The 115,343-nt window shown below is 54.2% G+C and carries 104 protein-coding genes, 1 tRNA gene, 1 other RNA gene, 1 pseudogene and 1 riboswitch (2 of these 108 cut by a window edge); of the genes and pseudogenes, 50 read left to right on the top strand and 57 right to left on the bottom strand.

The features are described from left to right. The 3 genes from Q3H59_RS03115 to Q3H59_RS03105 all read left to right on the top strand — a co-directional run. Positions 1 to 642, top strand: the 3' portion of a protein-coding gene (locus Q3H59_RS03115) for a PTS fructose transporter subunit IIC (RefSeq protein ID WP_210081110.1). 450 nt of this gene lie to the left of the window's left edge; only the last 642 of its 1,092 coding nucleotides appear in the window; its start codon lies beyond the left edge, outside the window; the stop codon is at positions 640 to 642. A gap of 9 nt (positions 643 to 651) precedes the next feature. Beyond that, the gene (locus tag Q3H59_RS03110) at positions 652 to 1,503 is read left to right on the top strand and encodes a class II fructose-bisphosphate aldolase (protein ID WP_192412119.1); all 852 of its coding nucleotides are present in this window, start codon (positions 652 to 654) and stop codon (positions 1,501 to 1,503) included. 128 nt (positions 1,504 to 1,631) lie between these two features. Next, positions 1,632 to 2,495 carry a ketose-bisphosphate aldolase gene (locus tag Q3H59_RS03105; RefSeq protein WP_309833121.1) on the top strand — a complete coding sequence of 288 codons (864 nt, stop codon included), beginning with the start codon at positions 1,632 to 1,634 and terminating at the stop codon, positions 2,493 to 2,495. 61 nt (positions 2,496 to 2,556) lie between these two features. Here the strand turns inward: Q3H59_RS03105 and Q3H59_RS03100 are convergent, their stop codons facing one another. Next, positions 2,557 to 3,318, bottom strand: coding sequence for a transporter substrate-binding domain-containing protein (locus tag Q3H59_RS03100; protein WP_309833119.1), 762 nt, complete (start codon positions 3,316 to 3,318; stop codon positions 2,557 to 2,559). 163 nt (positions 3,319 to 3,481) lie between these two features. On the opposite strand from Q3H59_RS03100, the gene Q3H59_RS03095 reads away from it, so the two are divergent. Together Q3H59_RS03095 and Q3H59_RS03090 are read left to right on the top strand one after the other, a co-directional pair. Then, positions 3,482 to 4,060 (top strand): NAD(P)H-dependent oxidoreductase, encoded by a 579-nt coding sequence (locus Q3H59_RS03095; RefSeq protein ID WP_008103382.1) that lies wholly within the window; start codon positions 3,482 to 3,484, stop codon positions 4,058 to 4,060. A 31-nt stretch (positions 4,061 to 4,091) separates the two neighbouring features. After that, on the top strand, positions 4,092 to 4,400 hold the full coding sequence (locus Q3H59_RS03090; RefSeq protein ID WP_008103384.1) for a putative quinol monooxygenase: 309 nt from the start codon (positions 4,092 to 4,094) through the stop codon (positions 4,398 to 4,400). Between the two features lie 84 nt (positions 4,401 to 4,484). Here Q3H59_RS03090 and Q3H59_RS03085 read toward each other — a convergent pair whose 3' ends face one another. The 4 genes from Q3H59_RS03085 to Q3H59_RS03070 all read right to left on the bottom strand — a co-directional run bounded on the left by Q3H59_RS03085 (position 4,485) and on the right by Q3H59_RS03070 (position 12,117). Next, entirely contained in the window at positions 4,485 to 7,613 is a 3,129-nt protein-coding gene (locus Q3H59_RS03085) for an Ig-like domain-containing protein (RefSeq protein WP_309833115.1), read from the bottom strand. Positions 7,614 to 7,818: 205 nt separating this feature from the next. Then, positions 7,819 to 8,691 carry an OmpA family protein gene (locus Q3H59_RS03080; protein ID WP_137386547.1) on the bottom strand — a complete coding sequence of 291 codons (873 nt, stop codon included), beginning with the start codon at positions 8,689 to 8,691 and terminating at the stop codon, positions 7,819 to 7,821. 67 nt (positions 8,692 to 8,758) lie between these two features. Continuing rightward, positions 8,759 to 10,951: an Ig-like domain-containing protein gene (locus Q3H59_RS03075; RefSeq protein WP_309833112.1), complete on the bottom strand. Its 2,193-nt coding sequence runs from the start codon at positions 10,949 to 10,951 to the stop codon at positions 8,759 to 8,761. 266 nt (positions 10,952 to 11,217) lie between these two features. Further along, positions 11,218 to 12,117, bottom strand: coding sequence for a LysR substrate-binding domain-containing protein (locus Q3H59_RS03070; protein WP_192412124.1), 900 nt, complete (start codon positions 12,115 to 12,117; stop codon positions 11,218 to 11,220). Positions 12,118 to 12,209: 92 nt separating this feature from the next. Here Q3H59_RS03070 and Q3H59_RS03065 point away from each other — a divergent pair, with 92 nt between their 5' ends. Continuing rightward, a complete protein-coding gene (locus Q3H59_RS03065) occupies positions 12,210 to 13,685 on the top strand; it encodes a tetratricopeptide repeat protein (RefSeq protein ID WP_309833110.1) in 1,476 nt (491 codons plus the stop codon). 29 nt (positions 13,686 to 13,714) lie between these two features. Here Q3H59_RS03065 and parE read toward each other — a convergent pair whose 3' ends face one another. Genes parE through nudF form a run of 5 tightly spaced genes read right to left on the bottom strand, consistent with a single transcriptional unit; the run spans position 13,715 to position 18,171 of the window. Next, on the bottom strand, positions 13,715 to 15,610 hold the full coding sequence (parE, locus tag Q3H59_RS03060; protein WP_101762999.1) for a DNA topoisomerase IV subunit B: 1,896 nt from the start codon (positions 15,608 to 15,610) through the stop codon (positions 13,715 to 13,717). A 46-nt stretch (positions 15,611 to 15,656) separates the two neighbouring features. Further along, positions 15,657 to 16,238 carry an esterase YqiA gene (gene yqiA, locus Q3H59_RS03055; RefSeq protein ID WP_101762998.1) on the bottom strand — a complete coding sequence of 194 codons (582 nt, stop codon included), beginning with the start codon at positions 16,236 to 16,238 and terminating at the stop codon, positions 15,657 to 15,659. Between the two features lie 3 nt (positions 16,239 to 16,241). Further along, positions 16,242 to 17,069, bottom strand: coding sequence for a 3',5'-cyclic-AMP phosphodiesterase (gene cpdA, locus Q3H59_RS03050; RefSeq protein WP_192236279.1), 828 nt, complete (start codon positions 17,067 to 17,069; stop codon positions 16,242 to 16,244). Between the two features lie 44 nt (positions 17,070 to 17,113). Then, positions 17,114 to 17,539 carry a DUF1249 family protein gene (locus Q3H59_RS03045; protein ID WP_008103400.1) on the bottom strand — a complete coding sequence of 142 codons (426 nt, stop codon included), beginning with the start codon at positions 17,537 to 17,539 and terminating at the stop codon, positions 17,114 to 17,116. Beyond that, positions 17,536 to 18,171 (bottom strand): ADP-ribose diphosphatase, encoded by a 636-nt coding sequence (gene nudF, locus Q3H59_RS03040; protein WP_101762996.1) that lies wholly within the window; start codon positions 18,169 to 18,171, stop codon positions 17,536 to 17,538. The genes Q3H59_RS03045 and nudF overlap by 4 nt, the downstream gene beginning before the upstream one ends. Positions 18,172 to 18,184: 13 nt before the next feature. Here nudF and Q3H59_RS03035 point away from each other — a divergent pair, with 13 nt between their 5' ends. The 4 genes from Q3H59_RS03035 to Q3H59_RS03020 all read left to right on the top strand — a co-directional run bounded on the left by Q3H59_RS03035 (position 18,185) and on the right by Q3H59_RS03020 (position 21,845). Next, positions 18,185 to 18,388, top strand: a complete 204-nt coding sequence (locus tag Q3H59_RS03035) for a hypothetical protein (protein WP_008103404.1) — start codon at positions 18,185 to 18,187, stop codon at positions 18,386 to 18,388. A 6-nt stretch (positions 18,389 to 18,394) separates the two neighbouring features. Further along, positions 18,395 to 19,858 carry an outer membrane channel protein TolC gene (gene tolC / locus Q3H59_RS03030; protein ID WP_309836614.1) on the top strand — a complete coding sequence of 488 codons (1,464 nt, stop codon included), beginning with the start codon at positions 18,395 to 18,397 and terminating at the stop codon, positions 19,856 to 19,858. A gap of 140 nt (positions 19,859 to 19,998) precedes the next feature. After that, positions 19,999 to 20,673, top strand: coding sequence for a DUF1190 family protein (locus tag Q3H59_RS03025; protein WP_061720467.1), 675 nt, complete (start codon positions 19,999 to 20,001; stop codon positions 20,671 to 20,673). Positions 20,674 to 20,681: 8 nt separating this feature from the next. After that, entirely contained in the window at positions 20,682 to 21,845 is a 1,164-nt protein-coding gene (locus Q3H59_RS03020; RefSeq protein ID WP_210081101.1) for a glutathionylspermidine synthase family protein, read from the top strand. Positions 21,846 to 21,883: 38 nt separating this feature from the next. Here the strand turns inward: Q3H59_RS03020 and ygiD are convergent, their stop codons facing one another. After that, positions 21,884 to 22,669: a 4,5-DOPA dioxygenase extradiol gene (gene ygiD, locus Q3H59_RS03015; RefSeq protein ID WP_309833099.1), complete on the bottom strand. Its 786-nt coding sequence runs from the start codon at positions 22,667 to 22,669 to the stop codon at positions 21,884 to 21,886. Between the two features lie 273 nt (positions 22,670 to 22,942). On the opposite strand from ygiD, the gene Q3H59_RS03010 reads away from it, so the two are divergent. Further along, positions 22,943 to 23,326, top strand: a complete 384-nt coding sequence (locus Q3H59_RS03010) for a cell wall hydrolase (protein ID WP_309833097.1) — start codon at positions 22,943 to 22,945, stop codon at positions 23,324 to 23,326. 58 nt (positions 23,327 to 23,384) lie between these two features. On the opposite strand, the gene ribB is transcribed toward Q3H59_RS03010, so the two are convergent. Next, positions 23,385 to 24,041, bottom strand: coding sequence for a 3,4-dihydroxy-2-butanone-4-phosphate synthase (gene ribB / locus Q3H59_RS03005; RefSeq protein ID WP_008103416.1), 657 nt, complete (start codon positions 24,039 to 24,041; stop codon positions 23,385 to 23,387). A 105-nt stretch (positions 24,042 to 24,146) separates the two neighbouring features. Continuing rightward, positions 24,147 to 24,296: riboswitch (FMN riboswitch) on the bottom strand. A gap of 171 nt (positions 24,297 to 24,467) precedes the next feature. On the opposite strand from ribB, the gene Q3H59_RS03000 reads away from it, so the two are divergent. Continuing rightward, positions 24,468 to 24,773: a ubiquinone biosynthesis accessory factor UbiK gene (locus tag Q3H59_RS03000; protein WP_110867312.1), complete on the top strand. Its 306-nt coding sequence runs from the start codon at positions 24,468 to 24,470 to the stop codon at positions 24,771 to 24,773. A gap of 37 nt (positions 24,774 to 24,810) precedes the next feature. On the opposite strand, the gene hldE is transcribed toward Q3H59_RS03000, so the two are convergent. The 3 genes from hldE to Q3H59_RS02985 are packed head-to-tail and all read right to left on the bottom strand — an operon-like array spanning position 24,811 to position 30,489. Further along, a complete protein-coding gene (gene hldE / locus Q3H59_RS02995; protein ID WP_222185383.1) occupies positions 24,811 to 26,235 on the bottom strand; it encodes a bifunctional D-glycero-beta-D-manno-heptose-7-phosphate kinase/D-glycero-beta-D-manno-heptose 1-phosphate adenylyltransferase HldE in 1,425 nt (474 codons plus the stop codon). A 59-nt stretch (positions 26,236 to 26,294) separates the two neighbouring features. After that, entirely contained in the window at positions 26,295 to 29,153 is a 2,859-nt protein-coding gene (gene glnE / locus Q3H59_RS02990; RefSeq protein ID WP_309833093.1) for a bifunctional [glutamate--ammonia ligase]-adenylyl-L-tyrosine phosphorylase/[glutamate--ammonia-ligase] adenylyltransferase, read from the bottom strand. Between the two features lie 25 nt (positions 29,154 to 29,178). Next, the gene (locus Q3H59_RS02985; protein ID WP_137386557.1) at positions 29,179 to 30,489 is read right to left on the bottom strand and encodes an inorganic triphosphatase; all 1,311 of its coding nucleotides are present in this window, start codon (positions 30,487 to 30,489) and stop codon (positions 29,179 to 29,181) included. Positions 30,490 to 30,693: 204 nt separating this feature from the next. Here Q3H59_RS02985 and Q3H59_RS02980 point away from each other — a divergent pair, with 204 nt between their 5' ends. Beyond that, the gene (locus Q3H59_RS02980; RefSeq protein ID WP_101762988.1) at positions 30,694 to 31,317 is read left to right on the top strand and encodes a TIGR04211 family SH3 domain-containing protein; all 624 of its coding nucleotides are present in this window, start codon (positions 30,694 to 30,696) and stop codon (positions 31,315 to 31,317) included. 142 nt (positions 31,318 to 31,459) lie between these two features. Next, entirely contained in the window at positions 31,460 to 32,692 is a 1,233-nt protein-coding gene (locus Q3H59_RS02975) for a multifunctional CCA addition/repair protein (protein WP_309833090.1), read from the top strand. A gap of 18 nt (positions 32,693 to 32,710) precedes the next feature. Here the strand turns inward: Q3H59_RS02975 and bacA are convergent, their stop codons facing one another. Beyond that, entirely contained in the window at positions 32,711 to 33,529 is an 819-nt protein-coding gene (gene bacA / locus Q3H59_RS02970) for an undecaprenyl-diphosphate phosphatase (RefSeq protein WP_101762986.1), read from the bottom strand. Between the two features lie 191 nt (positions 33,530 to 33,720). Further along, positions 33,721 to 34,080: a bifunctional dihydroneopterin aldolase/7,8-dihydroneopterin epimerase gene (gene folB, locus Q3H59_RS02965; RefSeq protein ID WP_309833087.1), complete on the bottom strand. Its 360-nt coding sequence runs from the start codon at positions 34,078 to 34,080 to the stop codon at positions 33,721 to 33,723. Positions 34,081 to 34,187: 107 nt separating this feature from the next. Between folB and plsY the strand changes: the two genes are divergently transcribed. Beyond that, the gene (plsY, locus tag Q3H59_RS02960; protein WP_101762983.1) at positions 34,188 to 34,787 is read left to right on the top strand and encodes a glycerol-3-phosphate 1-O-acyltransferase PlsY; all 600 of its coding nucleotides are present in this window, start codon (positions 34,188 to 34,190) and stop codon (positions 34,785 to 34,787) included. 25 nt (positions 34,788 to 34,812) lie between these two features. Here plsY and tsaD read toward each other — a convergent pair whose 3' ends face one another. Continuing rightward, a complete protein-coding gene (gene tsaD, locus Q3H59_RS02955) occupies positions 34,813 to 35,826 on the bottom strand; it encodes a tRNA (adenosine(37)-N6)-threonylcarbamoyltransferase complex transferase subunit TsaD (RefSeq protein WP_008103434.1) in 1,014 nt (337 codons plus the stop codon). A 281-nt stretch (positions 35,827 to 36,107) separates the two neighbouring features. Between tsaD and rpsU the strand changes: the two genes are divergently transcribed. From rpsU to rpoD, 3 genes are all read left to right on the top strand, one after another. Next, positions 36,108 to 36,323 carry a 30S ribosomal protein S21 gene (rpsU, locus tag Q3H59_RS02950; protein ID WP_008103436.1) on the top strand — a complete coding sequence of 72 codons (216 nt, stop codon included), beginning with the start codon at positions 36,108 to 36,110 and terminating at the stop codon, positions 36,321 to 36,323. A 118-nt stretch (positions 36,324 to 36,441) separates the two neighbouring features. Further along, positions 36,442 to 38,187 (top strand): DNA primase, encoded by a 1,746-nt coding sequence (gene dnaG, locus Q3H59_RS02945; RefSeq protein ID WP_192412135.1) that lies wholly within the window; start codon positions 36,442 to 36,444, stop codon positions 38,185 to 38,187. Positions 38,188 to 38,566: 379 nt separating this feature from the next. Continuing rightward, the gene (rpoD, locus tag Q3H59_RS02940) at positions 38,567 to 40,408 is read left to right on the top strand and encodes an RNA polymerase sigma factor RpoD (protein WP_064738465.1); all 1,842 of its coding nucleotides are present in this window, start codon (positions 38,567 to 38,569) and stop codon (positions 40,406 to 40,408) included. 63 nt (positions 40,409 to 40,471) lie between these two features. Here rpoD and mug read toward each other — a convergent pair whose 3' ends face one another. Both mug and Q3H59_RS02930 read right to left on the bottom strand, forming a co-directional pair. After that, positions 40,472 to 40,987: a G/U mismatch-specific DNA glycosylase gene (gene mug, locus Q3H59_RS02935; protein WP_210081095.1), complete on the bottom strand. Its 516-nt coding sequence runs from the start codon at positions 40,985 to 40,987 to the stop codon at positions 40,472 to 40,474. Then, a complete protein-coding gene (locus Q3H59_RS02930) occupies positions 40,984 to 41,571 on the bottom strand; it encodes a TetR/AcrR family transcriptional regulator (RefSeq protein WP_192412310.1) in 588 nt (195 codons plus the stop codon). Before Q3H59_RS02930 ends, mug begins: the two co-directional genes overlap by 4 nt. Before the next feature lie 134 nt (positions 41,572 to 41,705). Here Q3H59_RS02930 and Q3H59_RS02925 point away from each other — a divergent pair, with 134 nt between their 5' ends. Then, entirely contained in the window at positions 41,706 to 42,488 is a 783-nt protein-coding gene (locus tag Q3H59_RS02925; RefSeq protein WP_309833074.1) for an SDR family oxidoreductase, read from the top strand. Between the two features lie 187 nt (positions 42,489 to 42,675). Beyond that, positions 42,676 to 42,751, top strand: a tRNA-Ile gene (locus tag Q3H59_RS02920). Positions 42,752 to 42,860: 109 nt separating this feature from the next. On the opposite strand, the gene Q3H59_RS02915 is transcribed toward Q3H59_RS02920, so the two are convergent. From Q3H59_RS02915 to Q3H59_RS02900, 4 genes are all read right to left on the bottom strand, one after another. Next, positions 42,861 to 43,565 (bottom strand): MgtC/SapB family protein, encoded by a 705-nt coding sequence (locus tag Q3H59_RS02915; RefSeq protein ID WP_110867369.1) that lies wholly within the window; start codon positions 43,563 to 43,565, stop codon positions 42,861 to 42,863. A 341-nt stretch (positions 43,566 to 43,906) separates the two neighbouring features. Beyond that, complete coding sequence (locus tag Q3H59_RS02910; RefSeq protein ID WP_309833070.1) at positions 43,907 to 45,790, bottom strand: TolC family protein; 1,884 nt, start codon at positions 45,788 to 45,790, stop codon at positions 43,907 to 43,909. 5 nt (positions 45,791 to 45,795) lie between these two features. Further along, complete coding sequence (locus Q3H59_RS02905; protein WP_137386563.1) at positions 45,796 to 47,037, bottom strand: HlyD family type I secretion periplasmic adaptor subunit; 1,242 nt, start codon at positions 47,035 to 47,037, stop codon at positions 45,796 to 45,798. Continuing rightward, positions 47,034 to 49,334: a type I secretion system permease/ATPase gene (locus Q3H59_RS02900; protein ID WP_280172120.1), complete on the bottom strand. Its 2,301-nt coding sequence runs from the start codon at positions 49,332 to 49,334 to the stop codon at positions 47,034 to 47,036. Before Q3H59_RS02900 ends, Q3H59_RS02905 begins: the two co-directional genes overlap by 4 nt. 267 nt (positions 49,335 to 49,601) lie before the next feature. Here Q3H59_RS02900 and ddlA point away from each other — a divergent pair, with 267 nt between their 5' ends. Beyond that, entirely contained in the window at positions 49,602 to 50,696 is a 1,095-nt protein-coding gene (gene ddlA, locus Q3H59_RS02895) for a D-alanine--D-alanine ligase (protein ID WP_309833067.1), read from the top strand. A gap of 16 nt (positions 50,697 to 50,712) precedes the next feature. Here ddlA and Q3H59_RS02890 read toward each other — a convergent pair whose 3' ends face one another. Beyond that, positions 50,713 to 52,137 carry a GGDEF domain-containing protein gene (locus tag Q3H59_RS02890; RefSeq protein WP_192236190.1) on the bottom strand — a complete coding sequence of 475 codons (1,425 nt, stop codon included), beginning with the start codon at positions 52,135 to 52,137 and terminating at the stop codon, positions 50,713 to 50,715. Between Q3H59_RS02890 and Q3H59_RS02885 the strand changes: the two genes are divergently transcribed. Further along, positions 52,045 to 52,302: a hypothetical protein gene (locus Q3H59_RS02885; protein ID WP_309836761.1), complete on the top strand. Its 258-nt coding sequence runs from the start codon at positions 52,045 to 52,047 to the stop codon at positions 52,300 to 52,302. The two genes, Q3H59_RS02890 and Q3H59_RS02885, sit on opposite strands and share 93 nt — an antisense overlap. A gap of 129 nt (positions 52,303 to 52,431) precedes the next feature. On the opposite strand, the pseudogene Q3H59_RS02880 reads toward Q3H59_RS02885, so the two are convergent. Together Q3H59_RS02880 and Q3H59_RS02875 are read right to left on the bottom strand one after the other, a co-directional pair. Continuing rightward, positions 52,432 to 53,908 (bottom strand): annotated as a pseudogene (locus Q3H59_RS02880) (SulP family inorganic anion transporter). A gap of 689 nt (positions 53,909 to 54,597) precedes the next feature. Then, positions 54,598 to 55,407 carry a 5'-nucleotidase, lipoprotein e(P4) family gene (locus tag Q3H59_RS02875; protein ID WP_101762925.1) on the bottom strand — a complete coding sequence of 270 codons (810 nt, stop codon included), beginning with the start codon at positions 55,405 to 55,407 and terminating at the stop codon, positions 54,598 to 54,600. A 109-nt stretch (positions 55,408 to 55,516) separates the two neighbouring features. On the opposite strand from Q3H59_RS02875, the gene Q3H59_RS02870 reads away from it, so the two are divergent. Next, positions 55,517 to 56,236: a polyphenol oxidase family protein gene (locus Q3H59_RS02870; protein WP_309833064.1), complete on the top strand. Its 720-nt coding sequence runs from the start codon at positions 55,517 to 55,519 to the stop codon at positions 56,234 to 56,236. Between the two features lie 30 nt (positions 56,237 to 56,266). Here Q3H59_RS02870 and Q3H59_RS02865 read toward each other — a convergent pair whose 3' ends face one another. From Q3H59_RS02865 to Q3H59_RS02850, 4 genes are all read right to left on the bottom strand, one after another. Next, positions 56,267 to 57,586: a gluconate:H+ symporter gene (locus tag Q3H59_RS02865; RefSeq protein WP_008103467.1), complete on the bottom strand. Its 1,320-nt coding sequence runs from the start codon at positions 57,584 to 57,586 to the stop codon at positions 56,267 to 56,269. Between the two features lie 78 nt (positions 57,587 to 57,664). After that, positions 57,665 to 58,429: a gluconate 5-dehydrogenase gene (gene idnO / locus Q3H59_RS02860; protein WP_309833061.1), complete on the bottom strand. Its 765-nt coding sequence runs from the start codon at positions 58,427 to 58,429 to the stop codon at positions 57,665 to 57,667. A 9-nt stretch (positions 58,430 to 58,438) separates the two neighbouring features. Beyond that, complete coding sequence (gene idnD, locus Q3H59_RS02855) at positions 58,439 to 59,470, bottom strand: L-idonate 5-dehydrogenase (RefSeq protein WP_309833059.1); 1,032 nt, start codon at positions 59,468 to 59,470, stop codon at positions 58,439 to 58,441. A gap of 170 nt (positions 59,471 to 59,640) precedes the next feature. After that, on the bottom strand, positions 59,641 to 60,342 hold the full coding sequence (locus Q3H59_RS02850) for a response regulator transcription factor (protein ID WP_008103473.1): 702 nt from the start codon (positions 60,340 to 60,342) through the stop codon (positions 59,641 to 59,643). Positions 60,343 to 60,822: 480 nt separating this feature from the next. Here Q3H59_RS02850 and Q3H59_RS02845 point away from each other — a divergent pair, with 480 nt between their 5' ends. The 3 genes from Q3H59_RS02845 to Q3H59_RS02835 all read left to right on the top strand — a co-directional run bounded on the left by Q3H59_RS02845 (position 60,823) and on the right by Q3H59_RS02835 (position 67,504). Further along, a complete protein-coding gene (locus Q3H59_RS02845) occupies positions 60,823 to 64,455 on the top strand; it encodes an ATP-binding protein (RefSeq protein ID WP_309833057.1) in 3,633 nt (1,210 codons plus the stop codon). 99 nt (positions 64,456 to 64,554) lie between these two features. Further along, positions 64,555 to 65,178: a response regulator transcription factor gene (locus Q3H59_RS02840; protein WP_192412225.1), complete on the top strand. Its 624-nt coding sequence runs from the start codon at positions 64,555 to 64,557 to the stop codon at positions 65,176 to 65,178. A 322-nt stretch (positions 65,179 to 65,500) separates the two neighbouring features. Next, positions 65,501 to 67,504: an NADPH-dependent 2,4-dienoyl-CoA reductase gene (locus tag Q3H59_RS02835; RefSeq protein ID WP_309833055.1), complete on the top strand. Its 2,004-nt coding sequence runs from the start codon at positions 65,501 to 65,503 to the stop codon at positions 67,502 to 67,504. On the opposite strand, the gene rlmG is transcribed toward Q3H59_RS02835, so the two are convergent. Further along, positions 67,505 to 68,623 carry a 23S rRNA (guanine(1835)-N(2))-methyltransferase RlmG gene (rlmG, locus tag Q3H59_RS02830; RefSeq protein ID WP_309833052.1) on the bottom strand — a complete coding sequence of 373 codons (1,119 nt, stop codon included), beginning with the start codon at positions 68,621 to 68,623 and terminating at the stop codon, positions 67,505 to 67,507. An 81-nt stretch (positions 68,624 to 68,704) separates the two neighbouring features. On the opposite strand from rlmG, the gene Q3H59_RS02825 reads away from it, so the two are divergent. Continuing rightward, positions 68,705 to 69,205, top strand: a complete 501-nt coding sequence (locus Q3H59_RS02825; RefSeq protein ID WP_101762916.1) for a M48 family metallopeptidase — start codon at positions 68,705 to 68,707, stop codon at positions 69,203 to 69,205. Here Q3H59_RS02825 and Q3H59_RS02820 read toward each other — a convergent pair. Continuing rightward, the gene (locus Q3H59_RS02820) at positions 69,202 to 70,890 is read right to left on the bottom strand and encodes a chloride channel protein (RefSeq protein WP_309833050.1); all 1,689 of its coding nucleotides are present in this window, start codon (positions 70,888 to 70,890) and stop codon (positions 69,202 to 69,204) included. The two genes, Q3H59_RS02825 and Q3H59_RS02820, sit on opposite strands and share 4 nt — an antisense overlap. Before the next feature lie 139 nt (positions 70,891 to 71,029). On the opposite strand from Q3H59_RS02820, the gene Q3H59_RS02815 reads away from it, so the two are divergent. From Q3H59_RS02815 to sstT, 3 genes are all read left to right on the top strand, one after another. Continuing rightward, positions 71,030 to 72,016 (top strand): Gfo/Idh/MocA family oxidoreductase, encoded by a 987-nt coding sequence (locus tag Q3H59_RS02815; RefSeq protein ID WP_309836609.1) that lies wholly within the window; start codon positions 71,030 to 71,032, stop codon positions 72,014 to 72,016. Between the two features lie 271 nt (positions 72,017 to 72,287). Further along, a complete protein-coding gene (locus Q3H59_RS02810) occupies positions 72,288 to 73,259 on the top strand; it encodes a TerC family protein (RefSeq protein WP_008103489.1) in 972 nt (323 codons plus the stop codon). A 232-nt stretch (positions 73,260 to 73,491) separates the two neighbouring features. Beyond that, entirely contained in the window at positions 73,492 to 74,739 is a 1,248-nt protein-coding gene (gene sstT / locus Q3H59_RS02805) for a serine/threonine transporter SstT (protein ID WP_101762914.1), read from the top strand. A gap of 44 nt (positions 74,740 to 74,783) precedes the next feature. On the opposite strand, the gene Q3H59_RS02800 is transcribed toward sstT, so the two are convergent. The 3 genes from Q3H59_RS02800 to uxaC are packed head-to-tail and all read right to left on the bottom strand — an operon-like array spanning position 74,784 to position 79,145. Next, positions 74,784 to 76,274: a UxaA family hydrolase gene (locus Q3H59_RS02800; RefSeq protein WP_192412231.1), complete on the bottom strand. Its 1,491-nt coding sequence runs from the start codon at positions 76,272 to 76,274 to the stop codon at positions 74,784 to 74,786. Between the two features lie 4 nt (positions 76,275 to 76,278). Then, entirely contained in the window at positions 76,279 to 77,727 is a 1,449-nt protein-coding gene (locus Q3H59_RS02795) for a tagaturonate reductase (RefSeq protein WP_192412233.1), read from the bottom strand. Between the two features lie 2 nt (positions 77,728 to 77,729). Then, positions 77,730 to 79,145: a glucuronate isomerase gene (uxaC, locus tag Q3H59_RS02790; protein WP_309833046.1), complete on the bottom strand. Its 1,416-nt coding sequence runs from the start codon at positions 79,143 to 79,145 to the stop codon at positions 77,730 to 77,732. 372 nt (positions 79,146 to 79,517) lie between these two features. On the opposite strand from uxaC, the gene Q3H59_RS02785 reads away from it, so the two are divergent. From Q3H59_RS02785 to Q3H59_RS02740, 10 genes are all read left to right on the top strand, one after another. Beyond that, a complete protein-coding gene (locus tag Q3H59_RS02785; RefSeq protein ID WP_101762910.1) occupies positions 79,518 to 80,819 on the top strand; it encodes an MFS transporter in 1,302 nt (433 codons plus the stop codon). A gap of 88 nt (positions 80,820 to 80,907) precedes the next feature. After that, entirely contained in the window at positions 80,908 to 81,681 is a 774-nt protein-coding gene (gene exuR, locus Q3H59_RS02780; RefSeq protein WP_192412237.1) for a transcriptional regulator ExuR, read from the top strand. Positions 81,682 to 82,015: 334 nt separating this feature from the next. Beyond that, entirely contained in the window at positions 82,016 to 82,693 is a 678-nt protein-coding gene (locus Q3H59_RS02775) for a DedA family protein (protein WP_110867399.1), read from the top strand. Further along, the gene (gene mzrA / locus Q3H59_RS02770) at positions 82,690 to 83,058 is read left to right on the top strand and encodes an EnvZ/OmpR regulon moderator MzrA (protein ID WP_222211333.1); all 369 of its coding nucleotides are present in this window, start codon (positions 82,690 to 82,692) and stop codon (positions 83,056 to 83,058) included. The genes Q3H59_RS02775 and mzrA overlap by 4 nt, the downstream gene beginning before the upstream one ends. 174 nt (positions 83,059 to 83,232) lie before the next feature. Further along, on the top strand, positions 83,233 to 83,604 hold the full coding sequence (locus Q3H59_RS02765) for a DUF1090 domain-containing protein (RefSeq protein ID WP_146001298.1): 372 nt from the start codon (positions 83,233 to 83,235) through the stop codon (positions 83,602 to 83,604). Between the two features lie 35 nt (positions 83,605 to 83,639). After that, complete coding sequence (locus tag Q3H59_RS02760) at positions 83,640 to 83,945, top strand: YqjD family protein (protein ID WP_309833042.1); 306 nt, start codon at positions 83,640 to 83,642, stop codon at positions 83,943 to 83,945. 2 nt (positions 83,946 to 83,947) lie between these two features. Continuing rightward, a complete protein-coding gene (locus Q3H59_RS02755) occupies positions 83,948 to 84,346 on the top strand; it encodes a phage holin family protein (protein ID WP_192236531.1) in 399 nt (132 codons plus the stop codon). Continuing rightward, on the top strand, positions 84,343 to 84,627 hold the full coding sequence (locus tag Q3H59_RS02750) for a YqjK-like family protein (protein ID WP_008103516.1): 285 nt from the start codon (positions 84,343 to 84,345) through the stop codon (positions 84,625 to 84,627). Before Q3H59_RS02755 ends, Q3H59_RS02750 begins: the two co-directional genes overlap by 4 nt. A 208-nt stretch (positions 84,628 to 84,835) precedes the next feature. Further along, positions 84,836 to 85,246 carry a DoxX family protein gene (locus Q3H59_RS02745; RefSeq protein ID WP_008103518.1) on the top strand — a complete coding sequence of 137 codons (411 nt, stop codon included), beginning with the start codon at positions 84,836 to 84,838 and terminating at the stop codon, positions 85,244 to 85,246. Between the two features lie 80 nt (positions 85,247 to 85,326). Then, positions 85,327 to 86,301, top strand: coding sequence for a glutathione S-transferase family protein (locus Q3H59_RS02740; protein WP_309833040.1), 975 nt, complete (start codon positions 85,327 to 85,329; stop codon positions 86,299 to 86,301). A 34-nt stretch (positions 86,302 to 86,335) separates the two neighbouring features. Here Q3H59_RS02740 and mdtI read toward each other — a convergent pair whose 3' ends face one another. From mdtI to rsmI, 4 genes are all read right to left on the bottom strand, one after another. Further along, the gene (mdtI, locus tag Q3H59_RS02735; RefSeq protein ID WP_101762903.1) at positions 86,336 to 86,665 is read right to left on the bottom strand and encodes a multidrug/spermidine efflux SMR transporter subunit MdtI; all 330 of its coding nucleotides are present in this window, start codon (positions 86,663 to 86,665) and stop codon (positions 86,336 to 86,338) included. Next, the gene (mdtJ, locus tag Q3H59_RS02730) at positions 86,652 to 87,002 is read right to left on the bottom strand and encodes a multidrug/spermidine efflux SMR transporter subunit MdtJ (RefSeq protein WP_101762902.1); all 351 of its coding nucleotides are present in this window, start codon (positions 87,000 to 87,002) and stop codon (positions 86,652 to 86,654) included. Before mdtJ ends, mdtI begins: the two co-directional genes overlap by 14 nt. Positions 87,003 to 87,517: 515 nt before the next feature. Further along, positions 87,518 to 87,896, bottom strand: an RNA gene (rnpB, locus tag Q3H59_RS02725) — RNase P RNA component class A. 33 nt (positions 87,897 to 87,929) lie between these two features. Further along, the gene (rsmI, locus tag Q3H59_RS02720; RefSeq protein ID WP_101762901.1) at positions 87,930 to 88,793 is read right to left on the bottom strand and encodes a 16S rRNA (cytidine(1402)-2'-O)-methyltransferase; all 864 of its coding nucleotides are present in this window, start codon (positions 88,791 to 88,793) and stop codon (positions 87,930 to 87,932) included. 62 nt (positions 88,794 to 88,855) lie between these two features. Here rsmI and Q3H59_RS02715 point away from each other — a divergent pair, with 62 nt between their 5' ends. Genes Q3H59_RS02715 through dolP form a run of 4 tightly spaced genes read left to right on the top strand, consistent with a single transcriptional unit; the run spans position 88,856 to position 92,422 of the window. Then, positions 88,856 to 90,880: a penicillin-binding protein activator gene (locus Q3H59_RS02715; protein ID WP_309833038.1), complete on the top strand. Its 2,025-nt coding sequence runs from the start codon at positions 88,856 to 88,858 to the stop codon at positions 90,878 to 90,880. Beyond that, entirely contained in the window at positions 90,838 to 91,233 is a 396-nt protein-coding gene (locus Q3H59_RS02710; RefSeq protein ID WP_008103534.1) for a YraN family protein, read from the top strand. Before Q3H59_RS02715 ends, Q3H59_RS02710 begins: the two co-directional genes overlap by 43 nt. A 14-nt stretch (positions 91,234 to 91,247) precedes the next feature. Further along, a complete protein-coding gene (gene diaA / locus Q3H59_RS02705; RefSeq protein WP_007890352.1) occupies positions 91,248 to 91,835 on the top strand; it encodes a DnaA initiator-associating protein DiaA in 588 nt (195 codons plus the stop codon). Positions 91,836 to 91,849: 14 nt separating this feature from the next. Next, positions 91,850 to 92,422, top strand: coding sequence for a division/outer membrane stress-associated lipid-binding lipoprotein (gene dolP, locus Q3H59_RS02700; RefSeq protein WP_101762899.1), 573 nt, complete (start codon positions 91,850 to 91,852; stop codon positions 92,420 to 92,422). Positions 92,423 to 92,476: 54 nt separating this feature from the next. Here dolP and Q3H59_RS02695 read toward each other — a convergent pair whose 3' ends face one another. After that, positions 92,477 to 93,178, bottom strand: a complete 702-nt coding sequence (locus Q3H59_RS02695; protein WP_309833030.1) for a pirin family protein — start codon at positions 93,176 to 93,178, stop codon at positions 92,477 to 92,479. Between the two features lie 129 nt (positions 93,179 to 93,307). Here Q3H59_RS02695 and Q3H59_RS02690 point away from each other — a divergent pair, with 129 nt between their 5' ends. Beyond that, the gene (locus tag Q3H59_RS02690; protein ID WP_101762897.1) at positions 93,308 to 94,207 is read left to right on the top strand and encodes a LysR family transcriptional regulator; all 900 of its coding nucleotides are present in this window, start codon (positions 93,308 to 93,310) and stop codon (positions 94,205 to 94,207) included. A gap of 178 nt (positions 94,208 to 94,385) precedes the next feature. Here the strand turns inward: Q3H59_RS02690 and Q3H59_RS02685 are convergent, their stop codons facing one another. From Q3H59_RS02685 to pmbA, 11 genes are all read right to left on the bottom strand, one after another. Further along, positions 94,386 to 96,296 (bottom strand): transcription antiterminator, encoded by a 1,911-nt coding sequence (locus tag Q3H59_RS02685; protein WP_217549751.1) that lies wholly within the window; start codon positions 96,294 to 96,296, stop codon positions 94,386 to 94,388. A 24-nt stretch (positions 96,297 to 96,320) separates the two neighbouring features. After that, complete coding sequence (locus Q3H59_RS02680) at positions 96,321 to 97,058, bottom strand: 2-dehydro-3-deoxy-phosphogluconate aldolase (RefSeq protein ID WP_101762895.1); 738 nt, start codon at positions 97,056 to 97,058, stop codon at positions 96,321 to 96,323. Continuing rightward, complete coding sequence (locus Q3H59_RS02675; protein WP_309833027.1) at positions 97,055 to 98,176, bottom strand: DgaE family pyridoxal phosphate-dependent ammonia lyase; 1,122 nt, start codon at positions 98,174 to 98,176, stop codon at positions 97,055 to 97,057. Before Q3H59_RS02675 ends, Q3H59_RS02680 begins: the two co-directional genes overlap by 4 nt. Beyond that, entirely contained in the window at positions 98,160 to 99,293 is a 1,134-nt protein-coding gene (locus Q3H59_RS02670; protein WP_309833025.1) for an amidohydrolase/deacetylase family metallohydrolase, read from the bottom strand. Before Q3H59_RS02670 ends, Q3H59_RS02675 begins: the two co-directional genes overlap by 17 nt. A gap of 103 nt (positions 99,294 to 99,396) precedes the next feature. After that, positions 99,397 to 100,044 (bottom strand): DUF4310 family protein, encoded by a 648-nt coding sequence (locus tag Q3H59_RS02665; RefSeq protein ID WP_064738408.1) that lies wholly within the window; start codon positions 100,042 to 100,044, stop codon positions 99,397 to 99,399. A gap of 12 nt (positions 100,045 to 100,056) precedes the next feature. After that, on the bottom strand, positions 100,057 to 100,833 hold the full coding sequence (locus Q3H59_RS02660; RefSeq protein ID WP_101762892.1) for a DUF4311 domain-containing protein: 777 nt from the start codon (positions 100,831 to 100,833) through the stop codon (positions 100,057 to 100,059). A 27-nt stretch (positions 100,834 to 100,860) separates the two neighbouring features. Continuing rightward, entirely contained in the window at positions 100,861 to 101,157 is a 297-nt protein-coding gene (locus Q3H59_RS02655; RefSeq protein WP_137386587.1) for a DUF4312 family protein, read from the bottom strand. Between the two features lie 2 nt (positions 101,158 to 101,159). Continuing rightward, a complete protein-coding gene (locus tag Q3H59_RS02650) occupies positions 101,160 to 101,516 on the bottom strand; it encodes an SFCGS family glycine-rich protein (protein ID WP_008103553.1) in 357 nt (118 codons plus the stop codon). A gap of 17 nt (positions 101,517 to 101,533) precedes the next feature. Further along, the gene (locus Q3H59_RS02645) at positions 101,534 to 101,872 is read right to left on the bottom strand and encodes a glycine dehydrogenase (RefSeq protein ID WP_007892186.1); all 339 of its coding nucleotides are present in this window, start codon (positions 101,870 to 101,872) and stop codon (positions 101,534 to 101,536) included. A 253-nt stretch (positions 101,873 to 102,125) separates the two neighbouring features. After that, a complete protein-coding gene (gene cybC / locus Q3H59_RS02640; protein ID WP_110867416.1) occupies positions 102,126 to 102,515 on the bottom strand; it encodes a cytochrome b562 in 390 nt (129 codons plus the stop codon). Between the two features lie 73 nt (positions 102,516 to 102,588). Further along, complete coding sequence (gene pmbA, locus Q3H59_RS02635) at positions 102,589 to 103,929, bottom strand: metalloprotease PmbA (protein WP_192236155.1); 1,341 nt, start codon at positions 103,927 to 103,929, stop codon at positions 102,589 to 102,591. A 115-nt stretch (positions 103,930 to 104,044) separates the two neighbouring features. Here pmbA and yjgA point away from each other — a divergent pair, with 115 nt between their 5' ends. Further along, complete coding sequence (gene yjgA / locus Q3H59_RS02630) at positions 104,045 to 104,587, top strand: ribosome biogenesis factor YjgA (RefSeq protein WP_101762888.1); 543 nt, start codon at positions 104,045 to 104,047, stop codon at positions 104,585 to 104,587. Positions 104,588 to 104,712: 125 nt separating this feature from the next. Here the strand turns inward: yjgA and mpl are convergent, their stop codons facing one another. Beyond that, entirely contained in the window at positions 104,713 to 106,068 is a 1,356-nt protein-coding gene (gene mpl / locus Q3H59_RS02625) for a UDP-N-acetylmuramate:L-alanyl-gamma-D-glutamyl-meso-diaminopimelate ligase (protein WP_137386589.1), read from the bottom strand. A gap of 166 nt (positions 106,069 to 106,234) precedes the next feature. On the opposite strand from mpl, the gene fbp reads away from it, so the two are divergent. Next, complete coding sequence (gene fbp / locus Q3H59_RS02620; RefSeq protein WP_008103565.1) at positions 106,235 to 107,242, top strand: class 1 fructose-bisphosphatase; 1,008 nt, start codon at positions 106,235 to 106,237, stop codon at positions 107,240 to 107,242. 51 nt (positions 107,243 to 107,293) lie between these two features. Here the strand turns inward: fbp and Q3H59_RS02615 are convergent, their stop codons facing one another. Continuing rightward, positions 107,294 to 108,865, bottom strand: coding sequence for a methyl-accepting chemotaxis protein (locus tag Q3H59_RS02615; RefSeq protein WP_309833018.1), 1,572 nt, complete (start codon positions 108,863 to 108,865; stop codon positions 107,294 to 107,296). 169 nt (positions 108,866 to 109,034) lie between these two features. Between Q3H59_RS02615 and Q3H59_RS02610 the strand changes: the two genes are divergently transcribed. From Q3H59_RS02610 to ppa, 3 genes are all read left to right on the top strand, one after another. Next, positions 109,035 to 109,448, top strand: coding sequence for a lysozyme inhibitor LprI family protein (locus Q3H59_RS02610; RefSeq protein WP_101762885.1), 414 nt, complete (start codon positions 109,035 to 109,037; stop codon positions 109,446 to 109,448). A gap of 70 nt (positions 109,449 to 109,518) precedes the next feature. Continuing rightward, a complete protein-coding gene (locus Q3H59_RS02605; RefSeq protein ID WP_008103576.1) occupies positions 109,519 to 109,968 on the top strand; it encodes a DUF441 domain-containing protein in 450 nt (149 codons plus the stop codon). A gap of 100 nt (positions 109,969 to 110,068) precedes the next feature. Further along, positions 110,069 to 110,599, top strand: a complete 531-nt coding sequence (gene ppa, locus Q3H59_RS02600) for an inorganic diphosphatase (protein WP_007892166.1) — start codon at positions 110,069 to 110,071, stop codon at positions 110,597 to 110,599. Between the two features lie 53 nt (positions 110,600 to 110,652). Here the strand turns inward: ppa and Q3H59_RS02595 are convergent, their stop codons facing one another. The 3 genes in view from Q3H59_RS02595 to Q3H59_RS02585 are tightly spaced (at most 2 nt apart) and all read right to left on the bottom strand, a layout consistent with a single transcriptional unit that may run on beyond the window. After that, on the bottom strand, positions 110,653 to 111,006 hold the full coding sequence (locus tag Q3H59_RS02595) for a gamma-glutamylcyclotransferase (protein ID WP_101762883.1): 354 nt from the start codon (positions 111,004 to 111,006) through the stop codon (positions 110,653 to 110,655). Positions 111,007 to 111,008: 2 nt separating this feature from the next. Continuing rightward, positions 111,009 to 114,779: a translocation/assembly module TamB domain-containing protein gene (locus tag Q3H59_RS02590; RefSeq protein WP_309833012.1), complete on the bottom strand. Its 3,771-nt coding sequence runs from the start codon at positions 114,777 to 114,779 to the stop codon at positions 111,009 to 111,011. Further along, positions 114,776 to 115,343 carry the end of an autotransporter assembly complex family protein gene (locus Q3H59_RS02585; RefSeq protein WP_192236143.1) on the bottom strand. It continues 1,172 nt past the right edge of the window, so the window shows 568 of its 1,740 coding nt (coding positions 1,173-1,740); its start codon lies beyond the right edge, outside the window — the gene reads right to left on this strand; it ends in the stop codon at positions 114,776 to 114,778. The genes Q3H59_RS02590 and Q3H59_RS02585 overlap by 4 nt, the downstream gene beginning before the upstream one ends.

Raw genomic sequence — 115,343 nt, 5'->3', positions numbered from 1 at the left:
ATGACCTTTATCGGCCAGCCGATTGTCTGGCTGCAGAAGGCGCTGATTGCCCTACTGGAGTCGATGCAAGGCGGTTCGAAATTTGTGATGGGCGCGATCCTCGGCGCGATGGCCACCTTCGACTTCGGCGGTCCGGTGAATAAAACCATGTCGCTGTTCGCCGACGGCATGCTGGTTGATGGCATTTACGGACCGGAAGCGGTGAAGTTTGTCGGCTCAATGATTCCGCCGTTCGGCATCACGCTCTCTTATCTGCTGAGCCGCAACAAATATACCAAAGCGGAAAAAGAGGCGCTAAAAGCCGCCCTCCCGATGGGCATCTGCATGATTACCGAAGGCGTGATTCCGATTGCAGCGCGCGACCTGTTCCGCGTGGTCGGCAGCTGCGTGGTGGCCTCCGCCATCGCCGGTGGGCTGATTATGGTGTGGGGCGTCGGCGCACCAGTGCCGCACGGTGGCATGTTTGTGGTGCCGTTGTTCACCAAACCCTGGCTGTTCTGTTTGGCACTCGGTATCGGCACCACGGTGTGCGGCGTGATGCTGTCGGTACTGAAAAAGCCGGTGACGCAGGCGGATGAAGAGTTCGATGACGTGGAAGCCCCCGGCGTCCGCGATGAAGAGATCAAATTCACTCTGGAATAAGGAGCCACCATGTTTGCCATGATGAACGACCTGATTCAGGCCGCCGCCCAACAGCGCTATGCGGTGTTAGCGATCAACTGCTTCAACCTTGAAACCGCGCGCGCCGCCATTCAGGCCGCCGAGCAGCAGCGCGCTCCGCTGATCCTCAATGTTTATCAGGGACACAGCGCGCACTTCCCGCCTGCTGTCGCGGTGCCGTTAGTGCGTGCGCTGGCCGAGACTGCCAGCGTGCCGGTGGCGCTGGCACTCGATCACGGCAAAGCCTTTCCCCTGATTGGTCAGGCGTTTCGCGCCGGTTTTACCGGCTTAATGATCGATGCCTCTTCTGAACCGCTCGCCGAGAACATTCGCCAGACCGCCGCCGTGGTGAAGATGGCGCATACCGCCGGCGTGTGCGTCGAGGGCGAGCTAGGACATATTGCCGATGCGCCAACCTACGAACTGGCTGATGCCTCAGTGAAGATGACGCAGGTGGCCGATGTGCTGCCGTTTATCGAGCAAACCCACATTGATTTGCTGGCGATTTCGGTCGGTACCGCGCACGGGCTCTATCCGGCGGGCGTGAAGCCAAAGATCGACTTTCAGCGCTTGCAGGAGCTGCAGGCGGTTTCTTCGCGACCGCTGGCGCTGCACGGCGGATCGGGCACGCCCGCTGAGGATATTCGCCGCGTTAGTGAGTTTGGCGTTGCCAAGATCAACGTCGGCGCGGCGGTGTTTGATGCCGGAAAAATGGCGGTGGAACAGGCCTTGAAGCAGCATCCTCACGCTGAGTTAGCCGATGTGCTTGGGCTGATGGAGTCCGCCTGCCGCGAAGTGGTGGCGGAGTACCTAAGCTGGTCGGGATCGGCGGGCAAGGTTTAGTCATCAGGTTGGTTAGTGTTCGCCATGAATGGCGACACAAGGTCGCATTATCAATTTCACATTCATATCCACTATCGGGTCGGCGCATGCGTCGGCTCCGGTAAACATCACGCTGAGGAAATATTAACATGTTGATTTCAATGAAAGAGATGTTGGCACCGACTCGTGAACACCGCTACGCGATTGGCGCTTTTAACGTGGCCGACAGCTGCTTTATCCGCGCGGTAGTTGAAGAAGCTGAAGCTACCCATACGCCGGCGATCATTTCCATCCATCCAAGCGAGCTGGAATTTGTCACTGATGAGTTCTTTGGCTATGTGCGCGAGCGCACGCTGAAAAGCAAAGTGCCGTTCACCATCCACCTCGATCACGGTGCGTCCATTGCTCAGGTGCTGCGCGCTATTCAATGCGGCTTTACCTCAGTGATGATCGATGGTTCATTGCTGCCTTATGAAGAGAACGTGGCGCTGACCAAAGAAGTGGTGAAACTGGCGCATGCGGTGGGCGTTTCGGTGGAAGGTGAACTCGGCACCATCGGCGATACCGGCACTTCAGTGGAAGGCGGCGTGAGTAAAGTGATCTACACCGAACCGGCGCAGGCAGAGGATTTCGTGCAACGCACCGGTGTGGATACGCTGGCGGTAGCGATTGGCACCGCGCACGGCATCTACCCCAAAGATATGAAGCCTGAGCTGCAGATGCATATCCTCAGAGACATTGCACAGCGCACCACTATTCCGCTGGTGCTGCACGGCGGTTCAGCAAATCCGGATGCCGAGATCGCGGAAGCGGTGACGCTGGGCGTGGGCAAAATCAATATTTCCAGCGACATGAAGTTCGCCTATTTCGCTAAGCTGCGCGAGATTCTGGTACGCGAAACCTGGTGGGATCCGAATGTGATTTATCCCGATGCGATTGCGGCGGCAAAGGAAGTCATTCGCTACAAAATGAATCTGTTTGGCGGGTTGGGTAAGGCGAGTTTGTATCGTTGAGTTCTGTTATCTGGTGCGCGTTATGGCGCACCAGAAACTCAGATCGCCAGGAATGGCGTCGCTACTTCGCACCTAACCATTTCTTCGTAATCTGGGCGTATTCGCCGGTGGCGGTGCTGAGATGCAGCCACTGATCGACATACAACTTCCAGCTCATATCATCGCGCGGGATCATGTAGGCCTTCTCGCCGTACTGCATCGGTTTGTCCGGATTGATGGCGCACAGCGCGGGATAATGCTGCTGCTGGAACAGCGCTTCAGACGCATCGGTGATCATTACGTCCGCTTTGTTATCCACCAACTGCTGGAAAATCCCCACATTGTCAGCCAGCTGCAGCGTTGCCTGCGGCAGATGGCTGTGCACGAAGGCTTCGTTGGTGCCGCCCGCCGGTTCGATCACGCGCACGCTCGCCTTGTTAATCTGTTCAACCGTCTGATATTTCGCTTTATCAGCACAGCGCACCAGTGGAATTTTTCCATCAACACCGAGCGGCTGAGCAAACCAGGCGATCTGCTGACGCTTGAGGGTGACCGATACGCCGCCCAATGCGATATCACACTGCCTGGCCACAAAATCATCGCTCAGGGTTTTCCATGTGGTTGGCACCCACTGCACTTTTGCGCCCAAGCTTGCCGCCAGCGATTGCGCCATGCTGATATCCAATCCTTCGTATTGGCCATCGCTGCGCAAATAGCTATATGGCTTGTAATCACCGGTGGTACAGACTTTTAAGGTTTTGCTTGCGCGGATGTCATCGAGGTGGGATTGCGCCTGAGCAGCGCCCGTCACCATAAGTAATGCACTCAGTATCGCGGTTTTCATGTTTTCTTCTTTTATGGGAGTTGATGTTGGTTTGCTCACGGATTGTTTCATAACCCTGCGTATTATTGCTTTATTAGCAAAAGTGTTGTGATCGATCACGCATTTTTCTCGCTGCTGCGCGCGCGTAGAGTGTGCGGCATTAACGAGAAACGGAGCGGATGACATGAATTTTTTAATTATCGATGGTGGCAAAACCTTCGCCCATTCGAAAGGCGAACTGAACCATACCTTAACTGACGTCGCAGCCAGCCAGTTGCGCGATCTTGGTCATCAGGTACAGGTAACGATTGCCGACAGCGACTACAACGTGGCAGAAGAAGTGCAGAAATACCTCGACAGCGATGTGGTGATCTATCAAATGCCCGGCTGGTGGATGGGCGAGCCGTGGACAGTAAAAAAGTATATCGATGATGTCTTCACCGAAGGTCACGGTTCACTGTATGCCAGCGATGGCCGCACACGCAGCGATGCCGGTAAAAAATACGGCTCCGGCGGCCTGATTCAGGGTAAGAAATACATGCTGTCATTGACCTGGAACGCTCCGCTGGAAGCCTTTAACGATCCCGAGCAGTTTTTTGAAGGCGTGGGCGTGGACGGTTTGTATCTGCACTTCCATAAGGCCAACCAGTTCCTCGGTATGGAAGGTTTGCCGACCTTTATCTGTAACGATGTGATTAAAATGCCGGACGTACCGCGCGATATCGAACGTTATCGGACTCATCTCAGCCAGATCTTTGCTTAACTGTAAGCACCCAGGGAAAAGAGGAAGCACTATGTTAACCGTCGTTGCAGAGATTTGTGTCAAACCGGGCCGTCGCCAGGTGGTTTTGGATGCGATTAACCAGCTGATTCCTACCGTGCTGGAAGAAGATGGCTGTCATCAATATGACGCATTAGTTGATCATCAGGCGCAAGTGCCGTGGAAACAGAATTCACCCGATTCCATTTTCATGCTGGAGCTATGGGAATCACTGCGTCATCTGGAGCAGCATCAGCAGATGCCACACATGGATGCGCATCGCGCGTTGATTAAAGATGAAGTGGTCGATGTGAAGATCCTGGTGCTGGAAGCGGCTAAGTAAGTCAATTTACTGTGTTGTTACATATCGTGCATAAAAAAGCCCCGGTCTTACGATCGGGGCTTTTGTTTAACAGCTAATCAGAAATTAGTGCTGTTGTTCCTGCAGCAGGTGCTGTGGAACCATCACTTCAGCATCGCCACCGTTGTTCTGGTAAACGTTATATTCAACGCCTGCCACGGTTACGGTGCCATTTGCCTGGCTCCAGTTATTCACGTCTTCACCTTCCGGAAGGATGTCTTGCAAGGTCACTTCCTGCGCAGAATCCGAAATCATCAACTGCGTTTTACCGTTGTCGATGAATAACGAGTCATCGCTCATGGACAGAATATCCGTCAGTGACATGCTCATCAGCGCTTCGTTGAATGAGTCTGGGAACAGGTCGCCTGGATCGATAGGTTCTGGTGGCGTAATGTCAACGTTAACGTCGAACGATTCTGCCCCGGCCACTTCATTGCCCGCCGCATCACGATAACCGAAGGAGATATGGTAGCTGCCTTCAGCCAGTTCATCGGTATCCAGCGTCCATTTACCGTTGGTCACCACCGCGCTGCCGATGATTTCGGTACGCGCCGCATCGCCATAGACCACTACCACGGTGCCGTCTTCTTTACCGGTACCGTTCAGCGTCATAACCTGACCATTAATATCCGACCCGATCAGGCGGGTAAAGCCTTCTACATCAAGGAATGTACCACCGGTGTAAGTACCAGCCTGTGGCGCGGTCAGATCCACATCAAAGTTGATGCCGTCATTGATAGGGCCTTTCACACCTGAAGCGCTGACAGGTTGAACGCGGATATTATGCGCACCTTCCGTCAGGGCAGGCAGATCAATACTCCATTTACCATCAACTACGGTTGCTGAACCGATCTGTTTTTCGCCATCATAGATAATGACTTTAGAACCGTTTTCACCGGTACCGCGTACGGTTGGTGATTTGTCATCAGTGATGCCGCCATCAAGGATCTGACCAGTGATGACGCCCACGTCATCCCACAATTCGAAGTCCGTGATTTCGTCCGGCACTTTGGTATCGATAATCAGTTCAATTGGATCGGAACGATCAGAGGTGTTGCCCGCCGGATCGGTAATTTCAACCACCACGTCGTAATCACCATCACCGATTGGATCGGTTGGGGTGACTGTCCAATCACCTTTCTCGTCAACGACGCCGCTACCAATGACCTGCTCTTTGCCGTCTTTATCAATGATGATGATTTCCACAACGTCACCCGGCGTTGCACCGCCACCGGTGAACTCCGGTTGGGTTTCGTCAGTTGGCGTGCCTGGCTGGATGACGCCCTGCTCATCACCGGTGTTGTCGATAATGCCCGGAGCGACCGGTTTTTCAGGTGCAGTTAAATCCACCACGATGGTGACCGGATCTGAGAAGTCTGAACTTTTGCCAGTTTTTGGATCTTCGACTTTGATCTTCAGCTCATGAGAACCTTCTACCAGTGGATCAAGCTCGATTTCCCATTTGCCATCTTTGCCTACGGCAGCAGAACCAATGACTTTGTCTTTATCGTAAACATAAACAATTTCACCCTCTTCACCTGAACCGCGCAGCACTGGGGTGTCATCGTTGGTTGCATCACCGCTCACCAGTGGACGCTCTTCTGCACCGTTGTTGGCGACAATCTCTTCAATCTGTGCCGGAGGCAGCGTTTGGGTATCAACAATCACAATGAACTCTTCTGATGGAGTAGAAGCAGCACCACCTTTGGAGACGGAATCTACGCGCAGCGCATGTTTGCCTTCGGCCACATCCAGTTCGTAAGACCATTGACCACGTGAGTTGGCAATAACGGTTGCAACTAATTTTTCGCCATCCCAGATACGTACAATGGAGCCGGCATCCGCTTTACCCGACAGCGACAGAGTGGTGTCGTCAGTGGTATCGCCTGATTTCAGCTGACCGGTTACGCGGCCTACGTCATCGTAAACACCTTCCAGTGAAGGCGCTTCAGGTGCAGTAGCATCCAGTTTCAGGATGAAGTTGTCTGATTTCGGACTCATACGACCGTAGCGATCCTGATACGCTACGTTGAAGATATAGGTATCATCCGTGGTCAGTTCCGGTGTGAAGGTCCAACGTCCATCACCGCCAGCGGTCACGCTGCCGATCGGTGCTGAATCAACGCCGTAAATGAAGACCAGCGATCCCGGTTTAGCCACGCCTGACAGCGTTGGGTTTTTATCATCAGTGTATTGACCCGAAGTTAAGTGATCAACATTACCTTCGTCGTCAATGACGCGCAGGATCTGTGGTGCTTCCGGAGCGCCTGCTTCGACATGCAGAATGATTGAGGTAGCGGGACCCCAGTTATTAGCGCTATCGCGAACACGCGTCTGATAGTAGTAGGTCCCATCTGGCAGTTCATCAGACTTGAAATGTAAATTGCCATCCTTATCTGCGGTAACAAGATACACTTCATTGTTCAGCGTAATTTGAACCTGTGCGAAAGGTTCGACTTTAGGTGATATCTCGATAAAGCTTTTATTGGTATATTTTTCAATAGCATTACCATGAGTACCAAAATTATTGGTATTTGCAGTCGCATCCTCAGACGGCTGCGACTCTGCAGTTGGGCCTTCGGCCATCACTACTGCGCCCGCTTCAACTTTCACAATGAATGGCGCTGAGACTGGGCTTTCATGTTTGCCAGCATCCTTAGCCACTACGGTCAGGCTGTGTTCGCCATCAGCCAATTCTGGAGTAATGGTCCATGCCCCCATGCTATTAGCTTTGACTGAAGCAATCGGATCTTTTCCACCGTTGTCATACAGGTAAACGATCGCGTCCGGCTCCGCTACGCCTGAAATGACAGGCTTGTGTTCATCGGTAATTTCGCCCGGATTCAAATTACCTTTATTACTACCAGTGTTATCTACCACACGCCAGATTTCTGGCGCTTCTGGAGCTTGGGTATCCAGATTTACAATGAAGGACGTTGGTGGTGCACGGTTACCCGCTTTATCGATGGTGATCAACTGCACGGTATGTAAGCCTTCGTCCCAGCCCGTTGGCGGTGTAAATGACCACTTACCATTTTCATCGATAGGTGCTTTGTAAACCACACCATCAATAAGAATCTCAACACGACCACCGGCATCTTTTAGATCGACTTGTTTATCTTTCCAACCAAATTTTTTGTCGGTAATAGTACTGATTTTCATTTCTTTAATTTCATTAATGCTGTTATTCGCCATGAATATATTCCTTTAAATATTTAGATTCGTGTTCCGGTTTCCTCCCGGAACGCAAGCATTCTCGACCAGTTAGTGAAATAACCAACACAGGACATGTCTTAATTAATGGTTTTTAATAGAATCATTAATTGTAAAGTGAAGTTGAAAAAAATGGCCTAAATTATAAAAAATCAGACCATTGGTTAATTTTTAGAAAGTGATAAAACTATTTATTCTCTACACTGATAATTACACGACGTTCGCCTTGATAGCATGCTTTCTGCTGCTTCAGGGAGCCCGCGCACTGCGCAGTGACCTGGCTTTCACCCATACTTTGCGATTGAATATAATCACTCGCGAGCCCGTTATTAACCAATAATTTCTTGATTGCATCCGCGCGGCGTTGGCCTAACTTGATGTTGCTTTCCTCCTCCCCAATCGGATCGGTAAAGCCGGTGACGATAATGCGCTGATCGGCTTTATTTTTGCTTTTCAACAAGGTTGCAAATTGTTGAATGGCGCTATGACCCTGAGCGGAAATATCGGCACTGTTCGCGCTACCAAAATTAAACAGCAAATCCGATGAAAACTCATAATTATCATAAGACTGTGTAGTTCCAGCCTTGCACGGCACCACCGCTGACGCGCGGGAAAGCAAATGAGTTTGCTGACGTGTTCCCACTAATTGCTGCTGAGCCTGTTCGCTATCCATCACCAGAGGACGGCCGGAACCGTCAAGGCTGGCAATGATATAATAGGTTTTGCCCGCCGCCAGATTATCGCGCCATGGTTGTTGCTGCTTGCCCTGATAACCTGGCGCATCATCGATATAACTTCCCAACGAATGTACACCCGGTTTCAGGCAAAACACCGTGTAGCCGCCGGTTAATAATGCCGTTTGGAATTCGCCATCAACATAGATGTGTGCTGCTTTATTATTATTATCGTCTGTAGCTCGATAATAAACGATGCGGGTTTGCTCTGAGGCCGCTGCAGGCATGGATTGCCAGGCTTTGCCAAAATTCGATTGCGCTTGGAGAGTTGCGCTGATGGACAATGACGCAAGCACCGTGGCAATAGCATATTTTTTAAGTTTCATTATAACTCCAGAAAACAGGCGCCAGACGACGCCTGTTTTTATTCTATTAATCGCAATGATGTGATAATTATTCAGATAAGTAATGAATATCTAAATCCTTCAAAGCTGTAATATCGAGAGACATCACGCCGTCCACTGCAGAACTCTTAATATCCGCATCGAAAAGCATATTACTTAAAATGCTTTCATCAATATTATTGAGTAATGCAGATTCTTCCTGCGCTTCATTGAATAACGTGTCACCGTTTGCCGAGAGCAGCTCAGATAATTCAACATGGCTGAGTAAATCAGGGAAGAGATCGCCCGGATCGATGGGTTCCGGTGGAATCGTATCGATCTCAACTTCAAAAGCTTCGGTTTTGGCTGTTACTACGCCTTCAGCATTTTTAAATGCCGCTTCAATCTTGTAAACATCATCAGATAACTCTGGCGTGGCGATACTCCACTTCCCGTTCTCATCTACGACAGAGGAGAGGTAATAATGGTTATTGCTCCCACTGAGCCAGATATAAACGATATCGCCCGCGTTGCCGGTTCCACCCACAAAAATCGTTGAATCATTCACCGCATCGCCGTTAGCAATAGGCTGTTTACCGATGAAATACTTTTCGCCGTTATCCAACATTTCATCACGATACACGTCGTCAACCGCGCCAGTTACCGGTACATCGGGATTCGGAATCACTTCCTTGCCGGGATCAATAGGGTTATTCGGATCGTTAATTTCGATAATGACTTTTTCTGAAGGCGCAGATTCATTACCTGCTGGATCCACTTCAATAATCTGGAATTCATGATCGCCATTACCAATGGCTTTTTCTGGGGTGAATTGCCACTTTCCTTCGTCATCGACAACGGTGCTGCCGATAACCTGGCCGTTATCAATGATTTTAATGATGTCGCCTTTTTCACCGACGCCAGAGAAGGTTGGTGTGCTGTCTTGCGTTTCGCCACCATTTTCAATCAACTTACCTTCATCATCAGCGATGGCACCAATGCCTTTATTTTCTGGTGCTACGGTATCAACCTCGATAATCCAGGCTTCGGAAGGCAGCGATTTATTCCCGACTTCATCTACGACGACGATGCTGAAATCATGTTTACCCTCTGACAGCGTCGGGCTGGTGTAGGTCCAGTTACCCTCGCTGTCTACTTTGGCAGTGCCCAGCAACTGGCCATCTTTCCAGATTTCAACGGTAGCGCCCGCTTCGGCCTTACCCGCCAGCGTCGGCGTTTTGTCTTTGGTGATGCCATCTTTCACGATCTCTTTCGGCGGATTTACGCTGTCATCCACCATGCTACCAATGGTGCCCTTGGCAGGGGCGGTCAGATCGATAACGAAGCTCCAGGCCTCGCTTGAATCGCCTACTACGCCACTTTCATTGCGTTCACGTGTGGTGATGCTGTGGCTACCGGCGCCCAATGCTTTACCGGGTGTAAAGGACCATGTGCCGTTTTCACCAACCGTGGTTTCACCAATTTTTGTGCTGCCATCCCAAATTTCAATGACATTCCCTTTGGTGCCCGTGCCGTTCAGTGTCGGCGTGGTGTCATCGGTACGGCCGCCTTTCGCGATCAATCCGGTAATGCTGCCCACGTCGTCATACAGGCCGTTAACTACAGGGACGTTTACATTGCCGCCGCCGCTGTCGCCGCCACCTTTACCGCCGTCATCACCGCCCTTCCCGTTGTCTCCACCATTTTGATCGCTGCTACCGTTTTCGTGAGCGTTTTTATCCTGATATTGCTCTTTGGCTGCCACGTAGCCCATGCCGGCGGCCGCAGCGATAGCCGCCAATCCGCCTAAAGCGATCAACGCCGGAGACCATTCAAATCCCGAGGCCAGCATGAAACCAGAATCGGTATCAACCGTGCTCTCTCCAAGCGCTAATGCGGTGGTTTCGCCATCAGCCAATGCGGCAGCATCGTGATCGGCATTACCATCGGTAGCGACGTATTCATGCATCGCGCCATCTTCAGCTTTACCAACTAAAGCACCTGATTTAGCAAAAAAGTCTTCGATAATCAGATCGGGTTCGCTGGCGTCGGATCCTTCCAGCATCACCAGCAGATCTTTCCCGACACGCTTAACGGTAATGTTTTCTGGTGCAACGCCGTCATTACCTTGGGTCAGCAAATATTTGCCGTTGGTAATAGCCTGAACTTTTGCAGCTTTACCGTCTTTACCTACACGCAATGCTTCCGCTTTCGTTATTGTTTTTTTATCAATAACCGCAACACTCACGGGCGAAACGTTCATGTTTAATCCCTTCCGTACATTAGATTTTGATTGTGCGATTGCGTACAAACGCAGCAATCTCCCTGGCTTAACCCACCTGTGCGGGCTCAAAGTGAGCGACATAATCGGGAAAGAGAGATTTCCGAGACATAAGAAACGTCCCGTTAGGAAAGAAAAAATTTCCCAACATTGACAGAAAAGTTATTAGTTAATTAACTATATGAATTAAAGCGTTTTTATAAATAAAGATATGAAGATGAAGGGTAAATTATTGAGCAGGAACAAGACTATAACAGATGATTTTCCTGAATTTTTTCGCGTAAAAAACTCAGAAAACAGGTAATGCGCGAGGTAAGGGATTGATTGCGATAATAGACCGCGTGGATGGGTAAACGCTGTTCACGGGTTTCCGTTGCTAAAACCTGTACCAGACGCCCACTGTCGCGATCTTCACGGCTGACAAAATCGGATAAACGTACGATACCTTGCCCAGCTAAAGCCAGTTGACGCAATGTTTCACCACTGGAGGCGGACAGCGTAGGTTTGATGCGCAGGAACTCGCCTTCGCGCTGCCAAACCGGCCAGACGTTGTGTACATCAAGTTGACTGAACCCCAACAGCTGATGGTTCGCCAGTGCATCAACGTTTTCCGGTACACCAAACTTTTCAAGATAATCTGGGCTGGCTAACAGGCGTATAGCGCTGCTTCCGAGCACACGCGCACGCAGCGTCGAATCGCGCAGCTCGCCGATGCGAATGGCGATGTCCGTTTGCTGCTCCAGCAGATCGATCACAATATCGTCGGTGTTTAATTCCAGCTGAATCAGCGGGTAGCGCTGACGAAACTCCGCCACCAGCGGCACAATGACGTGCAGGGTAAAAGGCGTATTGGCATTGACGCGTAAGCGTCCAGAAGGAATGTCCCGGCGCTGCGCGATCAGTTCTTCCGCCTGTTCAACCGACGCCAGAATCTGCCGCGCATGATCGAGAAAAATCAGCCCCTCTTCGGTCAATGCCAGGCGACGCGTGGTGCGATGCATTAAGGTGGTTTGCAGCTTACCTTCCAGCCGGCTAAGCGCACGGCTCACGCCAGAGCTGGTTTGATCTAACTGCTCCGCGGCTGATGTGATTGATCCGGTATCGACCACCGCAACCCAGGCACGTAACTCTTCCAGTGTTATTTTCAAATTCCCATCCTTAAAGATCGAGACCTGTCTTAGCGCGGTTTCTGACACTTTTGGCTTAAATTACGCCACTTTATTAGCGGCAGGATATCACAATGCGCCATAAACCTCGGGTGGCTAACGATTTACGTCAGCAACAAGCGGTAACCCAGTTGCTGCAGCAAGGGCGACAGGAAGAAGCCTGGCGTAAGATTCGGGCGCACCTGACGCTTGCTCCCTACGATGGCTGGTTCCTTCATGAAGCCGCACGGCTTGCCCGGCGCAACGGCGATCTGGATACGGCGCAGCGCTATTATCAGCGGGCGCTAAAACTTGCGCCTACAGATGCGGGATTACTCAACGGTCTTGGTCTAACCCATTATGACGCCGGGTGCTGGAGCGAGGCCGAAGCCTGTTATCAGGCTGCGCTGCAATCACATATGGGCTATGCCGCCTGTCACAATAACTACGCTATTTTGCTGCATAAACAGCAGCGCTATCACCTTGCTTTAGATCAGTATCGATTGGCGCTGCAAAGCCAGCCTGATTATACCGAAGCCCGCTATGGCTTTAGCACGTTGCTAGCGCACATGGGCCAGCTACAAGAAGCAGAAAGTCAGATGCAGCAAGTGCTGCAAGTGCGTGACGCCGATCAACGTTGCCGAAATTCGCTCGGCATGGTTCAGCTACAACAAGGCAACTTCGCTGCTGGCTGGTCTAACTATCAGGCGCGTTATGCATCCGATAATCCCGATCGCTTCTTTACCTTACCGAAACTCCCTATTCGCTACTGGCAAGGAGAGGATCTGCGCGGCAAAACGCTGTTGGTACGGACCGAGCAAGGCATGGGGGACGAAATTCAGTTCTGTCGTTATCTCACACGCGTTAAAACTGAAAAGCATGCGATAAAAGTGATCATGCTGGGCAACAAGTCCTTAAAATCATTGATGGTTACGCTGCCGCACCTCGATAATTATCTGACACGGGAAGATGTACAACACACGTTGCCACCGGCAGATTACTGGTGCTCTCTACTGGATTTACCGCAGCACTTCCTCAACTCAACACAGCCCTTTAGCGCGCATCATCCCTATCTGTTTAGCTCTGCAGAACAACAGGCGAGGTGGCCGATTAAGGGGAACGGGAAAAAAATGGGTATCGTATGGAAAGGCTCTAGCGGGCATAAGAATGATAGCCAACGATCGCTTGCGCACCTTTCACAGTTTGCACCTTTATTTGACCTGCCTGATATCAACTGGATTAGCTTGCAAAAAGGTGCAGGTGAAGAGGAAATCGCTGACTTTCCACACATACAGCCGCTTGGTGCCCAATTCACTGATTATCAGGATACCGCCGCGGTCATTTCACAACTGGATTTGGTGATTGGTGTAGATACGTCGGTGATCCACTTAGCAGGGGCGATGGGGATACCTTGCTGGGTATTACTTCCCGCCTGGGCGCGAGACTGGCGCTGGTTGGAAAATCGCGATGAATCGCCGTGGTATCCGCAAATGAGATTGTTTGGGCGCGGGCAGGATGAAGAGTGGAGCACGGTTATTGCGCGGGTTAAACAGGCATTACAGCAGCAATAAAACAGGGACGCCGCGGCGTCCCTGTTTTTTTACACTTCGAGGTCGGCTAAATCGCCTTTCTCTTGCAACCAGTTGCGGCGGTCTTCCGAGCGTTTCTTCGCCAGCAGCATGTCCATCACACGCAGCGTTTGGTCGACATCCTCATCACTTATCGTCAATTGCACCAGACGACGCGTATTCGGATCAAGCGTGGTTTCGCGCAGCTGCAGCGGGTTCATTTCACCCAAGCCCTTAAAACGCTGCACATTCGGCTTACCTTTCTTGCGCTTCAACTGGTCCAGCACGCCCTCTTTCTCATCTTCATCCAGGGCGTAATAGACTTCTTTGCCGAGATCGATGCGATACAGCGGCGGCATCGCCACGTACACATGGCCGTGTTGCACCAACGTACGGAAATGCTTCACAAACAGCGCGCACAGCAGCGTGGCAATGTGCAGACCATCGGAGTCCGCATCCGCGAGGATACAGATTTTGCCGTAACGCAGTTGGCTCAGATCTTCGCTGTCAGGATCGATACCGATCGCCACTGAAATATCATGCACTTCCTGTGAGGCCAGCACTTCGTCCGAAGAGACTTCCCAGGTATTGAGGATCTTACCTTTCAGCGGCATGATCGCCTGATAATCACGATCGCGCGCTTGCTTGGCGGAACCGCCCGCAGAATCCCCTTCGACGAGGAATAGTTCGGTTTTGTTCAAATCTTGTGCGGTGCAGTCAGCCAGTTTGCCCGGCAGCGCCGGGCCGCTGGTGAGTTTTTTACGCACCACTTTCTTCGCGGCGCGCATGCGGCGCTGCGCGCTGGAGATCGCCAGCTCGGCCAGCATTTCAGCCGCCTGCACGTTTTGATTCAGCCACAGGCTGAAGGCATCTTTGACCACCGCTGAGACGAATGCCGCACACTGACGCGACGACAGGCGCTCTTTAGTCTGCCCGGCAAACTGTGGATCCTGCATCTTCACCGACAGCACGTACGCGCAGCGATCCCAGATATCTTCTGCCGACAGCTTCACGCCGCGCGGCAAAATATTGCGGTATTCGCAAAACTCGCGCATGGCATCCAGCAAGCCCTGACGCAAGCCGTTAACGTGCGTACCGCCTTGCATGGTTGGGATCAGGTTAACGTAGCTTTCTGTTAGCAGCTCTCCGCCTTCCGGCAGCCATAGCAGCGCCCAATCCACCGCTTCCACATCGCCAGCAAAACTGCCCACAAAGGGTTTTTCCGGTAGCGTGGGTAAGCCGTCAACCGCTTCACACAGGTAATCGGTCAGGCCATCCTGATACATCCAGGTTTGTTCGGTGTCATTGACCTTGTCTTTAAAAACAATTTCAACGCCCGGACACAGCACGGCTTTGGCTTTTAACAGATGTGATAAACGAGAAACCGAGAAACGCGGGCTATCAAAGAAGCTTTCATCTGGCCAGAAGTGCACGCTGGTACCGGTATTGCGTTTACCGACGGTGCCGGTAACCGTAAGATCCTGCACCTTGTCGCCATTTTCGAAGGCAATCTGGTAGATTTCGCCGTTACGTCGCACGGTAACTTCCACACGCTTCGACAAGGCGTTAACCACCGAGATCCCGACGCCGTGCAAGCCGCCTGAGAACTGATAGTTTTTGTTGGAGAATTTGCCGCCCGCATGCAGGCGACAAAGAATCAGCTCAACCGCTGGCACGCCTTCTTCCGGATGGATATCCACTGGCATGCCACGACCATCATCAATAACTTCCAGCGACTGGTCGGCATGAAGAATGACTTCCACGCGTTTAGCGTGACCGGCCAGCGCCTCATCGACGCTGTTATCGATCACCTCCTGGCCCAGGTGGTTCGGGCGCGTGGTATCGGTGTACATCCCCGGACGACGACGCACCGGTTCAAGGCCGGTCAGGACCTCAATGGCATCGGCATTATAGCTTGATTGGCTCATCGTAAATGTCTGATTAGCAATAGGAAAATGGCCCCACTTCGCAAGGTCACTGGGCGTTTAATCCCAGAAAATCAACGATCTGTGCGAAATGGCGTTCGAATCCGATATAGGCATGATTGCCGCCCTCTTCAACCGTCTGGCGGCATGCGCTGTAATACTCCAGCGCCTGGCGATAATCGAGTATTTCATCGCCGGTTTGTTGCAGCAGCCAGAGTAAATCGGGCGCTTCAAGAGGGTCAATCTGCATTACTTTCAGATCGTAAATGTGGCGAGACTCTAACACATATTGCTGGCCGGTGTAGGGATTACGGTTTTCGCCGAGGTAATCCACCAGCAGCTCAAACGGCCGTACGGCGGGATTAACCACCACCGCTGGCAACATAAAACACTGCGACAGCCAGGTAGCAAAATAGCCGCCCAGCGACGATCCCACCAATCCCAGCGGTTCACCGGCATATTGCATCACCAGATCTTCCAGCATGCTGGCGGCTTCAGACGGAAACGTCGGTAGTTGCGGCACCATCACATTAATATGCGGATGCTGTTCGTTGAGCCACTGCTGCAGCTGCGTGGCTTTCGCCGATTGCGGGGAACTGTTGAAGCCATGCAGATAGATCAGCGCCGCCATTGCTTAGTAGCCCTCGGAATCAAGATCGGGGCGGAACATGTCACTTTGCAGGCGGTTCACTTCGGTCTGCAGCGAGCCGTCGGGCTGCAAGGTAAGCCAACGCCAGCCCGGCGCCAGCGTATCAATGGTGAAGTTAGTGCAATGCGGTTTGAACTGGACGCAGGTTGATGGTGAAGCCATCACGCGGCGACCATGCCAGTCGAGATCGAGCTCCTGATGAATATGGCCGCACACCAGATTGCGTGCGCGTGGGAAGTGCTGCAGTACCGCTTCCAGCTGATGCGGATTGCGCAAGCTGTGCTGATCTAACCAGGTACATCCGGAAGCCAGCGGGTGATGATGCAGCAGTACCAAAGTGTGGCGTTCCGGGTACTTGCTAAGTGCGGTGTGTAGCCACTCCAGCTGGTACTCGCTCAACATGCCGTGTGGCACACCAAATACCTGGCTATCGAGCAGCACCAGTTGCCAGTGATCGCCCAAAAGAACGTGCTTGTCAGATTTGATGCCCGCGTCGGCCAGCGTATCCACCATTGCCGGCTGAAAATCGTGATTTCCCGGCAGCCAGACGCAAGGTTTTGGCAGACGATTAATGCCTGCTACAAAGTGTTGGTAAGCTTCGACGGTGTGATCCTGAGCGAGATCGCCAGTGGCGATAATCAGATCATACTGGCGCTGTTGTACTTCAATAGCATCCAGTACCGCATCAAAACTCGACCAGGTATTTACCCCAAGCAGCGATTGATGTTTTCCGGCGAAAAGATGGGTATCCGTGATTTGTAAAATCCTGATATCAGACCCATCTTGCGCAGGAAGAGTTAGCAGGCTATCCAAAGCGTTTCCTTAATCTCCACGCCATCGTTGCGTTTTTTACGCTATCAGCAAACCGGTACTGCCACAGCGCCGTGCGCTAAGCAGTAACGTAACCAATCCGCAAGGAACTGGTTAATCTGATGTTTTTCATCGCGCTGATGCAGTTTTTTATTAGGATAATCATAGCGCGCTTTAAATCGGTAGATCTGTTTAGTGGAACACACTTCAGCGACCATCGCATCATGGTAGAGCCGCACCGACATAGAAGGCAGGCTCCAGTAACTCACTGCGGGCGCCACCTGACGCACTTCCACCAGCGTGGTGTAACGCGTCGATTCTTCGATGGTGAGCTGATAGCTGGCGCCATTCACCTGATAAATCACCGATGCGCCTGCCTCGTCATTACGCGGCAGCAGGCGACGCAGCTGGGCGAAATTGGTTTCGCACAGGCGCATCATTTCGGGAAAGTCAGGGGTATAGCGCTGTTTCATTTTAGCTTCCACTCTTGTCGTAGTTTTTCATGGTGCAACGCCAGCCATTGCAAGGCGATGACAGATGCCGCGTTATCAATAATCCCCTCTTCCACCCAGCGATAAGCCTGTTCGCGGCTCACCACATGGACAAGAATATCCTCATTCTCTTCCTCCAGCCCGTGATTTCCCTCTGCCAGGCTGGCATCCACTTCGCCCACCAGCACCGATAAACGTTCAGACGTTCCGCCGGGGCTGGCTAAGTAATTCACTATCGGTTTGACGCGGCCAACCTTAAGGCCAGCCTCTTCTACCGCCTCACGTCGTGCGACATCTTCTGGTGTTTCGCCAGGTTCGATGATGCCAGCCACCATTTCCAGCAGCCAGGGCGTTGGGCTGGAATCAAAAGCGGGAATGCGGATCTGTTCGATCAGTACCACTTCATCACGCAAGGGATCATAGGGTAGCAGCACGGCGGCGTGTCCGCGCTCAAAAACTTCGCGCACCACTTCACCACTCATTTCGCCATTAAAACGACGGTGGCGGAAACGGTAGCTGACGATGGAAAAAAAACCATCGTAACGCGTTTCGCGTGCAATAATTTCTACATCGTTTTTTGTGAAAGTCACAGGGGATTTTTTTTCACTCGCCATCGTCTGATTCCTTATGCAGATTGGGATGGAGCAAAGAAAAGCCAAGTCTACCGCTCCGTCCGAGTGGTTCTTTTTGAATTATTTACGTAAATTAGGGGAAGAAGGCACGTTCAGCCAACTTATCTCTGACGCCGCCTCTGTAGAATCGGCGATTATTTTTTTGGCTTACCTGCAGCACTACCAGTGCATTTTGCTGCAACAAAAGGAATGCAAATGAAAAAACCTGCTCCCACTTTTTATTGGGCTGACTCTGGGCGGATTCAGCCTTGCCAGCCAGGCAGAAAACCTGTTGCAGGTCTATCAGCAGGCGCGCCTTAGCAACCCCGATCTGCGATCTTCTGCCGCTAACCGCGACGCTGCATTTGAGAAAATCAATGAAGCGCGTAGTCCTTTATTGCCGCAGTTAGGCTTGGGCGCAGATTACAAATATGACAATGGCTACCGTGACAGCAGCGGACTTCATTCCAACACGACCAGCGCCTCTCTGCAATTAACTCAAACTATTTTCGATATGTCGAAATGGCGTGCGCTGTCGCTGCAGGAAAAACAGGCTGGTATTCAGGATGTTACCTATCAGGTTGCTCAGCAAGACCTGATTCTTAACACGGCGACTGCCTATTTTAACGTGTTAAAGGCAATCGACACGCTTTCTTACACCGAAGCGCAGAAACAATCGATCTACCGCGAACTGGATCAAACCACGCAGCGCTTTAACGTGGGTTTGGTCGCAATCACTGACGTGCAGAACGCCCGTGCACAGTATGACACCGTGCTGGCTAACGAAGTGACCGCACGTAACAACCTCGATAATGCGGTGGAATCGCTGCGTCAGATTACCGGCATGGATTATCTGTCGCTGGCTTCATTGAATATCGATCGTTTCAAAACCGCGCGTCCAGATGCTGTGGCCAGCCTGCTGAAAGAAGCGGAAAGCCGCAACCTGACCTTGCTCTCTGCGCGACTGAGCCAGGATCTGGCGCGTGAGCAGATTCGTTCAGCCGAAACCGGCCACATGCCGACGCTGGATTTGACCGCCTCAACCGGTATGTCGAATAGCAAATATGGCGGCAGTCGCGCCAATCAGAGCGCTGGCAGCACCGATTCCATCACCGGTTCTAACCAGGTTGGCTTGAGCTTCACCATGCCACTTTACAGCGGCGGCTCGGTCACCTCGCAGGTGAAACAGGCGCAGTACAACTATGTCGCGGCCAGCGAACAGCTGGAAGGCGCGCATCGTAGCGCGGTTCAGACGGTACGTTCATCATTCAATAACGTGAATGCCTCTATCAGCAGCATTGATGCTTATAAGCAAGCCGTTGTCTCTGCACAAAGCTCACTGGATGCGATGGAAGCCGGGTATCAGGTCGGTACGCGTACCATCGTCGATGTGCTGGATGCGACCACCACGCTGTTCAATGCTAAACAGCAGCTTTCTGATGCGCGTTATAGCTATCTGATCAACCAGCTGAATATCAAATATGCGCTGGGTACGCTGAACGAGCAGGATCTGCAGCAGCTGAACAGCACGCTGGGCAAAGAGATCACAACGACACCTGAAGTGGTGGCGCCGGAGAATAACCAGCAGGCCGCGCGTGTGGATAACGGTCCGAAAGCTTCATCGCCTTCAACTGCCGCACAAGCCCGTCCAGCTGCCGCACGCAGCAGCGGAAATCCATTCGGTAATTAATTCCCCAGGGGGCCGTATGCGGCCCCTTTCGCATTCAATCGTATAGCTACGTAAAGATCCTTTCCCCATCTGGCTTCGCGCTTCATTTTCCACCGCTCATCCCCTATCCTTACCCCACCTTTGGGCACAGGATGAAAATAATGAAACGGACGAAAAATATTCGCCATGCCGCTTTTCGTAAAAGCTGGCAGGCACGCCACTTAACGCCAGTCGCCTTTGCCGTTAGCGCAGTGTTTATGCTGGCAGGCTGCGAGCAGAGTGACGAAACGGTGTCGCTCTATCAAAACGCGGATGATTGCGCCAAAGCCAATCCAGGCCAGAGCGCGCAATGTACCACTGCGTATAACAACGCACAGAAAGAAGCCGAACGTACCGCGCCAAAATACGCTACGCGCGAAGATTGTGTGGCTGAGTTTGGTGAAAACCAATGCCAGCAAACGCCTGCACAAGCGGGTGTAGGTACCACCGCAAACAATGCTGAAGCTCAGCAAAGCGGTAGCTTCTGGATGCCGTTGATGGCCGGTTACATGATGGGACGCATGATGAGCGGTGGTGCAGGGTTTGCCCAGCAGCCCCTGTTCTCGCCAAAAAATCCGAACAGCCCGGCAAACGGTAAATTTGTTGATGCTGCGGGTAAAAACTACGGTAATGCCACATCGGGCCGCACCATCAACGTGCCGAAAACAGCAATGGCGCCGAAACCCGCGACCACTTCCACCATTACGCGTGGCGGCTTTGGTGACAGCGTGGCAAAACAAAACACCATGCAGCGCAGTAGTGCTTCTGGCACCGGCAGCCGCTCGCTAGGAGGCTAAGCCGCAGCATGCAACGTATTGCAATCCCCGAACGTCCAGACTGGCGTGAAAAAGCCGCGGAATATGGTTTCCAGTTTCACACCATGTATGGCGAACCTTACTGGTGTGAAGATGCGTACTACCAATTCACGCTAGCGCAGGTTGAACAGCTTGAGGATACCACCGCCGAACTGCACCAGATGTGTTTGCAGGCGGTGGAAAAAGTGGTGAACAGTGACGAGCTGCTCACCCGTTTCTGTATTCCTAAGCACACCTGGGACTTTGTGCGTGATTCCTGGAAATTGCGCCAGCCTTCGCTCTATTCGCGCCTCGATCTGGCATGGGATGGCAAAGGTGACGCTAAGCTGCTGGAAAACAACGCGGATACACCAACCTCGCTGTATGAAGCCGCCTTCTTTCAGTGGATTTGGCTGGAAGACCAGGTCAAAGCGGGCAATCTGCCGCAGGGCAGCGACCAGTTCAACAGCCTGCAAGAGAAGCTGATTGAGCGCTTCGCCACGCTGCATCAGCAGTTCGGTTTCAACTGGCTGCACTTCTCCTGCTGCCGTGATACTGAGGAAGATCGCGCCACGGTGCAATATCTGCAGGACTGCGCCACTGAAGCCGGATTGCCGAGCGAGTTTCTCTATATTGACGAGATTGGATTGGGTGAAAGAGGCCAGTTCACCGACGTAAACGATCAGGTTATCAGCAATCTGTTTAAGCTCTATCCATGGGAATTCATGCTGCGCGAAGTGTTTTCTACCAAGCTGGCGGATGCGGGCGTGCGTTGGCTGGAGCCGGCCTGGAAAAGCATCATTTCCAATAAAGCGTTGTTACCGCTGCTGTGGGAAATGTTTCCTAATCATCCCAATTTGCTGCCCGCTTACTTTGCCGATGATAAGAACGCGCCGCAGATGGATAAGTACGTGGTGAAACCGCTATTTTCACGCGAAGGTGCCAATATTCGTATCATTGAAAACGGTCAGGAGATCGCCCGCGCCGATGGTCCGTATGGCGAAGAAGGCATGATTATCCAGCAGTTCTATCAGCTACCGAAATTTGGTGATAGCTATACCTTGATCGGCAGTTGGCTGATTGACGATCAACCTGCGGGCATCGGCTTACGCGAAGATCGTGCCTTGATCACACAGGATCTGTCGCGCTTCTATCCGCATACCTTCATTGAATAAAAGCTGTGCCGCCCGCACCCTTCGGGCGGCCTTGCGCATTAGCCAATCTGCACTGACATCATGCTGATCGCGCCCATCTCCATCCCTTCCACAGGAATGCTGATCGCTTCATCAGCGGCACGCGCGCCAAGAATATAGAGCAGCGGTAGATAGTGTTCAGACGTTGGGTTCGAAAGCTGTGCATCCGGATGCTGCATAAAGTTCACCAATGGGTGATCTGCTGCCTCACCGTGGAAATCCAGATTCTCACGGACAAACTGATTAAAGCTCTCCGCCCACGGATACGCGGTTTCTGCGCCCTGCCAGCGCAGCATACGCAGATTGTGCACCACGTTACCGCTGGCCACGATCATCACACCCTCATCTCGTAATGACGCCAGCTTTTGCCCCAATGCGTAGTGCCATTCAGCAGGTTTAGTGCCGTCGATACTCAGTTGCACCACTGGGATGTCGGCATCGGGATACATTTTTGCCAGCACCCCCCAGGAACCATGATCAAAACCCCACTCCTGATCGGCATGAACGGCGATCGGAGCCAGTAAATTCATCACTTGCTGAGCCAGTTCTGGCGATCCTGGCGCGGGATAGCGCACATCAAATAGCGCCTGTGGGAAACCACCAAAATCATGGATAGTGCGCGGATTATTCATCGCCGTTACCGCCGTGCCGCGTGTGTACCAGTGCGCCGAAACCGCGAGAATCGCACGTGGACGCGGCAAGGTTGCGCCCAATTGCTGCCAGGTTTGGGTATAACGATTATCTTCCAGTACGTTCATCGGGCTGCCGTGACCAAGGAACAGCGCAGGCATGCGTGTAGTGCTCATGATTAATCCTTTGACGAAGTGTCGCTTTGTTAACCGCTACGATACGCGCTTTCGCTGGGGGATTAACGCTGATAAGTATGATGATCTCTGTCAGAGAATTTGAATGATATTGGACGGGGGAATTTGAGACAAGATAGGTCTCAATAATGCGCGCGCTGCTTTTAGATATCAGTGATATAGCCCGCACCTAAGACCGAGCGAGACCGGTCTTGTTACATCCAATGAATCAACTTCATAAACTCCACCCGGTTTTAGAAACATGAGTTGGAATTTATGTTAATTCAGGGAGCAATATTGTGCCTGGCGATGAATATCTACCATGAAGCGCGTGGCGAACCGATTAAAGGACAAATAGCCGTTGGTACGGTGACCATGAACCGGGCCAATTGGGATGTCAAAGAGATCTGTCCTGTGGTGTATGCACCAAAGCAGTTCTCCTGGACGTCTCTCAAAAAGAATCCTTATCGTTATCCACCACATGAAGATAAGAGCTGGCAACGCGCCAGAAAGCTGGCACAGAAGATCGTTGAAGGAGAATTACAGGACGTAACGAAAGGCGCGACCTTTTTCCATGCACATCACGCTAAACCGGCGTGGCGTCATACCTTTCAGCGTACAGTGATAATTGGCAATCACGTGTTTTACGCCAATCGCTAAAACAAAAAAAGAGGCCGGATAGATATCTATCCGGCCTCTTTTTTCTGTATCAATTCAGTTAGCTGGCGTGACGCGTTTCACGCTGACGGCGATACGCCACCAAATCTTCAATGGTGACGACCGGCATATCATGTTGCTTAGCAAACACGATCGCTTCTGGCGCGTGCGCCATGCTGCCATCATCATTGGTCAATTCGCACAGTACGCCCGCAGGTTTGAATCCTGCCAGCGTCACCAGATCGATTGTCGCCTCGGTGTGTCCACCACGCGACAGAACACCGCCTTCACGCGCACGCAGCGGGAACACATGGCCCGGACGGTTAAGGTCTGAAGGCTTCGCGCCATCAGCCACCGCAGCGCGAATCGTGGTGATGCGATCGGCGGCAGAAACACCGGTGGTCACACCGCTTGCAGCTTCGATCGTCACTGTAAAACCGGTGCCGTAAGCGCTGGTATTGGTTTCCACCATCATTGGCAGCTCAAGCTGCTGACGGCGCTCTTCGGTGATGCAGAGGCACACAATACCGCTGCCGTGACGGATGGTTAATGCCATCTGTTCAACGGTCATGGTTTCTGCCGGGAAGATCATGTCACCTTCGTTTTCACGATTTTCATCGTCGAGAACCATTACACCGCGGCCGTTGCGCAGCGCATCAATGGCGCGCTCTACACGCTGTTCAGGCGTGCCAAATTCAGAAAGAAGCGTCTGATTCATGGTAAAAAAACCTTATAAAATATGAGTTACCAGAACCAGGGCGTGCTTAGGAGTGCGTACAAAACACATGGCAAAAACGTGACGCGGGCAAAGCCCGGCTGATGTCGTTACCCTCTCCCATCCGGACTCTAACCGTCGGCTCCGGAATTACACCGGATCTGCTGACCTTTCACATTGCTGTGAGAGCGCTCGCGGGCTTTCAGCTAGAGCTGATTTACCGCCGGTGGGGAATTTCGCCCCGCCCTGAGAATAAGCGTACAAACTATAACGCCAATCATCTGGTCGGGCAATCGACAAAAGTGCAAATGCTTTTGCATTTCCTGCGTTGCGGATTTCAGGTTTAACCTTTTCGTTTCAGGCATTACACTTAATAGCTATTGAGTCCGAACACGCGCAGCTATCGGCCACTGTAACCAGGAAATAATCATGATCGACACGAAAAAAATTGAACAACTGGCTCGCCAGGTACATGAAGCTATGCCGAAAGGGATTCGCGATTTTGGCGATGATGTCGAAAAGAAAATCCGTCAGGTATTGCAGGCGCAGTTGACGCGCATGGACTTGGTTAACCGTGAAGAGTTTGATGTGCAGACGCAGGTTCTGCTGCGTACGCGTGAGAAATTAGCTGCGCTGGAACAGCGCCTGGCGAAGTTAGAAAGTGAAAGTCCAGCGGCACCCGCGCCGGCGATCGTCACGCCAGATCCCGCTGGGAAAATTGATACTCCGCAGTAAGCTCATTGGCGGGAGTTTTCCTCCCGCCTATTCACACTTAATGACTGCGAATAGTTTTGATGATGTTGCTGGTTGAGATGCCATCTTCAAAGTTCAGTACGCGCACGTCACCGCCGTTCGCCCACACTTCTTTGCTTCCCGCAATATCTTCCGGCTTGTAGTCACCGCCTTTTACTAGCAGATCCGGCAGCACTCCCGCAATCAGACGTTGTGGCGTATCCTCTTCAAACAGCACCACCCAATCCACCGCTTCCAGCGCACCCAGCACAATCATGCGGTTTTCTTGCGGATTGACCGGACGCGTTTCGCCTTTCAGACGCTTAGTTGAGGCATCACTGTTAACAGCGACAATCAGGCGATCGCCCAGCTTGCGCGCGTTCGCCAGGTAAGAAACATGGCCAGCGTGCAGGATGTCAAACACGCCGTTGGTCATCACCACTTTCTCACCACGCTGACGCGCTAGCGCAACAGCGGCTTTCAGCTCCGCTTCGGTCATCACACCAAATCCCGTTTCCGGACGGGCGTGAATGGCATTTTCCAGCTCAACAGTGCTGACAGTGGAAGTACCGAGCTTACCGACGACAACGCCAGCAGCAGCGTTGGCAAGGAAACAGGCTTCTTCCAGGCTGTCACCAGCCGCCAGCACCGCGGCTAGCACGCCAATCACCGTATCGCCCGCACCGGTCACGTCATACACTTCCTGCGCCTGCGTAGGCAGATGCAGCGGCGCTTTGCCCGGCTGCAGCAGCGTCATACCGTTTTCAGAACGGGTTACCAACAGCGCGGAGAGCTCATAATCCGCGATTAACTGCATGCCACGGCTGACAATCTCTTCCACGGTTTTGCATTTACCCACAACCGCTTCGAATTCAGACAAATTCGGTGTCAGCAGCGTTGCACCGCGATAACGTTCAAAATCAGTGCCTTTAGGATCAATCAGCACCGGCACTTTAGCTTCACGCGCCAGTTGAATCATGGTCTGCACACTGTTCAACGCGCCTTTGGCGTAGTCAGACAACACCAGCGCACCCGCTTGCGTCAGCGATTGACGCATACGATCGTGAATCGGCTGCGGATCAATCTCCTCAAAACCCTCTTCGAAATCGAGGCGAATCAGCTGCTGATTGCGCGAAAGCACGCGCAATTTGGTGATGGTTGGATGGCTTTGTACCGCCACAAAATCACAGTCGACGTTGACCTTTTGCAGGGTTTCGCTCAACACGCGCGCGGCATCATCGGCGCCGGTCAAGCCAATCAGCCGTGATGCTGCACCGAGCGCAGCAATGTTCATGGCGACGTTTGCCGCGCCGCCTGGACGCTCTTCAATGGTATCCACTTTCACCACCGGCACCGGCGCTTCCGGGGAAATACGGCTGGTTGGGCCATACCAATAGCGATCTAACATCACATCGCCGACGACCAGCACAGTGGCCTTGCCAAAAGTGGGCAGTGTTACTTTCATTCAGAGACTCCAACACGGTCAAAATAATGCGCGGGATATTACCACATAAGCCATCAGGCTCACTGTTCCGCGCTGTCAGATTGGATACCGCTTAACCAACGCTGCCAACTGTTGTTGACCACCGCGCGTTCAGCGACAAAGGCTTCAGGCGCCACATGGCCCGGTAATTCCTGCAATGCCAGATGGTGCAGCGCATCACGCAGCGTGACGTACGCATGCGTCAAAGCCTGCGCCTCTTCATCCGGCATAATGCCATGACGCGCCATCAATTCGAAAATGCGGACATTATCCGACCAACGCGTCAACGCTGGCTGATCGGCCGCGTAGCTTAAGACAAGGTATTGCGCGATGAATTCAATGTCGGTGATCCCGCCCTCATCGGTCTTAATTTCCCAGCGACCTTTCTGTTTGTTGCTGAGATGAGCCCGCATTTTTTCGCGCATTTCACGCACTTCTTTTTGCAACGTCTCAACGTCTCGCGGCAGGCAAAGAACGTTACGGCGGATTTCATCAAAGCGTTCACAGAGCGCAGGTTCGCCAAACACGATGCGCGCGCGCACCAGCGCCTGATGTTCCCAGGTCCATGCTTCGCTGCGCTGGTATTCGTTGAAAGCGGAAAAAGTACTGACCAGCATACCCGCCGCGCCAGAAGGACGCAGACGCGCATCCACTTCATACAAAATGCCGGACGACGTGCGCGTGCTAAACAGATGCATTACACGCTGCGCCAGGCGCAGATAGAACTGGCGACCATCAATGACGCGCTCGCCATCGGTTTCCGCATCATCCGGACAATCATGCAGGAACACCAAATCAAGGTCAGAGCTGTAACCCAGCTCCCAACCACCCAGCTTGCCATAACCGACAACCGCAAAACCGCGCTCACTGTCGCTAGTCAAATGCGATGGACGACCATATCGCTGCACCATCATCTGCCAGGCTTGCTGCACCACGGATTCAATAATCGCTTCTGCCAGCCAGGTTAAGTGATCGCTCACTTTCATTACGGGTAGCGTTTCAGCAATATCGGCAGCGGCGATGCGCAGATGCTGCGCCTGTTTAAACTGGCGCAATGCTTCCAACTGCTGCTCTTCGTCATCGGTGGGAATACGCAGCAGATATTGGCGCAGTTCGTCGCGGTAAGCGTCGGTTGCGGTAGGTTGATACAGCGTTGCGGGATCGAGTAACTCATCCAGCAGCAGCGGATAGCGCGCCAATTGGCTGGCAACCATTGGTGACGCGGCACACAGACGAATCAGATGACGCAGCGCGCCGTGATATTCGGTGAGTAATTCCAGATAAGTGCTGCGCGTCAGCACGCCCAGCAACAACGGCGTCAGACGATTCAGCAGCACATCGGCATCTTCGCGCGGACAAACTTCACTGAGCAGACGCGGCATCAACTGGTCGAGCGCCAGACGACCGCGCGGACCAATAGTACGGCGGCTCACATCCTGGCGGAAGTTGTTCAACGCGTTGTAAAGCGCGTGACGCTGCGCATCGTCCAATTGCGGTACCACCGGGATGAGATCGCCCTCTTCCAGCGCGTCCTGCCACAGCCCGGCAAACTCAGCCAACTGCGGCTGATCGTCGACATCCGGTGCATCGTCGCCAATCAGCTCGTCAAAGATGGCGCGCACACCGGCCATTTGCAGCTCAAGCTGCGCCATCAGCGCGGTCCAGTCTGCCGCGCCCATCGCCCAGGCTAAGCGCTGGCGGTCGAGCTCGTTCTCTGGCAGCGTTTGCGTTTGCTCGTCATTAATGCTTTGCAGCAGGTTTTCCAGCCGACGCAGGAACAAATAGGCTTCACGTAGATGATCGACCTGTTTCTGACTTAACAAAGCCAGCTCACCAATCGCTTTGAGCGTAGGGAGCAAAGAGCGCAATTGTAGTGAGCGCTCACGTCCACCGCGAATCAGCTGGAACACCTGCACAATGAATTCCGTTTCACGAATGCCACCGGCGCCGAGCTTAATGTTGTCTTTCAGGCCGCGTCGACGCACCTCGCGCGCGATCATGCCCTTCATGTTACGCAGCGATTGAATCACGCTGAAATCGATATAGCGGCGATAGACGAACGGCCGCAGCATTTGCTGCAATTCCTGACTCCAGTGGCCGTGATCGTCGCCCATCAGCCGGGCTTTGACCATTGCATAGCGTTCCCAGTCGCGGCCCTGCTCCTGATAATAATCTTCCAGTGCCGCGAAACTCAGCACCAGCGGACCGCTATCACCAAACGGACGCAGGCGCATGTCCACGCGATAGACAAATCCATCCACCGTTGGTTGATCGAGCACTTTGATCAGCCGCTGCCCCATGCGCGTGAAGAATTGCGCATTGTCGAGCTCGCGCCGTCCACCTTGGGTTACGCCGTTTTCCGGCCAGGCAAAAATCAGATCGATATCAGAAGAGAAGTTGAGTTCACAGCCGCCGAGTTTACCCATGCCGAGAATCAGCATCGGCTGGGCTTCACCCGCTTCATTGCATGGCGTACCAAAGTCGCGGCTGCAATCCTGCCAAACCCAGTCGCGCGCGGCAGCGATGAGGATTTCCGCCAGCGTGCTGAGTTGCTGCAAACTTTGTTCGGTAGTGGCATGTTGCAGCGCCTGCATCCAGGCGATGCGCACCAGCATATGACGACGGAACAAACGCAGTTCACGCATCAGGGAGGTTTCATTTTCAACTGAGTGCAGCACGTCATTCAGCCAGCGGGCATAGTGCTGCCACTCATCTGGCGCAGGCGCTTGCTGTTGCAGATGCTGCCACCATTCGGGATGCTGCTGCAGGTTATCGAGGATAAAGTCACTAAAGGTCAGCGCGCCCGCCTGTTCTGGCGTGAACGCTGAGGATGGCAAATTAAGTCGCTCTGCCACATTAGCCAACTGCGCCTGCATGAGCGCCGGTAACGGTAACAACATCTTCTCTCCCTGATTGGATTTTTCGTTAGCGTTTGATTCCGCTATTGAGCCAGAAAGGTGCGGGGCGCACGGCCAGGTTAACCAGATGCATTAAGCCACGTTCCTGCTTCTCTCGAATCGCATGCTGTAACTCCAGCCAACCGTCCAGCCAAACATTCACCTCTTCGGCCGGATAAGCACCCGCCAGCAGGTTCACCGCCAACAGCTGGCGATTCAGGCGCGTCGCTTTATCCTGGAACTCATTAAACAGTTGAACATCAACGAATGTTTCTCTGAGATCGGCGGCAATACGACTTAGCATAATATCGCTGAAGCGCTTGAACGATCCCTGCAGCTTGCTTTTGCTCTTGTCGTCGAGCCATTTTTGCCACTGCGACTCGACCAGCCAGTGAGTAAGTGCTAACTGAGCCTCAACCGAAGTTAACGAAAAGCAGGTAGCTTCAGCATTGTTCTCATCATCGGCCAGCAACTCTTCCTGACGGGTTAATTTCTGGCGCAGATCGCTGCTGGCTTTGCGTGGCACCAACGCACCAAACAGTGAGAACGCCTGACGCAGCGTTTCCAGCGCATCAATTACCGCTGCTTTGGCATCTTTATTACCACGCAGCCACACTTCTTCGTGATATTGCCAATGATTCAGTGCCGCAGTCATTGCGTTGATCATGCCCTGCTCAACCGACGCTTTCGCGGCGATTTTCTGCAGTGGCAACGTACGGATGGGGCGCGGTAAGTTACCCTGCGCCAACTGATAGCCGCGCGCGGCTTTGCTCAGGCTGCCGAGACGTAAGCCGCCCATCGTAATCAGCGCTTCAGCGAACTTCAGCATGTCATCGCGTTGACCACTTTTGAGCTCCAGCTCGACTTCATAAAGCGGTTCGCTGAATTCACCGGCAGCGACTTCGCCGCGGTCAAACGCCACTTCAATTTCGCTGTCGCCAAATTGCACCAGCCAGGCTTCGCGCTGGAAATGAGTGCTGAACAGCGGCTGCAGGCGCGATTGCAGTGCAGCAATATCGGTGCCCTGCGGCCAAATCTCGGCTGGCAGGCGCGCGATATCCAGCTGCGGCTCCGTGAGATCAACATTGTATTCCGGACGCTGGTGCAGACCGCCAACGGTTTTACCGGCCGCTTTCAGCGTCATTTCATAGCGTTGGTCAACGCCACGAATGCGCAGGCCCATGTCCCAGCGACGCAGTTGGTTGTCGTCGGTTTCATAATAGATATTGGTCAGCTCGCGTGCGGCGAAGTGCTGATGTGGCCACGCGGCAAGCTTTTCCGCCAGTTTTTCGGCGGCTTGCGGTGTAGCAATGAACTTTAATTCGATTTCGATGGTCATAATTTTTTATTCAATACGCTGCTGGCACTTACGAGTTTAATCTGGCGAAGAGTAATGCACCGGAAGCCCGCTGTCTCCGCTTTCTTGTGCTTTTACGACCCTTTTCGCACCGGATTGAGACCAGGATAGTTCTCATTCAGATTTTTGAGAAGCGTCTCCAGACTGTGCCGGTAATTTTACGCCATTAAGAAAAAACGACATCGAATGAAAAAAATCACACTTGCTGCCCTTTCTTTGCTGGCTTTCAGCGCCATCACACCTGCTCATGCTGCTGACGAAAAACGCTACATCTCCGATGAATTATCCACTTGGGTGCGCAGCGGTCCGGGCGATCAATATCGCCTGATCGGTAAGCTGAACGCCGGAGAGGAAGTGACCTTGCTGCAGACCAATAACGACTCTCAATATGGTCAGATTCGTGATGCAGAAGGCAAAACTAACTGGATTCCACTGTCGCAACTGAGCGCCAGTCCTAGCCTGCGTACCCGCGTACCGCAACTGGAGCAGCAGGTTAAAGATCTGACGGCCAAGCTAGCGAATATTGACAACAGCTGGAATCAGCGCACTTCTGAGATGCAGAACAAAGTCGCCAACAGCGACGGCACCATTGATGGCCTGAAAGCGGAGAATCAGAAGCTGAAAAATGAGCTGATTGTCGCGCAGAAGAAAGTCAGCGCCGCCAATGTGCAACTGGATGACAAGCAGCGCACCATCATCATGCAGTGGTTTATGTATGGCGGCGGCGTGCTGGGCGTTGGTCTGCTGTTGGGTCTGTTGCTGCCGCATATGGTGCCGCGTCGTAAGAAAAACGATCGCTGGATGAACTAACGCGCCACGCAGATTTGTTCTTTTATTTAAGGGGATCGTAAGATGCCCTTTTTGGCGTGCCCGACATTTAGCCAAAGTATGCAACAATAAAGTAACAAGCGTGTTCAGCACGCAATTTTTGATCTGCCTCTGGAGTGGTTGAGTGAAGACGTTTCTGGTCGGTGGCGCAGTGCGCGATGCCTTACTGCGTTTGCCGGTAAAAGATAGAGATTGGGTTGTAGTAGGCGCGACGCCAGATGCGATGCTGGCAGATGGTTATCAGCAGGTTGGCCGGGATTTTCCGGTTTTTTTGCATCCGCGAAGCCGTGAAGAGTATGCGCTGGCGCGTACTGAACGCAAAAGCGGCAACGGTTACACCGGCTTTGTGACGCAGTTCGCGCCGGATGTCACGCTCGAGCAAGATTTGCAGCGCCGCGATCTCACCATCAATGCCATCGCTCAAAGCGACAGCGGCGAGCTGATTGATCCATATGGCGGTCAGCGCGACCTGGCGAAACGCCAGCTGCGCCATGTTTCCACCGCCTTTAACGAAGATCCGCTGCGTGTACTGCGCGTGGCGCGTTTCGCCGCCCGCTTTGCCCATCTGAATTTCCGTATTGCTGATGAAACCCAGGCGCTGATGCGCGAAATGGCGGTCAGCGGCGAACTGGCGCATCTCACCGCAGAACGGGTGTGGAAAGAGACGGAAAAAGCGCTGCTGACGCGCAATCCACAGGTCTATTTCCAGGTATTACGTGATTGCGGCGCGCTGCAGGTGCTGTTCCCGGAAATCGATAATCTTTATGGCATTCCGGCCCCGATCAAATGGCATCCCGAGATTGATACCGGCATCCATGCGCTGATGACGCTGGCGATGTCCGCTGCGCTCTCGGATCAGCTTGATGTGCGTTTCGCTACGCTGTTCCACGATGTCGGTAAGGCGCTGACGCCAGCAGAAAAATGGCCGAGCCATCATGGTCATGGCCTCGCGGGCGTGCCGATTGTTGAAGCGCTGTGCCAGCGCCTGCGCGTGCCGAATCAGGTGCGTGATTTGGCGTTAGTGGTGACCGAATTCCATGACGTGGTGCACACCATTGAGCGCCAGCCCGCTGACGCGTTAATCGCGCTTTTTGATCGAATTGATGCCTGGCGCAAGCCAGATCGCGTGGAGAAGATGGCGCTGACCAGCGAAGCGGATGCGCGCGGGCGTGCGGGTCTGGAAAGCATGACTTATCCACAAGGCGACTATTTGCGTCAGGCGTTTGCGCTGGCGCAAGCGGTGCCAACCAAAGATGTGGTGGCAGCAGGTTTTAAAGGGGCGGAAGTGCGGGAAGAGTTGACGCGTCGGCGTGTGGCGGTGCTGCAGGCGCAATTGATTAACGCGCGGCCAGTGTAACCAGCCGCGCGGGGCAACTTACATAAAGATGGCGTAAACCACGGCCGCAACAATGAAGCGGTAGATAGCGAAAGAGACGAACGAGATACGCTTGATCAGCTCAAGGAACACCTTGATCGCCAGCAGCGCCACGACGAAAGCCGTTACAAAACCGACGGCAAACATTGGGAAATCCTGCATCGTCAGGAAGCCGAGGCTCTTGTAGAGATCCAGTCCGGTGGCGCCAATCATCATCGGCACCGCCAGAATGAACGAGAACTCTGACGCCGCATAACGGCTCACGCCCATCAGCATACCGCCAGAAATCGTTGCACCTGAGCGCGAGAAGCCCGGCCACAGCGCCAGACACTGGAAGCAGCCAATCATAAATGCCTGACGGTAGGTGATATCGTCAACGCCAACCGCTTTCGGCTGCTTCGGCTTGAAGTATTCCGCCACCAGCAGCAGCACACCGCCGACCACCAGCGCATACATCACGTTGATCGGGTTAAACAGCGTTTTGATTTGGTCGTGCAGCAGCAAACCAATCACCACCGCCGGCACCATACCCAACAGAATATGAATCAGGGTTAATTTGCCCGTACCCACGCCTTCATGTTTGACCTCACCGAAGTGAATGCCGATCAAACCAAACAGGCGGCGCCAGAACATCACAACCACAGCCAGAATCGAACCGAGCTGAATCACCACTTCGAAGGTTTCAGCGGTCTGGCCTTCAAAACCCAACAGATGGCCAACAATAATCATGTGGCCCGTGGAAGAGACCGGCAGGAATTCCGTGAGGCCTTCTACAACCCCCAGGATTGCAGCTACCCAAAGCTGGTGAATGTCTGCCATCAAAATATTTCCTCTATCCGTTTTAAACAGTAAAAAGGCGGTCGCAAAGGGCTACCGCCTGAAATTATGCCTGCGTCACGCTGAAGGAAACCTTAAGAAATTCGGTCACTTCCTGCTGGTTAGCGCAACGGTCTCAAGTGAGACACACCATAATTTGGTTTGGTTTCATTGTGATGGCAATCACGGAAGATTTATTTCGGAATAGTCCCGCGCTCAATACGCACGCCAACGCTGGCCGCCTGCGCTACAGCGCCCGGTTTGCCTACCTTTATGCGTACTCCAGGGGTTTTGAAACGATTCATCAACAGATCGGCGATTTCTTCTGCTACCCTTTCGACCAGGGCAAAACGCTGGCCTTGCAGATGATTAAGGATCACTTCCGTGACATCGGCGTAGCTCAGACAATCACTCACATCGTCGCTGGCGGCGGCGTGACGGTTGTCCCACGCCATTTCGACATCGAGCACCAGCTTCTGCTGCATGCCCTGTTCCCAGTCGTAAACGCCAATAGTTGTGAACACGGTAAGCTGCTCGATAAATACGATATCCATGATGTCAGTCTCTGTTTTTGGCTAAGCCGGATACCACTTCCGGCGGATTATGCGTATTATCCACGCTTATCGAGAACAAAACGACCCAAAAGGAACGGTACGACGCTATGAGTGCTATCGCGCTTGGTATGATTATTTTCGCGTATCTTTGCGGCTCGATTTCCAGTGCGATATTGGTCTGTAAACTGGCTGGTTTACCCGATCCGCGCTCGCAAGGCTCAGGCAATCCTGGCGCGACCAACGTTTTGCGCATTGGTGGCAAAGCCGCCGCTGCCGCAGTGCTGATCTTCGATGTGGCAAAAGGCATGCTGCCGGTGTGGATCGCTTATCTGCTGCACGTTGCCCCGCTCTATCTCGGCCTCACGGCGATTGCCGCCTGTCTGGGCCACATCTATCCGGTGTTCTTTCGTTTTCGCGGCGGTAAAGGCGTGGCGACGGCCTTTGGTGCGATTGCACCGATTGGCTGGGATTTGACGGGATTGATGACCGGCACCTGGCTGCTGACGGTGCTGCTAAGCGGCTATTCATCACTTGGCGCGATTGTCAGCGCGCTGATCGCACCGTTTTACGTGTGGTGGTTCAAACCGCAATTCACTTTCCCCGTTTCGATGCTCTCGTGCCTGATTCTGTTGCGGCACCACGACAACATCCAGCGCCTGTGGCGCGGCCAGGAAAATAAGATCTGGAAACGGAATAAGAAGAAATAAAAAAACCGGCGCAAGGCCGGTTTTTTTAGATGGCGGGCAATTCTGCCAGCGGCCAGCGCGGCCGCACGCTGACGCCGAGCCCACCGCTGGTGCCGCCTTTGAGACGCACCATGCCCGCGTAAGCAATCATCGCGCCGTTATCGGTGCAAAACTCAGGGCGTGCGTAAAACACCTCGCCGCCACGCTTTTGCATCATCTCGGCCATGCGCTCACGCAACGTGCGGTTCGCGCTGACGCCACCCGCAATCACCAAACGTTTAAAGCCAGTTTGCTCAAGCGCGCGTTTGCACTTAATCATTAAGGTATCAACCACCGCATCTTCAAATGCGCGGGCGATATCCGCGCGAGCTTGCTCGTCGCCCTGATGCTCGCGAATGGTATTCGCCGCAAAGGTTTTCAGGCCGGAGAAGCTGAAATCCAGCCCCGGACGATCGGTCATTGGCCGCGGGAAGCGGAAACGGTTTGGCGTGCCTTGCTGCGCCATACGCGACAGCATCGGTCCGCCGGGATAATCCAGCCCCAGCAGCTTGGCGGTTTTATCGAACGCTTCGCCAGCCGCATCGTCAATCGATTCGCCCAATAAGGTGTATTCACCAATGCCGGTCACGCTGATCAATTGCGTATGCCCGCCGGAAACCAGCAGCGCGACAAACGGGAATTCCGGCGGATTCTCTTCCAGCATCGGCGCCAGAAGATGCCCTTCCATATGATGGACCGGCACCGCCGGCACATTCCAGGCGAATGCCAACGCTCGGCCAATGGTGGCGCCAACCAGCAGCGCGCCCACCAATCCGGGCCCGGCGGTGTAGGCGACGCCGTCAATCTGTTGTGGCTCAAGGCCCGCTTCTTTCAGTGCCGCCTGAATCAGCGGCACGGTTTTACGGACGTGGTCACGCGATGCCAGTTCCGGCACCACGCCGCCGTAATCGGCATGCAGTTTCACCTGGCTATATAGTTGATTTGCCAGCAGACCGGACGCATCGTCGTAAATCGCGATGCCGGTTTCATCGCAGGACGTTTCAATACCCAGAACTCGCATAGCTTTTATCACCCTCTTCGTGCGGCGCGCAGTGTAACACAGGCAATTCTCACGCCAGAGACTTTGCCCCTGAAAAAGTGTTTTTCTGTCGCACAAAGAGTGCGCTATACTCCACGGCCTGAAAAAACCGGCAGCCGCGATGGCATATGCCCCTGTTGGTTCTAAATTATACATGGTGCTTTACAAGTCGGCCGCGGCTGGAGTAAAATGCTGCACCATTTTGAAATGTGCTGGCGCCGCAGTCAGCAGCAAAAACCGAATTTTATCGAGGTAAGAGTTACATGCCGGTAATTAAAGTACGTGAAAACGAGCCGTTCGACGTAGCACTGCGTCGCTTTAAGCGTTCATGCGAGAAAGCAGGTGTTTTGGCAGAAGTTCGTAGCCGTGAGTTCTACGAGAAGCCTACCACTGAGCGTAAGCGCGCTAAAGCATCTGCAGTTAAGCGTCATGCCAAGAAACTGGCTCGCGAAAACGCACGCCGCACTCGTCTGTACTAATTTCTTGCGGAAGCTTGCTTCCGCCGCGTGATAAACGCAGACAGAGTCAAGTAAAAGGCCGTGCTTTCCGAAAGGAAGCGCGGCTTGTTGTCGTTTATGAGCTGAAAAATCGGGGCTTATGGCTGGACGAATTCCACGCATATTTATCAACGACTTACTTGCCCGCACGGACATCGTGGATATTATCGATGCCCGCGTTAAGCTGAAAAAGCAGGGTAAGAACTATCACGCGTGCTGTCCTTTTCATAACGAGAAAACCCCCTCTTTCACCGTAAGCGGTGAGAAGCAGTTCTATTACTGCTTCGGCTGTGGCGCCAAAGGCAACGCCATCGACTTCCTGATGAATCACGATCGTCTGGAGTTTGTTGAGAGCGTTGAGGAGCTCGCCACGCTTCATGGCTTAGAAGTGCCGTATGAAGCGGGCAACGGTCCTAGCCAGATGGAGCGCCATCAACGTCAAAGTCTTTATCAGTTGCTGGATGGCCTGAACGGCTTCTATCAACAGAGCCTGCGTAATCCACAAGCGCAATCTGCACAGAACTATCTCGCCACGCGCGGTCTTAGTCAGGAAGTGATCGATCACTTCGCTATCGGCTATGCGCCTGCGGGTTGGGATAATGCTCTGAAGCGCTTTGGGCAGCAAAAAGACGATCGCGAATCACTGATGGAAGCGGGCATGTTGGTCAGCAATGACTCTGGCCGCACCTACGATCGCTTCCGCGATCGTGTGATGTTCCCTATTCGTGATAAGCGTGGCCGCGTGATTGGTTTTGGTGGCCGCGTGCTGGGCAACGATACGCCGAAGTATCTGAACTCACCGGAAACACCGATTTTCCATAAAGGCCGCCAGTTATACGGGCTTTATGAAGCGCAGAAAAATCATCCGCAACCCGCGCGTTTGCTGGTTGTCGAAGGTTATATGGACGTGGTGGCGCTGGCGCAGTTTGGCATCGATTATGCCGTAGCTTCGTTGGGCACTTCGACCACCGCTGAACACGTTCAGCTGCTTTATCGCTCAACGGATACCGTGATTTGCTGTTACGACGGTGACCGCGCCGGACGTGAAGCAGCATGGCGTACGCTCGAAACTGCATTGCCTTACATGAATGATGGTCGTCAGCTACGCTTTATGTTTTTGCCCGATGGCGAGGATCCGGACACGCTGGTACGCAAAGAGGGCAAAGCAGCCTTTGAAGCGCGGATGGAGCAGGCGACACCGCTCTCCACGTTTTTGTTCGACAGCCTGATGCCGCAAGTGGATTTGAGTACACGCGATGGCAAGACCAAGCTGGCGACACTGGCGTTACCGCTGATTAGTCAAATTCCCGGTGAAACGCTGCGCATTTATATGCGTCAAACCTTGGGTAATAAACTCGGGATTCTTGACGATAACCAGTTAGACAAGCTGATGCCGAAGCTAGCAGAAAGCGGAGTGCTGCCAACTGCCCCACCGTTGAAGCGCACCACCATGCGCGTATTGATCGCGTTATTAGTGCAGAATCCGCAATTTGCCTCCATCGTGCCTACACTGGATGGACTGGAGCAGTCAAAAATGGCGGGTTTACCGCTATTTGTGGAGTTAGTCAGCCGTTGTACAGAGAATCCTGGCCTGACCACCGGACAGCTACTAGAGTTATATCGCGGAACAAATTTTAGCCAGCCCCTTGAAACACTGGCCACCTGGAACCACATGATAGTGGATGAAGAGGCGGAAGAAGTGTTCCAGGATTCACTGGCGAGCATTTACGATTCCGCACTCGAACAGCGCCTTGAAGCGCTGATCGCACGCGAGCGAACTGAAGGCCTAAGCGCCGTCGAACGCCGCGAATTCTGGGCTTTAAGCCAGGCATTAGCGAAAAAATAAGATTTTAACGGGATCAGAACTGCAAGTACGTTAAAAACGGCATTCTGGCTCAATGATTTCCGGATTGATAGACGCGATAAGCGAAGCCGGAAACACACAGCACAAATTTAGAGGCGTCAACGTCGCAGCCAGTTTCAGTGCTGCCAGCGCACAGCAACCGGAGCGTACTGAAGTACGTGAGGATTGCGAGCACTGCCAGCACTGAAAATGGCAAGTAAGTTAGCCTCGGAAAGAACACAAGCGGCTTAAGTGCCGATTATAGATGGGCTTCAGCCCTGGCCGCGATGTAGGCAGCGGCAAAAACACAACGCCTTCACTGTTATAGTTGGCTCGCGCCGACCGACACCAATCTAATTAACAGAAGTGTGGATACCGTCTTATGGAGCAAAACCCGCAGTCACAGCTTAAGCTACTTGTCACCCGTGGTAAGGAGCAAGGCTATTTGACCTATGCTGAGGTCAATGACCATCTGCCGGAAGATATCGTCGACTCCGATCAGATCGAAGACATCATCCAGATGATTAATGACATGGGTATTCAGGTTGTTGAAGAAGCGCCTGATGCTGATGATCTGATACTGAATGAAAACAGCTCCGATACTGACGAAGATGCCGCAGAAGCCGCCGCTCAGGTTTTATCCAGTGTTGAATCTGAAATTGGCCGTACCACCGACCCGGTGCGCATGTACATGCGCGAAATGGGTACCGTTGAACTGCTGACGCGCGAAGGCGAAATTGATATCGCTAAGCGCATCGAAGACGGTATCAACCAGGTCCAATGCTCTGTAGCCGAATATCCGGAAGCGATCACCTATCTACTCGATCAGTATGATCGCGTTGAAGCGGGCGACTATCGCCTGTCTGACTTGATCATCGGCTTCATCGATCCTAACGCGGAAGAAGATATCGCGCCGACCGCCACGCACGTGGGTTCTGAGTTATCTCAGGAAGATCGTAACGACGATGAAGAAGAAGATGAAGAGGATGACGACAGCTCTGACGACGATAATTCTATCGATCCAGAACTGGCTCGCGAGAAGTTTGGCGACCTGCGTACGCAGTATGAAACCACGCGTACCGTCATCAAAGCTAAAGGTCGCAGCCATGCTGACGCCGTAGCCGAAATCCAGAATCTCTCTGAAGTGTTCAAGCAGTTCCGCCTGGTACCGAAGCAGTTCGATTACCTGGTAAACAATATGCGTGAAATGATGGAGCGCGTGCGTACGCAAGAGCGCCTGATCATGAAGCTGTGTATTGAACTGTGCAAGATGCCGAAGAAAAACTTCATCACGCTGTTCACCGGCAACGAAACCAACCCAAGCTGGTTCAAAGCCGCGCTGGCAATGAACAAACCATGGTCTGAGAAGCTGCTGGAAGTTGAAGATGATGTGAATCGTTCGCTGTACAAACTGCAGCAGATCGAAGAAGAAACCGGCTTGACCATCGAGCAGGTGAAGGACATTAACCGTCGCATGTCTATCGGCGAAGCGAAAGCGCGCCGTGCGAAGAAAGAGATGGTTGAAGCAAACTTACGTCTGGTTATCTCTATCGCCAAGAAATACACCAACCGTGGTCTGCAGTTCCTCGATTTGATTCAGGAAGGCAACATCGGTCTGATGAAAGCCGTTGATAAGTTTGAATATCGTCGTGGTTATAAGTTCTCAACTTACGCTACATGGTGGATCCGTCAGGCTATCACCCGCTCTATCGCTGACCAGGCGCGCACCATCCGTATTCCGGTGCATATGATTGAGACCATCAACAAACTCAACCGTATTTCGCGTCAGATGCTGCAGGAGATGGGTCGCGAACCGACGCCGGAAGAGCTGGCTGAACGTATGCTGATGCCTGAAGATAAGATCCGCAAAGTGCTGAAAATCGCTAAAGAGCCGATCTCTATGGAGACGCCGATTGGTGATGATGAAGATTCGCATCTGGGCGATTTTATCGAAGACACCACGCTGGAGCTGCCGCTGGATTCCGCAACCTCGGAAAGCCTGCGCTCAGCGACCCACGACGTGTTGGCTGGCCTGACCGCGCGCGAAGCGAAAGTTTTGCGTATGCGTTTCGGTATCGATATGAACACCGACCACACGTTGGAAGAGGTTGGCAAACAGTTTGATGTAACGCGTGAACGTATTCGTCAGATCGAAGCCAAGGCGCTGCGTAAACTGCGTCACCCAAGCCGCTCAGAAGTACTGCGTAGCTTCCTCGACGATTAATCGTTGTCGAGATGAAAAAACCCTGGCTTGCCGGGGTTTTTTATTGCCTGAAGAATAGCTCTTTCACGCGTTGTTCTGCAGCCAATCATGCAGTTTGCGATAGGATGCGGCCATCTCTTCCAGCGTCGCACGATTTAACCCGCTCGGATTAGGCAGCACCCACAAACGCGTTTCACCCAGCGTTTGCGGCTGCTCGCCCCACTCAACTTTGCGCTGACGAAACGCTTTCTGAAAAGCATCCTTGCCCAACACCGCCAACGCACGCGGCTGATAATGGAGAATTTTTTGCTGCAGGCGTGAACCACCGTCGCGTAATTCATCGCCGTCCAACTCGTTAGCCTGCACCGTTGGACGCTCCACCAGCATGGTGATGCCACAGCCGGTTTCCAGCAGCCGCTGCTCCTGCTCGGGCTTAAGTAACTCGCGCGTAAAGCCGGCTTGGTAAATCACCTTCCAAAAGCGATTGCCGGGATGCGCAAAATGAAATCCGGTGTGCGCTGACGATTTGCCCGGATTGATGCCACAAAACAGTACCTGTAAATCAGGCGCAATAATGTCGCGGATATCGTGCTCGCTCATGCCATCTCCAGTCCGGCGCGTTGTTTTACCGACCGACGACTGCTCGCCAGCATCGTACGTGCTTCCTCGTCGTCCGGACAAGCGCGTGCCATTGCCACCGCGCCAACCATCTCAGCCAACATGGTGGTCGCGGCGTCATCCGCATGCGGATGGTTAAGTTCATGTAGCGTCAACGCCAGGCGCTGCCGCATCGCTTCTCGGCGCTGGGAAAATAGTGTGCGCGCCTCAACCGATAAATGTGCCATTTCACTCACCAGCGCAGGCAGCGGACAGCCTTCACCCGGCGTGTTGCAATGATGCTCGGATAAATAGCTATCGATTAACTGACTCAGTCGTTCAGCGGGATCGTTAATTGAGGTGATATCCGCAAAGCGGCGCGCCGAATCGGCAAACATCTCAGCGATCACCGCTTGCACTAAATCTTCGCGCGAGGCGAAGTGGGCATAAAAGCCGCCGTGCGTTAAGCCCACGCGCTTCATCAGCGCCGCGACACCGATGCTTTCAGTGCCGTTCTCGCGCATTACCACAGAGGCTTCATCCAGAATGCGCTGTCGCGTACGCGCTTTATGGCTCAGCTTTTCCATCTTCATTGACTCCGATATCGTTGATAGCAATCAGTGTAATTATTACAACCATCATATTCTAGCTTGACGATAAATATTATGATCGTCATATTAAACCTCGTAAATATGACAACCATCATTTAAAGGAATACACCATGTCACAACACCTGGCTTTAATCACCGGCGCATCAAGCGGAATTGGCGCGACCTATGCAAAACAGCTGGCAGCACGCGGCACAAACTTGATTCTGGTGGCGCGCGATGCAGCCAGGCTCAATCTGTTGGCGCAATCTTTGCGTGAATCACATGGCGTTGAAGTCAGCGTGTTAGCGGCCGATCTCACCAACCATGATGATTTGCAAAGAGTCGATCACGAAATCCAGCAAAATAAAGCGATAACTCTGCTGGTAAACAATGCGGGCATGACGGTTGAAGGTGAATTCATCGACGGTGACATCGCGAAAATTCAAACAATGCTGACGTTAAATATCGTGGCGCTGACACAGCTGGCCCACACTGCTGCGCAGGCGTTTCGTGCACGTCGCAATGGTACGATAGTGAATATTGCTTCAGTGCTAGCGCTAGTGAGCGAATCGGCGAATGGCGCGTACAACGCCAGCAAAGCGTATGTGCTTTCCCTGACCCGTAATTTGCATCGTGAATTAGCCGAAAGCGGTGTGCGTATGCAGGCGGTGTTGCCAGGCTTAACGCGTACCGAGATCTTCGAGCGCGCAGGAAAATCCATTAACGAAATTCCCGCTGAGATGCTGATGGAAGTGGATGATTTAGTCTCGGCTGCGCTACGTGGACTTGATGCCGGCGAGTTGGTGACCATCCCATCCGTTGAAGATGTGCAGCTTTGGCAGAGCTATGAAGAAGCACGCATCGCCATATTGCCGTTCATCTCGCTTAACAAGCCTGCATCACGCTATTTGTAGCATAAGAAAACTTTCGAATGAGCCTGGTCTCAAAAACCAATGCTGGTTGGGCGCTTAATAAGCGTAGAGCGTGGGACGATAGAATTTTCTTTTGAGATCAATGAGTCAGCTATTGCTGTAATTTTCACCATCCAAATGGCGAACTCTGGATCACCCTAACAAGATACTCTATAATCCCCGCTCCGCTGGCCCCTTAGCTCAGTGGTTAGAGCAGGCGACTCATAATCGCTTGGTCGCTGGTTCAAACCCAGCAGGGGCCACCAAATTTAGCGATGAAAATCATGCAGTTAAGCCACCTTTTGAGGTGGCTTTTTGTTTGTCATTCATAGTGGCGATCAAATGGCGATACGTTTTCTAAAGCACATCTAAATATCAATCACGCTCCAACTCATTCACCTGCCACCGCACCGAACTTACGCCCTTTTCCAGACTGATGCGGCTCACCAGGCTTTCCAGCTGATCGGTTAATGTTGGATTGCCAATCACCTCAGCATTCACCTCCATGCGATGCGGCGGATCCAAATCCTCACTGTGCAGTGATTGCAGGCGCAATCCGCTGCCGCCCAGCGTGTGCAGCATTAGGCTGCGAACCTGAACCTCATCCTGCGCGAGGCAGATGATTTGTACTTTATAGTGTTGCATCGCTTCGGCTGCTGAGACGATGGTTTGGCGGTTGATACCCAAGGCCAGTTCACGCAGCAGTATATTCGCGCACAGGATCACCATGCAGCCGAGGGCCGCCTCCAGCAGCAATCCCATGCTGCACAGCACGCCAATGGCCGCGGTGCACCATAAGGTGGCGGCGGTATTCAATCCGCGGATGTTCAAGCCATCGCGCATGATCACTCCGCCGCCGAGGAAACCGATACCGGAAACCACATAAGCCGCAACGCGTGACGCATCCGTAGCGATGCCGGGCACGCTTTGTGTCATCAGAACGAAGAGACAAGCGCCGGTGCTCACCAACGCATTGGTGCGTAATCCGGTCATGCGTTGACGTAGTTGGCGCTCACTGCCGATCAGCGCACCCAAAACCAGCGCGACGGTGACGCGCAGTAAAAAGATTTTCCAATCCATGATAGACCTCAATCCGCAGCTTTCTGTTTGCGGAACAAAAGATTAATAAATGGATTACAGACAGTGCGAATACCGCTGGGAACCAGCCGCATTGTGCTTATGAAAAGTGGTGATTCTGGAAGGAAATTCACCGTCTTAACGCGCAGTTAAGACAGCGTGAAGGCTATCTTACCGCGAGGTCCTGCTGTAATCGTTTGGGACTTGTGTCCAATGCCGTTCTCCTCTTGGGTAAAAATTCGCCGCGATTCTAAAGTGACTTACGCAGCATTGCCAACTCAAATAGCCCGTTCGTTTACGTTGGGTTAAAACAAAAAACCCGCCGAAGCGGGTGTATGGAATTGTTATCGCCCCGTCGTTAGCCAACGACTTAGCGTGCCCGAGTTAGCATATCCGCTGATAATGGCGGCATAGCTATCGAAACGGTTGCTGACTTCACTGACCTGGTTGTTGTACAGATCGCTTTCTGCGCTCAATACATCCAGCAATGAACGGCGGCCTAAGTGATACCACTGATCAAAGAAGTCCTTACGAATCCGATCGGATTCCACAATCAGGTTTTTATACAGCACGGCGCGTTCCGCTGTTGAGTGGGCATTCTGGTTGGCAGCACGCACACGATTTTCCAGATCGCGGCGTTGCTCCTGCACCTGCTGACGACTCGCTTCGGCACGTTTAATCGCCGCAATTTCCTGGGCGTTGGTTGAACCGCCGCGGAATAAGCCCCAGCTAACGTTCAGGCCGGTTTGCCATGCCTGTTGTCGTCCGAGCTGGTCTTCACGAGTGTTTTTGCTTACCGTCCAGTTGAGCTTTGGCAGGCCAGAAGCTTTGATCGCCTCTGCCTCTTTGAATGCTGCTCGCTCCTCAGCGCTGGCGCGCAAGATCAGAGGATGGACATCCAAACTCGTCAGTTGGCGGTTTAAATCACCAAAGGAAAGCGCCCACTTATCGCTGGCTGGTAACGTCACGCGGTTGTTGCCCATCAGGCGATTCAGAGTGATTTCAACATCCCGCGCGCGAGACTCGGCATTTTCCAGGTAGCTTTGCGCTTGCAGTAAGCGCCCTTTTGCCTGCGTCAGTTCGCTGCGACGTCCAGTATCTGACTGAACAATACCGCTGAGCATTTTGGTCAGCTCTGCCATACGCGCCAAATACTGCTTACTGATGGCGATGACGTGCTGCTGTTTATTCCACTCAATCAAGGCGTTACTTACCTGCATCGCCAAATCTTCTCGCTGTGCCTGTACCGACTGTAAGGCTGACTTAACGCGCTCTTCGCGACTTTCAATGGTGCGACTGGTTTGGCCAAAGTCGATTAGATTAGTCGCTACTGAAACACCTAAAGACGGCATATTCCCTTGGTATTCATAATTTTTAGTTCCACCACCAAACTCTTTGGTTGCCGAAGCGGCACTTACATCAACTTGTGGCCAGCGCTGGCCTTTCGCTTCATCTACGCTGGCTTCAGCCGCATCACCCTGAGCGATATAGGACTTCAGTGCCGGGCTGATTCGCCAGGTGATACGCGCAGCTGAGAGAAACTTTTGCCGTATTTCACTCTCGGCAACTGTTTCATTAACTCCGCCGCTTAACGTAACGGGTGAAGTCGTTTCTGCCGCTGCAGTCGCTGCTGGAAGGCTAACATAACTAAAATCTGCCTTAGCGCTTTCAGCTGGAGCATAGGTTTTCGTTGCTGCCGCCTGCTGCTGACCCACATTTCGCGACGATTGCATCGGGTTAAACAGCTGTGGTTCAGGGCGACGCTGATCCTCCGTCAGGAAACCTCCGCCCTGAATTTCAGCATACTGGCTGGTTTTCGCGCTGATCTGTGCAGGACGTTCGGCGGCTTCGCGCTGGTGCGGCGCTTCTGCTATTGGGGCCGGTACGATTGGCGCAACTGACGGCTGAACCCGCGGAGTAATCGCGACCTCCGGTATCTGTCTTTCAACAAACAGCGGCGCTGGCGCAGTGAACGTTGGTTGCGCAACCTTTGCCGCAGGTGTCGTTGGAGCAGATGCAGGCGCCGTAGAACCTTGCAAACGTTGCGTTCGCACCGGCGCTGCCGCAGGAGCGACAGGACGCTGGCCGCTCATTTCCGCAAACATCATCAACTCACTGGTGGAATCCGCCATCACGTTAACCGCGGGCGCCATCACAACGGCAATACAAACGGCAAGCAGAGAGAGATGACGCGCCTGTGCATGGCGCATCTTGTTATTATTTTTCATGATTATTAACGCTCGCGGAATGCTTCTTTAGCTTTCAGGACCGGCTTCAGCAGGTAATCGAGAATGGTTTTCTCACCCGTGCGCACCTCGACGGTAGCGATCATGCCGGGAATGATCGGCAGATCTTTGTTACCTGCGTGCAGCGTGCTTTTATCCGTCAGGATCAGTACGCGATAGTAGGTATCATCCGGGCGTCCACTGGCGGCTTTTTGATCGTCTTTTAAGGTATCCGGACTGATATACTCCACGTGCCCATCAAGCCCGCCGTAAATGGCAAAGTCATAGGCGGTGATTTTCACCTTGGCCGGTAAGCCTGGACGCAGGAAGGCGACATCCGACGGACGGATTTTTCCCTCCACCAGCAACTGCTCTTCCAGCGGAACGATTTCGAGGATGTGCTCACCCGGCTGAATAACCCCGCCAATGGTGTTAACGCGTACGTTTTTCACCGTGCCACGCACCGGTGCGACGATCGTGGTGCGATCAACAATATCGGCACGGCCAATCAGGTTTTCGCTAACCTGGCTCAGTTCTAATTCCAGGCGTCCCAGCTCGGTGTGGGCATCTGATTGATAGCGGTTACGACGTTCGACGATTTGCGCCTGAATGTCATTGGCCTGACGCTGCATACGCAGTAGTTCGACTTCCGACAAGAGACCTTTGGCCGCTAACGGCTCAGCCAGATGTATCTCGCGCATCGAAAGTGCGTAACTGCGTTGCAATGAGTTGATGCTGTCACTTAGCGCACGTTTGCGCGATTCATAAGCTTTAGTTTCCTGCGCCACAACGGCGGGATCGCTCTGTACCTGCTCATCAAACGCCAGTGGCAATGAATAAGCTTCAGCACGTAAGCGTGCAATGCTGCCCTTCAGACCCACCACTTTACTCAGTACTTCGCGATAGCTGGATTGCGCACGCGTTGGGTCAATTTTCAGTAGCACATCACCGCGATCTACAACCGTACCTTCACGCACATTCATCTCTGCCAGAATGCCGCCTTCCAGGCTTTGAATAACCTGTTCACGGCTGCGTGAGATGACCTTGCCATCGCCTTTAGTGATCTCTTCGACTCGTGCGTAATTGGCCCAGGTAAGGCCACCAACTAACACCGCAATGATGATCCACATCACTAGCTTGGAACCCGGCGTGGTCTGCGACAGCAGAGAAGCCTGCACGTCATTCATAAATTCGGCATCAGCAGCGGACATACCTTTCTCGCTCTTACGCCATGACATTAACTTGCTCATACTGCGGCCTCCTCTGCTGCTGCTTGCTTCGGCGCTGAATCGTTAGCGGGAGCTGGCGCACGTACCGCCGGTTCAACCGCCTGACGCGGCTGTTTGCGGGCTTTATTTTTTCCTTCTAAAGCGGCAAGCACCTGATCTTTCGGGCCATCCGCCACCACTTTGCCTTCTTCCACCACGATGATGCGATCGACCAATGCCAGAATGGATGGACGATGCGTCACCACAATCAGCGTGTGTCCTTCACTGGCGCGACGTAAATGCGCGAGGAATTGGTTTTCCGTCATGCTATCCATGGCGCTGGTTGGCTCATCCATCAGCAGCACTTTAGGACGGGTAAGCAGCGTTCGCGCCAGAGAAACCAGCTGACGCTGACCGCCAGACAAGCCTTCGCCGCCCTCGCCAACCGTTAAATTGATACCACTTGGATGGCGTGCCGCAACGTGGTCCAAACCGGTCAGATTCAGCACGCGCAGCAGCTCATTGGCGGTGGCGTCCGGGCGCCCAATCATTACGTTTTCGCGCAGCGTGCCGTAGAACAGACGCGCATCCTGACCGACAAAGCCAACAACCTTGCGCCAGTCCGCCGGATCAATCTGGTTAACATCCAGACCATCGGCCGAAAGCTGACCTTTCACCGGTTGGTAAAGGCGCGCCATCACACGTAATAAGGTGGATTTACCGCTACCGATGCGGCCAAGAATCGCGACGCGTTCCCCGGCTTTAATGCTCAACGAGATATCTTTGAGGATTTCCGGGTTGGGCTTCATTGGCGGTGCCGGATAGGAGAAGTTGACGTTGGTCAGCGTGATCTCACCACTCAACGGCGGATCGGTGAGATAGGTTTTGCTGCTGTCACGATCAATAGGCATCTCCATCAGCTTGTTGAGTGACGTTAGCGCCGCTTTTGCCTGCTGATAACGTACAGCCAGGCCAATAACCTGACCGAGCGGGCCAGTCGCGCGGCTGGCAAGCATCACGGTGGCGATCATCGCACCCATGGTGAACGTGCCTTCATTGATCAGATAAACACCGGCCACCACCAACATCACCGTCTGAAACTGCTGCAGGAACGTCACCACGCCGGTTGCCAGCGTTGAGTAGCGTTTTGATTTCATCGAGTTAGCGGATTGCAGTGCACTGAAATTTTCCCAGCGACGCTGCATGTGTGCTTCACCGCCCACTGCTTTCAGCGTTTCCATACCTTCAACTGATTCAATCAGCACACCTTGTTTGAGTGAGGCGTCACGCAGGTTCTCTTTCATAATGCGCGCCAGCGGCCACTGGATCGCGGCACTGACGATGATGATCAATGGGATCATCATCAGTGGAATGATCGCCAGCGGACCGCTGATAAAGAAGATCACACCCACAAACATCAGAATGAAAGGAAGATCGGAAATCGCCGCCAGCGTGGCAGATGCCACGAAGTCACGTACCGATTCATACTCACGAATCTGGTTGGCGAAGGTACCGGAGGAAGCGGGTTTGTGTTCCATCTGGATAGAAAGTGCCTGACGGAACAGCATACTGCCGAGCACTAAATCGGCCTTTTTACCCGCCATATCCAGCAGATGCGCGCGTACGAAGCGGGTAACGGCTTCGAAGATCATCGCAATGGTCACGCCAATCGCCAGTGACCACAGTGTCACGAATGCCTGGTTCGGCACCACACGGTCATAGACGTTCATGGTGAAGAAGATGCTGGAAAGACCGAGAACGTTGATCAATACCGCCGCAATCGCGGCACTGCGGTAATAGCGGCGATAACGCCACAGTGTGGTGAACAGCCAATGGCCTTTTACTTCCGGCAGCATTTCACTGGCGCGCTCATCGACCACAGCAGTGGGTTTCGCCATGACGGCGAAGCCCGCGTAGATCTCATTCAGCTCTGCCAGATTCATCTCAACGGCTGAAGCGCTGACTTCTGGCATCACCAGTTGGAAGCGCAATTCGCGTTGATTTTCCTCATTAGTGTGAATGCGGCGCGACAGCACAATGCAACCGCCGCCCCCTTTGCGCAGCAGAATCATCGGCATCAACTGCTCCGGCAGATCCTGCAGACGACGCTCAACCATGCCGCCGGTAATGCCGGCGTTTTCGAGCGCTGTCATGGCCTGTGATGGTGAGAGCAATGTCGCTTTTGGCAAACCTGCCACCAGCGCTTCTTCACTTTTCTCGCGTTTATAGTGTTTGCAGATCCAAGCCACGCTTTTTAACAGCGTGTCATCTACCGTGGTTTCAATACGAGCAACAGAACGCGCATCCTGCTCCACAGCATCCTGCTTCTGGTCGACCATTTCCCGACTCCTGTAAACCTGACAAAAAAACGGTGAGCACATTGCCCACCGTTGCACCTGTTTGAATTGGGAAAATTCTGACAGAAGGCAGGTTTTGAGCAGTCCAAGACTTGTCTCAAACGGTTAGGAATAATTGTTTAAACTCGTGATTGCAGGCACGGAGGCGGGCTTTTTGCACTGCCTGGCGCAGAAAAATGCAAGGCTGTTGATGCTCGTCCTGGGCGTGTTATCTTACTGGCTCGCTTTATCGTAATCGGACAAATAGCAATGGTAAAACAGCGCGTAGGGATCGTGTTTGGCGGCAAATCGGCCGAGCATGAGGTGTCATTACAATCAGCCAAAAACATCCTCGAAGCCATCGATAAGAGCAAGTACGAGGTGGTGTTGCTGGGAATCGATAAACAGGGTGAATGGCATCTCAATGATGCTTCGGGATACTTGCTCAACGCAGAGAACCCGAAGCTGATTGCGCTTAATCGTTCAGGTGAAAATGTCGCGCTGGTTCCGGGCAGTTCTTCCCACCAGCTGATTACCCGTCAGCAAGCGCAGCCTTTGTCACAGCTGGATGTCATTTTCCCCATCGTGCACGGCACGCTGGGTGAAGATGGCTCGCTACAGGGCTTATTGCGTATGGCGAATCTGCCGTTTGTCGGCTCTGACGTGCTCGGGTCTGCCGTCAGCATGGACAAAGATTTTACCAAGCGGCTGCTGCGTGATGCCGGACTGAACGTTGCACCCTGGCTGAGCGTGGCGCAGGCACAGCGCGCGAACATTGATGCTGAGGCCGTGATTGCACGCTTTGGCCTGCCGCTGTTTATCAAACCGGCTAACCAGGGATCGTCCGTTGGCGTGAGCAAAGTCGACAGCCCTGAAGCGTTCGATGCCGCGCTGGATCTCGCCTTTACGTTTGATCGCAAAGTCTTGATCGAGCAAGGGATTAAGGGGCGCGAGATTGAATGTGCCGTGCTGGGCAACGATACGCCAGAAGCCAGCCCGTGCGGCGAAGTGGTGGTGCATGATGCCTTCTACTCATACGACACCAAATACATCAGCGAAAGCGGTGCGCAAGTGGTGGTGCCAGCGGCAATCAGCGATGAAGCCAGCGAGGCAATTCGTCAGGTGGCAATTACTGCGTTTCAGGCGCTGGAGTGTTTTGGCATGGCGCGTGTTGACGTGTTCCTGACGGAAAGCGGCGAGATCATTGTCAATGAAGTGAATACCTTGCCAGGTTTTACCAATATCAGCATGTATCCGAAGTTATGGCAGGCAGCAGGTTTGAGCTACAGCGATCTGATTTCCCGTCTGATTGAGCTGGCTCAGCAGCGTCACCAGCAAACCAGCCAACTGAAAAGTAGCGTTTGAATCGCCATGACGTGGCTCAGGCCACGTCATTCATCATGCTGCGCGGCTCCATCGCCGGTGAGGTTTGATTACGGCCATTGCGTTTGGAAAGATAAAGATTCTTATCCGCCGCTGACACTAAGCGATTGATCACGCTTGGCCATTCACGTTCGTTCTGCGCACTGCCGCGCGCCAGACCTAAACTGGCAGTTACCGTCACCGTGTTGCCCTGAATCCAGAACTTCTCTTTGACCATCGCCTGACGTACCGTTTCGGCGAGTTGGTAAAGCTGGCTATGGTTACAATCGAACATCACCATCACAAACTCTTCGCCACCAAAGCGACACACCATGCCACGATTGCCAACCACGCGCTGAATGCGCCGCGCAATCTCTTCCAGCACGCAATCACCGGCATCGTGGCCAAAATTGTCGTTAATGGCTTTGAAATAGTCGACATCAAGCATAATAACGCCAGCTTCCCGTTGTAGCGAGAAAGGTTCATTTCTTAAGCTTTCATACAGACCGGAACGGGACAGCAACTGGGTGAGAAAATCAAAATTAGCGCGAAGTGCAAGGCGATGATTTAACTGGCGGATCGCATCCATGCTCACCGCCACCAGCAGCGGGCTGAGCGCAACGGTGGCGACGCCAAGCCGTGCCGAGGTGAGATGGCTAATCGGTAGCAGTGCATCGTCACCCTGGATGTTCATCACACCATGCGACACCAGCACAATCTCCGTGATACCGGTTATCAGGATCACTAAGCTGGTCAATGGAATCGGCAACACGATGGCGCACCAGATCAGCGCCGGAACCGGGAATGTCAGGCTGCCGGCCCCGCCAATCAATGCCCCAACGATCAGCGACAGGATGACCGCCGCCAGCGGCAGTAGTTTGCCGGGATGCAGCAAGGTGTGCGGTGAAACCGTACGCAGCGGGCGCGCCAGCATCACCGGCAGCAGCATCAGCGAAGTAGAGAACTGTTCGCTGAACCAGTCGCTCCACGCCACAATAAAGCGCGCATTGAAATCAATATCCTGTGCCCACGCGCCCCAGGTTGCACAAGCCGCCGCGCCAAGAAAACAGGCGGGAAAAATGCGCATGGCATTGAACACCTGGCTGTGGGCGGAAGGACGTTGCAGATGTTTGATCAGCATGCTGACCGCGACGAGGATAAACAGAATGTTGGCAAAATTGACGGTAAACGCTGGCAGCGCCCAGCCGGAAAATACCGTGTCGTTAAAAATCATCGCACTGAAGCACACCAGATAGCTGGAGGTAGTGTGCAAAAACGGATTCCTCACTATTAATCCCGCCACCAGCGCATTCACCGGCCAGAATAGTGAGAACTCTTCAGGGATGCGTAAATGGCTGCCGATAAAGCAGAAAAACAGCGTAATGAAGAACAGCGTGAGGGCATTCTTTTTAAAATTATTCTCTTCAAACAGCATAACGCGCATACGTCTGAACCCTGTAACCTGGAAAGTGCCTGCATCAACCCTAAGCATCAGCAAGCATTAAACCGGAAATACCCGTGCGATGATTCGGTAATTAAGCAAGTGTTCGTCATCCTACTCTGCGGCTGGGCGGCGCTCACCTGCCATAACAAGCAGCGTTGCGCCTAATGGCATTGTGGAAACGCCAGAGACAAAGGATAAAACTTGTGGCAATTATGCCCTGTAAATAAAAAAATCGGCTATCCGAGATATCCGATTTTTAGTTTTAAAAACGGTTGTTCCAGCACTGACTTATGGCTATTTCACCGCAACAGGCCATTGACTCAGACGAATGCCACGTTTACGTGCGTTTTCACCAAAGTCTTTTAGCACCGCTTTAACGTCGGGATCCATATATTGGGCATTGCCGTGCTCAGCAATCACCACGCTGTTTTCCGGGATCTCTGCCAGCAATCCCTGCAGCTTTGGATTGTGCATAAAGGTCAGATTTTGCTGCAGGCGTAAAACGTAGTGATCGTCATGTCGCGTGAGCTGCAAGGCGTTGCGATGGCTTTTATAGATGCTGTAGAGGATTTGCGTAGCGATGCCAATTCCGATGCCGGCCAGCATGCCAAACACAATAATGCCGCCGATGGTGGCAAGGAATGGCACATATTGCTGCGGTCCCATGCGCATCTGCTCAATGAACAGGCGCGGCGTGGCCAGCTTATAGCCGGTATAAAGCAGCACCGCCGCAAGGCTGGCAAGGGGAATCGCGTTAAGCAGATTACTGAACCACAGGCCGCAGATTAACAGCAGCACACCATGAATCAGAATCGACAGTTTGGTTTGCGCGCCAACGCTGACGTTCACCGAACTGCGCACAATCACTGCAGTAATCGGCATCGCGCCAAGGAAACCGGCGGTCAGATTACCAATGCCCTGCGCAAACATCTCTTTGTTGGGTGAAGGTGCAGGATGTTGCGGACGCAGTTTCTTCAGCGCTTCCTGGCTGAGCAGCGTTTCAAGGCTCGCGACCAGCGCCAGCGTGATCGCCACCATCCACACTGCAGGATTCTGCCACGCTTGCCAGTCTGGCGTTTCCAGTTCAGCCACCAGCGCCGACATGCTGTCGAACGCGGGCAGCGCGATACGCGGCAAGCCATCAGCTAACGCTGGAAACAGGCGATCCCCAAACACCGTCGCCGCACAGCCTACCAGCACCGCTACCAGCGGACCGGGCATCCAGCTCAGCACTTTAACTGACTTGATCAGCGGCGTGGTCCACAGCCATAAAATAGCCAATCCCACGCCAGCAACCAGCATCGCGCTGCTGGAAAAATGAAATTCCCCTTTTACCAGCGACAACAGCTCAACATCGCCCGCCGCGCCGAATGCTACCGGAATTTGCTGCATAATCAGCAAAATACCAATCGCCGCCAGCATGCCTTTAATCACGCTGCTCGGCACTAAGGCGATAAAACGTCCTGCACGCAGTAAGCCAAACAGGCACTGCAACACACCCGCCAGAATCAGCGCGGTGAGAAAGGCGGAAAAGCTGCCTAGCGTGGCGATCGACGCGACCACAATCGTTACCAATCCCGCCGCCGGACCACTAACCGCAAAACGCGAGGGGCTCAGCGCAGTCACCAGCAACCCACCAATCACGCCGGTGAGCAGACCCGCAAAGGGCGGCAATCCACTCGCCTGCGCGATACCAAGACACAGCGGCAGCGCGACCAGAAACACCACCAAACCAGCCGGAATATCCTGACGAAGCGGTGCTTAAATTCATGGCGTTGATTCCTCTGCAGATGGCTGAATTAACCGCGCGCGGCGCCGCAAAGCCAGAGTACGATTTATCACTAATAAGGGTTTCAGGGTCATCACAATAATCTTCTCTCAACATTTAAAAAGATCGCTTTCAGGCAGATAGCGACGTCATCAAACGCGGCTATGGAGAACCATTGAGGATGAAAGCAGAACTTCCTCACAAAAATAGTTTATAGACGCTTAAGCATTACCTTGCATCATGAATATTTCTGGCGTCGACAAAACGAATTTTTTTGTAAACAAAACTTCAATAAACGTATGAATCAGGTAAGTTTATGCAAGGAGCGGAATGATGAGAAGGAACGATAAAAAGCATCATTAACAATTAAATAAGAGCGATTTTAAATGTGATATTTTCGGTGCAATTACAAAACAATACACGCAAAAATTATATGCCATTTTAGCGACGCTATAATTTAATCCTTATGAGCTGGGAGAATTCCTAATTTTTTTTTAAAAAATTTATGATTAGTGCGATTCACTGCCATTCAGCAAATAAGACGAGATATTTCGCTATTCAGTTGCCATGAATTTAGTAAGAGATCAGGAAAACAGTGAGGGGAATAATAGTTACGGAGTTATGTAAATATTGATGGACCTGAAAAGGACATGAATGCGCCTGCCTAAGCAGACGCTATTTTACCTGACGAATTATTTACCGTTCCACGCTTTCATACGCGCTTCACGCACCTGCAGTTGCTGCTCAGGCGTGAGTTTGTTGTAGTTTTCCGCCATGCCACTTTCCCAGTCGCCATACAGCGGGTTCGGTAACACGATAAATTGGGTGCCAAAACGCTGATGATTAAGGCTAACGAACTGCTGACGCTGCGCATTTCCCTGATGCCAGGTTGAACCGCCAAAGTCATTCAGGTTGTCGCCCACATACAGCACCACGTTGTAACCGGCATTCTTCACCGCGTCGAAGCGCTCTTGCTTATTAGAATTGCCGGTGCTCAAGCGTACCGTTTTCTCGCTCACGCCGCTGAAGCCCAGCTTATTCAGGTTCTCCACCGTTGCGGCAAAATCTTTTTGGTCGCGGTTGGAGATATAGAACATAGTGCCGCCGTGGCTGTTGACGTAGTTGGCAAACTCCACTGCGCCCGGAACGGCCGTTGCCTGACGCGCCTGCGTCCACGCTGACCAGGTTTTACCCGAGAAGGGCTGGCCGTTTTTCGCCTGCCACGCGCTGTAGGCGCTGTTATCAATCATCGTTTCATCTAAATCGACGATAACCGCTTTCGGTTTACCCGCCAGCGATGGCGCCTGATCGAAGGCCATGCGCGCGCTGTTAAACGCCTGCCAGCTTAATGCCTGATATTCGCCAGATTGCTGGAACCAGTTCACTGCCAGTACCGATTGCTGGCCGAGCTGCTGCTGAGCCTGCTGTTTAGAAGGCTGCGCACAACCGGTTAATGCCAGCGCCATTAAGCCGGATGCCGCCAGCAAGGTGGTTTTCTTCATCATTTCATCCTTAAGTGATTAGGGTCAGTTTTTGTAAAGCTTTAAAAATGTAGCAGTTAACGTAAGCTGTGGGCAGCAGAAAGCAGCGGTTTGGTGAGAGGAGACACTTATGGTACAGCACCCCCACAGCGGTCCACGATCAAGACTATTGGATGACTTTTCCTGGCTGGAATACGCCTTTCAGCCGGCTGGCCAGCCCGTTCCGGCAGAGGCGGCTTATGGTCAACAGCGTCACAGCGCCAATGTGTTGCTGGCAAGCCAAAACATCCCGCCTAAGCGTTGCGAATCGGATGGCTTGATTGGCGAAGATCATCTGCCGGTCGCGGTGTATACCGCCGATTGTCTGCCGGTGTTATTTGCCGACCCGCAACAACAGCAGGTTGCGGCGGTGCACGCCGGATTAAAAGGCACGCTCGGTGGCGTATTGAACAACGCGATTGATCGTCTGCTAGAGCGCGGCGCCAGCCGTGAAACGCTGCGTGTGGTAATCGGTCCAGCGATCGGGCCGTGCTGCTATGAACTGGGTAACGATCTGGTGACACAGATGCAGGATCGTCACGATCTTCCGCCGTTACCCTATTCCACCCAGCAGCCGCACAACGCACAAGCGATCCGTCCGCAGCCGCAGGCCCAGCAGGATGGAATCTGGTTTGATCTGCCTAACCTGGCGCGAGGCTTGTTGTTACAGCGGGGAGTGGTGGCGGAACATATTGAAGTGCTAAACGTCTGTACCTACTGCATGGCGGAATCGGGTTCCAGCTATCGCTACAACACCCATTTTGACAGCGGCTATCAGTCACGTTTCTCGTGGATCCGCACGCGCGGTTAAGAGCTTCACGTCCTTGTGAAGCTTTATCGATCAGTGAATTATGGCATTGAGCGCCAACACGCCGGCTAAACCGAGAATCGAGATTAACGTTTCCATCACCGTCCAGGTTTTCAGGGTTTCCACCACGCTCAGGTTGAAGTAGCCCTTAAATAGCCAGAAGCCGGGATCGTTCACGTGTGAAGCGATCACGCTGCCGGAACCCACCGCCAGTACCATCAAGGCCGGATCGGCATGCGTGGCCGCGATAATTGGCGTCACAATACCGGCGGTGGTGATCGCCGCCACCGTGGCTGAACCCAGCGCCACGCGCAGCATTGCCGCAACCGTCCAGCACATCAGCAGCGGTGACAGTGACGATCCCTTCATCATATCGGCAATGTAGTTACCCACGCCGCTGTCCACCAGCACCTGTTTAAATGCACCGCCGCCCGCGATGATAAAGATGATCATGGCGATGGCGGCAATCGATTCGCCGCACATATCCATCACTTCTTCCATCTTACGGCCATTGCGCAGCCCCAACGTCAGTACCGCTATCACCACCGCGATAAACAGCGCCACTGCCGGATTACCGATGAATTCGAAGAACTGACGCAGCGCGTTCTCTTTCGGCGTGGTCAACTCGAAGACGGCGGCAATCGCCATCAGCACCACCGGAATCACTGCGGCAAAAATACTGATGCCGAAGCCTGGCATCTCCTCTTCCGTGAAGATTTTTGGGTTGTAGAGCCCTTCCGGCGGTGACTTCTCAAAGCTTTTAAGGAACTTCGAGAAAACCGGTCCGGCAATAATCACCGTTGGAATGGTGATGATCATGCCGTAGAGCAACGTGGTACCGAGATTGGCGCCAAAGATAGTGGCAATCGCCGTTGGGCCAGGATGCGGCGGCAGGAAGCAGTGAGTGACCGAGAGCGCGGCGACCATCGGCACGCCGACGTACAGCAGCGGCAAACCGGCAGCCGCCACAATAGTGAACACCAGCGGCAGCAACAGTACGAAGCCAACTTCATAGAACATCGCCAGGCCGACGATCAGTCCGGTCACCACCAGCGCCCATTGCAGCCGCTCTTTACCAAAAGCGGCGATCAGCGTGGTAGCCACGCGTTGTGCGGCACCGGTATCGGAAACCAGCCGCCCGAGCATGGCGCCGAAGCCGAGGATCATGGCTAATCCGCCCAGCGTCGAGCCGATACCTTTCTGGATCGAGGCCATTACATTCAGTGGCGTCATGCCTTCGGCAATACCGACCACCGCCGAGACAAATACCAAAGCAATGAAGCCATTGACCTTAAATACAATCATCAACACCAGCAGCAGTATCACACCCAGCACAATGATGGTTATTGGCATTTTTATTATCCTTAGGAATACAGAGGGGTGATTAAGGTTTAGGCGCGGGCCGATGATAATGCCAGCCGCGCCCGGTCATCACACGGCGACGCGCATGCCACCGTCAACGAACAGCAGATGCCCGTTAACGAAGTTCGATGCACTGGAAGCAAGGAACACTGCCGCGCCAATCAGCTCTTCCGGTTTGCCCCAGCGAGCGGCTGGCGTGCGCTTGGTTAGCCAGCCGGTAAAGGCAGGATCGTCAGCCAGCGCCTGAGTCATCTCCGTGACGAAATAGCCCGGCGCAATGGCGTTCACCTGAATATTGTGACGCGCCAACTCCACGCACATGCCGCGCGTCAGCATAGTCACCGCGCCTTTGGAGGCCGCGTAAGGCGTGATGGTGTCGCGCCCTAATTCGCTCTGCATCGAACCGATATTGATGATTTTACCCTGCTGACGCTCGACCATTTTTTTCGCCACGGTTTGCGAAACCAGGAATACGGCGGTCTGGTTGACCGCGATGACGTCATTCCAGTCCTGCTCCGGGAATTCAAGGAACGGCCGACGACGCTGGATGCCAGCATTATTCACCAGCACATCAATCGCGCCCCACTCCGCTTCGATCTCATCTACCGCCTGTTTTACCTGCGCCGATTGCGTGACATCAAACGCTTTGGCGTGCGCGCGTAAGCCCAACTCACGCAGCTGCGCCGCGCCCTTCTCTGCGCCTTCGTGCGTGGTGGCGTTGACGATCACGTCAGCACCGGCTTCCGCCAGGCCGCGCGCCAGCAGATATCCAATGCCGCGCGCCGAACCGGTCAGCAGCACACGCTTGCCTTTGAGGGAAAATAACTGGCTCATCACTGCTCCTTAAAAGGTTAACTGGACTTTAGCGGCACGGGTTTTATCGCCGGCAAACTGCAGCGCGGCATCGATATCCTGCAAGGCATACTCACCGCTGAACAGCGGCAACGGGTTTACCACGCCGGTGGCCAGCCATTCGACGGCGGTGTTGAATTCATGAGTGAAGCGGAAGGAACCGACCAGATTAATCTCTTTGGCAATCAGCGCCATGATCGGGAAATTGGGAATGGTGCCGCCCATGCCAACCTGCACCAGCGTGCCTTTGGCGCATACCACATCAAGGCAGCGCTGCAGCGAAGAAGGATGGCCGGAGGCTTCAAACGCCACATCGAAATAGCCTTTGTCGGCAAGATAGGGCGCGAAATCGCCGTCGGCGGCATGAATCACCTCACTTGCGCCCATCTGCAGCGCCATCTCCAGTGAACGTTCGCTGATATCGCTGCACAAAATGGAGGCCGCGCCGCGCGCTTTGGCCGCCGCCGCAATCAGGCAGCCAATCGGACCCACGCCTGAGATAAACACGTGCTTGCCGTTAAGATCACCTGCCTGCTGCGTGGCGTGAATACACACCGCCAGCGGCTCAGCGAACACCATGACCGTTTCATCAGCATCCTGCGGGAACGGCACGCATTGCGCGCTATCCACCACTTTGTATTGGGTAAAACCGCCATCAACGTGCGGCACATACATGGCGCTGCCGAAGAAGCGCATGGTGGTGCACTGGTTTTCCTGATCGCGCTGGCAATATTTGCACGCGCCACAAGGCTTAGAGGGATTTACCGCGACTTTTTGTTGGGGTTTAAGAGCTGGATTGTCGCTCTCCACCACATAACCAATCACTTCGTGGCCCAGGATCATCGGCATTTTGATCTCGAAACTGCCGACCTTGCCTTCCTGATAGTAATGCAGATCGGATCCACAAATGCCGCCACGCGTGATACGCACCAGCGTACCTTTGCCGTCCCATTTCACCTGCTGCTGCGCAACGCTGACTTGTTTTTTTCCAGTGATCACGCCGGATTGCGTTTCGATATTCATAACGTCCCCATAAGTGCTGTAGCAATGGGGGCCATCAGACCGGGTTATGCGGCTTAAAACTGTGATGAACATCACCTAAAGACATGTTACGGAAAGCTGTTACCTGGAACGTGAAGTCTGCGATGCCGAAGAGGAAACAGGCGGCCGTAAGTGGCCGCCTGTGAAGAGAATTAATAGCCTGACATCAGGTCATGGCTGTATTTGAACAGCTCAGAATCCGAACGTAAACCGAGCTTTTTCAGCGCCGATTGTTTCTGCCCGCTCACGGTTTTACGACTGCGTTTAAACTTCACGGCAATTTGCGACACGCTCAAACCATCGAGAAAACAGCGCACCACTTCAACTTCACGCGGGCTGAGGGTTTTCACCTTCTCATACATATTGCCTTTGCTGCTGAAATCGAGGCTGTCATCCAGCGACTCTTCGCTCATGACATAGAGATTTTCAACCTCGTAAGCGACTTCTTTAGACAAGAACAAACGGCCCTGCGCCACCTGACGAATCGCATGGGTAATTTCCTGCATATTGTGGCTTTTACCAATAAAGCCCTTCACGCCTGCGCTTAACACCATTTTGACGATGGCCGGACTCTCCATTGAAGAAGAGATCAGAATTTTTTGCTGGGGATAATGATTACGCAGTTGCTTCACCAGCGCCAAACCATCCAGTTCACGTTCACCCAGCAGGAAATCCAGTACCAGCACATCAACTACGGTACTTCTTAGCTGATTAAATAATTCATTACTTGAAGCCCAGGTTCCCACCAAATGAATATCGGGCTCATGTTTTAAACACAACTCGAAAACGGTACGAACCATGGGGTGATCATCAAGGACAGCCACACGCACTTGTTTATTATGTGCATATACCATTTATTTATTCCTTTATTACAGCATTAACTTTGTCCAATTCTGACTATCACACCCGCTTCAATAAATAAATGGTGTCGATTACAACAGCTGTGAAAAATAGCCTTCACAACATCAGAATTCTAAATCGATAGCGTCACCCTAATAGCGGTCATTTTCATATACCCCTTTTAGGTTTATATTTTTCCGTGATAGATTCTTACTTGCCTGCTCACGTAAAAGTGGGAAAAGTCTGACTTAACTCCTTAACAAGACCACATAAGAATTGTCTTGAAAGAAAAGGAGCAATCTAACTAACTGAATAAGCTAAGAAATGAACATCATATAGTTACATCGTCATCACCCTCTCTCTTTCGCTAAAAATCAAATATTTGAGAATGGTCGCAAAATTTCAACAGTAAAAGAATAGAACGAGCGAAAGATAATAATATCTTTATAATCCCTGGTCCCAATAGATATTAATGGATACCTTAAGAAGGCAGCGTGCTAATTAATCTTACTACTTTTCGCTTGTTGGCCTTATTTTTTCTGGCTTTAGTTTCATGTTCATTAATAGCATCAGAGAAAAAACTGCAATTACTGGCGCGATATGATGTAGCTCAACCTGCTTTACAACTGGCTGAACCAATCTCTTCGGAGTTTCGTCATCACGTTCTCAAAGTTGCTGTCGCTGGGCAACCACAACCGCCCCTTTTTATGGATATAGATACGCGACGATTCGAAGGCGTGAGTGCGGATTATCTCTCTCTGATTCAGAATATGCTGGATACCACAATAGAAATCCATTATTACGCCAGCCATAGCGCGGCCCAGGAAGCCGTAACCAGCGGAGAAATGCAACTATTAGCGATCTATGTAGAACCCCCCTCAGTATCAGAGCCGCAAACCTTGATCGCCAGCGACCCCTGGATGCTGGATTATGCAGCGATCGGTTTTAAGTCTGGGCAGAACGCTCCATTAAAAATTGATGAACCCAATCGCATGGCCTGGTCTGGTTCAGCGTTGATGCGTGCACATTTAGAAGAGACTTTTAAGAGCGACCTTTTAGTTCGCTTTCCTGGTTACTACGATGCTGTCGCAGCAACAGCATTTGGCCAAACAGAGCGTGTATGGGGCAATGCCGCCACACTTACACACCTTAATCGCTTCATGTTCGCAAATGGGCTGGAAATAACCAAAGATAACCACGCTATTCCGATGAATTTCAGCTTTGGCATTAGCCCGCGTTATCCACAACTTGCCGAAGCGATTAATTTTGCCTTAACACAAATTCCTCTCTCTATTCGCATGCAGATAGCGAAGCGCTGGCAACTGGATACGTACCATGTGCTGCAGCGTAATCCGCTTGCACTCAAGCATGAAGAGGAGAAATGGCTACAGGCACACCCGCGTATTAACACCGCACTACCGCAAACCCTCGCTCCACTCAGCAGTCGCAACGGAAGCATGCCGTTTCGCGGCATGATCATTGATGTTTTAGATCTGATAGCCAACCAAAGTGGCATTACATTTAATTCAGAAGTTCAGGAAGAAAGTGGACGTAACCAAACCGATAAGCATTTTCCACATCTGTATGCGCTTGAGATGCTTACCCCGGATATGCCCCCTCAGTTAATAACCCGCCCATGGCTGGTTTCACACTGGGTCATTATTCGCCATAAACGCCCTCGGAATATTATGGCTCGGGATCCTTTTCCCTTTGGCTCGGCTCTCATGCTGAACAATCGGCAGATGAAGGATTGGATGCTTCTGCATTATCCCCATCTGAACCTCGCCTATATCAATGATCCTTTGCAGGCCTTGCGTGAATTGCAGGCGCATGAAATTGATGCGGTAGTGATGCCAAAGATTTTTGTGGATTATCTGCTCCACAACCATTACGCAGATGACCTGATTATTGAAACCACGTTGGGTGCAGACCCGGCACGTTTTGTCATGCGTGTTGAACCCGGTAATGAAACGCTGATTAGCATTCTCAATAAAGCCTTGATCGCGATTCCTCCCGAAACCATGTTCAAGTTGCTGGCACATTGGCGTCAGTCAGAGATGCCGTTCCTCAGTGCTTCATGGCAGAGTTACAAACAAGTTATCTTGCTGATTGTGTCGGTCTCGACCGGATTAATAGCCCTTATTTTGCTGTGGAACCGTCATCTGCGGAAGGTTATTCAGCAGCGTATTCAGGCTGAAAATGCATTGAAAAATCAGCTCAATTTCACCCATACACTCTTCAATGACTCGCCCGTTGCCATGTATATCCGCGACAAACAAACCCGATTAGTGGATTGCAACAATGCCTACCTACGTTTTATGGATTTCCAGCGAGAAGATGTCATCGGTAAACGACTGTCGGACGTTCTCACTGGCAATAACGCCAGTATTCACAGTATTGAAGATGGCTATCAAAAAACCTTAGTGGATGGCGAAGCCGTCATGCGCGACATACATATGGATTTTGAACAGCGAACATTCCAGCTTTATCACTGGATACTGCCGTTTCGCGATCGGCACGGTGATGTCGCAGGTGTTATTGGGGGCTGGCTGGATGTCACTGAACGCAATGCGCTGCTGCAGGAGTTACAACTCGCCAAAGATGTGGCTGATAAAGCCAACCGCTCCAAAAGTGAATTTCTTGCCAGCATGAGCCATGAAATCCGCACGCCACTGCATGCCATGATTGGCTTACTGGAGCTCGAAACTCGCTTGCAACCGGCTGATTCACTCTCAGAGAACATCCGTGTTGCGTACCATTCGGCACGCGCGTTGCTGTCATTGATTGGCGATATTCTCGATTTGTCGAAAATCGAGTCCGGCCTTTATCAACCAACGTTAGAAACGGTCTACCTTCCTGATGTTCTCGATCAAGCGGTTACGCTATTCCGTAATAAAGCAGAGATTAAGGGACTTGAACTGCGGGTAGAGATGGATATTGCTGCTTACTGGGTGAAAACAGACCCATTGATGCTGAATCAAATTCTCTCCAATCTATTGAGCAACGCCATTAAGTTTTCCGATTACGGCACTGTCACTGTTGTGCTCATGCAGGGCATTGCGCAGGAGGAGGACGGTTGTGAATTCGTGATCGAAGTTAGCGATCAAGGTTGTGGCATGACGGAAGACCAACAGCACGCCATCTTCGAACCTTTTGTGCAGGTGGGCGATCGTCAGCAGCAGCAAATTGGCACCGGATTAGGATTAAGCATTTGTCGTAATCTGGCGCATTTACTGGATGGTGAGCTGATTGTGGAAAGTGCGCCAGGGGAAGGCGCGGTGTTCTCTTTTTATTTCCGTGCCTTGCCCGGGGAACCGCAGGATCAAACACAGCCTCATTTGTCGCAGCCGCTGATCTCCGACAAGCTCTCCGTGATGATCATCGACGATCACGCACCCAACCGATTACTGCTTGGGAAACAGCTTGAACTGGCTGGCCATCAAGTCATGGTGAGTGAAAGTGCGGCAGAAGCACTGACATTATGGCAGCAGGATCCATTACGTTTCGACCTCATCATCACAGACTGTAATATGCCGGGCATGAACGGCTTTCAGTTCGCTGAAGCGCTGCGTCTATACGAGCATGAGCATCAGTTAACACCGATCATGCTATTCGGCCTGACTGCATCGGCTGAGCAGCATATTATGCAACGCTGCCTTCAGGCGGGAATGAACGATTGTCTTTTCAAGCCGCTGGATTTAGAGAGCTTACTTGCTCAGGTTGCACGTTGTACCCGGCGTAGCGCCATAAAACCCGAAATCCAGGCCCCGCCGGCAGCGAGTATCTCCTCCTTCCCACAGCTGTTAACACAACTGGCCGAACAGGATAGTGAAGGTTGTCTGGTGTTACTCAACAGCATACGAACCAGCCACGATGAGTTGTTGGTATCACTTCAGCAAACCGATGATGCCAGCGCCCTGTCAAAGCTGGGTCACAAATTAAAAGGAGGAGCAGCAATGCTAAATGCTCCAACGTTGACTGAACTGGGCCGCAAGTTGGAGAAACACCGCGAAGAAGCCCTCGATCCGCAAGCGTTAATTCAGCAGATTGTCGAGGAAATGAAACGTGTTAATGAATCCTTGCAAGAATTTGAGAAACATCGCCTGAAAAATCATCAAGATTTATAGAATCATAATCTTATCGAGACATTTCTCGGTTCGCCCTATTAATCTGCCGGACATAATGGCCGTCAACGTCATCATTACGGTGCCGTTAAAGGGAGAGATATGTTTAATGCAAAAATCCTCATCGTTGATGAGCATCGTTTGGTTGCCGCCGGCGTGCAGGCTTTATTATTAATGAATGGCTTTAATTGTGTCACTACTGCGCACACAATTAACGATGGTATTGATGATATCATTCATCACCACATCGACATACTAATATTAGATCCTGACTTTAAAGAAAAAAATGGCATCGCATTTTTACGCGATATCGTCAAATCAAAGACGTGGATGAAAGTCATACTGATTAGTCAGGATGGCAATAACCACCTTTCTATACAGTCACTTAGCCAGGGTGCGAATGGGTTCGTGTCAACTTACGATCCCATTCAAACACTGATCGCCGCCATTGGCTGCGTTTCTAATAATGTGAATTATCTACCGGGCGACATTCTGGATAAACGTCAGCGTTATGCGAATGAGCAAGATATGCTTTCTCGCCTGACTGACCGTGAAAATTTAATTTTGCGACAGCTCGCACAGGGGAAGTCCAATAAAACCATCGCTTGCGAATTGGGATTAAATAATAAAACAATCAGCACTTATAAAACAAAGATATTCCAAAAACTCGAGTCAAAAAACCTGGTTGATATCATCGAACTTGCACGTCGCAATGGGGCTTGTTGAAAGAAAAATCAAGACTAGTCTTGCTGATTAATAACGTTATGGCGTGGCATGATATGCCTTGTCCTAACCCCGGACAGTTTTTAAAAAGATTGAGTTATAAAGGAATTAATAACCACAGAGCTAATTTATTAGCCCCTTCTTCATGCTATTACAGGGCGAGTAGGTTTCTTCCCGTGCCTGCCGAAAGAAGTCCGATACTTTCGTCTGCGACTTACCGCCCTGCTTTTTTTTGATACTTCTCACAGGCTGAACGCCACACACTTCCTTCCCTGCAAAATCCCGCTAGAGTTCACTCATCCGACCACTCTCTGAGTATGTGATTATGTCTGAGCATTATGCCCACCTGTTCGCCCCGCTGGATTTGGGTTTCACCCAGCTTAAAAATCGTTTCCTGATGGGTTCGATGCATACCGGACTGGAAGAACACGCTGAGGGCGCAGAGCGTCTGGCCGCTTTTTACGCTGAGCGAGCGCGTGAAGGCGTGGCGCTGATTGTCACTGGCGGTATCGCGCCCAATCCGCAAGGCGTGGTGGCACAAGGCGGAGCGATCCTCAACCAGGAAAGTCAGTGCAACTGGCACCGTATCATCACCGATGCGGTGCATGCAGAAGGCGGGAAAATCGCGCTGCAAATTCTGCATGCCGGGCGCTACAGCTATCAGCGTGACCTGGTTGCCCCATCGGCATTACAGGCGCCGATCAATCCTTTTACGCCACAAGCGCTCAGCGATGCGGATATTCAGCAAACCATTCAGGACTTCGCGCACTGCGCCAAACTGGCGCAACAGGCCGGCTATGACGGCGTGGAGATCATGGGCTCGGAAGGTTATCTGATTAACCAGTTTCTGGTGGCGCACACCAATCAGCGTGAGGATGACTGGGGCGGCGATGTGACGCGACGCCAGCGCTTCGCGTTAGCGGTGACGCAAGCGGTGCGTGATGCCGTCGGCAGCGACTTCATCATTATCTTCCGCCTGTCGATGCTCGATTTGGTCAATAACGGCAGCTCGCTGGAAGAGACGCTTTCACTGGCGCAAGCGTTGGAGCAGTGCGGCGTTACGCTGTTTAACAGCGGCATTGGCTGGCATGAAGCGCGCATTCCCACCATCGCCACCTGCGTGCCGCGTGCTGGTTTTGCCTGGGTCACGCAGCACCTGCGCGAGCGCGTATCGGTGCCGGTCATCGCCACCAATCGCATCAACCATCCCGATGTCGCTGAACAGCTTTTGCGTGATGGCATCACTGATATGGTCTCGATGGCGCGCCCTTTCCTCGCCGATGCGGCTTTCGTCCGTAAAGCCGAAACCGGCCAGCCCGATGCCATCAACACCTGCATTGCCTGTAATCAGGCCTGCCTCGATCAAATCTTTGTTGGCAAAATCACCTCTTGTCTGGTGAATCCGCGCGCCTGCCACGAAACGCTGATGCCGGTGATTGCCACCAAGCAACCGAAACAGCTGGCGGTGGTGGGTGCGGGACCCGCGGGTATGGCGTTCGCGCTGCAGGCGGCGCAGCGCGGCCATCAGGTCACGCTTTACGAGGCCGATGCGCAAATTGGTGGGCAGTTTAATATCGCCCGACAGATTCCCGGCAAAGCTGAATTCAGTGAAACGCTGCGCTATTTCCGTTACCAACTTGCTGCCGCAGGCGTAACGATTAAAACGGAACATCGCGTCAGCGCTGACGAACTGGCAGCCGCTGACGAAGTAATCATCGCTACCGGTATCTTGCCGCGCCAGCTGACGATTCCTGGCATCGATCATCCCAGCGTGCTGAGCTACCTTGATGTGATACGCGATAAAAAACCGGTGGGAAAACGCGTGGCGATTATCGGCGCGGGCGGCATTGGTTTTGATACCGCCGAGTTTCTGCTGCATCAAACCAGCCATGACGATTTTTACCAAAGCTGGGGCATCGACCGCAGCCTGCAGGCGCGAGGCGGTTTGATTGCGCCACAGCCACAGCCCGCCGATCGGCAAATCTGGCTGCTGCAGCGCAAATCCGGCAAGCCGGGCGCAGGCTTAGCGAAAACCACCGGCTGGATCCACCGCGCCAGCTTGCAGGCGCACGGCGTGCAGATGTGGGGCGACGTCGAATATTTGCAGATTGATGACGCCGGATTACATCTGCGCCATCAGGGCGAAGCGATGACGCTGCCGATAGATAACGTGGTGATTTGTGCCGGGCAGGAACCGCTGCGCCTGCTGGCGGACCAGCTCAGCGCGCGTGGCAAATCCGTACGTGTGATTGGGGGTGCGGATGTGGCGCAGGAGCTGGATGCTCGCCGCGCTATCGCTCAGGCGACCGAACTGGCGCTGAGTGTGTAATTAGCGCAGTTTGACCGAACGCAGTACCACGAACTTGGCGTTGGACGCCACCAGCTCGCAGTTGCCAAACAGCTTTTTCATTTTGACGTGATAACCGAGGTGGCGGTTGCCGACGATGCGCAACTCGCCGCCATACTGCAGGCAGCGTTTCGCATCACGCAGCATTTGCCATGCCAGATGATCGGTCACCGCGTGCTGCTGATGGAATGGTGGATTGCACAGCACCGCGTGCAGGCGATCGGACGGGAAGCCACTCAGCACGTTGTTAACGCGAAACTGACAGCGCGCCATATCCTGCGGACGGTTCACTTCCACGTTCAGTTTGCTTGATGCCACCGCCATGTAGGATTCATCATAAAACAGCACGTCCGCGTTTGGGTTCTGTTCCAGTGCCAGCAAGCCAATCACGCCGTTGCCACAACCCAGGTCGAGAATCTCACCTTCAATGTCAAAAGGCAGATGCTGCATAAAGAAGCGTGCGCCCAGATCCAGCGACGCGCGGGAAAACACGTTGGCGTGATTGTGGATCTGGTACTCAGAATCATCCAGCGGCCAAACGGTGGTGGCGGGCTGATCCGCTAATTGCGGCGCAGTGAAGCGGCTGTAAATCAGACGCGCTTTTTTCCACGCCAGCGAGGTTTTGCTCTCGCCGAGGATGCGCTCGAACAGTTGCAGCGTGGAGTTGTGAATATCTTTGGCCTTCGCCGCCGCCAGAATCAGCGTGTCCGGCGTGACCACTTCGCGCAGTGCACGCAGTTGATGCTCGAGCAGCGCCAGCGCTTTGGGGATTTTGATCATCACCACCGCCGGTGCGGCCGGCAATGGCGCCAGGCTATCGAGAAAATGCACCTGATCTTCATCCATCTCATTGAGTCGCAGATTCTGTTTTGCCGCCTGTTCGCTCAGCAGCGAATCGCTGACGTGCCACACCGGACGTGCTCCCAACCCGCAAGTCAGCGCGCCAAAGCTGTCGTTGAACACCAAAACCGGTCCCTCAGGCAGCGCTTGCTGCAACAGGTATTCATCGGCGGAATCCCACGCCTGTAGCGGGCTTTCCTCACGCATTGGCGGGAAGCGGTGCAGCGTCAGCGTGCGATTGGTCAGTTCAAGTTGGCTCATGGAATCTCCGGCGTGGTACACTTTGCGCGATTTTCGCCCTAAAAAGGGGGCGCAGTATACTGTCTTTCGCCGGGAATCCCAATGTCATTAATCTATCTGCAGGGCTACCCTGAAAACATCCTCGAGCAGGTTCAGACGCTGATCGAACATGAGCGCTTAGGGGCCTTTCTCCAGCAACGCTATCCCGATACGCACAATATCGTCAGCGACCGCGCGCTCTATGATTACACGCAGGCGCTGAAAAACCGCTATATGCGCAGCGCACCGCCGGTGAGCAAAGTGATTTGGGACAATAAAATCAAGGTGATGAAGCACGCGTTGGGGCTGCATACGGCGATTTCGCGCGTGCAAGGCGGCAATCTTAAAGCCAAAGCGGAGATTCGCATCTCCACTTTCTTCCGCCTCGCACCGGAAGCATTTTTGCGCATGATCGTGGTGCACGAACTTGCGCACCTGAAAGAGAAAGAGCACGACAAAGCGTTTTACCAACTCTGCTGCCACATGGAACCGGATTATCACCAGCTCGAATTTGACGCCCGCTTGTGGATGACCGATCAGGCGATGCGCGGCAACGCAGCTTAAAGAAACTCCTGCGCTTTTTGGATCAGGCTGGTTTTGGTCAGTGCGCCCATAAAACGGCGCTCCTGCGGATTATTTAGCACCGGCAGGCGTTCAAGCGTGACGCGGGCAAAGGCTTCCCAACCTTCGCGCATGCTTTGATTCTGATAAATGCAGGGAAAGTTATTGTCCATCACGCTACTGACTGGCGAATGCAGCGTGATCTCCTGCGACAACACCTTGCGTGAGATATCGTGTATCGACACCACGCCGAGAAATTGCCCTTCACTATTAATCACATAGACATAACGTTCCCGCTTGAGCGAGCTCACCGCCAGCGCCTGCCCTACTGACTCTTCTGGCTGCAACGCCGCGCCGGGAATGATCAACTGATCGACACGCATGTTATCGAAATCATACTTGGCTTCGGAACGACTGAAATGGCTGCTCACCACCGGATAAGTGCTGGACGATTGCAGGCGATACACCACCATCGAGGCCAGTACTGACGCGATCATAATCGGGAACAGCAGGCTGCTATTCAGCGTCATCTCTAGCACCATCAGCATCGCCATTAACGGTGCCTGGCTGACCGCCGCCAGCACCGCCGCCATGCCGATCGCCGCATACAGCAAGGTATTGCCGACCGGTAAATGCAGCATCACGCCCATCTGCGCCAGCGCCACGCCGAGCAGTGCGCCGATCAATAAGGAAGGGGTAAACAGCCCGCCCACCGCGTTGGAACCCACCGACAGCGTGGTCGCCAGCGTTTTAAGCACCAGCAATCCCAGTAACCCCATCAGTAGATATTGGCCATCAATGATTTTCACGATCACTTCGTAACCGTTACCGAGAATATCGGTGGAGATCAACGCCAGAAAGCCCACCGCTAATCCACCGGCGCCGAGCCGCAGCGGCAGCGAACGCACGCGGCCAAACAGCGCCTTGCTACGCGCAATCAGTTTGATCAGCAGCCAGCCGGCGATACCGGCGACAAAACCAATCAGCAACGTCATCAGCAAACTGCTGATATCCATCTGAAATAGCGCTTCGGATAACGGATATAGCGCGCTGCGAAAACCCAGCGACCACATGGTCATCACCGCCACCGCCGACGAGACAATTAGCGGAATCAAGCGTTGTAGCGCCGAGATGCCAAAAGCGATCTCCGCGACAAATATCGCCGACGCCAAAGGGGCGTGATACACCGATGAAAGCCCGGCAGCAGCGGCCATCGCCACGATATCGCTGTTGCGCAGATTCAGCGATTTGGGCAGCCAGCGCCCGATTAAACTGCCGCTTAGCGCCGATAGCTGCACCATCGGCCCCTCTTTACCAATCGACGCGCCGCTGCCGATGCTAGCCATCGATGACAGCGCACGGAACAGCGAGGTTTTGGTTGGTACCGCATCGAGCCGCGCGTTGATCACCTCCAGATAATCGGTCTGCACCGTTTCCTGTTTCTCAATCGCCACCGCATAGCGCAGGAAAAAACCGGCCAATACGCCGCCCGCGCCCACCAGCAGCGGCCAGAAGATCCACGGCCAGACATGCATCGCCACGGTGATTTCACTGTCACTGTTGAACAGCAGATAATTGATCAATTCAATTACGCCGCGAAAGGCCAGCGTCACTAGCGAGGCCACACATCCAACGGGGATGGCGATCAGTAATGTGGTCCAGTTCAGAGCATGTTTACTTCCACTCACCCGCGCGTCCCCGCTAAGTCGGTTAAAAAGTTGTGCGGCATCATCATATTGGAATGCGGATCTCAGGATCAAATTTCGCCTGCCTGGCGCTCAGATGAACATGTTACTCTGCCGTTTTACTTTAGCAGGAGAGCAGCACGTGATTCGTTTCGCCATCGTGGGAACCAACTGGATTACCCGCCAGTTTATCGACGCCGCGCATGAAACCGGCAAAATGAAGCTGAGCGGCGTCTATTCGCGTAATCAGCAGCAGGCCGACGCGTTTGTGGTGGATTATCCCTGCAAGCTGACCTTCACCTCTCTGGATGAGCTTGCCGCCAGCAGTGAGATCGATGCGGTGTATATCGCCAGTCCGAATGCGCTGCACAGTGAACAGGCGATACTGTTTATGTCACATGGCAAGCATGTGATTTGCGAGAAGCCGATGGCGTCTAACCTGCGTGAAGCCGAGGCGATGATTGCCTGCGCGCGCCAGCATCAGGTGGTGCTGTTCGAAGCCTTTAAAACCGCCAGCCTGCCCACCTTCCTGCAACTGCAAAAAACGCTGCCGCAATTGGGCAAACTGCGTAAAGCCTTGATCAACTATTGCCAGTATTCCTCGAGTTATCAGCGCTATCTGGATGGCGAGAACCCGAATACCTTTAATCCTCGCTGGTCGAATGGCTCGATGATGGATATCGGCTTTTACTGCCTTGCCGCCGCTGTCACCTTATGGGGTGCGCCACAGCAGGTCAAGGCGCAAGCTTCCCTGCTGGAAAGTGGCGTTGATGCGCATGGCGTGGTGGTGCTGGGCTACGGCGATTTTGATGTCACGCTGCTGCACTCAAAGGTCAGCGATTCACTGATCCCGAGTGAAATTCAGGGCGAAGCGGGATCGCTGGTGATTGAAAAGATCTCCGAGTGCCAGCAACTGCGCTTTATCCCGCGCGGTGGCGAGAGCCAAAACCTGACGCAGCCGCAGCACATCAATACCATGCTGTATGAAGCCGAAACCTTCGCCAAATTGGTGGAAGCCGGTGAAGTTGAGCATGCGGCCTTAGAAAACTCACGTATTACGGCGCAACTGCTCACGGAAATCCGTCGCCAGACCGGCGTGGTATTCCCGGCGGATCAGACTGAAGTGTAAATATTGCAAAACATTTCCAGAGCCCTCTTGAAAGCGATTATCGAACTCCGTATGTTTAGCGCTGCAAAGGGGAGTAACTTCTACGCTGATTGATCGTCATTACGATGCGCCACGCAATATGCGTTACGCATCCGGTCGTCAGGCAACCCGGAATCTATTCTGAGTTGTAAGTGAGACCTTGCCGGAAGGCGAGGTTTGCTTGCAGCACGATCAAAGCGGCTGACGTCTTCTGACTTCAGCCGCTTTTTTATTTCTGGAAAAGGATACGACTATGCACTCAGTTGGCACACCGTTACTTTGGGGCAGCTTCGCTGTCGTAGTGCTCATCATGCTGGCGATCGACCTGCTATTACAGGGCCGACGCGGCGCACAGACCATGTCATTCAAACAAGCAGCGGTCTGGTCGCTGATTTGGGTGTCAGTTTCACTGCTGTTCAGCGCCGCCTTCTGGTGGTATCTCGACGGCACCGCCGGACGTGAAGTCGCCACCGCGCAAACCCTCGCTTTCCTCACTGGCTACGTTTTAGAGAAAGCGCTGGCGGTGGATAACGTCTTTGTCTGGCTGATGCTGTTTAGCTACTTCGCTGTACCGGCCAACCTGCAGCGCCGCGTGCTGATTTATGGCGTATTGGGCGCAATTGTGCTGCGTACCATCATGATCTTTGCTGGCAGCTATTTGGTTACTCAGTTCAGCTGGATCCTTTACGTGTTCGGCGCCTTCCTGCTGTTCACCGGCCTGAAAATGGCGCTGGCGAAAGAGGAAGATGACAGCACGGTGGGCGACAAACCGGTGGTGCGCTGGCTGCGTAAACATCTGCGCATGACCGATAGTCTGGACGGCGAGAAGTTCTTCACCCGCAAAAACGGTGTGCTGTTTGCTACGCCGCTGCTGCTGGTGCTGATCATGGTTGAACTAAGCGATGTGATTTTCGCCGTGGACAGCATTCCCGCGATCTTCGCGGTGACCACCGATCCGTTCATTGTGCTGACTTCCAACCTGTTCGCGATTCTTGGCCTGCGCGCCATGTACTTCCTGCTGGCTAACGTGGCGGAGCGTTTCTCGATGCTGAAATATGGCCTGGCGATTGTGCTGGTGTTTATCGGTATCAAAATGCTGATTGTCGAGTTCTATCACATTCCCGTCGGCATCTCGCTGACGGTGGTGGGTGTAATTCTCGGCGGTACGCTGCTGATCAACGCCTGGGTAAACCACAGAAACGACCAGAAGAAGATCTCACCATAATCTTCTGCAGGGGCGCTAATCGCCCCTGCTTTGTTTCGCCAGTGGCAACCTTCACCTTTTATATATCTGTCACACTTCCCATCATCAGCAGATCAAAAAACCGATCTGCTGCGCATGCACAGAATTATCTCTTTCCTCATAAGCTCTTTTCCTTATACTCCGCCGGGCAAACCGTTGTGCGTGGTGGAACCGCGCACAATACTCATGACCGCGAATATAAAAAGACTGTGATATGCAAAACAACTTTATTGGACGTCTGGGCGCACTGTTCGCAGGAAGCCTGGTAAAACAAATCATGATCGGCCTGGTGGCGGGCGTGGCGCTGGCGTGGTTCTCACGCGATGCCGCACTGGCCGTTGGCTTGCTGGGTGAGCTGTTCGTGCGCGCGCTAAAAGCCGTCGCGCCGCTGTTGGTTTTGGTGCTGGTGATCTCTTCGATTGCTAACCATCAGCAGGGACAAAAAACCAATATCCGCCCGATTATCATGCTGTATCTGCTCAGCACGTTCTTTGCTGCGGTTGTGGCGGTGATCTTCAGCCATCTGTTCCCTCAGACGCTGTCGATGAACGTCGGCGCCACGCAAATTACGCCGCCGTCGGGTATTACCGAAGTGCTGCACGGCTTGCTGATGAGCATGGTGTCGAACCCGATTGAAGCGCTGATGAATGCCAACTACATCGGTATTTTGGTGTGGGCGCTGGGATTGGGGCTGGCGTTTCGTCATGCCAGCCCAAGCAGCAAAGCGTTTCTTAATGACGCGTCCAATGCCGCGACCTGGGTCGTGCGCTGCGTGATCCGCTGTGCGCCGCTGGGAATTTTTGGTCTGGTGGCCTCTATTCTCGCCTCAACCGGCTTTGACGCGCTGTGGGAATACGCCAATCTGCTGGCGCTGCTGCTCGGCTGCATGCTGATTATGGCGCTGGTAATCAACCCAATGCTGGTGTTCCAGAAGATTCGCCGCAACCCGTATCCGCTGGTGTTTACCTGCATGCGTGAAAGTGGCGTCACCGCGTTCTTCACCCGCAGTTCAGCGGCTAACATTCCGGTCAATATGGCGCTGGCGAAACGTCTTAATCTGGATGAAGACACGTATTCCGTGTCGATCCCGCTGGGTGCCACCATCAGCATGGCTGGCGCATCCATCACCATCACCGTGTTGACGCTGGCGGCAGTACATACGCTGGGTATTGCGGTGGATGTTCCAACCGCCATTCTGTTGAGTCTGGTGGCGTCACTGTGTGCTTGTGGTGCATCCGGTGTGGCCGGCGGTTCGCTGCTGCTGATCCCGGTAGCCTGCAATATGTTTGGTATTCCGAATGATTTGGCGATGCAGGTAGTGGCGGTGGGCTTTATTATTGGCGTGCTGCAGGATTCTGCCGAGACCGCGCTGAACTCCTCGACGGATATTCTGTTTACCGCGGCCGTATGCCAGGCCGAAGCCGAGCGCCAGCCGCGTCGTACGGTGTCGGAGTCGGAGTAAAGTAAGGTTTTTGAATATAGGTCGCCATTCATGGCGACCTGGTTTTACAAGGTCACACCGCTTTTAAAGATGGCTAACTCGCGAAAATCATTAGTTTCGTTGCGCGCGGGTTGGCCATTGGCAATCGCCACAATCATATCGACGAAGTCCTCCAGCATCTCCGCCATACTCATCCCTTCAAGCAAACGCCCGGCATTAAAATCGATCCAGTGCGGCTTCTTCTCGGCGAGCTGCGTATTGGTGGCGATCTTCACCGTCGGCACAAAACCGCCGTACGGCGTGCCGCGTCCGGTGGTAAACAGCACCATATGACAGCCAGCGCCCGCCAGCGCGCTGGTTGCAACCGCATCGTTGCCCGGCGCACTTAACAGATTCAGTCCCGGCATATGCAAGCGCTCTCCGTACTTCAGCACATCCACCACCTGACTTTGTCCGGCCTTTTGCGTGCAGCCGAGCGACTTCTCCTCCAGCGTGGTGATGCCGCCCGCTTTGTTGCCGGGTGATGGATTCTCATAAATCGGCTGCTGGTGATCGATAAAGTAGCGCTTGAAGTCGTTAATCATCGCCACGGTTTTTTCAAAGGTGGCTTCATCGCGGCAGCGGCTCATCAGGATGCGCTCTGCGCCAAACATCTCCGGCACTTCGGTCAGCACCGTGGTACCGCCGTTGGCAATTATCTGGTCGGAGAAACAGCCCAGCATAGGATTGGCGGTGATGCCGGAAAAACCATCCGAACCGCCGCACTCCAGGCCAAACTTCAGCTCGCTGAGTTTGCCCGGCTGGCGTTGATCCGCGCGCATGGCACGATAGAGTTCGTGCAGACGTTCCAGCCCCGCTTCCACTTCATCATCCTGCTTCTGGCACTCCATGAACTGCACGCGATCGCTATCGAAGCCACCAAGCGTTTCACGAAACACATCAACCTGATTGTTCTCGCAGCCAAGCCCAATCACCAGCACCGCGCCGGCATTGGGATGGCGCACCATGTTCTGCAACATGGTGCGGGTGTTCTCGTGATCCTGCCCGAGCTGCGAACAGCCAAACGGATGGCTGAACAGATGCACGCCATCAATGCCTTCGGCGTCATTGGTCTCTTTCATAAAGCGCGTCAGGATTTGCCGCGCGATGCCGTTGACGCAGCCCACGGTGGGCAGGATCCATAACTCATTACGGATGCCCACTTCCCCGCTGGCGCGGCGATAGATCTGCACGTCGCGGTCGCCAGCTTGCGGCGGCAGATCGAGAAAATCGGGCTGATAGTCGTACTCATCCACGTCGCTTAGGTTGGTGCGCGCATTGCTGGAGTGAATGATCTCGCCGGCCGCAATCGGCTGAGTGGCGTGCGCGATCGGCAAACCGTATTTGATCACCAGCGCGTCGGTGGCTAAAGGCTGCAGCGCAAACTTATGGCCGCGTCCAACCTCCTGCTGCAAGGTGATCGCCTGTTGATTGATTTCGACCTGGGTATTGGCTGGCAAATCGCGCAACGCCACAGCAACGTTGTCGCGTGAATGGATTCTAATGGCATCTTGCATAGCGTTATCTCAGTTGTGTCAACGCCGTCCGCATCCCGTGGACGATGATGTTTTGCAGGTGTTGGCTGACCGCAGCCACTAATCCGGGCTGCTGAGTGAGATCTTCGCCCCAGTGATTGGCGTCGCTGAGTACCGCGCGCACCAACTGTTCTGGAGTCTGTTTATCGTTATTTACTGCTGACCACAGTTCAGCGAAACGCTGCAGCCACTGTTCGTCGTCCTGCAGCGGCCAGTGACGTTTGCCCTCTGCACCACGATAAAAGGCCAGCAACGCGGCAAAGGCGAAGCTCAGCCGCACAGGCCATTGCCCGTTTTGCTGCTGCGACAACAACAATTGCGGCAGCAAACGGGTGCGGAATTTGGTCATGCCGTTAAGGGCGATGGAGAGCAACGCATGGCGGATAAAGGGATTGCGGAAGCGACGCTGCACCGCGTCGGCAAAGGCGTGCAGCTCGTCGCGCGGCAGATCCAGCGTGGGGATCACCTCATCGCGCAGCAGCGCATCGACAAAGCTGGCCATCTGCGCATCATCCATCGCCTCTCCCACGCTCTCCAGCCCGGCCTGAAATGCCACCGGCACCAGCGCGGTGTGCGCGCCGTTAAGGATCGCCACCTTTTGCGCTTTGTACGGTGTGATGTCCTCCACCAGCTTCACTTCCGGTGCCAGCGTGTGCAGCTGCAGCTCCTGCGCCAGTGCATTTGGTCCCTGAATCACAAACTGGTAATAGACTTCGCCCGCCACCAGATAGCGATCTTCGTAGCCTAATGACGCTTCGATCGCCGCGCTATCCGCGGGATAACCGGTGACAATACGATCCACCAGCGTGTTGTAGAACGCGCAGTGATCCTGCACCCAGCGGGCAAACGCCGGCGGCAGCTGCCAATGCTGGCTGTAGCGCAGCACCAGCTCACGCAGCGTGTCGCCGTTGTAATCGATCAGTTCACAGGGCACCACCAGCCAACCTTTATCGCTGGCACCGGAAAAATGGTTGAAGCGCGCCCACAGCAGTTGCGTCAGCTTGCCGGGGAAGGATGAGGCGGGCGTGTCGTCCAGCCGATCCTGCTCCGCAAAAGCAATGCCGGCTTCTGTGGTATTGGAGAAGACAAAGCGCATCTGCGGTGCGCGTGCCAGCGCGAGAAATGCATCAAACTGCTGATACGGCTGGATTTCACGATTCACGCTGCGGATCAGGCGGGCTTCACTCACCTGTTCGCCCGCCGCATTCAGCCCGCGAATCAGCGTGGTGTATAAGCCATCTTGCTGATTCAGCGTCTCTTCCACCACACGGTTGCGCGGCCGCACCACCACCACGCCCGCATCGGTATTGTGATGCTGATTGAGCCAGTCGAGCTGCCAGTCGATAAAGGCGCGCAGGAAGTTGCCTTCACCAAACTGGATAACGCGCTCGCTGTAGTGTGCGCCAGGAAAATCGTGACGGTTGAGTCGCTGCATTATCAGGCTCCCAGCTCAATGCCGAAGTAATCGCGCGCATTGTTGAAACTGATGTTCTGTACCATCTGCCCTAACAACGCCTCGTCTTCAGGCGCTTCGCCCCGCGCCACCCAATTGCCGATCATCTGGCACAGCAAACGACGGAAATATTCATGACGCGTGTAAGAGAGGAAGCTGCGGCTGTCGGTTAGCATGCCGACAAAGCGGCTCAGCAGGCCGATTTGCGCCAGCTGCGTCATCTGCCGCTGCATGCCATCCAGCTGATCGTTAAACCACCACGCCGAACCAAACTGCATCTTGCCGGGTTCGCCTTCACCCTGGAAATTGCCTGCCATGGTCGCCAGCACTTCGTTGTCGCGCGGGTTGAGGCAGTAAAGAATGGTTTTGGGCAGCGCGTTATTGCGGTTCTGCGCATCCAGCAGACGCGCCAGCGGAATCGCCAACGGCGCATCGTTAATCGAATCGAAGCCTACATCCGGCCCGAGGATATCGAACTGGCGGTGATTAGCGTTGCGCAGCGCGCCAATGTGATACTGCTGCGCCCAGCCGCGACGCGCATATTCGCTGCCGAGCCACACCAGCACAGCAGTTTTAAACTGGGCCGTCTCTTCAGCGGAAGGCGCTGCACCTTGCAGTCGGCGCGCCAGAATGCCATCCAGAGTGGCGTCATCCGCTTCCGCAAACACCACCACATCCAGCGCGTGATCGGAAATTTTGCAGCCATGCGCGGCGAAGTGATCGAGTCGCTGGCTTAAGGCGCGGCGCAGATCGTCAAAGCGCTGCACGTTAACATCCGCGACCTGCGCTAAGCGCTGAATCCACGGCAGGAAACTCTCCAGCTCAATGTTAAAGGCTTTGTCCGGACGCCAGCTCGGCAGCACTTTGACGTCAAAGCTGCTGTCCTGCGCCAGCTTGCGGTGATGCTGTAAGTCGTCAAGCGGATCGTCGGTGGTGCCGACCATTTTCACCTTCATCTGCTGCATGATGCCGCGCGCGCTGAAGGTGTCCTGCGCCAGCAGTTCATTACACTGCTGCCAGATGCGATCTGCGCTCTGCTCATTCAGCAGCACATCGGTGATGCCAAAAGGGCGGCGCAATTCGAGGTGCGTCCAGTGATAGAGCGGATTGCCGATGGTATGCGGCACGGTACGCGCCCAGGCGTTAAATTTCTCACGATCGCTGGCATCGCCGGTGCATAACGCTTCCGGCACGCCGTTAGCGCGCATCGCACGCCATTTGTAGTGATCGCCTTTCAGCCAGATGTCATAGAGGTTGGTGAAGCGGTAATTATCGGCAATCTGCTGCGGCGGTAAGTGACAGTGATAGTCGAAAATCGGCTGGTCTTTAGCGTAGTCGTGGTACAGACGACGGGCGAACTCGGTGTCGAGTAGAAAATCCTCACTCATAAAACGCGACATACCTGCTTCCTCATTTTGTAGCCAGATGGCTTTTAACTAAAAGTTATCATACCAATTTAAACGAAATGCAAAATTGTTTGCGATCCGACTCACAATAATGACAGTTTCACTGTGGGTATATGGACGATTTTGTTGCGGATAATGCGTTAAATGGCTGTTTTAACGATCTTTCGCCCTAACACACACTGGCCGCAAGGTTTATGTGATGGCATTCAACTTTTAAAGCGGTATAACAAGTTAACCTCTCGCTCCGTTGCTAACGGGATTAATGGCACAGGCAAGGAACTGCGGGAGTGAACAGCATTGTTCACGTCTTCCCGCTCCAGATAACTACAGCGGTAAACCGCAACGACAGACTGGACGAGGTTAATAATGCGTAAGATCAAAGGGCTACGCTGGTACATGATTGGGCTGGTGACGCTGGGCACCGTGCTCGGTTACCTGACGCGCAATACCATTGCCGTCGCTGCGCCCACGCTGGAAACGCAGTTGGGTATCACCACGCAACAATATTCTTATATCGTCGCCGCCTACTCGGCGTGCTACACCATCATGCAGCCGGTAGCCGGTTATGTGCTGGACATGCTCGGCACCAAAATTGGTTATGCAGTGTTTGCCGTGCTGTGGGCAATCTTCTGTGCGGCAACCGCGATGGCGGGCAGTTGGGGCGGCTTTGCGCTGGCACGCGGCGCGGTGGGTGCCGCCGAAGCAGCAATGATTCCCGCAGGCCTGAAAGCCAGTAGCGAATGGTTCCCTGCCAAAGAGCGTTCGGTGGCGGTGGGCTATTTCAACGTGGGCTCGTCAATTGGCGCAATGCTGGCTCCGCCGCTGGTGGTGTGGGCGATCATGGCGCACAGCTGGCAAATGGCGTTCATTATTACTGGCGTGCTGAGCATGGTGTGGGCCCTCTGCTGGCTGGTGTTTTATAAGCATCCTAAACAACAAACCAAGCTGAGCGATGAGGAGCGTCACTACATCATTGCCGGCCAGGAGTTGCAGCATCAAACCGGTAATAATAAGAAGATGTCGGCACGCCAGATCCTGCGCAATCGCCAGTTCTGGGGCATTGCGCTGCCGCGTTTCCTCGCCGAACCCGCGTGGGGAACGTTTAACGCGTGGATCCCGTTGTTTATGTTTAAGGTGTACGGCTTCAACCTGAAAGAGATCGCCATGTTTGCCTGGATGCCGATGTTGTTCGCCGATCTCGGCTGCATCGTCGGTGGCTACTTGCCGCCGCTGTTTCAGCGCTGGTTTGGCGTCAATCTCATCGTCTCACGCAAACTGGTGGTGACCATGGGCGCGGTGTTAATGATTGCGCCAGGCACCATCGGGTTGTTCACCAGCCCGTATGTGGCGATTGGGTTGTTGTGCGTCGGTGGTTTTGCCCATCAGGCGCTTTCAGGCGCGCTGATCACGCTCTCTTCGGATGTATTTGGCCGTAACGAAGTGGCTACCGCCAACGGCTTAACCGGCATGGCGGCCTGGACGGCGAGCACCCTGTTTGCGTTGGTGGTCGGTGCGCTGGCCGATACGCTGGGCTTCAGCCCGCTGTTCGCGGCGCTGGCGGTGTTTGATCTGCTAGGCGCGGTGGTTATCTGGACGGTGCTGAAAAACCAGCCGGTTTCTGAACTCGACGATCAGCCTGCGGTGCAGTCCGCTGCAGTGCGCACCTAACCTTTCCGGGCTGGCATCGGCCAGCCCATTTCCTCTGTGCGGCTGAAGTGGTATAACAACTCAACTTTCTCCCACAGCGGACCGCGCAATGGACCTGACCGAATCACGACGCCTCTATCAACAACTCGCCAGCGAACTCAAACGCCGCATTGAAGCTGCCGAGTATCGGGTCGGCGACAAACTGCCTGCCGAGCGTCTGATTGCGGAGGAGATGCAGGTGAGCCGTACCGTGGTGCGTGAAGCGATCATCATGCTGGAAGTGGAAGGTTACGTGGAGGTGCGGAAAGGTTCCGGCATTCACGTCATCAGCAGCCAGCAACAGAACCGCGTGGTAACGTCCAGCCAGCTGGAGTTCGCTAATTTCGGCCCCTTCGAGTTATTGCAGGCGCGCCAGTTGATTGAAAGCAACGTGGCTGAGTTTGCCGCCACGCAGGTGACACGCCAGGATATCGTGGCATTGATGGCAATTCAGGAGAAAGCGCGTCAGGAAGATCATTCGCGCGATTCGGCGTGGGATATGGAGTTTCACGTGCGCATTGCGCAATCGACGCAGAACAGCGCCTTAGCAGCGATTGTCGAGAAGATGTGGCTGCACCGTCTGCACAATCCTTACTGGTTAAAGCTGCACGAACATATTGATGCCAAAAATATCACCAGCTGGTGTGACGATCACGACCAGATTCTCAAAGCCCTGATCCGCAAAGATCCCGCCGCCAGTAAGCTGGCAATGTGGCAACATCTGGAAAATACTAAGCAGATGCTGTTTAACGCCACCACCGATGATTTCGAATTTAACGTTGATCGTTACATGTTTGCTGAAAATCCGGTCATCCTGCCTGAAGGTAGCGAAAATCCACGCTGATCCTGCTTATTTTTCAGGCGTTTTGTTGCTGAAAAAGTCAGTTAGTCTGCAATAGTGTCAGCTCATGTAAAGCTCCTTTGGACCACCTGCGTCTAAAGGTAAAACTCCTGTGCGGCAGGCACTTTCCCCTGTCTGGATAACGTTATTTTTGTTACAGTTATCGCCCTTTTATTACCCTTTGCGACAGGGCTTTAAAAAGTCGCTGATTTAACAATCAATTCTGGAAGGATCCGGAAACTCCTGCTCAGGCTGCTTATCTAAAATGTATAACCAACGCCAGTCTGCGCCTAAGCCCCTCACGGGCACGTTTAACAATGATGTTCAGGAATGATTGATGGATATTTTGCAAGCATTGCTGCATGCCTTGTGGCAGCAGGATTACGAAATGCTCTCCGACCCGACGTTGGTTTGGGCCATTTATGGCGTGTTGTTCATGATTCTGTTTCTGGAAAATGGATTGCTGCCCGCCGCCTTTCTGCCGGGCGATAGTTTACTGATTTTGGTCGGCGTTTTGATTGCTAAAGGCACCATGGGTTTCCCGCTGACGCTGCTGATTCTGACCACTGGCGCCAGCCTCGGCTGCTGGGTGAGCTACATTCAGGGCCGCTGGCTCGGTAATACGCCTACCGTGCAAAAATGGCTTTCACACTTGCCCGCGCAATATCATCAACGCGCCCATCGGCTGTTCCATCGGCATGGCTTGTCTGCACTGCTGGTGGGTCGCTTTATTGCCTTCGTTCGCACCTTGCTCCCTACCATCGCCGGACTTTCTGGCCTGAGTAATGCGCGCTTCCAGTTCTTCAACTGGGTCAGTGGCTTCCTGTGGGTGCTGATCCTTACCGTGCTGGGCTTCGCGCTGGGTAAAACGCCGATTTTTCGTCGTTACGAAGATGAGCTGATGTTGTGCCTGATGCTGCTGCCGCTGGTGCTGCTGGTGATTGGCCTGGTCGGTTCTTTAGTGGTGATTTGGCGTAAACGTCAGTCAGCGCGTAGCGGGAATTCACAGTCATGATCACATTCCGTGGATTCCCAAGGCGTTTCCTGCCTTGGGCGCTGGGTGGCGCGTTGGCGCTGCTGGCGATCTGTTTCATTCCGACCTTGATGCAGCATGAAACCGTGGTGCAGATCCGCGTCGCCAACAGCGGCACCAATCTGCCCGATGGTTTTTATCTTTATCAGCAACTTTCTGCGCAGGGCGTGCGTATCAAAAGTATTACGCCCTCCGGCGATGCGCTGGTGATTCATTTTGAGAATGAAGAACAGAGCCTGGCGGCGCAAAAAGTGTTGAAGCGCCTGTTGCCACAAGGCTTTGTCGTCGCCGCTGGCCCGCAGGCTTCGCAGCAATATCCTGACGCCAGTCGCCCAATTTTTAGCTAAATTTCACCGCCTGACGTTAAGCCAGGCGGTGAGCTAATCCTCGCTATCCCCGCGTCTTCTTTGAATTTTTTCGTCTGCTGTCTATCCTTAGAGATAGCGTAAGCCTAAGACATGCTGGGAAGCTTCTCCTGTCTGCTCTCGGGCAGGTCATCAACAATGGAAGGTCACAACCTGATGAAACATCAATTACTGCTAGGTGCTATTCTTTTTTCACTCTCGGGTTCGCTGCTGGCGGCTGAATCGCTCTGCCAACAGAAAGAGCAGGATATTCAACGCGAGATCGATATGGCGAAACAGCACGACAACCAGCGCCGCGTTACCGGGCTGGAGCGCGCGTTGACCGAAGTCCGCGCAGGCTGCACCGATGAGAAGCTGAAATCTGCACATAGCGAACGCATCGCTGAGCAGAAGCACAAAATCGCCGAACGTGAGCGTGAGCTGAAAGAAGAGCGTCAGGATGGCGACAAGGACAAAATTGAGAAGCGCGAACGTAAGCTGCTCGATGCGCAGCACGAACTGAAAAAGCTTGAAGCTGAACCTTATTAATCGGACTTAACTCAATGCTGTAAAAGGAGATTTCCATGGCTAAAGAAACAACATCTGAACATCTGCGCGCTGAATTGAAAAATCTGGTTGATACCCTGGAAGAAGTGCTGAGCAGCTCAGCAGATAAATCCAAAGGTGAGCTGGATAAACTGCGTCATAAAGCGCGCGGCGCTATTGAAAGCTCCCGTGAACGTCTCGGCGATTCCGGCGAACGTATTGCACAAACCACGCGTGAAGCAGCGGAAAAAGCGGACGAATACGTGCGCGACAATCCGTGGCACGGTGTGGGTATCGGTGCAGCGGTAGGTATTCTCATCGGCATTTTAATCTCACGGCGTTAATGATGAGTGATAGTCAGCAAAGCCACGGCCCCGGCAAAGGGGTCTTTAACATCGGTCAACGGGTCGTTACCACGCTGGTTAGCATGGTCGAGACGCGCGTCAGACTGGCAATTGTGGAACTGGAAGAGGAAAAGGCCAACCTGATTCAGATGCTGATGATGGTGGGCCTTACTATGCTGTTTACCGCTTTCGGTCTCATGAGCCTGATGGTGTTGATCATCTGGGCGGTGGACGCACAATATCGCTTGATGGCGATTGCCATCACTACGGCGGTGCTATTTGCTCTGGCGCTCATCTTCGGTTTGTGGACGTTATACAAATCGCGTCAGTCAACGTTGTTGCGCCATACGCGTAAAGAGCTGGATACCGATCGCAAACTGCTGGAGGAGCATCGCTCATGAGCCGCCGCGAACGTGAAGCACGCATTCACGAACTGCTCAATCAGGTGCAGCAGCAGCGGCTTGACCTCAGCGCCGACAGCCGCGACTGGCTGACCAGCACCGCGCAGTACGATCGCGGCTGGTTAACCATCATTGGCATGCGTCGTTATCTGGCGATTGGCAGCAGTGCATTGGCCATTTGGTCGATTCGCAGCCCCAATCGTCTGCTGCGCTGGGCCAAGCGCGGTTTCGGCGTCTGGAGCACCTGGCGCATGATCAAATCGACTTTAAATACCCGCTAGCTTCTCTCTCTAAAACCGGATCGAATTGATTCGGTTTTACTCCCCCTCAAATTTACTGAACAACATTGACAGTTTATCTCGCTTACAACTCTTTCAACCTGCGATTATCATCTCCCTCCATCAGCCCAGTGAACTGAAACAACCGGTTCAAGGGGATTCAAAACCCGCAGGCCAACAACCTGCAACAAAAACCTTGTTGGAGTAGATGATGAAAAAATTCGAAGACTCAGGCCTGCTGGTAGCACGCGTACTAATGACCATTCTGTTTATCACCGCAGGCTGGGGCAAAATCACCGGTTACGCCGGTACCGCACAATACATGCAGGCAATGGGCGTCCCAGGCTTCCTGCTGCCGCTGGTTATTCTGCTGGAGTTCGGTGGCGGCCTGGCGATTCTGTTCGGTTTCCTGACGCGCTTTACCGCCCTGTTCACCGCTGGCTTTACTCTGCTGACCGCGTTCCTGTTCCACAGCAACTTCGCGGAAGGTGTTAACCAGCTGATGTTCATGAAAAACCTCTCCATCGCCGGTGGCTTCCTGGTGTTGGGTCTGGTAGGTCCAGGCGCTTACAGCATTGACCGACTGATTCGTCAGCGCGTTCAGCCAGCGACCGCACGCTAAGCAGCACAAGCGTTAGAGAACACATATACTGAATTGCAGGGGCGGGGATTTTCCTCGCCCCTTTTTATTATGGAGGGCTTATGGGACAGCTGATTGACGGTGTATGGCATGATACATGGTACGATACGAAGTCAACCGGTGGCCGCTTCAAGCGCACTGAAGCCGTCTGGCGTAACTGGGTTACCGCCGATGGCAGCGCCGGTCCAACCGGCAAAGCGGGCTTCGGCGCTGAGCGTGGTCGCTATCATCTTTACGTCTCGCTTGCCTGCCCGTGGGCGCATCGCACGCTGTTAATGCTTAAACTCAAGGGATTGGAGGAGATGATTTCGGTTTCGGTGGTGCATCCGCTGATGCTGGAGAACGGCTGGACCTTTGACGCCAGTTTCCCTGATGCCACCGGCGATGCGTTGTATCAAAAAGAGTTTCTCTATCAGATCTATCTGCACGCCGATGCGCACTATTCCGGCCGTGTGACCGTGCCAGTGCTGTGGGATAAAACCCAGCAAACCATCGTTAGTAATGAATCCGCCGACATCATGCGCATGCTCAACAGCGCTTTTGATGCGCAAGGTGCCCGCGCGGGTGACTATTATCCGGCGGAGCTGCGCGACAAGATTGATGAAGTGAACAGTTGGGTTTACGACACGGTCAACAATGGCGTGTATAAAAGCGGTTTTGCCACTTCGCAGGCGGCGTACGATGAATCGGTAACGTCGCTGTTCCATTCGTTAGCGCGTCTCGAACAGATTCTTGGCCAACATCGCTATCTTACTGGCGACCAACTGACCGAAGCGGATTTACGCTTGTGGACCACGCTGGTGCGCTTCGATCCGGTCTACGTAACCCACTTTAAGTGCGATCGTCACCGCATCAGTGATTACCGTAATCTGAGCGGCTTCCTGCGCGACATCTATCAGATGCCAGGCATCGCTGACACGGTTAATTTGCCGCACATTCGCCATCACTACTACTGCAGCCACAAAACCATCAACCCAAGCGGCGTGATCTCGCTGGGTCCAGCCTTTGACTGGGATGAGCCACACGGCCGGGGTTGATGCTCTTACCCTCTCCCAACGTGGAGAGGGTACTCTAGGCAAACTTAATCAGCACCATACCGACCAACAACAATCCCACGCCCAGCCAGCCAACCCGACTCAGACGCTGGCCAAACAGAATCCAGCCTGCCGCCACGGTGGCGACCAATCCCAGCCCGCCCCATAACGCGTAGGCTACCGTCAAATCAATGCCTTTCACCGCCTGCGCCAGCGCACTGAACGCCGCCAGCACCGCCACCAGCGATAACACGCCAAACAGTGGACGGCGGAAACCGTTGGAGTATTTCAGGAAGATATTGGCGACGATCTCCAGGCCAATGGCCAGCGCCAGCCATGCGATATGCAGCCAGTTAAACGTTGCCATGGCGCAGCTCCTTGCGGCTCAGCGTGCCGGATTTGATCAGGACAATGCCGAGGATCAGCGTCAGCAGGCCGGCTACTTTGATGGCGGATAAGGCTTCATCGAACAACAGCACGCTAAACAGCGTAATAAACAGAATGCCAATGCCTTCCCACATGGCATACGCCACGCCAAGGGCAATACGTTTAATGGCGAAGGATAAACAAATATAAGAAAGTGCGATCATCACCAGCATAAAAATATAACCGGCGTTGCCACCGTTTACGCTGGCCCATTTCATTGAGACGGTGCCAATAATTTCCGCGGCGATCGCCAGCGCTAATAAAATCCAATACAGCATGATTTCTCTCCTGAACGAGAAATAAACGCCACCCACGTGAAAATAGGCGTGTTAGCAAAGTTAAATTAAAAAGTCAGAATAGGAGAGAACGGAACTAAAGCGCGAAGCGCCAGTGCTGATCGCAGATTGAGCAGTTTGATTCAGAGAGAGAGGAGGAGAGTGAAGCCTTATTTGACGCAAACATTTTGTCCATAAAATTACAACTTATCCACGTTGTTGCTTCTCGTCAGTGTGGATTAAATTTGTCCTCAGTAGTTAAACACGCGCTTATTCTGGCATAGCGGCAGTAATGTTTTCAGGGATTTTCATTTCTTTACGTGGAGGCGTTTAATTAAAAGTGTGTGTATTCCCTCACCCTAACCCTCTCCCAGAGGGAGAGGGAACTGTTTATTGCGGTTTGAAAGATCGCTCGATCGGTCTCTTCTCCCGCCTGCGGGAGAAGGTTAGGATGAGGGCCAGCGCGCACAAGCCCCAGAAAACACAAAACCCGCCGAAGCGGGTTTTGTGTTTAAAAAAGTCGAAACTGACCGATAAGCCGGGTTCTGTCGTGGACAGTCATTCATCTAGGCCAGCAATCGCTCACTGGCTCAAGCAGCCTACCCGGGTTCAGTACGGGCCGTACCTTGTGAACCCCTATTTGGCCTTGCTCCGGGTGGAGTTTACCGTGCCACGAACTGTTGCCAGCCGCGCGGTGCGCTCTTACCGCACCCTTTCACCCTTACCTGATCCCATTACTGGGCCATCGGCGGTTTGCTCTCTGTTGCACTGGTCGTAGGCTTGCGCCCCCCAGGCGTTACCTGGCACCCTGCCCTATGGAGCCCGGACTTTCCTCCCCTTTGCCCGTCTCCCCCCGAAAGAGGACGACGACAAAGCGGCGACTGTCTGGTCAGCTTCGGCGCGGGATAATAGGCGATTTGCCAGCGTTTGTCACGCCTCTTGCTGCTCCAGCGCGTACTTATAAAGCGCGTTCTTCTTCACCCCATGAATTTCCGCCGTCAGCGCAGCGGCTTTCTTCAGTGGCAGCTCTTTTTGCAGCAGCGCCAGCGTGCGCAACGCCTCCGCCGGCAGCGCTTCTTCATCCGCTTTATGGCCTTCAACAATCAGCACCATCTCGCCTTTACGACGATTTTCATCTTCCTGCACCCACGCCAGCAACTCGCCGACCGGTGCGCCTTGAATAGATTCCCACGTTTTGGTGATCTCACGCGCCAGCACCACGTAGCGCTCGCCGCCCCACACGCTGACCATATCCTGCAGGCTATCGATCAGGCGATGGGTCGATTCGTAGAAAATCAGCGTACGCGGCTCTTCACCCAGCGCGCGCAGCACATCGCAACGTCCTTTGCTTTTGGCCGGTAGAAACCCTTCGTAACAGAAACGATCGGACGGTAACCCCGCCGCGCTTAATGCTGTAATCGCCGCGCAGGCACCTGGCAACGGCACCACGCGCACACCAGCTTCACGGCAGCGACGTACCAAATGGTAGCCGGGATCGTTGATTAACGGCGTGCCGGCATCGGAGACCAGCGCGATGCTCTGGCCCTCTTGCAGCTTAGCTAACAGCACCTCAGCTTTCTGCTGTTCGTTGTGGTCGTGAAGTGCGAAGAGTCGCGCATTGATGGCGAAATGTTGTAGCAACAGCCCGGTATGACGTGTATCTTCCGCTGCGACTAGATCGACGCTTGAGAGCACCGTCAACGCTCGTTGAGTGATATCACCCAGGTTACCGATCGGGGTAGGAACGATATAGAGCGTGCTGGCAGAAATCTCTGCCCGATCGAGTTGTTTCATTGTTTCATCCGAATTGCCGATTTAATATTGAGCATCTTGAAAAAAACATCACTGGATACAGTATGCTTCCTTCAAAAGTCGTACGTCATAAAGCAGGACGCTTAGTACCTGTTCTTCTCGCTGGACTGATTTTAGCCGCCTGTAGTGGTCAGGGACCGCAACAAACCTCTAACGTCAATATTCAGGGTCCTGCGACTGGCCGGTCTGACTATTATCTGCAGCAGGTGCAGCAAAGCAGCGATGATAGCAAGACCGACTGGCAATTACTTGCCATCCGTGCCCTGTTGAAGGAAGGAAAGTATCCGCAGGCGGCGAATCAGCTCAATCAATTGTCGCAGCAGTTAAGCGAAGTGCAACAGCAAGAACTGCTGCTGCTGCTCGCGCAGATGCAGATTGGGCAGCAGGATTACACCGGTGCGCAACAGCTGCTGGGCCAGGTGAAAAGCGGCGGCTTGTCGCAGGACCAGCAGGTGCGTTACTACGCGCTGCAAATCGCGGCGGCACAGAATCGCCCTTCACTCTCGCTGCTGCGTGCCTATATAGCGCAGGAGCCGCTGCTGAAAGGTGCCGATCACCAAAGCAATATCGATGCAACCTGGCAAGCGCTGACGCAGATGACCCAGGATCAGATCAACAGCCTGGTGATCAATGCTGATGAAAATACCCTGCAGGGCTGGCTCGATCTGCTGAATACCTGGCGCGCAAACAGCCAGGACCCACAAATGTTGAAAGCGGCGATTCAGGACTGGCAGACGCGTTATCCGCAGAACCCAGGCGCGAAGACACTGCCAACCCAGCTCAGCCAGGTGCAGAACTTCACCAAAGCGTCGACCAATACCATCGCGCTGCTGCTGCCGCTTAACGGCCAGGCGCAGGTGTTTGCCAATGCGATTCAGAAAGGCTTCACCGATGCGCGCAATGGCGTGCTCAATGCACCGGCGCCGGCACCGCAAGCCGCGCCAGCGCCTACGACAGCCGATGCCAGCGCACAGCCGACCGCGGACGCCAATAGCGTGGTCAGCCCCGCCGTTGCAGATAACACACCGCCGCAAACCGAGCAGTCGCAGCCAGCCGCACAACCCGCCGCCGCACAGGGCAACAGCAATGCGCAGGTGAAAGTGTATGACACCAGCAGCCAGCCGATTGCGCAGGTGATGCAGCAGGCGCAGCAAGATGGCGCCACGCTGGTGGTCGGCCCGCTTCTAAAAAATGACGTTGAAACCGTCGCCAATAGCAACACGCCGCTTAACGTGTTGGCCCTGAACGAGCCAGAACAGATCCAGAACCATCCGAATATTTGTTACTTTGCGCTTTCTCCTGAAGACGAAGCACGCGATGCCGCGCACCATATCTACGAGCAAGGCAAACGCCAGCCATTATTGCTGGTGCCGCGCAGCAGTTATGGCGACCGTATCAGCAAAGCGTTCGCGCAAGAGTGGCAAACGCTGGGTGGCTCAACCGTACTGCAGCAGCGTTTTGGCGGCGTCGGCGAACTCAAGCAAGGCATCAACAGCGGTGCGGGTATCGCGTTAAGCGGCACGCCGCTCAACGTTGAGCCCGCGCAATCGCAGAGCGTGGCGATTGCTGGCCTGACGATTCCTGCACCGCAAACCAGCGCACCGGTGCCAACGGCCGATGCCAGCAGCGGTAGCGTGGATGCGGTGTACATCGTCGCCAGCCAGGATGAGCTGCAGCTCATCAAGCCGATGATTGCGATGCGCACCAGCAGCCGCAACAATACCGCGCTGTACGCCAGCTCACGCAGTGCGCAGGCGGGTGCAGGCCCGGACTTCCGTCTGGAGATGGATGGCTTGCAGTTCAGCGATATTCCGCTGCTGTCCGGTAGCAATCCGGGCTTAATGCAGCAGGCGGCGAAGTCGTTCAACAACGATTATTCGCTGGTTCGCCTCTACGCTATGGGCATTGATGCCTGGACGCTGGCGAATAACTTTAACCAGATGCGTCAGGTGCCTGGCTTTGCCATTGATGGCAACACCGGCAAGCTGAACGCCGACACGGATTGCGTGATCAACAGGAAGTTGGCATGGAACCAGTATCGTCAGGGACAGATCGTTCCGGTGCAGTAAACCGCCAGCGCATTGGCGCTGAGCAGGAACAACTGGCGCGTCGCTATCTGGAGCGCGCCGGGCTGCAGTGGTTTGCCAGCAATGTACGCTGTCGCAGCGGGGAAATTGACCTGATTATGCGCGACGCCGATTGCTGGGTATTTGTTGAAGTGCGCTATCGACGCGATGCGCGCTACGGCGGTGCCGCCGCCAGCGTAACGCGCCAGAAACAACAAAAGCTGCTGCGTGCCGCCGCGCTCTGGTTGCTGGCGCGTGGCGGCAGTTTTGATACGGTGAATTGCCGTTTTGACATCATTGCCATTACCGGGCGTGAGCTGGAGTGGCTGCCCGATGCCTTTAATGCCGATGGATAGAACCAGGTGGTCTTGTGCAGGACAGAATTAAAGCGTGTTTTACCGAAAGTATTCAGACCCAAATCGCCGCAGCCGAAGCGCTGCCCGATGCGATTTCCCGCGCCGCGATGACGCTGGTGCAGTCGCTGCTGAACGGTAACAAAATCCTTAGCTGCGGTAACGGTGCGTCGTCGGCGAATGCTCAGCATTTTGCCGCCAGCATGATTAACCGTTTCGAGACAGAGCGCCCTAGCCTGCCTGCGCTGGCGCTGAGCGCTGATAATGTGATGCTGACGGCGATTGGTAACGATCGTCTGCACGATGAAATCTACGCCAAGCAGGTTCGAGCGCTTGGTCAGGCTGGTGATGTGCTGCTGGCCATTTCCACCCGTGGCAACACCCGCGATATCGTCAAAGCGGTTGAAGCTGCGGTTACCCGCGATATGACCATCGTTGCGTTAACCGGCCACGACGGCGGTGAGCTGGCGGGCCTGCTCGGTCCGCATGATGTGGAAATTCGCATTCCATCACATCGCAGTGCGCGCATTCAGGAAATGCATATGCTGACGCTGAACTGCCTGTGCGATTTGATTGATAACACTTTATTCCCACACCAGGAATGACTGAAGGAGCTCAAATGAAAGCATTGAACGCTGTCGCCATTCTCTTAACCGCCATGCTGCTGCAAGGTTGTGTTGCCGTGGTTGCCGGCGGCGCTGCCGTCGCCACCAAAACCGCCACTGATCCGCGCACCGTGGGCACGCAGGTCGATGACGGTACGCTGGAGCTGCGCGTCTCGAACGCACTGGCAAAAGATGAACAGATCAAAAACCAGGCGCGCGTGGTTGTCACCGCTTATCAGGGCAAAGTACTGCTAACCGGCCAGTCGCCAACCCCGGATCTGGCAAGCCGTGCCAAACAGATCGCCATGGGCGTTGATGGGGCCACCGAGGTGTATAACGAAATCCGTAATGGACAGAAAGTCAGCCTCGGCACCTCGTCATCGGATACCTGGATCACCACCAAAATCCGCTCGCAGCTGCTGGGCAGCGATCAGGTGAAATCCTCCAACGTCAAAGTGACCACCGAAAACGGTGAAGTGTTCCTGTTGGGACTGGTTACTGCAGAAGAAGCGAAGGCGGCGGCCGATGTTGCCAGCCGGGTGAGCGGCGTGAAGCACGTGACTACGGCCTTCACCATTCTCAAATAAGCGTTACAGCAAAGCATCAGGGCGACTTCGGTCGCCCTTTTTTGTGCATGAGGGTTAGGCGGGAAGGTCAATCACCAGCGCGCGCAGCGGCGTTCTGGCCTGCAGGCTAATCTGGTCCTCTTCGCTGAGAAACGCGCCGTCGCCGCAGCCTAGCGGCTGCTGGTTGGCGCTGCTGGCCTGCACATCCAGCGAACCATGGATCGATTGCAGGTAAGCGCGCGGTCCGTGCAATTTCACCGTGTACTGCTCGCCCGGCGCTAGCGTCACCTGATGCACCCAAACCTGCTGGCGCAGCTGCAGGCTGCCCTGCGCGCCATCGGGCGAGGCGATCAGTACGCTGGTTTGTTGCGGCAGGTCGCGCTTCTGCAACAGCGGGTTTTCACGTTCCGGACAGGCCGCCAGCCACAGTTGCATGCGGGTTAACGGGCGATCTTTGCTGATGTTAATTTCACTGTAATTCACGCCCTGACGCGCAGAAAGCAGCATCGCCTCGCCTTCACGCGCCACCAGATGATTGCCTTCGCTGTCGCGATACTCGGCTTCACCTTGCAGCACCAGATTCAGCACATCGACCTGCGGATAACTGCGCGGCTGGAATGCGGCGCCCGGGGCCAGAATTTCCTGGTTGAGTACGCGCAGCGACGCGTAGCCCATTAATTTTGGATCGAAATAGTGGCCAAATGAGAAGCTGTAGCGCGCCTGCAACCAACCGAAATCGGCCTGGCCACATGCGGACGCGCAGCGGGTTGTCATCATGATAATCCTCCGACGCGCTGCGGTGAGAACCGACCGCAGGCTTGATGGGATTATGGTAAAAGTCTGGACGCCGGATTGTAAGCCAGTTAATCTGCCTGGCATGTTCAAATTTACTGAAAGAGAATCGGCATGGCAAAAGACCGCGCGTTAACCCTTGAAGCTTTACGTGTGATGGATGCTATTGACCGTCGTGGCAGCTTTGCCGCTGCGGCCGATGAACTGGGTCGCGTCCCTTCCGCGCTGAGTTACACCATGCAGAAGCTGGAAGAGGAGCTGGATGTGGTGCTGTTTGACCGTTCCGGCCACCGCACCAAGTTCACCAACGTGGGCCGCATGCTGCTGGAACGGGGCCGCGTGCTGCTGGAGGCCGCCGATAAGCTCACCACCGATGCCGAAGCGCTGGCACGCGGTTGGGAAACGCATCTCACCATTGTTGCCGAGGCGCTGGTGCCTTCCGAGCGTTTATTCCCGCTGGTTGAGAAGCTGTCAGAAAAAGCCAATACGCAAATTTCTCTCATCACGGAAGTGTTAGCCGGCGCCTGGGAGCGGCTGGAACAGGGCCGCGCCGATATCGTGATTGCCCCGGATATGCACTTCCGCGCCTCAACCGAAATCAACACCCGCAAGCTGTACAGCACGATGAGCGTCTACGTTGCCAGCCCGGATCATCCCATTCATCAGGAAGCTGAGCCGCTGTCAGAAGTGACGCGCGTGAAGTATCGCGGCATCGCGGTGGCGGACACCGCGCGCGAGCGCCCAGTGCTGACGGTGCAGTTGCTGGATAAGCAGCAGCGTCTGACGGTTAGCAGCATGGATGATAAACGCCGCGCGCTGCTGGCCGGTTTGGGTGTGGCGACCATGCCGTATCCGATGGTGGAGCAGGATATCGCCGAAGGTCGTTTACGCGTGGTGAGCGCCGAGTATACGCGCGAAGTGGACATTATTATGGCGTGGCGCCGCGACAGCATGGGCGAAGCCAAAGCCTGGTGTTTGCGTGAGATTCCGAGGTTGCTGGCGAAACGTGGGTAGATTGTGCGGGGTTTCCCCCTCCTCGGTCCTCCCCCATAAATGGGGGAGGAAGATGCTGCCACATGTTAGTGATGAAGCTGCATGGGGAGGAAGATGCTGCCACATGTTAGTGATGAAGCTGCATCTCCTTCCCCCGCTTGCGGGGGAAGGCCGGGATGGGGGACAGCACGCACAACCCTTACATCCGACTCAAACAATCGATCGCCACCGCTTTAAAACTGACAAAATCCGCGCAATCGCGCAGCCGCGTCATCGCTCTTTCGCGCAGGAAGGTGACGAACAGATCGTAAATCGCCATCGCCTCTTCGTATTCACTCTTGCTGATCGCCAGCAGGAAAATCACCGATGCTGTCTCCTCGCCCCAGCTCACGCCATGCGGCGCCAGCACCGTGTAGACCACGGTTTTCTGCGCCAGCAAGCCGAGTGAATGCGGCAGCGCGATGCCTTCGCCGAGCAGGGTGCTGACAATCGCTTCGCGCTCCTCAACCGACGGATAAAAATCCGCATCGACAAAACCTTCGCTCTCCAGCTGATCGCACAGCAGGCGGAACAGCTCTGACTGCGCCATCGGCTTATCCAGCACCATAAAGTGCTGCGCGTCGAAGTACTTCTCCAGCATGTACGGGCGCGTGCGATCCACTAGCACCAGCTTGCCGAGCTGCTCCAGCTGAAACTCGGTTGGGAATGGCGACATCACCGCAATCGGCTTATTCTTCTCGCTGAGTCGCGCGGTGGAGATCACGAAGTCTTCATCGATATGCTCGCGCAGTTCATAGTCGCGCTGTGACAGCCGCGCCGTCACCACCAATTGCGGGTATTTGCGCAGCAGCAGCGCCTCAATCATGCGCAGCGTGGAGTTGCCGCTGTCGCACACCAGCAGCACCTGTGGATGGCGCTGATAGCCGACGTCGTAATGCCTCTCCAGCCCAACACCAATGTGCAGCACCAGGAAACCGATCTCGTTCTCACTGATAGTGTAAGGGGTGTATTTACCCCAGTTGGTCACCGCCGCCAGCGTCACATCGTAGGCCATTGGATAGTGCTGTTTGATGTTGCTCAGCAGCGGATTGGGGATGTGGATTTGGTAGCGCACCCGCGTGATCATGGTTTTGATATGGGTGAGCAGATCGGCGCGCAGCTGCTCATCATGCTGCAGCCGATAGTTGTAATGGGTGTTGATGTAATTCAGCAGGTAATCGACCAGCGCATCGGCGTCGTCAGCGTTAATGGTGCTCGGTGCCAGCGCCTGAATCTGGCGTGCGGCGATGTTGACCCGCAGCCAGTTCTCTTCCGCCTGTGAAATCGGTTTGCCGACCAGCGGACGCATCAGGTTAATCAGATCGTGCGCCGCCTCGCGCACTTCCTCGCCCACATCTTCCGCACCCGGATCGTTGAGCGGGAAACCTTCGCTGATGCGTCGTACCGCCACCGCGCAGTAGATTTGCAGATAGCGGTCGCCTTCATCGCTGAGGCGAATGGCGTGCTGGGCGAAGCACTGTTGCAGCAAAGGTTGGAGCTGCGCCAGAATGCCGCTGTGCAGCGCTTCCACCGTCAGCAGCGGGCTGTCCGGCGTCTCCTGATCGATCTGCCACAGCAGGTCGGTTAAGCAGGTGCGGATCGCCGCCTCGCTGCCAAACAGCTTCATGCCGTAATGCGGTTTGGTTTCGATATTAAGGTGATAGCGGCCCAACCATTCGCGCACTTCTGCCATATCGCTTTGCAGCGTGGCGCGGCTGACAAACCACTCTTCGGACAGATCTTCCAGCTTGATCGAATACGCCGCAGTCAGAAAGCGCGTCAGCAGATAGCGCACGCGCTCCTGCGAGGTACGCGGCACGCGCAGTGGCGTCGCGCTCTCTTGCTGTAAGCGGCCAAAGCGCGCCGCATCGTCAATTTTGAGTTGATATCCCGCGCCGCGCGCCAGCACAAACTGCGCGCCATGCTGTTCCAGCAGCGCGTTCAGCGCGGTGATATCGGTGCGCACCGTGCGCGTTGAAACGGAAAAGCGACGTGCCAGCTCATCCTGCGGCAGCGTTTCATTTTGCAGCGCAGCGAAAAGCTGAGTCAGACGCTGATTGGGAAATCTCACGGAGCCTCACCTGTTACTCATTTGTTACAGCAGTTTCTTGCACGTTGCCAGAAGCTGACGCACATCGTCAATGCGCGTGTCGCCGCTTGCGCTATCGATAATCGAACTGTAAACGTGCGGGATCACTTTGCTGACGCCCGCATCGAGCGCAATACGCACAATCTCTTCGAAGTTGTTGAGATCGATGCCGCCGGTGGGTTCCAGCCAGAAGTCGTGACGCGCGCAGGCTTCCGCCACCGCGCGATACTCATTCACCGCTTTCAGGCCGCCCATCGGGAAGTATTTCACCGAGCTGCCGCCCATGTCCTGCAACATGGCGATGGCGCTGTCGATCGGTACAATCGCGTCGGCGTTCTTCGAGCTGCGCGGTCCGGTGGAGATTTTCACCAGGCCCGGCGTGCCGGTCGGTGAAATCAAACCATTCACCACGGTTTGATTCTGGCCGAGCAGTGCACGGCTGGTCGCCACGCCGGTGAAGACCTGATTGACGTGCTGCGGTTGCAGCACCGCCGAGATCTCACTCACCATCGCCGACTGGTTCGGATCGCCCGCGCCCAAACCCACGGATAACGCATTGTCGATCAGCGCCGCATACTCGCGCATATCGGCAATGGCTTCTTCATTGCTGGCGTAGTTTTTTGACAGCACGCCCACCAGCACATGGCCTTCAGCCGCCTGCCAGATCGCTTTGGCGTTCTGCTTCGAACCGGCCAGCACGTTAAGGCACAGTCGATCCTGATAGAAGTTCGGGTTCAGACTCATGCGCGTTTTCCTCCGCTGATCAACGCCTGAATAGCGCTAAAGATGATGTGCAGCTGATCGGCGCTAACGCTGCGCACATCGGCTTCGATAATGCCTTCGTTGGCTTTGTAGCCACGGAAATAGATGGCGATGTCGCCAGTTTTCAACGCTTGCACCAGTTCGCCAGTCGGCCAGCCGGTGACCGCTTCATCAAACTTGATCTCGGCACGCGCAATATCGCGTCCGGCGGCATCCCACACCACGCGGGCGGTGACGCCGTTCAGCGTGTTGAGGTTGTCGATAAACGGCGTCATGTTGGCGACCATCTCGGCGCCGGTAGTTTTTGGCTGCACCAGATAGTTTTCAATCGCCTGCGTCAGCCCGAGAATGCCCTCTTTGCCGACTTTCATCGCGCGACCAATGCCATTGCTCTGGCGCTTCACCCACTCAACGTATTGCGTACGACCAATCACTAAGCCGCTGGTCGGCCCTTCAATCGCCTTAGCGCCGCTGTAAATCACCAGATCCGCGCCCATTTGGTAGTAGCACTGCAAATCTTCTTCCGCTGCCGCATCAACGATCAGTGGAATGCCGTGCTTGCGCGCCACTACCGCTGCCTGCTCCACGCTAAGATGGCTTTTCTGCACGCAGTGGTGCGATTTGATGTACATCAGCGCCGCCGTGGTCGGCGTGATTGCCGCCGCCAACTGCTCTGGCGAACATTCATTGCTGTAACCGGCTTCGATCAAACGCCCGCCGCCCAGCGCCACCATTGTGCCAACCGGCGCGCCGAAGTTCACGTTGTGCCCTTTTGGCACCACGATATCGTGCGGCACGCTGAGCGGTGCGGCGTGCAGGTTCTCCAGCAGCCAGTCGTTATCTTTAACAATCACCGCCGCCACGCTCTGCGCAATGCCCGCGGAGGCGCACGACACCACCACCGCGCTCTCCACGTCCAGCAGTTTGGCGATGTAAGCGCCGGTCTTGTTGACCAGATCTTTCATCTCGAAATAGTGATTCAGACCGTAGCTGATGGTCTCCACCACATCCGCAGACGGCGTGGAGACGCCGAGAATGGTCATGCGGCCCGAGGCGTTGATGACCTGTTTCAGGTCATATTTTTCATAGATCGAAGACATGATTCGCTTTCCCTTCATCAGTCAGATGCCAGTGACCGGCGATAACCACGGCCAGCGGCAGAATATGTTGTTCACCTAATACCCGTTCGCCTTCAGCATCAACGAACGGGCAGGCTTCCTCTTTGGCGGTAAAAATGGTCAGGTCGGCGTCATAACCGGCGGTTAAGCGCCCTTTGCCCGCCAGACGCAGGCCAGCAGCGGCATTAACGGTGACGCACTCGATGATTTGCGGCAGCGTCATGCCAATGCTAAAGAATTTCGACATCACGTGCGCCAGGCTATGCACCGGGCCGTTGATGCGGTTACGACAGTAAATGTCGGAGCTGATGGTGTCGGGCAGAATGCCCTGCGCAATCGCCTGACGCGCCACCTCAAAACTGAAGCTGGCGCCGCCGTGGCCGATATCCAGCTTCACGCCGCGCGCGATGGCATTTTTCACCGCTGCTTTCAGTTCGCCCTGCGGTGACAAGATACGGTTCGGCTTGCCGTTAAAGCAGTGGGTAATGATGTCGCCGGAGGTCAGCAGATCGGCGATCTCTTCCAGCACGGGTGGATTGTTGCCAATGTGCACCATCAGCGGCAAGTTTCCGGCTGCCTGCTGAATCGCCTTGGCCCGCACCAGCGGCTGAATGCCATTCTCGCCCACCACGCTGCTGCTCATGCGCGCTTTCAGGCCAACGATAAAGTCGGGACGGCGTTTCACCGCCTGCACCACCGCATCGCCATCAATCTGCGCCATATCGGCCAGCTCGTTTTGCGTCACAATGCCGGTGCGTGAAATGTTGATTAGCGCGCGTACTTCGGTGGTAGCCGAACGCGTGAGCTGATAAAAGTCGTCGATGTCATCAGCGCCGGTGCTGCCGGCATCCACCACCGTGGTGACGCCTTGCGCCATGCCAATGGTGTCGGCATCGTCGTGATAAATTGGGGATTGGGGATAACAGTGCACGTGGCTATCAATCCAGCCAGCGCTGACATAGTAACGTCCGGCGAGATCGCGCTCCTGCTGTGCCAGACCACTCACCTCGCCGACGGCGGCAATTTTGCCGTGCTGGATGGCAATATCCACCAGCTGTTCGTCGCACAGACGTGCGCGGCGCAGAATCAGATCAAACATGCTTACTCCTCACATACAAACGCTCATTTCGTAGCGGCGTGATTTATCGCGCAATAAATGGCGCCGCTACGGATATGTGCAGCCATATGGCCGCACATCAGTATCAGAGTGAGATTGGGAACATCGCACCCAACACCATCGCGCCCAAAATCGCGCCGCCGGTAATAGGCTTATTCCACAGGTAGAACAGCAGCGCCCCCACCAGCGAACCGAGACCAATGGGAATCGACGCCGCCATGGCCGACAGGATAATCAGCGGCCCGAGGAAACGGCCCGATGCGTTACCCGCGCCCATCATCACGTCTGCGCCGTAGGTTGAGTCGCTCTGGTTGATGGTGAACTTACGCGCCAGGATGATCAGATAACCTATCGCTAAGCCCACCACCAAACCCGTAGCCAGCGATGCGGCAAAGTTGGCGACCGGGAACACAATGCCGGCACCGAGCAGCAGCGCAGGCACGCCGAGGCCGACGCCGGTCTGGATCGCGCCGCCAATATCGAGAATCCCCACCAGCGAACCTTCGATAATGCGTGCAAACAGGAAGCTGGCACCAAACGCCGCCACCGCGCCATACACGCCGGTTTCCATACCGGAGCGCAGCATCGAGACAAACGCCACTTCGTTAAAAGCACCAATGCCGTACAGGTAATACATGTGCGTACCGGCAAATACGCCGGAGGAGAGCAGGCCAACAAAAATCGGGAAAGACCAGTCGGCGTACCAGAACCCTTTGTTTTCGTTCTCGTTCATGCTGATGGCTCCTTATTTGCCGCTGACGCTGTTGTGGATCATATCCAGCCAGCCCGGAATACCCAGCTGGAAGGATTGCAGCAGTTTCAGATCGAAACCGCGGAAGAAGCCGCTCAAGGCAAACAGCAGCACGATGGCAAACATCATCACCTTGGTGACTTTGTTCCAGCCGCTCTCTTCCACACCCTTACCGATCAGGATGCCCAGCACCAAACCCGGTACGGCGTTACCCATGATCAGCTGCGCCAGACCGCCAAAAATGGTGGCCCAGAAGCCAGATTTCTTACCGGCATCAATCGCTGCCAGCCAGAAGATCACTGGCATCACGGTATTCACCAGCAGGTTAGCCGCCGGCACCAGCACTTTTACTGCGGTAACCTGCAGCGCCGCCGGAACCGCAGACGCCGTGCTGTTAAGGAAGGCCACCACAATCATGCCGATGATGCCGCAGGCAATCGCCATGCGTTTCGGGTTGTGCAGCGTTTCCGCCACGTTGCGGTTTTTCACCATCAGTGCCGCCGCGCCCCAGTTCGGCAAAATGCGGTGATCGACGTCCTGCGTGAAGGAACCCGCTGCCACGGATGATGCCCAGGCGTTAAAGAAGAAGCCGAGACCAAAGGAGAAGTGCGATGCCGGATCGCCTTCACAGGAATTGAGTTCTCCCAAGGTACGGAACGCGCCCATACCTTGTGTGGTCGGTGCGTGGAACATGCGCGCTGCGCCCGCTCCCACCCCGACGCCAACCAATCCGCCAATGATTAACGACTTAAACAAAATGATTAAAAACATGTCGTCGTACCCTTGTTGTCGTTTTTATTAAGTCGCTATGAAATCCACCTTGTCGGTGTCGATCACAGTGACGCTAACGGTAATGTCCAGCTCAACGCTGTAATTCCGTCGCTCACGCGCGAGGAAGAAGAACAAGAATTTTTCCTTGCGCACGCTCTCCTGCGCGCGCAGCACCCGCACATCTATGGGTTCAATGCGCAACAGAATCTTTTGGCTGGTGCGCAGCACTTGCTGCTGCACCTTGCTGAGCGCATCGGCAAAGGCTTTTGCTTTACTGTCGCCTTTGCCCTGCACCGTTACCTGCGTCTCGTATTGCTGTTTCATACTTAGCTGCCGTGTTTTTTAGTCCAGGCCTGCACCAGACGCTCACCCAGCTCTTCTTTATCCATAAAGCCGAAGCCCAGCACAGTGGCACCTTCATTGATGGCGGTAACGCCTTCGTCAATCGAACGCATCCCGTGTTTGGCTTTGTAGCCATATTTGTTCTGCGCGGTAATCGCACCGGCACCGCCGCTGCCGCAGAAGGAGATACCGAAGTCGGCGTTTTCCGCTTTCATCACATCGCCCAGCTTCATGTCGGCTGCCACGCCTGGCACCACCACCGCACGACCACCGGCTTTCTCGATGCCCGCTGCTACTTTCTGACCTTTACCCAGACGATCGCCAATCACTACAGTTACCATGTTCAATTCCTCGCAATTTATGCTTCGTTCGATTTCGCCACTTCGATATGGACGGACAACAACCAGGCTTCCTCTTTGGGCAGATTGCCAAACAGATCCACCACCTGCTGCGCCAGCGCCATGGTTTCCGGCGAGATATCTTCAAACAGCTCAGCTTCTACTTCCGGTAGCGCTTCACCCGTTAAAGAGCGCGATGCCATCGCCCGGACATGCGAAGCCAGCATCTGCTGCTGCACGGCGTTGGCTTCGATGTGATGTGCGGCGTAGATCGCTGCAATTTGGCTTAACACCTTATCCGCCAGCGCCTGGATCGCTTCCGGCGTGCTCTGTTTCAGCGGGACAGCTTCACTCCTCACCTTGTTACTCCTGTTTACAGCGGACAATTACAGATATTTCTCGTTGATAAGAAAGTACGCTTTCGCCTTCAGGCTGTTGAGTCGCAACTTTTCCACCTCAAAGTGGAAATCCCGCGGGCGAGTGTGCGCCAGATCTCAGGACGCACGAAGTGTGCGAAAGCGGTCACAAAATGCGAGGATTGATGGAGTTATGCGGATTAAAGCGGAGATAAGGCAAAGAGGAATAAGGCCAGCCACGGGGCTGGCCGGGTTATCAGCGGAATTTCTTATGGTTGGCGTTGCGAATATCTTCCAGTTTCTTCGCTTCGGCCTTGGCTTCGTCCAGCTTGTTGGCTTGCGCCAGCTGATCAACCACATCGATCTGGGCAATCAGCGAATCCAGACCGGCGTGATAATCCTTGATCTGCGCGCTATCGGCCGCCTGACCTTCCAGTTTTTCCGGCGTGGATTGCTTAGCATCCGTTGCCGCCTGGCGCATCTTACCCAACGCGGTATGCATCTCCTGCGCGTCAGAGGTTTTCTTCACCACGCTCAGACCATCCTTGAGCGTATCCATATCTTTTTCTAAATCGGCTGCAAACACGCTAGCCGAGGAGAACAACAGCGATAACGACAACACTGCAATCACATGCTTATTACGCATTGGTATGTCCTTTTATTATTGTCGGGCCAAAAAAAAAGCAGCCTTGCGGGCTGCTTTCAAAAAGCGATGACTCTTATTGTCCGGCGATTTTCATCTCCGGCAGCAGCACCGAACCGCATTGTATATTGCTGCGGGTTTCAATGTCGTTACCGACGGTCACCATATTGAGCCACATCTCCTTGAGGTTACCAGCGATTGTGATCTCGCTCACAGGATATTGAATCTCACCGTTTTCCACCCAGAATCCGGATGCGCCGCGTGAATAGTCGCCGGTCATGCCGTTGATGCTAGAGCCCATCATCTCGGTTACCACTAAACCGGTGCCCATCTGCTTCAGCAGGTCGTCAAAGCTGTGGCCCTGACCGGCAATACGCCAGTTATGGATGCCGCCTGCGTGGCCGGTGCTCTGCAAGCCGAGCTTGCGCGCCGAGTAGCTGGTCAACAGCCAGTTCTGCAGCACGCCATCTTTAATGATGTCACGCGATTGGGTGCGCACGCCTTCGCTGTCGAACGGCGTGGATGCCAGGCCTTTCAGCAGGTGCGGATGCTCTTCAATGGTCAGCCACTCGGGCAGAATCTGCTTACCGAGCGAATCAAGCAGGAAGGTCGATTTGCGGTATACGCTGCTGCCGCTGATCATGCCCACCAGATGACCAAACAAACCGGTCGCCACTTCTGGCGCGAAGATCACCGGCGCTTTCATGGTCGAAAGCTTGCGCGGTGCCAGACGCGACAGCGTGCGGCGGGCGCACTCGGCGCCAACCCATTCCGGGCTTTTCAGATCGTCAAAAGCGCGGCCAATGGTATACGCGTAATCGCGCTCCATATTGCCGTCCTGCTCGGCTATCACACAGCTGGAGAGCGAATGGCGGCTGGAGCAGTAGCTCTGCAACATGCCGTGGCTGTTACCAAAGACTTTGATACCAACGTGGCTGTTGAAGCTGCCGCCTTCGGTGTTGGTGATGCGCTTGTCGGCCTGCAACGACGCTTGTTCCGCCTGAGCGGCCAGTTCGATAGCGCGATCGGCATCGATCTCCCACGGATGGTAGAGATCGAGATCCGGCGCGTCAAACGCCAGCAGATCGGGATCGGCCGGTGCGCCAAATGGATCCACCGAGGTGTAGCGCGCAATGTCGATCGCCGCCTGCACGGTGCGTTTGATCGCATCCGGGCTGAGATCGGTGGAGGAAGCGCTGCCTTTTCGGTTTTGATGGTAGACGGTGATGCCGAGCGCACCATCGCTGTTGAATTCGACGTTTTCCACTTCGCCATAGCGGGTACTGACGCCGATGCCGGTGGTTTTCGTGACCGCCACTTCAGCGCCATCGGTGCTGGCTTTTGCCAGTTCCAACGCCTGCGCGACAGCCTGTTCCAACACTTTACGTTGTTCTGCAACCTGAGTAGATACGTTCATCGACCTGCCGTCTAATCTTAAGTATGAATTGTTTGAGTCTATCAGACTCAGAGAACAATTTCGCAGTCGCCCGATAAACTGGTAGGATTAGCCTCTTTTTTTTGGGAGCCAAGAGATGACCAAGCAGCCCGAAGACTGGCTCGACGATGTGCCGGATAATAATGACGAAGAAGATGAAGAGATTATCTGGGTCAGCAAAAGCGAAATTAAACGCGATGCCGAAGAGCTAAAACGCCTTGGTGCCGAGCTGGTTGAGCTGGGGAAAAATTCCCTCGACAAGATCCCACTCGACGAACAATTGCGCGACGCGATTGAACTGGCGCAGCGCATCAAGAAAGAAGGCCGTCGCCGTCAGCTGCAGCTGATCGGTAAGATGCTGCGTTCACGCGATGAAGATCCGATTCGCCAGGCGCTGGATAAGCTGAAGAATCGTCACAACCAGCAGGTTGCACTGTTCCATAAGCTGGAGATTTTGCGCGATCGTTTGATCGAGCAAGGTGATGACGCGGTCGCTGAAGTGTTTAACCTCTATCCGCACGCCGATCGTCAGCAACTGCGCAGCATGATCCGTAACGCGCAGAAAGAGAAAGCCGCGAATAAGCCGCCAAAATCTGCCCGCCTGATTTTCCAGTATCTACGTGAGTTGGCAGAAGCGTAAGTTTTCTGCGGTTTTCCCCTCAGCCCCTTCTCCCGCAAGCGGGAGAAGGGGCTGACCGAGCTCCACCTAAACATTCCCTCGCCCGCTTGCGGGAGAGGGCCAGGGTGAGGGGAAAACCCGCACCATCACCGCCCTAACCGCTCCAGCAGTTTCTGGTGAATACCACCAAATCCGCCGTTACTCATCACCAGGATCGAATCGCCTGGCTGGGCTTTCTTCGCCACCATTTCCACCAGCGTATCGATATCCGCGCTCCACTGCGCTGGCTGAATGCACGCCTCAGCGACATCGGAAACCTGCCACGGAATATGGTGCGGCTGGAACAGGAACACTTCGTCTGCGCGGCCCAGCGATGGCGCTAACTCGTTCTTGCTCACCCCCATCTTCATGGTATTTGAGCGCGGCTCCAGCACCGCCAGAATGCGTGCGGTGCCGCCCACTTTGCTGCGCAGCGCCGCCAGCGTGGCGAGAATCGCGGTAGGATGGTGAGCGAAATCGTCGTACACCTTGATGGCGTTCACTTCACCGCGCAGTTCGAGACGACGACGCGCATTGATGAAGCTGCTCAACGCTTCACCGGCATCCACCGGTTTCACCCCAACATGACGCGCCGCCGCAATCGCCATCAGGCCATTATGCATGTTGTGCTCGCCCACCAGCGCCCAGTTCACTTCGCCGACTTTCTCGCCGTCGAGCCAGATCTCCCAATGTGAAGAGTCCGGCGTCAACTTTTTCGCCTGCCAGTGACCGTTATCGCCCACCGTTTCCTGCTCGCTCCAGCAGCCCATCGCCATCACTTGCTTGATGTTGTTGTCGTGCTCCGGCAGCAGGATCTTGCCCTGGCCCGGCACGATACGGATCAAATGATGGAACTGCTTCTGGATGGCGCGCAGATCGTCAAAGATATCCGCGTGATCGAATTCGAGGTTGTTGAGGATCAGCGTGCGCGGGCAGTAATGCACAAACTTGGAACGCTTGTCGAAGAACGCGCTGTCGTACTCATCCGCTTCGATGACGAAGAATGGACTTTTTCCTAATTTTGCCGAAACCTCGAAGTTTCCTGGCACACCACCGATGATAAAGCCCGGTTCCAGGCCGCAGGCCTCGAGAATCCACGCTGCCATGCCGGCTGTGGTGGTTTTGCCGTGGGTTCCCGCCACCGCCAGCACCCAACGATCGCGCAGGACGAAATCGTGCAGCCATTGCGGGCCGGAGAGGTAGGGAATGTTGCGTTCCAGTACCGCTTCGACACAAGGATTGCCGCGCGTCATCGCGTTACCAATGATCACCAGATCCGGTTGCGGATCGAGCTGGCTGGCATCGTAACCTTCAGTCAATTCAATGCCTTGCTGTTCCAGCAACGTGCTCATCGGCGGATAGACATTGGCGTCTGAGCCGGTCACTTCGTGTCCCAGCGAGCGCGCCAGCATCGCCAGTCCGCCCATGAAAGTGCCACAAATCCCGAGGATGTGAATACGCATAAAGAGATCCATTACTCAAAAGTTCGGCGCACAGTGTAACGCCGAGTTGAGAGGGAAGAAACGGATTAGGACTATGGTTTTTAAAGTTCAATCGGCTAAACTGCGCTCATACGTTGGTAGCTTGTTACAGCTGCTGCCACTCCATCGTAGATGCAGGGAATGTGTTATGAAAACGTTAGGCGAATTCATCGTCGAGAAGCAACACGACTTTCCACACGCCACAGGTGAACTGACGGCGCTGATTTCTTCCATTAAGCTTGGCGCTAAAATTATCCACCGCGACATCAACAAAGCGGGTCTGGTGGATATTCTGGGTGCCAGCGGCGTGGAAAACGTGCAGGGTGAGCAGCAGATGAAGCTTGATCTGTTTGCCAACGAAAAGCTGAAAGCCGCCCTGAAAGCACGCGGCGTGGTGGCCGGTATCGCGTCGGAAGAAGAAGACGAGTTCGTCATCTTTGAAGGCTCAGAGAATGGCAAATACGTTGTATTAATGGATCCGCTGGACGGTTCTTCAAACATCGACGTTAACGTTTCCGTCGGCACCATTTTCTCTATCTACCATCGCATCAGCGAGCCGGGCACGCCAATCACCGAAGCCGACTTCATGCAGCCGGGCAACAAGCAGGTTGCTGCGGGTTACGTGGTTTACGGTTCTTCGACCATGATGGTTTACACCACCGGCGTGGGCGTGCATGCGTTTACTTACGATCCGTCGCTCGGCGTATTCTGCCTGAGCCACGAGCGCATGACCTTCCCGGAGAAGGGTTACACCTACTCGATCAACGAAGGTAACTACATTCGCTTCCCGCAGGGTGTGAAGAAATACCTGAAGTTCTGCCAGGAAGAAGATATCGCCACCAAGCGCCCGTATACCTCGCGCTACATTGGTTCACTGGTGGCCGACTTCCACCGTAACCTGCTGAAAGGCGGCATCTATCTCTATCCAAGCACCGCCAGCCACCCGAAAGGCAAGCTGCGTCTGCTGTACGAATGCAACCCAATGGCCTTCCTGGCGGAGCAAGCGGGCGGTAAAGCCAGCGATGGTGCCAATCGCATCCTCGACATCCAGCCAGAAACGCTGCATCAGCGCTGCCCGTTCTTCTGCGGCAACGACGCAATGGTGGGCGACGTTGAACGCTTTATCCGTGAATATCCGGACGACCATTCAGCCTAAGTTTTTTCCCGCTGTGCAAAGCCCGCCTCCGTGCGGGCTTTTTGTTGCTGCCTACGAAGGCAGAGACGCGACTACGCGGAATTGCGCCATCGAATCCTGCAACTGCTGCGACTGCGCTTCCAGCGATTGGGTGGCAGCGCTGGCTTCTTCGACTAACGCGGCGTTCTGCTGCGCGGCTTCATCCATCTGCGTCACCGCCTGATTTACCTGCTCGATACCGCGACTCTGCTCTTCCGAAGCAATGGAGATCTCTTTCATCAGCGTAGTCACGCGCATCACTTCGCTGGAGATTTCATCCATGGTTTCACCGGCGCGCGTGGCCATATCGCTGCCTTCTTGCACCCGCGTCTGCGATTCTGCGATGAGCTCGCGGATCTCTTTGGCGGCGGTGGCGCTGCGACCAGCCAACGTGCGCACTTCATTAGCGACCACGGCAAAACCGCGCCCTTGTTCACCGGCACGCGCGGCTTCAACCGCAGCGTTCAGTGCCAGGATGTTGGTCTGGAAGGCAATGCCATCAATCACGCTGAGGATGTCGCCAATGCGATTGGCGCTTTGGGTGATCTCCTGCATCTTCTCCATCACGTAGCCGACCACTTCGGCACCGCGATCGGCACTGTCGGAGACATTGCTGGCGAGCTGATTGGCCTCTTTAGCATTGCTGGCATTGAGACGCACGGTGGCGGTGAGCTGTTCCATGCTGGCCGCGGTTTGCTCCAGCGAAGCGGCGGACTCTTCGGTACGCTGCGAGAGATGCACGGTGCCCGCCGCTAACTCGCGGCTTCCCACGTCAATCTGCAAGCTGGCTTCGCGCACCTGACTGACCGAACTGCTGAGCGCCAGCTGCATATTCGCCAGCGCCTGATTGAGACGGCCTAATTCACTCTTTCCGGCTGCGGGCAGCGGCTGGGATAAATCGCCGGCCGCAATTTGCTCCAGATGCAGAATCGCGCCATCGAGTGGACGCAGCAGCAGACGACGCAGCAGTTGCCAGGCAATGACGATCAGCAATAGCGTCAACGCCATCGCCACGCCAATCATGATTTTCATCTGCCACTCATTGTGTGCAGCTTGCGCCAGACGTGTAGCTGAGACTTCATCAGCATAAACGGCAAAATCATGCACGGCTTTCGCGTAGTTGCTTGCCAGCGTTGAGAGGTTGCCTTCCAAAACCTGGTAATATTCGTCGGTATACTGCTTTTGCAACGCATCCATCATCGGCACGATAGCGCCCTTATGATAGGCAGCGAACGAAGTAGCCACGGCATCGGCGAGGATTTTACCCTGAGCCGTTACCGTTCCGGCATCAATAAAGGCTTTCTGATGACGCTGGGAACTGGTGACATCCTCCTCAGCTTGTTTGGTGACGCTGGCGCCATCCTCCAGTAATCCGATTTCGATTTTGCGCACGGCCAATGCGGCGCTGCCGCGCGCGCGCATGAGATCGGCGTTGCTTTGGTACAAACTGTTCAGTTCAATTCCCTGAATGCGGTTAATAGCATCCAGTGATTGATTGCCTGCGTTGATGGCAGAGATGCCCATCGCGCTGACTGCCAGCAGCAGCAGCGCCATAAAAGCCAAAAGCGTGAGTAATGCAGTACGAATTGATAGCTGTTTGAACATGATTATCCCCGTTTGCAAGAAAAGGCAGAAATCCGCTGGCCCTAAAACGGAAAGATTATCGGCAGTTGATCGCGGAAACTTTATCCATTGTTGATGGTCAACTGGCTGACGATCATCCAGACTTCACTTTTACTGAACTCTGCCCCAGCAAAATTTAAGGAATGAAACGATGAAAAAATGGCTCCCGATGGCGTGTTTGTTGGTCAGTGGTTTTGCGGCAGCGCAACAAAACCCTATCGATCAGCAGCTCGATCAGTGTCTGAATAAGGAATCCAGCACCGCCGGCATGTCTCAATGCTACGGCACCGCTAATAAAGCCTGGGATAAAGAGATGAACGCGCAGTACACCCAAGCAATGAAAAAATTAACCGGCGCACCTAAAGACAAATTGCGCAGCGCCCAGCGCGCGTGGCTGACCTATCGCGACAGTTGGCTGGATGCCAGCCGCAGCTATTTTGTTAGCAGCCAGGGCACGATGGCCGCGCTGTCAGTTGGTGCGCAGGGCGTCAGTCTGGTGCGTAATCAGGCGCTGATGTTGCAATCAATTAACAAAGGCAGTTGCGCCAACCCCGACGATTGTTGATTAATGTAAGCGTTTAATACGCTTAGCGCTGGCATCGGCCAGCGCGCCCATTAATCTGCAGGGAGAAACCATGGCTGCTTATGCCTCCACCATCATTCTTGTTTGCCTCGCCGTCCTCAGCTATTTCGTTCATAACAGCGCCGTTACCATCTCGATTCTGATCCTGCTGGCGATCAAGCTCACCCCGCTGTCGCAATTCTTTCCCTATGTGGAAAAACAGGGCATTCAGATTGGCATCATCATCCTCACCGTTGCGGTGATGGCGCCGCTGGCCAGCGGTACGCTGCCGGCTTCCTCTCTGTTGAAATCGTTCGCCAACTGGCAATCGATTATCGCGATTGTGGTGGGGGTTTTCGTTGCCTGGCTGGGCGGACGCGGCGTGAACTTCATGAGCGTGCAGCCGTCGGTGATTGGTGGGCTGTTGATTGGTACGGTGATTGGCGTGGCCTTCTTCCGTGGTGTGCCAGTTGGACCACTGATTGCGGCGGGGATCGTCTCGCTGTTTGTCACGGCGAAGTAGCGGGTTGGAGCATTCCGAAACGCCAAAAAGGGGGCATACTTTCAGAGTCAGTTGGCTATAATAGCCGTCACTCAACATATGACTAATGAAGGAAAGCCAGATGAGTTTGAACCAGGTGCCTGCAGGTAAAGAGTTGCCAGAAGATATCTACGTTGTCATTGAGATCCCGGCTAACGCCGATCCGATCAAATATGAAGTCGACAAAGAGTCTGGCGCCCTGTTTGTAGACCGTTTCATGTCTACCGCCATGTTCTATCCGTGCAACTACGGCTACATCAACCACACCCTGTCTCTGGATGGTGACCCGGTTGACGTGCTGGTGCCAACCCCTTATCCGCTGGTACCGGGCTCAGTGATCCGCTGCCGTCCCGTCGGCGTGCTGAAAATGACCGACGAGTCTGGCGAAGATGCCAAACTGGTTGCGGTGCCGCACACCAAGCTGAGTAAAGAGTACGATCACATCAAAGATGTGAACGACCTGCCAGAACTGCTGAAAGCGCAGATCACCCACTTCTTCGAGCACTACAAAGATCTGGAAAAAGGCAAATGGGTGAAGGTTGATGGCTGGGACAACGCAGAAGCGGCCAAAGCTGAAATCATCGCCTCTTACGAGCGCGCGCAGAAGAAATAAGATTCTTTTCTGCCACGCATAAAAAAACACCGTCCAATGGACGGTGTTTTTATTTATGCCTCTGTTTCGCCATCTCGCCTTAACCAGTCACCGCTCGCGATATGCGTGCGACCCGCAACTGAACGCTGATAGACATACAGCCAGGCACTGCCGTAAGGCGTCTGAATAAGCTGGCGTTTGTATTCGCCATTTTTGGTGCGCAAGGCATCAAGTTCGCCGAGCGTGCTGGCGTCAATGCGATACACCTCGCAATAAACGCTGCCTTCTCCTTCCACCACGCCCGGATAGTGACCCAGATTGTAGAGATCAAACCCCACAATCTGATGGTCGCCGAGCCACTGCGCATTCGTCATCCAATGACTGTTTCCCTGTTTGCGCCGTAAACTGCCATAGACAATTATTCGCATTGCTAAAACTCAAACTGATAGAGCAGATCCAGTGCCTGATCGAGACCCGACACGGCTTCTAAATAGAGTTTGGGCATCAGGCGATAACGCAAGGTTAAGGTCGCCAGTGAATCAAATATGCCAACACCGTATTTTACTTGTAGACCCGGCAACACGTAACCACTCACCTGCACCTGCTGGCTATCGCCTACGCCAGCGGTATCAACCGCGAGATTACTGACACCGAAGGTCTCGCCGATTTTACCCACAACCTGACCACTTTGCGCAACCCCCAATCCCACCAGCGCGGAAGTTAATGCGTTGCTGTCGCCATCGCTGTTGAGTCCCTGACCACGTAACAGGTAAGAAAGCGCTTCCTGCTGTGACATCGCCGGATCGGAGAACACTTCCACTTTCGGCTCATCCGCCAGCCCGGTTACCCGTAATCCGGCGGTGACATCGTCTTCAGTGGCCTCAGGATTACGGATCGCCTCGAGATTGACGTAAGGCTGGTCCGGCGGTCCGGCGAATTGCAACTCACCTTTACGTACCAGCAGATCCTGACCATAAGCGTGGAAGCGGCCGGATGGGATGTTGATCTGGCCATTCAAGCCGAGGCCGTTTTTATCCTGCACCAGTTTGAGATCGCCATTCAGCCTGGCTTTTAGGCCAAATGCCGAGAGCCGCACATCATTACCGACGTGGATCACCAGATTGCTGTTGATCGGGATTGCCGCCGTTTTCGGCTGAATCGGCTTGAGATTTTGATCCAGCATCACTTCATCAGAGGAGACGCCGGTGGCGCTTTCCGGCACTTCCTGCACGGTAATGCGCGCCCACGGAATATCCACTTTGCCGTCAAGGCTGAACGCGGCCGGCGTGGCTGCAAACACCAGATCCGGCGAGACATCCATGCGCACCATTGGCGGCACGGTAACGCGGATACGGCTACCTTGCGCCGCCACGCGCGCACGCCAGTTATCCAACTGGCTCCAGTCGGCGTTGCCGCTCAGGTTAAGATTGCCCTGCGCCGTCTGAATCATGCCGTTGAGCGTTGAGCTCATGCCGTTGAACACCATGTTGAGGTTGGCAGCGGTGAGATCAACCGGCATAAAGCTGCCGTCGACATCCACATCGCTCAGCCCCAACTGACCAAACACCTGCGGCTGCTGCAGCGTGCCGCCAAGGCGCAGGTTGCTGTTCAGGTTGCCTTTGATCTTCTCGCCCTGCATCAGCGCCGGATTCAACATCGCCAGCGAAATATTGCTGATGCCGATGTTGCCCGACAGCTGACGCCGATTCTCAGGATCGGCGATCTGCACATTGCCGCTCAGCTGGCCGTTGTTGACGATATGGATCAACCAATCAAGCTGTGCGCGACCGTTACGCAGCGCGGCATTCAGGTTCAGCGTGTCGAAGGCGATAGGCAAACTGTTGCCCTGCACGTCTTGCTCCACTTTCACGCCGCTGCCTTTCAGCGCTAAGGTGCCGGTTGGCAGCGCGCCGTCGGCGGTCCAGTTAACGCGCGCATCACCACTGAACACACCGTTCAGTTTGGTGGCATCGGTGAGGAACGGTTTGATCATCGCCAAATCGAAGCGATTGAGCACCACATGCGCATGTCCGCTGGCACCGGCTTCAATCGGTTCCGGTACGCACAGCTGCGCGTTCGGGTTCTGCCAGCAGTGCGGCCCAATGGTGGCGGTCTGCTTGCTGTTAAGGTAATCAATCGCCATCGCCCGCGTCAGTCGCCATTCGCCTACCGGCGTGTCGAAACGCGTGTTGTTGAGATTGCCCTGCCAGCGCTCGGTTTTGCGATCAAAGCTGCCGTTCAGCGCCAGCTGACCGGAAACCGGTTCGCCCTGTACCGCGAGCTTAAGCTGATGCTGCTTTTCGTTGCCGTCGGCGTTCAGCGTTAACAGGTTCACTTTCAGCGCGTCCTGCTGCAGCTGTTCCACGCGCAGTTGCAGCTTACCGGCGATCTGATCGCTGGATTTCACATCGCCCTGCAACGCCACACGACGGATCTGCAGCTGCTGCCAGCGCAAACCAGTAGCCGTGAGATCGGCCAGCAGCTGCGGCGCCTGTAAGGTGCCGCGTGCTTTGATGGTGCCTTTGGCGACGCCGCCCAGGCCCGGCAGCGCGTTATCCAGCTTTGGCGCATCAATGCTGGCGTCGAGATTGAGCGTGTCGCCCAGCTCGCCGTTCACGTCCAGATGGTTGCGACCCAGCGCAATGTTAAGGCCGGGCACTTTCCACTGGTTATAGCTGTTGCCAGTCAACGTACCTTTGGCGCTCACCGCGTTCTGCTTAACATTTCCTTTCAGCTCCAGCTGCGGCACGCTGAGCTGCCAGGTTCCGCCGTACAAGCTGCCGCGCGTGGCAATTTTGCCCTCCAGCTTCGCTGGCCAATCCGGATACTGTTTGGCGGTGTTGATGCCCGAAAGCGTCAATTCGCTGCGCCAGCTAATGGCTTTGCTCCAGTCCACCAGCGCCGTCAGATCGATATTGCCCTGCAGCGCCGCCACGCGCAGCTTATCAAGATTGAACTGCTGCTCGTTGCCTTTGCCGTCCAGCGCAATGGTGGCAGGCGGCACGCCTTCGCCTTTCACCGCAGTGCGCAGCGACATCACGTAATCGGTGGCTTTGCCTTTGAACTGATAATCGAGATTATCCGCCTGATACTGCACCGCGCCGGTGAGCGGCCAGCGCAGCTGCGGGCTGGTGAGTTTTAGCGCCAGTGGCAAACCGGCGACCGCAGGCTGCGTGGTCGCATCCAGCTGCGCACGCACCGGACCGGAAAGATTCAGCCCGAGCTTCAGCTCGTCACGCATCGCGCCTGCAAGGTTCATTTTGATCTTCTCGCCCTTGATTGGGTCGAGATTGAGGGTGCCGTTCAGCGCAAAATTCACCGGCCAGTTATCGGCCAACGTTGCTTCACCGCTGGCGTTCACCTGCCCTTGCGGCGAATCGACATCAAAGGTTTCCAGTTGGAGATGACGATCGGCGGTTTTGGCTTTTAACAGCAGACGCGTGATTGAGATGTCGGTATCGCCGGTGATGCGCAGCTGTTCGCCCAACAGTTCCTGCACGGTGATATCCAGCGGCAGCTGGAAGTCCGGCATCTCTGGTAATAGCGGCTTAGCGAACATCGCCTGCAGCGTTTCGCCCAGCGGCTGTTCATCCGGCTGCGGCTGCTGCACTTTTGGCTGCACCACCTGCTCATCCACCACTTTGGCCGCTTTCGGCAGCGCGATCAGCAGGCTTTGGATATGGGTTGGCGTCAGCGTCAGTGCGCGATCCTGCCACTGCAGGCCGCTGGTGAAGTCGAGCAGGGAAATTGCGGTGTCATCCACTTTAACGTTGATGTTATGCAGCCCGACTTTGCTGAGCGTGATGGGATACGGCGTGCTGAGATTGGTGCTGCCGCTCTCCTCTTCCGGCGGCGGTGCGCTGGCCGGTGCCATTTTTTTGCTATCGACCACCACGCTGACATCCTGCAGCGCAATGTCATTGACACACACCGACGAATGCAGCAGGCAGTTGAGATTCAGCGCCAGGTGGAAACGTCCGGCATCCACGCTAACGCCCGGCATCTCATACTTCACGCCGCTTAGCGTCAGATCGCGCCAGCCACCTTCCACCTGTTTGATCGACAAACCTGGCACCCAGCGATCGGCGCCTTTCAGCAGCAGATGCAAACCCGGCGTGGTGCCCACCAGAAACGCGATGCTGCCCAACAGCAGCACCAGAAAAATACCGATGCCAATCAGGACCTTTTTCCACAGCTTCATAGTTCAGGCCCCAATCCTACATAAAATTGCAATCCATGCTCCTTGTCGTCGCCAATCGGCCGCGCGATATCAAACTTGATCGGCCCGACCGGAGAAGACCAGCGCACGCCGAAGCCGGCGCCGGTTTTCAGGTTGCTCTGCTTGATGTCGTTGACCGCTTCGCCGGAATCGACGAACACCGCGCCCCACCATTTGCCGGTCACGTTGTATTGATATTCAAGCGAGCCGGTGGCCATTTTCGAGGCGCCGGTCAGCTTGCCGTTATCATCACGTGGCGATACGTCTTTGTATTTGTAACCACGAATACTGCGATCGCCACCGGCGAAGAAGCGCAGATCCGGCGGCACTTTGTCGAAGTCGTTGGTTTCGATCCAGCCCACATTGCCGCGCGCCACAAAGCGATGCTTATCGGCGAGCGTGCGAATCCAGACGTTTTGCGCCTGCATGATGACGAAATCAACGTCCGAACCCCATGTGGTATCCGACACGTCCACCGAGTAGCGCTGCGAATCACCCCACGTTGGCATCAGACCGCCGCGCGAACGGGTGCGGTTCAGGCTAACG

It is taken from the genome of Pantoea sp. SORGH_AS_0659, from assembly GCF_031453915.1.
Lineage (GTDB): Bacteria > Pseudomonadota > Gammaproteobacteria > Enterobacterales > Enterobacteriaceae > Pantoea > Pantoea leporis.
The sequence above is the reverse complement of the archived record's forward strand: the minus strand, read 5'-3'. Positions and strand labels throughout refer to the sequence as shown.

Bases quoted from the DNA above. Each gene is read 5' to 3' on its own strand.
- Q3H59_RS03085 (WP_309833115.1), bottom strand. From the start codon at position 7,613: ATGGCGAATAACAGCATTAATGAAATTAAAGAAATGAAAATCAGTACT.
- fbp (WP_008103565.1), top strand. From the start codon at position 106,235: ATGAAAACGTTAGGCGAATTCATCGTCGAGAAGCAACACGACTTTCCA.
- Q3H59_RS02910 (WP_309833070.1), bottom strand. From the start codon at position 45,790: ATGAAAAATAATAACAAGATGCGCCATGCACAGGCGCGTCATCTCTCT.
- Q3H59_RS02695 (WP_309833030.1), bottom strand. From the start codon at position 93,178: ATGATGACAACCCGCTGCGCGTCCGCATGTGGCCAGGCCGATTTCGGT.
- hldE (WP_222185383.1), bottom strand. From the start codon at position 26,235: ATGAAAGTAACACTGCCCACTTTTGGCAAGGCCACTGTGCTGGTCGTC.
- Q3H59_RS02650 (WP_008103553.1), bottom strand. From the start codon at position 101,516: ATGGTAACTGTAGTGATTGGCGATCGTCTGGGTAAAGGTCAGAAAGTA.
- Q3H59_RS02890 (WP_192236190.1), bottom strand. From the start codon at position 52,137: ATGCGCGTTATGCTGTTTGAAGAGAATAATTTTAAAAAGAATGCCCTC.
- Q3H59_RS02615 (WP_309833018.1), bottom strand. From the start codon at position 108,865: ATGTTCAAACAGCTATCAATTCGTACTGCATTACTCACGCTTTTGGCT.
- Q3H59_RS02610 (WP_101762885.1), top strand. From the start codon at position 109,035: ATGAAAAAATGGCTCCCGATGGCGTGTTTGTTGGTCAGTGGTTTTGCG.
- Q3H59_RS03065 (WP_309833110.1), top strand. From the start codon at position 12,210: ATGCGCCATAAACCTCGGGTGGCTAACGATTTACGTCAGCAACAAGCG.
- rpsU (WP_008103436.1), top strand. From the start codon at position 36,108: ATGCCGGTAATTAAAGTACGTGAAAACGAGCCGTTCGACGTAGCACTG.
- Q3H59_RS03110 (WP_192412119.1), top strand. From the start codon at position 652: ATGTTTGCCATGATGAACGACCTGATTCAGGCCGCCGCCCAACAGCGC.
- mdtJ (WP_101762902.1), bottom strand. From the start codon at position 87,002: ATGCTGTATTGGATTTTATTAGCGCTGGCGATCGCCGCGGAAATTATT.
- Q3H59_RS02885 (WP_309836761.1), top strand. From the start codon at position 52,045: ATGGCTGCCGATAAAGCAGAAAAACAGCGTAATGAAGAACAGCGTGAG.
- Q3H59_RS02660 (WP_101762892.1), bottom strand. From the start codon at position 100,833: ATGTTTTTAATCATTTTGTTTAAGTCGTTAATCATTGGCGGATTGGTT.
- Q3H59_RS03075 (WP_309833112.1), bottom strand. From the start codon at position 10,951: ATGAACGTTTCGCCCGTGAGTGTTGCGGTTATTGATAAAAAAACAATA.
- Q3H59_RS02905 (WP_137386563.1), bottom strand. From the start codon at position 47,037: ATGAGCAAGTTAATGTCATGGCGTAAGAGCGAGAAAGGTATGTCCGCT.
- Q3H59_RS03025 (WP_061720467.1), top strand. From the start codon at position 19,999: ATGAAACGGACGAAAAATATTCGCCATGCCGCTTTTCGTAAAAGCTGG.
- Q3H59_RS03090 (WP_008103384.1), top strand. From the start codon at position 4,092: ATGTTAACCGTCGTTGCAGAGATTTGTGTCAAACCGGGCCGTCGCCAG.
- tsaD (WP_008103434.1), bottom strand. From the start codon at position 35,826: ATGCGAGTTCTGGGTATTGAAACGTCCTGCGATGAAACCGGCATCGCG.
- Q3H59_RS02800 (WP_192412231.1), bottom strand. From the start codon at position 76,274: ATGCAAGATGCCATTAGAATCCATTCACGCGACAACGTTGCTGTGGCG.
- sstT (WP_101762914.1), top strand. From the start codon at position 73,492: ATGCAAAACAACTTTATTGGACGTCTGGGCGCACTGTTCGCAGGAAGC.
- dolP (WP_101762899.1), top strand. From the start codon at position 91,850: ATGAAAGCATTGAACGCTGTCGCCATTCTCTTAACCGCCATGCTGCTG.
- Q3H59_RS03010 (WP_309833097.1), top strand. From the start codon at position 22,943: ATGTTAATTCAGGGAGCAATATTGTGCCTGGCGATGAATATCTACCAT.
- Q3H59_RS03105 (WP_309833121.1), top strand. From the start codon at position 1,632: ATGTTGATTTCAATGAAAGAGATGTTGGCACCGACTCGTGAACACCGC.
- folB (WP_309833087.1), bottom strand. From the start codon at position 34,080: ATGGATATCGTATTTATCGAGCAGCTTACCGTGTTCACAACTATTGGC.
- ribB (WP_008103416.1), bottom strand. From the start codon at position 24,041: ATGAATCAGACGCTTCTTTCTGAATTTGGCACGCCTGAACAGCGTGTA.
- Q3H59_RS02870 (WP_309833064.1), top strand. From the start codon at position 55,517: ATGGTACAGCACCCCCACAGCGGTCCACGATCAAGACTATTGGATGAC.
- Q3H59_RS02760 (WP_309833042.1), top strand. From the start codon at position 83,640: ATGGCTAAAGAAACAACATCTGAACATCTGCGCGCTGAATTGAAAAAT.
- Q3H59_RS02980 (WP_101762988.1), top strand. From the start codon at position 30,694: ATGAAAAAAATCACACTTGCTGCCCTTTCTTTGCTGGCTTTCAGCGCC.
- Q3H59_RS02835 (WP_309833055.1), top strand. From the start codon at position 65,501: ATGTCTGAGCATTATGCCCACCTGTTCGCCCCGCTGGATTTGGGTTTC.
- yqiA (WP_101762998.1), bottom strand. From the start codon at position 16,238: ATGGCGGCGCTGATCTATCTGCATGGCTTCAACAGTTCCCCGCAATCG.
- Q3H59_RS03100 (WP_309833119.1), bottom strand. From the start codon at position 3,318: ATGAAAACCGCGATACTGAGTGCATTACTTATGGTGACGGGCGCTGCT.
- Q3H59_RS02670 (WP_309833025.1), bottom strand. From the start codon at position 99,293: ATGTTTGATCTGATTCTGCGCCGCGCACGTCTGTGCGACGAACAGCTG.
- Q3H59_RS02665 (WP_064738408.1), bottom strand. From the start codon at position 100,044: ATGAACGAGAACGAAAACAAAGGGTTCTGGTACGCCGACTGGTCTTTC.
- Q3H59_RS02740 (WP_309833040.1), top strand. From the start codon at position 85,327: ATGGGACAGCTGATTGACGGTGTATGGCATGATACATGGTACGATACG.
- plsY (WP_101762983.1), top strand. From the start codon at position 34,188: ATGAGTGCTATCGCGCTTGGTATGATTATTTTCGCGTATCTTTGCGGC.
- Q3H59_RS02865 (WP_008103467.1), bottom strand. From the start codon at position 57,586: ATGCCAATAACCATCATTGTGCTGGGTGTGATACTGCTGCTGGTGTTG.
- Q3H59_RS02590 (WP_309833012.1), bottom strand. From the start codon at position 114,779: ATGAAGCTGTGGAAAAAGGTCCTGATTGGCATCGGTATTTTTCTGGTG.
- Q3H59_RS02655 (WP_137386587.1), bottom strand. From the start codon at position 101,157: ATGAAACAGCAATACGAGACGCAGGTAACGGTGCAGGGCAAAGGCGAC.
- bacA (WP_101762986.1), bottom strand. From the start codon at position 33,529: ATGGCAGACATTCACCAGCTTTGGGTAGCTGCAATCCTGGGGGTTGTA.
- Q3H59_RS02915 (WP_110867369.1), bottom strand. From the start codon at position 43,565: ATGGATTGGAAAATCTTTTTACTGCGCGTCACCGTCGCGCTGGTTTTG.
- Q3H59_RS02900 (WP_280172120.1), bottom strand. From the start codon at position 49,334: ATGGTCGACCAGAAGCAGGATGCTGTGGAGCAGGATGCGCGTTCTGTT.
- Q3H59_RS02710 (WP_008103534.1), top strand. From the start codon at position 90,838: ATGGAACCAGTATCGTCAGGGACAGATCGTTCCGGTGCAGTAAACCGC.
- idnD (WP_309833059.1), bottom strand. From the start codon at position 59,470: ATGAATATCGAAACGCAATCCGGCGTGATCACTGGAAAAAAACAAGTC.
- rpoD (WP_064738465.1), top strand. From the start codon at position 38,567: ATGGAGCAAAACCCGCAGTCACAGCTTAAGCTACTTGTCACCCGTGGT.
- Q3H59_RS02985 (WP_137386557.1), bottom strand. From the start codon at position 30,489: ATGACCATCGAAATCGAATTAAAGTTCATTGCTACACCGCAAGCCGCC.
- ddlA (WP_309833067.1), top strand. From the start codon at position 49,602: ATGGTAAAACAGCGCGTAGGGATCGTGTTTGGCGGCAAATCGGCCGAG.
- Q3H59_RS02775 (WP_110867399.1), top strand. From the start codon at position 82,016: ATGGATATTTTGCAAGCATTGCTGCATGCCTTGTGGCAGCAGGATTAC.
- uxaC (WP_309833046.1), bottom strand. From the start codon at position 79,145: ATGTCGCGTTTTATGAGTGAGGATTTTCTACTCGACACCGAGTTCGCC.
- Q3H59_RS02675 (WP_309833027.1), bottom strand. From the start codon at position 98,176: ATGTCTTCGATCTATGAAAAATATGACCTGAAACAGGTCATCAACGCC.
- ygiD (WP_309833099.1), bottom strand. From the start codon at position 22,669: ATGAGCACTACACGCATGCCTGCGCTGTTCCTTGGTCACGGCAGCCCG.
- Q3H59_RS03095 (WP_008103382.1), top strand. From the start codon at position 3,482: ATGAATTTTTTAATTATCGATGGTGGCAAAACCTTCGCCCATTCGAAA.
- dnaG (WP_192412135.1), top strand. From the start codon at position 36,442: ATGGCTGGACGAATTCCACGCATATTTATCAACGACTTACTTGCCCGC.
- mzrA (WP_222211333.1), top strand. From the start codon at position 82,690: ATGATCACATTCCGTGGATTCCCAAGGCGTTTCCTGCCTTGGGCGCTG.
- Q3H59_RS02840 (WP_192412225.1), top strand. From the start codon at position 64,555: ATGTTTAATGCAAAAATCCTCATCGTTGATGAGCATCGTTTGGTTGCC.
- Q3H59_RS02605 (WP_008103576.1), top strand. From the start codon at position 109,519: ATGGCTGCTTATGCCTCCACCATCATTCTTGTTTGCCTCGCCGTCCTC.
- cybC (WP_110867416.1), bottom strand. From the start codon at position 102,515: ATGCGTAATAAGCATGTGATTGCAGTGTTGTCGTTATCGCTGTTGTTC.
- Q3H59_RS02765 (WP_146001298.1), top strand. From the start codon at position 83,233: ATGAAACATCAATTACTGCTAGGTGCTATTCTTTTTTCACTCTCGGGT.
- idnO (WP_309833061.1), bottom strand. From the start codon at position 58,429: ATGAGCCAGTTATTTTCCCTCAAAGGCAAGCGTGTGCTGCTGACCGGT.
- Q3H59_RS02680 (WP_101762895.1), bottom strand. From the start codon at position 97,058: ATGAGTCTGAACCCGAACTTCTATCAGGATCGACTGTGCCTTAACGTG.
- Q3H59_RS03045 (WP_008103400.1), bottom strand. From the start codon at position 17,539: ATGAAACAGCGCTATACCCCTGACTTTCCCGAAATGATGCGCCTGTGC.
- rlmG (WP_309833052.1), bottom strand. From the start codon at position 68,623: ATGAGCCAACTTGAACTGACCAATCGCACGCTGACGCTGCACCGCTTC.
- Q3H59_RS02850 (WP_008103473.1), bottom strand. From the start codon at position 60,342: ATGGTATATGCACATAATAAACAAGTGCGTGTGGCTGTCCTTGATGAT.
- yjgA (WP_101762888.1), top strand. From the start codon at position 104,045: ATGACCAAGCAGCCCGAAGACTGGCTCGACGATGTGCCGGATAATAAT.
- Q3H59_RS02745 (WP_008103518.1), top strand. From the start codon at position 84,836: ATGAAAAAATTCGAAGACTCAGGCCTGCTGGTAGCACGCGTACTAATG.
- exuR (WP_192412237.1), top strand. From the start codon at position 80,908: ATGGACCTGACCGAATCACGACGCCTCTATCAACAACTCGCCAGCGAA.
- pmbA (WP_192236155.1), bottom strand. From the start codon at position 103,929: ATGAACGTATCTACTCAGGTTGCAGAACAACGTAAAGTGTTGGAACAG.
- Q3H59_RS02795 (WP_192412233.1), bottom strand. From the start codon at position 77,727: ATGCAGCGACTCAACCGTCACGATTTTCCTGGCGCACACTACAGCGAG.
- Q3H59_RS02755 (WP_192236531.1), top strand. From the start codon at position 83,948: ATGAGTGATAGTCAGCAAAGCCACGGCCCCGGCAAAGGGGTCTTTAAC.
- nudF (WP_101762996.1), bottom strand. From the start codon at position 18,171: ATGGCGAGTGAAAAAAAATCCCCTGTGACTTTCACAAAAAACGATGTA.
- mug (WP_210081095.1), bottom strand. From the start codon at position 40,987: ATGAGCGAGCACGATATCCGCGACATTATTGCGCCTGATTTACAGGTA.
- rsmI (WP_101762901.1), bottom strand. From the start codon at position 88,793: ATGAAACAACTCGATCGGGCAGAGATTTCTGCCAGCACGCTCTATATC.
- glnE (WP_309833093.1), bottom strand. From the start codon at position 29,153: ATGTTGTTACCGTTACCGGCGCTCATGCAGGCGCAGTTGGCTAATGTG.
- Q3H59_RS03000 (WP_110867312.1), top strand. From the start codon at position 24,468: ATGATCGACACGAAAAAAATTGAACAACTGGCTCGCCAGGTACATGAA.
- Q3H59_RS02825 (WP_101762916.1), top strand. From the start codon at position 68,705: ATGTCATTAATCTATCTGCAGGGCTACCCTGAAAACATCCTCGAGCAG.
- Q3H59_RS02875 (WP_101762925.1), bottom strand. From the start codon at position 55,407: ATGAAGAAAACCACCTTGCTGGCGGCATCCGGCTTAATGGCGCTGGCA.
- Q3H59_RS02690 (WP_101762897.1), top strand. From the start codon at position 93,308: ATGGCAAAAGACCGCGCGTTAACCCTTGAAGCTTTACGTGTGATGGAT.
- parE (WP_101762999.1), bottom strand. From the start codon at position 15,610: ATGAGCCAATCAAGCTATAATGCCGATGCCATTGAGGTCCTGACCGGC.
- Q3H59_RS03080 (WP_137386547.1), bottom strand. From the start codon at position 8,691: ATGAAACTTAAAAAATATGCTATTGCCACGGTGCTTGCGTCATTGTCC.
- ppa (WP_007892166.1), top strand. From the start codon at position 110,069: ATGAGTTTGAACCAGGTGCCTGCAGGTAAAGAGTTGCCAGAAGATATC.
- mdtI (WP_101762903.1), bottom strand. From the start codon at position 86,665: ATGGCAACGTTTAACTGGCTGCATATCGCATGGCTGGCGCTGGCCATT.
- mpl (WP_137386589.1), bottom strand. From the start codon at position 106,068: ATGCGTATTCACATCCTCGGGATTTGTGGCACTTTCATGGGCGGACTG.
- Q3H59_RS03035 (WP_008103404.1), top strand. From the start codon at position 18,185: ATGCAGATTGGGATGGAGCAAAGAAAAGCCAAGTCTACCGCTCCGTCC.
- Q3H59_RS02750 (WP_008103516.1), top strand. From the start codon at position 84,343: ATGAGCCGCCGCGAACGTGAAGCACGCATTCACGAACTGCTCAATCAG.
- Q3H59_RS03020 (WP_210081101.1), top strand. From the start codon at position 20,682: ATGCAACGTATTGCAATCCCCGAACGTCCAGACTGGCGTGAAAAAGCC.
- Q3H59_RS02715 (WP_309833038.1), top strand. From the start codon at position 88,856: ATGCTTCCTTCAAAAGTCGTACGTCATAAAGCAGGACGCTTAGTACCT.
- Q3H59_RS02595 (WP_101762883.1), bottom strand. From the start codon at position 111,006: ATGCGAATAATTGTCTATGGCAGTTTACGGCGCAAACAGGGAAACAGT.
- Q3H59_RS02930 (WP_192412310.1), bottom strand. From the start codon at position 41,571: ATGGAAAAGCTGAGCCATAAAGCGCGTACGCGACAGCGCATTCTGGAT.
- Q3H59_RS02925 (WP_309833074.1), top strand. From the start codon at position 41,706: ATGTCACAACACCTGGCTTTAATCACCGGCGCATCAAGCGGAATTGGC.
- Q3H59_RS02785 (WP_101762910.1), top strand. From the start codon at position 79,518: ATGCGTAAGATCAAAGGGCTACGCTGGTACATGATTGGGCTGGTGACG.
- Q3H59_RS02810 (WP_008103489.1), top strand. From the start codon at position 72,288: ATGCACTCAGTTGGCACACCGTTACTTTGGGGCAGCTTCGCTGTCGTA.